A 108,210-nucleotide genomic window follows, 5' to 3' on the forward strand; every position below is an offset into this window, starting at 1 on the left:
GATGGCAGGCACCAGATTGTGCAGGTCGGCTTCGGCAAGCTGAAACCGCCTGTCGTTGCGTGAGCAGTTGGCGCGGCCGCCGTTTTGCCAACACAGTCGTTGATGACCGATTTGCCAGGCCGACACGATATGCTCCCATTCGACGCGCCTGGCGCGCTGAGGATTCTTGCGAGGTATGTACCCGCAACTGGCCAGGTCGATACGATTGCCCCTGTACTTGCAGCCACAGTAGAACTCGGTGGACTGCGCAGCATAGAGCGTTCTGGCGACTTTCTTGGCCTCGCTGAAGGTTCGCGGTGCTGCGGCCTGGGTCTGTAACGACAGGCCCACCAGCAGCACCGCACACCAGCCCGTGTAAAATCTGCCAGGCATGCCGTCAGTCTTCTTTCGGTACGGTCCAGAACAACTGCACACCGCCATCGTCGCGCCAGGCGAGGGTGACGTTGTCATTTTCGGAGATTTCTTCGAGCAGACGTGCCCAGTCCTCGTTCAGCTCGCCGGCCTGAGGCAGCAGCAGGGCGGTACGGGCTTTTTGCGCTGCCGGGGCATTGATGATTTTCTGGATGCGCATACCGAGACGCTCGTAAGTGCCGGGTGAGGCGGGCGCTGCATTTTGTTTTGCCACCTGAAGCATTCCTTGTTTTGCTGTATGTGCATACAGTATTTTAACTGGCGCGCTTTCGCAACAGGCGTGGCTATAGCGTAAATGACAATTCATTACCCGTTGTGCCCGGCCCAACGGTATTGAAGAAATGCCGGAACTGGCCGATTCCCTGTCAGCGATCTGAATTGAACAGGGAGGGAGCATGTCATTGTCAATCGCAATGGCTGGTGCATCGGTCAGGGTTGCCGGGGTGGCCAGCACGCCGGCTGATGTCACGGCCAGTGAGGCTGAGCGCGAAGATGCGTTGGCCGGGTTACAGGTGCCTGATGATCTTTCGCCCAAGGCCGGCAAGAAGAGCGGCTCGGGGCAGGGGCAAGTGGTCGATACCTTGCTTGACCGGTTGTCAGAGCTGCATGAGCGTCTGCGGCGTTTGCGTCAGGAACTGCGTGCTGCGGTCAATTCGCCCAATCCGGACATCGTACGCTTGCCGCGTATCCTCAGCCTGCAGCGGCAGATCATGGTGACTAACGGCGACATCCAATTGGTATCGGGCCTGCTGATCAACGCATTGAACAGAACCACCGGTAGCGGCGTCAGTACCCAGGCTTGATGGCGATAGGTCATCAGGTTGACAAACCTTGAATGGTTTTCGATAGTGAGTGTCTCGCAAACGTTTGCGCGCCGCACAATAATCACAAGATCGGAGATGCATTCATGAAGCTGCCCTTTGCTGGCCGTCTGCTCGCTGTCGCTGTATTTGCCTCGCTCACCAGCCTTGTACCCTTGTCATCGGCTTACGCTCAAACGGAACAAAAGCCCAAAGTCGCTCTGGTCATGAAGTCGTTGGCCAATGAATTCTTCCTGACCATGGAAGACGGCGCCAAGGCTTACCAGAAAGAGCATGCCGGCGATTTCGATCTGATCTCCAATGGCATCAAGGATGAATCCGATACCGCCAGCCAGATTCGTATCGTCGAGCAGATGATCGTCTCGAAAGTCGATGCGCTGGTCATTGCGCCGGCTGATTCCAAAGCGCTGGTGCCGGTGATCAAGAAAGCCGTGGATGCGGGTATCAAGGTCGTCAATATCGACAACCAGCTCGATGCCGCAGTGCTCAAGAGCAAGAGTATCGAAGTACCTTTCGTAGGGCCTGACAACCGCAAGGGCGCGCAACTGGTCGGCGATTACCTGGCCGGGCAACTGCAAGCGGGGGATGAGGTCGGCATTATCGAAGGCGTGCCGACCACCACCAATGCCCAGCAACGCACGGCAGGCTTCCAGGATGCCATGCAGGCGGCGCAGATCAAGGTGGTTTCCGTGCAGTCCGGCAACTGGGAAATCGACAAGGGCAACGCCGTCGCGGCGGCAATGCTCAATGAATACCCCAACCTCAAGGCGCTGCTGGCCGGCAATGACAGCATGGCGCTGGGCGCGGTTTCGGCGGTGCGCGCGGCGGGCAAGGCCGGCAAGGTCAAAGTGGTCGGCTACGACAATATCAACGCCATCAAACCGATGCTCAAGGACGGTCGTATCCTCGCCACTGCCGACCAGTTCGCTGCCCGTCAGGCGGTATTCGGCATTGAGGCCGCGCTCAAGTCCCTCAAGGGCGAGCCGCTGGGCAGCGTCAATGGCGTGATCCAGACCCCGGTGGAACTGGTTACCCAGGCCAGGTAAGAGGTACAACCTATGTCAGCCTCTACAGAGGTCGTGCTCTCGGTGCACGGTATCGGCAAGCACTATGCCCAGCCGGTGCTCGCCGATATCGACCTGACTCTGCTGCGCGGCGAGGTATTGGCCCTGACCGGCGAGAACGGCGCAGGCAAAAGCACCTTGTCGAAGATCATCGGCGGGTTGGTGGTGCCTGGCACCGGGCAGATGCAGTTCATGGGGCAGGCTTATCAGCCGGCCAGCCGGACCCAGGCCGAGCAGCTCGGAGTGCGGATGGTCATGCAGGAGCTCAACCTGCTGCCGACCCTCACCGTCGCGGAAAACCTGTTTCTCGACAAGTTGCCGCGTCGCGCCGGCTGGATTGACCGCAAGCGGCTGCGCGCCATGGCCCGTGAGACCATGGCGCGGGTCGGCCTGGAAGCGATCGATCCTGACACCCTGGTTGCCGAATTGGGCGTCGGCCATCAACAGATGGTCGAGATCGCTCGCAACCTGATCGGCGATTGTCGGGTGCTGATTCTTGACGAGCCCACGGCCATGCTCAGCGCGCGGGAGGTCGGCTTGCTGTTCGAACAGATCGCCCGTTTGCAGGCGCGCGGCGTGTCGATCATCTATATCTCGCATCGTCTCGAAGAACTGGCACGGATCGCCCAGCGCATTGCGGTGTTGCGCGACGGCAGGCTGGTGTGTGTCGAGCCCATGAGTCGCTACGACAGCCAGCAACTGGTGGCGCTGATGGTGGGGCGCGAGTTGGGTGAACAGTTCGACATGGGCCAACGGCACATCGGCGAAGTCGCGCTGGCGGTGCGTGGCCTGGGGCGCAAGGGCAAGGTCGACAATGTCTCGTTCGAAGTGCGCCAGGGCGAGATTCTCGGCATTTGCGGGCTGGTCGGCGCCGGTCGCACTGAGCTGCTGCGCCTGATCTACGGTGCTGACCGCGCCGACGCCGGGCAGGTCGAGGTGGGCCAGCCATTGCGTGTGGTGAGCATTGACTCACCCAGTGATGCGGTGCGCCATGGCATTGCACTGATCAGCGAGGACCGCAAAGGAGAAGGGCTGCTGTTGTCGCAAAGCGTCAGTGCCAATATCGCTCTGGGCAATATGCCGGCCATCGCCCGTGGCAGCATCGTCAGTGCAGCGCGTGAGCGAGCCTTGGCGCTGCGTCAGGTCGAAGCGCTGCGGGTTCGCTGCTCCGGGCCTGACCAGGAAGTCGGGCAGTTATCAGGCGGCAATCAGCAGAAAGTGGTGATCGGTCGCTGGCTGGAGCGCGACTGCCCGGTGATGCTGTTTGATGAGCCGACCCGAGGTATCGATATTGGTGCCAAATTCGATATCTACGCGCTGCTCGGCGAACTGACCCGCAAGGGGCGGGCGCTGGTGGTCGTGTCCAGCGACCTGCGCGAGTTGATGCTGATCTGCGACCGTATCGCCGTGCTTTGCGCCGGGCGCCTGATCGATACCTTCGAGCGTGCCACCTGGACCCAGGACCAACTGCTGGCGGCTGCGTTTGCCGGTTATCAGACCTCTACTGCGCAGCCCGTCGAGAGCGCTGCGGGGATTAACCAATGAATTCTTCAACCGATACTTCGGCCACATCGCTGCCGGCCCGCCGTGGCGCCCACTATTTCGGGCTGGGCACCTATCTGGGCCTGGCCGGCGCGTTGCTGGCGATGGTTGTGCTGTTCTCGCTGCTCAGCGAACACTTTTTGTCTTACCAGACCTTCAGCACCCTGGCCAACCAGATTCCTGACCTGATGGTTCTGGCCGTCGGCATGACCCTGGTACTGATCATTGGCGGTATCGACCTGTCCGTCGGTTCGGTGCTGGCCCTGGCCGCCTCGGCGGTCAGCGTCGCGATCCTCGGTTGGGGTTGGAGTGTTGTGCCCGCCGCGTTGCTGGGTATGGCGTGTGCAACCCTGGCAGGGGCGGTGACGGGTTCGATTACCGTGGCCTGGCGCATCCCGTCGTTCATCGTTTCGTTGGGCGTACTGGAAATGGCCCGTGGCCTGGCCTATCAGATGACCAACTCGCGCACGGCTTATATCGGCGACGCATTCGCCTGGTTTTCCAATCCGATCGCCTTTGGGGTCGCGCCGTCGTTTCTGATCGCGCTGTCAGTGATTTTCGTGGCTCAGGCGGTGCTGACGCGCACCGTGTTCGGTCGTTACCTGATTGGCATTGGCACCAACGAAGAGGCGGTGCGGCTAGCGGGTATCAACCCCAAACCCTACAAAATCATGGTGTTCGCCCTGATGGGGCTGCTCGCCGGGCTGGCGGCGCTGTTTCAGATTTCCCGTCTCGAAGCGGCCGACCCCAATGCTGGCGCGGGTCTTGAGCTGCAAGTCATTGCTGCGGTAGTTATCGGTGGCACCAGCTTGATGGGCGGGCGCGGGTCGATCATCAGCACCTTCTTTGGTGTGCTGATCATCTCGGTGCTGGCCGCCGGGTTGGCGCAGATTGGTGCCAGTGAACCGACCAAACGCATCATTACCGGTGCGGTGATTGTGATTGCCGTGGTGCTCGACACCTACCGCAGTCATCGCGCCAAACGGCAGGGCTGAAATGGCAACTATCAAAGACGTGGCCGCCCTTGCGGGCATTTCCTACACAACCGTGTCTCACGTGTTGAATAACAGCCGACCGGTCAGTGAGGCGGTGCGTCTCAAGGTCGAGGCGGCCATCGTTCAGCTCGACTATGTACCCAGCGCCGTGGCCCGTTCACTCAAGGCTCAGGCCACTGCAACCATCGGGCTGCTGGTGCCTAACGGCATGAACCCGTATTTTGCGGAGCTGGCCAGAGGCATCGAGGATCACTGCGAGCGTAACGGCTTCTGTGTGATTCTCTGCAACTCCGACGACGACCCGCAGAAACAGCGCAATTACTTGCGCGTACTGCAGGAAAAGCGCGTCGATGGCCTGATCGTTTCTTCCGTGGATGGCGATGCGGGGATTGCCGGCGGTTTGGCGGCGGTGCGCACCCCGACGGTGATCGTCGACCGTGAGCTGGCAGGCGTGGATGCCGATCTGGTTCGCATCGATCACGAGCAGGGTGCGTGGCTGGCGACCCGCCATTTGCTGGAGCTGGGGCATCGGCAGATTGCTTGCATTGCTGGCCCGCAACACGCCGCCGTCACCGCCATGCGCCTGGCCGGTTATCGGCGCGCGTTGCAGCAGGCGGGTGTGTCTGCCCGGCAGGAATGGGCGCTGTACAGCGACTTCACCAGCCCGGCGGGGCACCAGGCGGCCGCCGCCTTGCTGGCGGGTGAGCGACCCACGGCGATTTTCGCCGGTAACGACATGATTGGCATCGGTGTTCTGCGTGCCGCGGCCGAGCGTGGTATCAGCGTGCCGCAAGCGCTGTCGGTCATCGGATTTGACGATGTACAACTCAGTCGGTTCGTGTACCCGGCCCTGACCACGGTCGGCCAGTCGATCATGCAGTTGGGCGAGGCCGCTGCGCAGCGGCTGTTACGGCGCATCGCCAACCCGGGGGAGCCTGTTGAAAAATTGCTGATCAGGCCCGACGTGGTGGTGCGGGAGTCCACCGCGCCAGTCGCTGCGCTTTAAAACGATCCGGTCAGCCGTTGCAGGCTGGCCAGCACAACAATCCGGTTTGGATGAGAGGGCAAGGCCACAATCATGCAAGAACAAGTAGTGGTAATCGGCAGCCTGAACATGGACCTGGTGGTGCGTACGCCGCGTCTGCCGCGTCCGGGCGAGACGTTGACCGGTCGTTCGTTTGTCACCGTAGCGGGTGGCAAGGGTGCCAATCAGGCGGTTGCTGCAGCGCGGTTGGGCAGTCAGGTGGCAATGATCGGCTGCGTTGGTGATGATGGTTATGGCAAGCAATTGCGCGATGCGCTGCTTGATGAAGGGATCGACTGTCAGGGCGTCTGTTGTGTACCAGGGGTCAATACCGGCATCGCGTCAATCCTGGTTGATGAGCATGGCCAGAACGCGATTGTGATCGTGGCGGGCGGCAACGGCGAATTGCTCCCGGCCTCGGTTGAGCGTTTCGATGCTCTGCTGGCCTCGGCCAAGGTCGTTGTCTGCCAATTGGAAGTCCCGCTAGCCACTGTTGAGTACAGCCTGCGACGTGCGCGTGAGCTGGGCTGTACGGTGATTCTCAACCCCGCCCCGGCCAGTGAGCCGCTGCCTGCGCACTGGTACGGTCTGATCGACTACCTGATTCCCAACGAAAGCGAGGCTCAGGCGCTGAGCGGCTTGCCGGTTAGCTCGGTAGCCGAGGCCGAGGCCGCAGCAGGTGTTCTGCTGAGCGCGGGGGTGGCGAACGTGATTGTCACGCTCGGTGGGCAAGGGGTGTTGTGGGTCAACGAGTCCGGCGTGCAGCAGAGTGCCGCCCACCGCGTGTCGGCCGTGGATACCACGGCGGCGGGCGATACCTTTGTCGGTGGTTTTGCCGCTGCCCTGGCCCGGGGGCAGGCGCCGGAGCAGGCATTGCGTCTGGCGCAGGCGGCTGCAGCGCTGTCGGTGACCCGTGAGGGTGCCCAACCTTCGATTCCTGTGCTGGATGAAGTGAAGAGGTTCATGGCGTCATGAAGAAAACTCCATTGCTCAATATTGCCCTGTCACGGGTGATTGCGTCGCTGGGGCATGGCGATGTGCTGCTGATTGTCGATGCAGGCATGCCGGTGCCGCCAGGCGTTGAACTGATCGATCTGGCGCTGACCCGCGGCGTTCCGGACTTTATCGCCGTGCTGGATGTGGTGCTTAGCGAAATGCAGGTCGAGAGCCATGTACTGGCGCGGGAAATGATCGAGGTCCAGCCGCCGGCCTTGCAAGTCATCGAGACCTTGCAGATCGACGGCCAGTTGGGGCGGCAGAGCTGGGTCAGCCATGAGGAGTTGAAAGTCTTGAGTCGCACGGCCAAGGCGATCGTGCGTACCGGCGAATGCCAGCCTTACAGCAACGTGGCGCTGGTCGCGGGTGTTGTTTTCTAGTGAATAAACGAGGAGTGCTGCATGACAGGGATATCAAGGTTCAAACAACTGATTGCAGGAGTAGCAATGGTGGTCATGCTCGGGGTAACCACTGCCCAGGCGGCAGAAAAGCGTGATTTGATCATCGACACCGACCCGGGTGCCGATGACGTGGTTGCACTGTTGCTGGCCCTGGCGTCGCCTGAAGAACTCAACTTGCTGGCCATCACCACCGTGGCGGGCAATGTGCGGCTGGACAAAACCTCGCGCAATGCCCGGTTGGCCAGGGAGTGGGGCGGCCGCGAAAATGTGCCGGTGTATGCCGGTGCGCCACGGCCGTTGGTGCGCCCGCCGATCTACGCAGAAAACGTTCATGGCCAGGAAGGCCTGCCCGGGGTTGAGGTTTATGAGCCTCAGGCCAAGCTGGCTGAGGGCAATGCTGTCGATTATCTGATTCGCACGCTGAGCAATGCCGCGCCGCACAGTATCACCATTGCCATGCTCGGGCCGCAGACCAATCTGGCGCTGGCGTTGACCCAAGCGCCGGAAATTACTCAGGGCATCAAGGAAGTGGTAGTCATGGGGGGTGCGCACTTCAATGGCGGCAATATCACCCCGGTGGCCGAATTCAATCTGTTTGCCGACCCCCATGCCGCGCAGGTGGTGCTGGCTAGCGGCGTGAAGCTGACTTACATTCCGCTGGATGTCACCCACAAGATTCTCACCAGTGACGCGCGCATTGCACGTATTGGCGGCCTGGGTAACCGGGCGGGCAAGCTGGTCAAGGATATTCTGCAGGCCTACGTGAAACTCGACATGGAGCATTACGGCTTGCCCGGCGGGCCTGTGCACGATGCCAGCGTGATTGCCTGGTTGCTCAAGCCGCAATTGTTTTCGGGCAGGCCTGTCAACCTGGCTATCGACAGCCGCGAGGGGCTTGGCTTTGGCCAGACCGTGGCAGACTGGTACGGCACCCTCAAGCAACCCGACAACGTGTACTGGGTTGCTGATGGCGATGCTCAAGGGTTTTTCGACTTGCTCAGCGAGCGTCTGGCGCGCCTGAAGTGAATGCCGGCCTCAGGCTTCTATGGCCGGTGCAGCGTAGCGACTCAAGACCTGGCCGATAAAGGCTTGAGCGTTTTCGGTGCCCAGCTCCTTGATCAGCAAGTCGATGGCAATGATTGCCAGTTCTTCTGCGGAACCGGGGCTGTGCGCGCATTGCCCCTGCGGCCAGCGAGCCTTGATGTCCGCTTCGATGGATACGATTGACATGTTTCTATGGTCCTGTGTGGTGTCCAGCTATTTGCAGCCCGTTCTGTTGGCTGAAAACGGGCGCGTGCAGTAAACCACTACCGCGCCTCTTTGGCACTTCGACTTACGCATTGGATGGCGGGTCACCACAAAGAACCTATTAACGTTTTGTGACGTTTTGTCGACCCCGGTAAACTCTCGACTGGGGCAGACTCCCGCCCCACGGACGGCTATGTGCAACCAATACGCTTACGTGTGGTCGCAAAAGGTCTGATCCTGTTCATCGGTAAAGGAGGCTGTAATGCCCTGGAAATTCGCAACACTTGGTTTTGTCGCAGTGACATCGCTACTGGCAGGCTGCAGCACGACATCCGCGCCCGAGTCGCCATCCCAAGCGCCGAAGGCCGCTGAAGCGCCAGCGCGTCCAGCCGGTGATGGCCGTTGCGATGCCGGTGGCGCGCAGTCGGCGGTCGGCAAGCAGGCCACGCTCGAATTGCTCAATCAGGTTCGCAGCCAGTCCGGTGCGATGGATGCGCGCATCCTGGGCCCTAACGATATGGTCACGCTGGAGTACCGCTCGGAACGGGTCAACGTCAATACCGATGCCACTGGCAAGGTGATTCGCGTCAACTGCGGCTGAGCAGACGCTTCTCCAGGCATAAAAAAACCCCGTTAACATCAACGGGGTTTTTTATGCGGTGCCAAATCAGACAATAGTGACTTCTTCAGCTTGCATGCCTTTCTGGCCCCGTGCAGCGATGAACGAGACTGTCTGTCCTTCCTTCAGGCTCTTGAAGCCTTCCGCCTTGATCGCTTTGAAGTGTACGAACAGATCGTCGCCGCCGCCTTGAGGGGTGATAAAGCCGAAGCCTTTTTCATCGTTGAACCACTTGACGGTGCCGGTTTGGCGATTGGACATGGTGCATCTCCGGAAACATGAATTTCAGTAACGTGTCGCTCAGCCTGCTGGGCACACGCTGTCATGATAGTTCAATTGAGCGCGCCGGGGTGTTTTTCAAAACCGCCTGTAGCGATCACCGGTGCAGATTTTTGACCTGCATCACGGCGATCGTTCCTTTTGCAGGCGCGATGAGTCAGTTCTTTTTCGCGACACAGTTTTCGGCGACCAAGGTACGCAGCTTTTGGGTCAGCTGCGGGTCCGGGGTCTCGCCAGAGTTATTGAGCTTGGTGATCTCCGCCTGGCTGAAATGCCCATCGACCTGTTTGGCGCCGCAGTCGCAGTGAGCCTTGGCCGACTTCTCATCCAGATTCTGCGCCTTGGCAGCACTGACGCATTCGTTGATGAACGTGCTACGGGTCGTGTTGTCCATGGCCGCTTGCGCGCCCAGCGGGGCTGCCAGGGCGATGCAGGCGAGGAGGGCAGACGGGCTTGGAAGCTTCATGGTGTTCTCCTTGGTCAGACTTTTTACTGGCTTGCGTCTTGTGAGACGGTTTGAGGCGGCGGCGGTTCAGCCTGATAGAAGAAAAGGATCTAATTTCATGTCGGCAGGTATCACGCGCGCGGGTTGTGCTAGGATGCCGCTCCTGTCGCAATGGCGGCTTTCTCTATAAGCCCCTGCAGGCAGACGTTTCGTACAATCCAGTTATCGGGTTCGGTCCGGTTGGCCTGAGGGCTCCTGCCACTGTGAGGCAGGCATACCACCGAATCGCTACTGGCTCATCCCAACCCACGTGACCTTTGGTAGGGGTCACCACTAGGAGAGGAGGCGCCATGCCCATCATTACTCTTCCCGACGGCAGTCAACGTTCTTTCGATAATCCGGTATCGGTCTACGATGTCGCACTGTCCATTGGTGCCGGTCTTGCCAAGGCCACCGTGGCCGGCAAGGTCGACGGCAAGCTGGTCGACGCATGTGATCTGATCAGCACTGATGCCAGCCTGCAGATCATCACCCCGAAAGATCAGGAAGGCGTGGAGATCATTCGTCACTCCTGTGCGCACCTGGTCGGCCACGCGGTCAAGCAACTGTATCCGACCGCCAAAATGGTGATCGGTCCGGTGATCGACGAAGGCTTCTATTACGACATCGCTTACGAGCGGCCTTTCACCCCGGATGACCTGGCGGCCATCGAACAGCGCATGCAACAGCTGATCGACACTGACTACGACGTTATCAAGAAGGTGACCCCGCGCGCCGAAGTGATCGAAGTTTTCTCTGCCCGCCAGGAAGACTACAAGTTGCGTCTGGTCGAAGACATGCCGGACGAGCAGGCCATGGGTCTGTACTATCACGAAGAATACGTCGACATGTGCCGTGGTCCGCACGTGCCGAACACCCGCTTCCTCAAGGCATTCAAGCTGACCAAGCTGTCCGGCGCCTACTGGCGCGGCGATGCCAAGAATGAGCAGCTGCAGCGCGTCTACGGTACTGCCTGGGCTGACAAGAAGCAGCTGGCGGCTTACGTGCAGCGCATCGAAGAAGCTGAAAAGCGCGATCACCGCAAGATCGGCAAGCGTCTGGGCCTGTTTCACACCCAGGAAGAAGCACCGGGCATGGTGTTCTGGCATCCGCAGGGCTGGACCCTGTATCAGGTGCTTGAGCAGTACATGCGCAAAGTGCAGCGTGACAATGGCTACCTGGAAATCAAAACGCCACAGGTGGTTGATCGCAGCTTGTGGGAGAAGTCCGGGCACTGGGCCAACTACGCCGACAACATGTTCACCACTGAGTCGGAAAGCCGCGACTACGCCATCAAGCCGATGAACTGCCCGTGCCACGTGCAGGTGTTCAATCAGGGCCTTAAGAGCTACCGCGAGCTGCCGCTGCGGCTGGCCGAGTTCGGTGCCTGCCATCGTAACGAGCCGTCCGGTGCGTTGCATGGCATCATGCGGGTGCGTGGTTTCACTCAGGACGATGCACACATTTTCTGCACCGAAGAGCAGATGCAGTCCGAGTCGGCGGCATTTATCAAACTGACCCTCGACGTGTACGCAGACTTCGGCTTCAAGGATATCGAGCTCAAGCTGTCCACTCGTCCGGAAAAGCGCGTCGGTTCCGACGAGCTGTGGGATCGTGCCGAGGCTGCACTGGCATCGGCGCTCGACAGTGCCGGCCTGCCGTATCAGTTGCAGCCGGGCGAGGGCGCCTTCTACGGTCCGAAGATCGAATTCTCCCTGAAAGACTGCCTGGGGCGTGTCTGGCAGTGCGGTACCCTGCAACTGGACTTCAACCTGCCGATCCGCCTGAGCGCCGAGTATGTGTCCGAAGATAACGGCCGCAAACATCCGGTCATGCTGCACCGCGCGATCCTGGGCTCGTTCGAGCGTTTCATCGGCATCCTGATCGAGCACTACGAGGGATCGTTCCCGGCGTGGCTGGCTCCGACCCAGGCGGTGATCATGAATATCACCGACAAACAGGCCGATTTTGCCCAGCAGGTCGAAAAAACTCTGCTCGAAAGCGGGTTCCGTGCCAAGTCCGACTTGAGAAATGAGAAAATCGGCTTTAAAATCCGCGAGCATACCTTGCTCAAGGTTCCTTATCTCCTCGTTATCGGAGATCGGGAAGTCGAAACGCAAACTGTCGCTGTGCGTACTCGCGAAGGCGCCGACCTAGGTTCGATGCCGGTCGCCCAATTCGCTGAATTCCTTACGCAAGCGGTTTCCCGGCGTGGTCGCCAAGATTCGGAGTAATTATTATTAAGCGTGATATGAGACAAGATAAACGAACTGCACCAAAGGCCCCGATCAATGAGAATATCTCGGCGCGCGAGGTTCGGTTAATTGGCGCTGATGGCGAGCAGATTGGCATCGTCTCTATTGATGAAGCGCTTCGTATCGCCGATGAGGCGAAACTGGATCTGGTAGAAATTTCTGCCGACGCAGTGCCCCCGGTTTGCCGTATCATGGATTACGGCAAATCGCTCTTCGAAAAGAAGAAGCAGGTCGCTGCAGCGAAGAAAAACCAGAAGCAGATTCAGGTTAAAGAAATCAAGTTTCGTCCAGGGACGGAGGAAGGGGATTACCAGGTAAAACTACGCAACCTGGTACGTTTCCTTAGTGACGGGGACAGGGCCAAGGTTTCCTTGCGATTCCGCGGCCGTGAGATGGCTCACCAGGAGCTGGGGATGGAACTGTTGAAGCGGGTCGAAGCTGACCTCGTGGAATACGGGACCGTCGAGCAGCATCCGAAGATGGAAGGACGCCAGCTTATCATGGTCATCGCCCCGAAAAAGAAGAAGTAACCACCAGGGCACGGCAGGCCTTGCGGTTATGTTTATCAATTGAATGCGGAGTATCCGAACATGCCAAAAATGAAAACCAAAAGCGGTGCAGCCAAGCGGTTTCTGAAAACCGCCAACGGCATCAAGCACAAGCACGCTTTCAAGAGCCACATCCTGACCAAAATGTCGACCAAGCGTAAGCGTCAACTGCGCGGTGCCAGCTTGCTGCACCCGTCTGACGTGCAAAAAGTCGAGCGCATGCTGCGCCTGCGTTAATTTTGATCAAGATTAAGAGGAAGTAACTCATGGCTCGTGTAAAGCGTGGCGTCATTGCCCGTAAGCGTCACAAAAAGATTCTGAAACTTGCTAAAGGCTACTACGGTGCGCGTTCACGCGTATTCCGCGTCGCCAAGCAAGCGGTTATCAAGGCAGGCCAGTACGCCTACCGCGACCGCCGTCAGAAGAAGCGTCAGTTCCGCGCTCTGTGGATCGCCCGTATCAACGCCGGTGCTCGTACCAACGGTCTGTCTTACAGCCGTCTGATCGCTGGCCTGAAAAAGGCTTCCATCGAGATCGACCGTAAGGTACTGGCCGATCTGGCAGTGAACGAAAAAGCGGCGTTTGCTGCGATTGTCGAGAAAGCTAAAGCCTCTTTGGCCTAAGTCCCCGACAGTCACTGGCCCGGATTTTCCGGGCCGGTATTGAACGTCATAAATAGGGGAAGAGCCTGGGCTCTTCCCCTATTTCGTATCTGGAGTCTGTACATGGAAAACCTGGACGCGCTGGTCTCCCAAGCTCTTGAGGCTGTGCAAAGCGCCGAAGATATCAATGCCCTGGAGCAAATCCGGGTTCACTACCTCGGCAAAAAAGGCGAGCTGACTCAGGTGATGAAGACCCTGGGCAACCTGCCGGCAGAGGAGCGCCCCAAAGTCGGCGCCCTGATCAACGATGCCAAGGAACGTGTCACAGAGGTTCTCAATGCCGGCAAGGCGTCGTTCGAGCAAGCGGAACTGTCCGCCAAACTCGCCGCCGAGTGCATTGACGTGACCCTGCCGGGCCGCGGCCAGACCACCGGTGGTCTGCACCCGATCACCCGCACTCTGGAACGTATCGAGCAGTTCTTTACCCATATTGGCTACGGCATTGCCGAAGGCCCGGAAGTCGAAGACGACTACCACAATTTCGAGGCGCTCAACATCCCGGGCCACCACCCAGCCCGTTCGATGCATGACACCTTCTATTTCAATGCCAACATGCTGTTGCGCACCCACACCTCACCGGTTCAGGTCCGCTCCATGGAGGCGCAGCAGCCGCCAATCCGTATTGTTTGCCCGGGTCGGGTGTATCGCAGCGACTCCGATATCACCCATTCGCCGATGTTCCACCAGATCGAAGGCCTGCTGGTCGATCGCGACATCAACTTCGCAGACCTCAAAGGCACCATCGAAGAGTTCCTGCGGGTGTTCTTCGAGAAAGAGCTGGCCGTACGCTTCCGCCCTTCGTACTTCCCGTTCACCGAGCCATCGGCGGAAGTCGACATGGAGTGCGTGATGTGCAGCGGCAACGGCTGCCGGGTCTGCAAGCAGACCGGCTGGCTGGAAGTCATGGGCTGCGGCATGGTGCATCCTAACGTGCTGCGCATGTCCGGTATCGATCCGGAGCAGTTCCAGGGCTTCGCCTTCGGCATGGGCGTCGAGCGTCTGGCCATGCTGCGTTATGGCGTCAACGATTTGCGCCTGTTCTTCGACAACGATTTGCGCTTCCTCGCGCAATTTCGCTAGGTCGTGCCGGTAAAGAATCTTTCAGGAGAACAGGATGAAATTCAGTGAACAATGGCTGCGTGGCTGGGTAAGCCCGCAGGTCTCCCGCGACGAGCTGGTGGCCCGTCTGTCGATGGCCGGTCTGGAAGTCGACAGCGTGGCGCTGGTCGCCGGTGTATTTTCCGGTGTTGTGGTTGGTGAAGTGCTCAGCACCGAGCAGCACCCTGACGCTGACAAACTGCGGGTTTGCCAGGTCAGCAGCGGTAGCGAAACCTTTCAGGTGGTGTGTGGCGCCCCTAACGTGCGCCCCGGCCTGAAAATTCCGTTCGCCATGATCGGTGCGCAACTGCCTGGCGACTTCAAGATCAAGAAAGCCAAGCTGCGCGGCGTCGAGTCCAACGGCATGCTGTGCTCGGCCGCTGAACTGGAACTGGGTGAAGGCAATGACGGCCTGCTGGAACTGGCAGCCGATGCGCCGGTGGGCGAAGACCTGCGCGTGTACCTGCAACTGGACGATGCCAGCATCGAGGTCGACCTGACCCCTAACCGTGGCGACTGCCTGTCGCTCGCGGGGCTAGCCCGTGAAGTGGGCGCGCTGTACGACGCGCCGGTCACTCGTGTGCAAGTGCCTGCCGTTGCGGCCAGCCATGATGAAGTGCGCCCGGTCGACGTGCTGGCACCGCAGGCCTGCCCACGCTATCTGGGTCGGGTAATCCGTAATGTTGACCTGTCGCGTCCGACCCCGTTGTGGATGGTCGAGCGCCTGCGTCGCTCGGATATCCGCAGCATCGACGCTGCCGTGGACATTACCAACTACGTGATGATCGAACTGGGTCAGCCGCTGCATGCGTTTGATCTTGCCGAAATCAACGGTGGCATTCGGGTGCGGATGGCCGAGGAGGGCGAGAAACTGGTCCTGCTCGACGGCCAGGAAGTCACCCTGCGTGCCGACACCCTGGTCATCGCTGACCACCAGCGCGCCCTGGCGATCGCCGGCGTGATGGGCGGCGAACACAGTGGTGTGACCGCCAAGACCCAGGACATTTTCCTGGAAAGCGCATTCTTCGACACCATCTCGGTGGCGGGCAAGGCGCGTTCCTACGGTCTGCACACTGACGCTTCGCACCGCTACGAGCGCGGCGTTGACTCGCAACTGGCCCGTGAAGCCATGGAGCGGGCCACCGGCCTGTTGCTGGAAATCACCGGTGGTGAGGCGGGACCGATCATCGAGGCGGCCAGCGAACAGCACCTGCCGAAAGTCGAGCCGATCACTCTACGTGCTGCTCGTGTCGAGCAGATGCTGGGCCTGGCCATCGATGCGGCGCAGATCGAGCGCCTGCTCACAGGTCTGGGTCTCACGCCAAGCCGTGAGGGTGAAGGCCAGTGGCGTGTCGAAGTGCCAAGCCACCGCTTCGATATCAGTCTGGAAGTCGACCTGATCGAAGAACTGGCGCGCCTGTATGGCTACAATCACCTGCCGGTTCGCTACCCGCAAGCCCGTCTGGCGCCTCAGGCCAAAGCCGAAGCGCGTGGCGACCTGCCGGAGCTGCGCCGTCTGCTGGTGGCTCGTGGTTACCAGGAAGCGATCACCTACAGCTTCATCGATCCTAAATGGTTTGAACTGTTCAACCCGGGCGTACAGCCACTGCTGCTGGCCAACCCGATCTCCAACGACATGGCGGCGATGCGCTCCTCGCTGTGGCCGGGATTGGTCAAGGCGTTGCAACACAACCTCAATCGCCAGCAGGACCGTGTGCGCCTGTTCGAAAGCGGCCTGCGTTTCGTCGGTCAGCTCGATGGCCTGAAGCAACAGCCGATGCTGGCCGGTGTGGTGTGCGGCAGTCGCCTGCCTGAAGGCTGGGCGCAGGGTCGTGATGCAGTGGACTTCTTCGACGTGAAGGCGGATGTTGAAGCGGTTTTGGGCTTCGCGGGGGCGTTGAACGCCTTTACTTTCAAAGCAGGCAAACACCCGGCACTGCATCCTGGCCAGACCGCGCTGATCGAGCGCGACGGTCGCGAAGTCGGCTACCTGGGCGCTCTGCACCCTGAGTTAGCCAAGCAGTTGGGCCTGGATCGCCCGGTGTTCGTGTTCGAGCTGGTTCTGGCTGAAGTTGCCGAAGGCCGTCTGCCGAAGTTCAGCGAGCTGTCGCGCTTCCCTGAAGTGCGCCGTGACCTGGCGTTGCTGGCTGATCGCGATGTTGCCGCCAGCGCGGTTCTCGATGTGATCCGCGAAAATGCCGGTGAATGGCTCACCGATCTCAGGCTGTTCGATGTGTATCAAGGTAAAGGTATTGATCCGCATAGAAAAAGCCTCGCTGTCGGCTTGACCTGGCAGCATCCATCGCGCACTCTTAATGACGATGAGGTCAACGCAACGACGCTTGCAATCCTCACCTCGCTTGAGGAGAGGTTAAACACCACGTTAAGGAAATGACGTATGGGGGCTCTGACGAAAGCTGAGATGGCCGAGCGTCTCTATGACGAACTGGGCCTGAACAAACGCGAAGCCAAGGAATTGGTCGAGCTGTTTTTTGAGGAAATAAGGCACGCGCTGGAAGACAACGAACAGGTGAAATTGTCCGGTTTCGGCAATTTCGATCTGCGCGACAAACGCCAGCGACCGGGCCGAAATCCGAAAACCGGGGAAGAAATCCCTATTACAGCCCGCCGTGTAGTCACCTTTCGTCCAGGGCAGAAGTTGAAAGCCCGAGTTGAAGCTTATGCTGGAACCAAGCCATAACCATGAGCTACCGCCCATTCCGGGCAAACGCTACTTCACCATTGGTGAAGTGAGCGAGCTTTGCGCGGTAAAACCGCATGTTCTGCGCTATTGGGAACAGGAGTTTCCTCAGCTCAACCCCGTCAAACGACGCGGGAACCGCCGGTATTATCAGCGCCAGGATGTGCTGATGATCCGGCAGATCCGTGGTCTGCTATACGATCAGGGCTTTACCATTGGCGGGGCGCGTCTGCGCCTCACCAGCGGCGAGCCTCAGGATGACACCCAGCAGTACAAGCAGATGATTCAGCAGATGATTGCCGAGCTGGAAGATGTTCTGGTGTTACTCAAGTCCTGAGAAACAAAAAAACCAGAATGCTTCCATAATTCAAAAGCTTAGGGTATATTCCTCACCACTTCCGCAGCAGTGGAAGAGCTTCACCACCGGAGTCGGGGCGTAGCGCAGCCCGGTAGCGCACTTGCATGGGGTGCAAGGGGTCGAGTGTTCGAATCACTCCGTCCCGACCATTATTCCTGAGTAAAATCAGACATTTAAGCCGATCAGATAGATCGGCTTTTTTGTGTTCGCGCAAAATATTCGCAAAATGCGCGCAAACCCATATGGCACAAGCCAGATAAACGTCGCCCTCAACTTTTCCATATGCCAAGCCGGTGTGATCCCTATGACCCACGCAGCTCCTCCAGTCGAGCACGCCCGGCATCGGTGATCGCATGCTCCCCCTTATCACTGAGTCGATAGCGTCCCGATTCCAGGCGTGTGATTGTGATCCTTACCAAGCCGCTCCGGGAAAGGGCGTCACCGACTTCAAAGCTCATTGCGCGCTCCAGATCAAGAATCCTTAACTCTCCGATCTTGTAGCGGTAGAAGGCAATCAACGCTGCGTCTATCGCTTGCTGGTTGACCGCTTGACCATCTTGCATTTGACCTCCCAGGTCTGGCTGTTTACTCCATGAGGTGCCGGATCAAATCTGACTGAGCCAGTCTTGCCCTCGATTGGCGCCATTGTGCCTTTGATTGCCTCGCTGAGCGCAAATCCGAACGGCATTCGGATGCCGGTTAGCGCCCAAATGTCTGTCTTGATCATCGGCCCGGCGGCATGACCGGTCGCTGCTCAATTGCGCTACCATTAGCGTTGTCTATAGTGGTCTGACGAGAAATCAGACAAGGAAAGCCCATGTATTCGAAAACCGAGTTGCAGCGTGTTCTTGAAACTGCCTTTCTGCCCAGCAAGTGCGAGTGCGGCCTGGCTCCCAATGACAGCCTGTCGGTGAAGCTGATCAACCCGTCTTCGGGTGAGATCGAGCTGTATGTGGCAAGCATCCCTGTGTCTGACCTGAGCACCAGCCGGGCGATTGCCCAGGTCGTTCTTTCACTGAAAGAGCAACGGGATCTGATGGCGCAGATGACGCTGTCCATGCGGCGGCTGGCTTAGACCTGCGGCTTGCCCCCCGCCCGGTTGCGGGCGGCCGGCGTTTACCCTTCCTTATTACGGCCCGGGCATGCCCCGGCCGTCTTGAACCCTGTCTGAAGCCCTACAGTCCTTGCGCAGAAACCCCGGGCAAAAGGCTGGTTAGCCATAGCTAAGCCCGCGCTACCGCGCTTCTTTACAGATTCTTTATGCCCGCCGGGCTTCTTCGATCTCGTTCCTTTACGCCCCCCTTGCTGACAATTCACTCACGCGGCCTTTGCCGCCTGACTGTGGTCCGAGGGGAAATCAATGAGCGTTCTGGATGGGGTTTCACTGCTGCTGGGCGTCGGCCTGATCGTTTACCTGCTGGTCGCGCTGCTGCGCGCCGATCGCCAGTAAGGAGCGGCCATGCACAGCTATGACTATCTGTTGATCGGCGCCTTTGTGCTGCTGTTGCTCGGCAGCGCGCCGCTGCTGGGACGCTTCTGGTATCGGGTGATGGAGGGTGAGCGCACCTGGCTTTCACCATTGCTGGGGCCGTTGGAGCGCGGCTGCTATCGGCTCGGCGGTGTCGACCCCAAGGCCGGGCAAGACTGGAAAACCTATGCGCTGGCCTTGCTGGCATTCAACGCCGCCGGCTTTGTGCTGCTGTTTGCCTTGCTGATGCTGCAAGGTGCACTGCCACTCAATCCGCAGCAACTGCCGGGCCTGGAGTGGACCCTGGCGTTCAACACCGCCATGAGCTTTGTTGCCAACACCAACTGGCAGGCCTACAGCGGCGAAGCATCGCTGAGCTACCTGAGCCAGATGCTCGGCCTGACCGTGCAGAACTTCGTCAGCGCCGCCACCGGCATCGCCGTGCTGGCCGTGCTGTGCCGGGGCATTGCGCGGCGCTCGACCAATGACCTGGGCAACTTCTGGACCGACCTGACCCGCGCCACCTTGTATGGTCTGTTGCCGATCAGCCTGCTGCTGGCGCTGCTGCTGGTGTGGCAGGGCGTGCCGCAGAACTTCGCCCATTACGTCGATGCCCTGACCGTGCAAGGCAGCCAGCAGAGCCTGCCGATGGGGCCGGCGGCCAGCCAGATTGCGATCAAGCAACTGGGCACCAACGGCGGTGGCTTTTTCGGCGTCAACTCGGCGCATCCGTTCGAGAACCCCACGGCGCTGAGCAACCTGCTGGAATTGGTGGCAATCCTGCTGATACCGGCTGCGTTGGTGTTCAGCTTCGGCCATTACGTCAAGGACCTGCGCCAGAGCCGGGCGATCCTGGCCTGCATGCTGCTGTTGCTGGCGATTGGCTCGGCGCTGGCGTTGTGGGCCGAGTATCAGCCCAACCCGACCCTGGCGCTCAGCGGCGTGGAACAGGCGCCGTCGCTGGAGGGTAAAGAGGCCCGTTTTGGCGTGACCGGCACCACCTTGTGGGCGGTGGCGACCACCGCTGCTTCCAACGGCTCGGTCAACGGCATGCACGATAGCCTCAACCCGCTGACCGGGATGGTCGCGCTGATCAACATGATGGTCGGCGAGGTGATCTTCGGCGGCGTCGGGGTGGGCCTTAATGGCATGCTGCTCAACGTGTTGATCGCCGTGTTCCTGGCCGGTTTGATGATCGGCCGTACCCCGGAATACCTGGGCAAGAAACTGCAGGCTCGGGAAGTCAAGCTACTGGTCGCCAGCTTGCTGGTCATGCCGCTGGGCGTGCTGGTGCTGGGCGCCATCGCGGCGAGCGTGCCAGGCGCGGCCAGTGCGGTCAGCAACCCTGGCCCGCATGGCTTCAGCCAGTTGCTGTACGCCTACACCTCGGCCACCGCCAACAACGGTTCGGCGTTCGGCGGCTTCAGTGCCAACACCCCGTTCCATAACCTGATGCTCAGCCTGGCGATGTTCATTGGCCGCTTCGGCTACATCCTGCCGGTGCTGGCGCTGGCAGGCAGTCTGGCGCTGAAGCAGAGCGCGCCGCAGGGCAGCGACAGTTTCCCGACCCACGGCCCGCTGTTCGTGGCTTTGCTGACCGTGACCATCTTGCTGGTGGGCGGCCTGACCTTTTTGCCGACCCTGGCGCTGGGGCCGCTTGCCGACCATATGAGCCTGGGTTTCTGACTGCGGCCTTCTGAGGACTGAACATGAATATGCTCACTGACAACCATCCGCCGGTCCAGGCCCATAACCTGCCTGCCGCGACCAGCCTGTCGGCCTTGTGGCGCCCGGCGCTGCGCCAGGCATTTATCAAGCTCGACCCGCGTCAACTGGTGCGCTCGCCGGTGATGCTGGTGGTGGAACTGACCGCCGTGCTTACCACCGTGCTGTGCCTGATCCCCGATCCGCAAGTGCCCACCGGTATTGCAGTGCAAATCGCTCTGTGGTTGTGGTTCACCGTGCTGTTCGCCAACTTTGCCGAGGCGCTGGCCGAGGGCCGGGGCAAGGCCCGTGCTGATAGCCTCAAGGCCGGCAGCGAAGGGCTCAAGGCCCGCTTGAGGGACGAAAACGGCCAATGGCGGCTGGTGGATGCCGGCACTCTGCGCAAGGGCGATGTCGTGCGGGTCGAAGCCGGGGAGATGATTCCCGGTGACGGTGAGGTGATCGAAGGCATCGCGGTGGTCAACGAGGCGGCGATCACTGGTGAGTCGGCGCCGGTGATTCGTGAATCCGGCGGCGACCGCTCGGCGGTCACCGGCAACACCCGGCTGGTCTCCGACTGGCTGCTGGTGCGCATCCAGGTCAACCCCGGCGAATCGACCCTCGACCGCATGATTGCCTTGGTGGAGGGCGCCAAACGGCAAAAGACCCCCAACGAAATCGCCCTGGACATCCTGCTGATCGGCCTGACCCTGATCTTTTTGCTGGTGGTCATGACCCTGCAGCCCTTCGCCCGGTTTGCCGGTGGCAGCCTGCCGCTGGTGTTTCTGGTGGCGCTGCTGGTGACCCTGATTCCGACCACCATTGGCGGGCTGCTGTCGGCCATCGGCATCGCCGGTATGGACCGGCTGGTGCGCCTCAATGTCATTGCCCGTTCGGGGCGGGCGGTGGAAGCGGCGGGGGATGTGCATGTACTGTTGCTCGACAAGACCGGCACCATCACCTTCGGTAATCGCCGTTGCGCCGGCCTGTACGCGGCGCCCGGTGTCAGCCCGCAGCAACTGGCCCAGGCCGGCTTGTTGGCGTCGCTGACCGACGACACCGCCGAGGGTAAATCGATTGTCGAGTACCTGCGTAACCTGCACCCGATTCAGGCCCCGGCACTGAGTGAAGTCACCGGCGTGCCGTTCAGTGCCGAGACCCGGCTGTCAGGGGTGGACTATCAGGGCAAGGTGTATCGCAAAGGTGCGGTGGATTCGCTGCTGATGTTTCTCGGCCAGACCCGCGCCGACCTGCCCGCGCCGCTGGTACGGGAAATCGAGCGCATTGCCAAGTCCGGCGGCACGCCGTTGCTGCTGTGCGGCGAGGGCCGTTTGCTGGGTGCAATCCATCTCAAGGACGTGGTCAAGCCCGGCATTCGTGAACGCTTTGACGAGTTGCGCAAGTTGGGCATCCGCACGGTGATGGTCACCGGCGACAACCCGCTGACCGCCGCCGCCATCGCCGCCGAAGCCGGGGTCGATGATGTGTTGGCCGAGGCCACGCCAGAGAAAAAGCTTGAGCGGATCCGCTTTGAGCAGGCGCAGGGTCGTTTGGTGGCGATGTGTGGTGACGGCGCCAACGATGCGCCGGCGCTGGCCCAGGCCGATGTCGGGGTGGCGATGAACGACGGCACCCAGGCGGCTCGCGAAGCGGCCAACATGGTCGACCTCGACAGCGACCCGACCAAGCTGCTGGATGTGGTGCAGGTCGGCAAAGAACTGCTGGTGACCCGTGGTGCGCTGACGACCTTTTCCATTGCCAACGATGTGGCCAAGTATTTTGCTGTGCTGCCGGCGCTGTTCGCCGCGATCTACCCGCAACTGGGCGTGCTCAACATCATGCAACTGGCCAGCCCGCAGAGCGCCATCGTCTCGGCCATCGTGTTCAATGCGCTGATCATCGTCGCACTGATCCCGTTGGCCCTGCGGGGCGTGCGCGTCCAGGCTGCCAGCGCTGCCCACCTGCTGCGCCGCAACCTGCTGATTTTCGGCGTCGGCGGGCTGATTGTGCCGTTTGTGGGGATCAAGCTGATCGATTTGTTGCTTGGTGCACTGAATCTGGTGTGACACAGCCTGACGGCGACTATGTATTTGTTGCTTCGGGGCTCAAGCCCCTCCTACAGGTAATCAATTTTGCGAGGAGATGTACATGACAACCATCCTGCGCCCGGCGCTGAGCCTGTTGCTGTTGATGACCCTGGTCACTGGTGTGGCCTATCCGCTGGCGGTTACCGGCGTTGCGCAACTGGCGTTTGCCGAACAGGCCAATGGCAGCCTGGTGCGTGATGCCAGCGGCCAGGTCCGCGGTTCGGCACTGATTGCCCAGCCTTTCGATGGCCCGCAGTGGTTCCAGCCACGCCCTTCGGCCGGCGCTTTTGCCACGGTGGCCAGCAGCGCCAGCAACCTGTCCGCCGCTAACCCGGCATTGGCCAGCCGGGTGGCTGAAACCGCCACATTGTTGAAAAGCCAAGGGCAGGGCGCAGTGCCAATCGCCTTGCTGACCACCTCCGGCAGCGGCCTGGACCCGCACCTGCCGCCTGAAGCCGCCGACTGGCAGGTCGGGCGCGTGGCGGTCGCGCGCAATCTGCCCGAGCAACAACTGCGTGCGCTGATCGAGGCCCATACTGAACGGCCGTTGTTCGGCCCGCCGGTGGTCAATGTGCTGGCGCTCAATCGCAGCCTTGACGCCCAGGCGCGCGTGGCAAAAATGTAACCTTTGTGGTGACGTCTTCGCGATCCCCCTTAATTGACCCTGACCGAGCAAGCCGACACGTGAGTGACTCCAGCCGAGCTGATGCCATCCTGGCCCAACTGCCCCGCGACGGTCGCGGGCGCCTGAAAATCTTTCTCGGTGCAGCGCCGGGGGTGGGCAAGACCTACGCCATGCTGCAAGCCGCCCACAGCCGCATGCGCCAAGGGGTGAACCTGCTCGCCGCCGTGGTGCAAACCCACGGTCGGGCCGAGACCGAAGCGCTGCTGGTCGGGCTGCCGCAATTGCCGATGCTGCGCCGCGAATACCGGGGCATGACCCTTGAAGAAATGGACCTCGACGGCGTGTTGCGGGCAGCGCCAGCGCTGGTGCTGGTTGATGAACTGGCGCACAGCAACGTGCCGGGCAGCCGCCATGACAAGCGCTGGCAGGATGTGCACGAACTGCTTGCCGCAGGCATTGATGTGTACACCACGGTCAATGTCCAGCACCTGGAAAGCCTCAACGACCAGATACGCGCCATCACCGGCGTCCAGGTCCGCGAAACCCTGCCGGACTGGGTGTTGCAGGAAGCCTTCGAGCTGGTGCTGATCGACCTGCCGCCGCGAGAGCTGCTGGAGCGGCTACGCGACGGCAAGGTGTATGTGCCGGAGCAGGCACGGGCAGCCATCGATGCGTTTTTCAGCCAGACCAACCTCACCGCCTTGCGCGAACTGGCGATGCAGACCGCCGCCGCGCAGGTGGACAACGATCTGGCCCAGGGGTATCGGCAACGCGGCGAACAGGCACCGGCGGTGCGTGGCCGGCTGTTGGTCGGGATTGACGGCGATATCCAGGCCGACCTGTTGGTGCGCCATGCCAGCCGGGTCGCTGAACGTCGTCACCTGCCCTGGAGCCTGGTGCATGTCGACGCCGACCGGCCACTGGATGAGCAGGGCCGGGCTTACTTGCAGGGCGCCCAGCAACTGGCCGAGCGCCTGGGCGGCGAGGTGGTGACCCTGCGCGCCGGTGAGGTGGCCCGGACCCTGTTGCAGCATGCCGTCGAGCGTCGGGCCAGCGTGGTGATGGTCGGTCAGTCACGACACCTGTGGCGGCGGCGGCTGTTCGGTGGCGGGGTGGCCGGGCGTTTGTTGCGTGAGGCCCACGGTCTGGAAATCAGCGTGCTGGACAGCCAGGCCTTGCCCGACCGGCCTCGTCAGCGCGCCCCGATCAAGGGGCTGGACTACGCGCTGGCGGTGCTCGCGACCGCGCTGGCCAGTGGTGTGGCCTGGGGGATTGCCGGGATTCTGGCGTTACCCAATATCTCGCTGATCTTCCTCATGGCGGTGCTGCTGGTGGCGGTGCGCAGCAGTGTCGGGCCGGCCCTGTTCTGTGCATTACTGTCGTTTCTGGCTTATGACTTCCTGTTCATGCCGCCCAACTTTTCGTTGAGTATCCAGCGCGAGGAAGACGTACTGACGCTGGTGTTCTTTCTGCTCATGGCGGCACTCACCGGCCAGCTTGCCAGCCGCCAGCGCCGTCAGTTCAAGGCCTTGCGCGCCACTCAGGAGCAAACCAGTACGGTGCTCGACCTGTCGCGCAAGCTTACTGCCGCCACTGACCGTCAGGCGGTGCTCAGCGCCGCCGAGCAACACCTCAGTGGCTGGCCGGAGCTGCAACTGTGCCTGCTCGGCCGTGACCAGAACGCCAGTTGGGTGGTGGAGCTGGGCGGCCCGCTGACCTTCAGCGAGGCCGAGCGAGTAGCGGCTGATTGGGCCTGGCAGCACGATCAGGCAGCCGGGCTGGACACCGGTACTTTGCCGTCCGGACGCTGGTGGTGGTGGCCGGTGTCGGCTGAAGAAGGGCCGCTGGCGCTGCTTGGCGTCTGCCCTCGGCCAGGCCATCGCTTCACGGCCCAGCACCGGCGTTTGCTCAGCGCCCTCAGCCAGCCGCTGGCCCAGGCGCTGGCCCGTGCGCAACTGGTGCAGGATCTGGAATCGGCGCGCCTGCATGGTGAAACCGAACAACTGCGCAGCGCCTTGCTGGCCTCGGTGTCGCATGATCTGCGCACGCCGTTGACCGCTATGCGCGGCAGCATCGATAGCCTGTTGGCGCTGGGCGAAGCGATCCCGCTGGATGACCGCCGCGAGCTGCTTGAAGGCACCCGCGACGAGGCCGAACGGCTGGACCGCTATATCCAGAACCTGCTGGACATGACCCGCCTGGGCCATGGCTCACTGAAACTGGCTCGCGATTGGGTGGCCCCGGCCGACATCGTCGGCAGCGCGCTGGGCCGCTTGCGTGCGGTGTTGGCGCCGTTGCAGGTCGAGGTGCAGATGGCCGCTGAACTGCCGCTGTTGTACGTGCATGCGGCACTGATCGAGCAGGCGCTGGTCAATGTGCTGGAGAATGCGGCACGCTTTTCGCCAGTCGGCGGGGTGCTGCGCGTGCACAGCCGGGTCAGTGAGGGCGAGTTGCAGTTGCTGGTCAGCGATCAGGGGGCTGGGATTCCCGAAGCCGAGCGGGCGAAAATCTTCGACATGTTTTACACCGCAGCACGCGGTGATCGCGGTGGCCCCGGCACCGGCCTGGGGCTGGCGATCTGTCAGGGCATGGTCGGCGCCCATGGCGGGAGGGTCACAGTGGCCGAGGGCATCGACGGGCTCGGCACTTGCATGACCTTGCATTTACCCTTGCCAGCCCAACCCCAGGCAGACTCAGAATGAGCGCGTATCCCCCACGAGATTACAGCCGGTGAGCACCCAGCAGACAGCGACCATTCTGGTCATCGACGACGAGCCGCAGATCCGCAAGTTCTTGCGCATCAGCCTGGCATCCCAGGGCTACAAGGTGCTGGAGGCGGGCGATGGCGCCGAAGGTCTGAACCAGGCGGCGCTCAACCGCCCGGACCTGGTAGTGCTTGATCTGGGCTTGCCCGACATGGACGGCCAGCAATTACTGGTCGAGCTGCGCGAGTGGCTGCGGGTCCCGGTGATGGTGCTCTCGGTGCGCGCCAGCGAGGCGCAGAAGGTCCAGGCCCTCGATGCCGGGGCCAACGACTACGTGACCAAGCCGTTTGGCATTCAGGAGTTTCTCGCCCGTATTCGTGCGTTGCTGCGTCAGCCTGCCGACACTCAGCAGGCCCAGGCAGTGCTGACCCTCGGCCCGCTGAGCATTGATCTGGCGGCCCGCCGTGTGCAACTGCACGGCCAGGACGTCGCGCTGACCCGCAAGGAGTACGCGGTGTTGGCCGCGCTGGCCCGCCATCCCGGCCGGGTCATCACCCAGCAACAGCTGCTCAGGGACATCTGGGGGCCGACCCACACCCAGGACAGCCACTACCTGCGCATCGTGGTCGGCCACCTGCGCCAGAAACTGGCCGATGAGCCGACCGCGCCGAGGTACATCATCACCGAGGCGGGCGTCGGCTATCGGCTCGCTAGCGATTAATCCTCAAGGTCTTCTTCATGCTTCAGCGCGGCGCGGGCGACCAGTTCCGCGAAGCTCGCCTGCACCACCTCGCTGTTGTCGCGGATTGTCGCCAAATGTTCATGGATGCGCGCCAGGCTGTGCGGGTCGCCTTGCTGGTCGATCCACAGGGCGATGTCCTCGACGGTCGCGACCAGCGCCGAGTTGTTCTGAATGAGCCGGTCCAGCAGCTTGACCAGCGGATCGTCGGGCAGATTCTCAGACATGGCAGTGACTCCTCAGACAGTCATCCTGAGCCTAGTTGAGGATTGGCCGCTGCTGGCGTGTTGCTACATAAACGCTTACACATCTACCAGGCCGAATACAGGCACCTCACACTGCGCACCCGCTCGCCGCCCGGCCGGTCAGACGAATATGACCCCGTGTGCCATTTTGCCGCACAGACACGCACGCCCGGCCAGCAGGCGCTTTGCTCCGGCTACCGGACACCGGTGACGCAATGAAGGTGTTCCCCCAGCCTGCGCAGTGGTAAATTCGCCGCCATGAAATTCGTCCGCACTCATCGCTCGCCGCTGGCCGTCCTGCTTGCCGGTCTGGTCCTTCTCGGCGCCCTGGCCTGCAGCATCGGCCACGGGCAGATGCTCAGTGCCTTCATGCCTGTTGCCATGAGCGATATCTGCGGCCCGGACGAGTCCGCCGTGCACAGTCCTGCCGCACACAGTCAGGACCAGACCGGCCACGGTCTGCTCATGCAACTGGCGCTGTTCGACTGCGCTTACGCCAGCAAACTGACCAGCGCATTGCTCGGCTTCGCAGCCCTGGGCTGGCTGGTGCGAACCCTGCGCCGCCGCGCCCTGATGCCTGAACGCCTGAGCTGGACATCGCTGCGCCACTGTTCACCGGGCCGTGTCGCTCAGGCGCCCTGATACCACCGCGTGGCATCTTTGTGCGGCCCACCGTGTACACGGTGCGCGCTGTCTGACAGTACGGGAGTGATCCCGTCCCGATCCTCTAAACAGGACCGCAGTGCATGAGTCATCACTTTTCCCGCCGCCAGGTGGTCGCCGGCCTGTCCATGCTGAGCATGGGCGGCCTGCTGGCCGGATGCGGCAACTCCAACGTCCTGCCGTTCAAGCACGGCAAGGACATGAGCAACCAGATCATCGGGCGCAATTTCAAATTGCGTGACGTCGACGGTAACCTCAAGACCGTGTCGAGCTTTCGCGGTTACATGCCGATGGTGTTCTTCGGCTTCACCCAATGCCCGGCGATCTGCCCGACCGCGCTGGCCCGTGCGGCGAAGATCAAGAAACTGATGGGCGCCGATGCGCCGATTTTCCAGGTGATCTTCATTACCCTGGACCCGGAGCGCGACACGCCGCAGATCATCGACAAGTACGTCAAGGCTTTCGATCCCGAGTTTGTGGCGCTGTCTGGCACCCTCGAAGAAACCGCCGCTACCGCCAAAGAGTTCGGCGTGTTCTTTGAAAAGGTCCCGCTGGGCGACAGCTACACCATTTCCCATACCGCAACCAGCTACGTGTACGACAGCCGCGGCGTGCTGCGCCTGAGCCTGGGCCACAAACTGACCGCCCAGCAATGCACCGAAGACCTGCTCACCCTTATGGAAGTCTGCTGATGAATACGCTGATGGTTAAATCGTTGAAGGTCGTTGGCTCCTGCGCGCTGTTGCTGGGCCTGAGCCTGCCTGCCCATGCCGAGACCCAGGTCAAGGATGCCTGGGTGCGCGCCACCGTCGCCGGTCAGCCGGCCACCGGTGCGTTCATGCAACTGACTGCCAGCAGCGACAGCAAGCTGGTCGGTGTCGCCTCGCCTGCGGCCAAGACCGTGGAAATCCACGAGATGAGCATGAAAGGCGAGGTCATGAGCATGAAACCGGTCAGCAGCGTCGAGCTGCCAGCCGGCAAGACCGTGACGTTCAGCGCCGAGGGCTACCATGTGATGCTGATTGGTCTGGTGGCTCAGGCCAAGGAAGGCGACCAGATCCCGCTGACCCTCACGGTGCAGGACGCCAAGGGCGAGCGCCAGAGCGTTGAAGTACAGGCCCAGGTCCGCGCGCTGAACACCAGTGACCATGATGCGCATGCCGGGCACGGTGCACACAGCGGTCATTGATCGGCGGTGGTGGGCCGCAGAGTCTGCAATGTGCCGAACGGTCCTGTCATGCAGCCTTCAGAGGTGTAAGGTAAATGATGCAACACACCCGTATCTCTGGAGGTGAACATGAGTACTGCGATGCTGCACAAGGTGCAAGTCAACGGCTACCAGGTGATCAGTGTGAACAACGGCCCCTGGCGGGTCTGCACCGACCACGACCGTCTGGCCATTTTCAACACCCGCGATGAGGCCATGGCCTATGCCGTGTGCCTGCCCACCCGGACCAGCAAGCCCGCCACCCACCATTGACCCCGCTCTTCAGGGCCGCGCAAGGCGGCCCTGAATCTGTCGTGCGTTTCAGCCGTCTTTGAACAGGAAACTATAGGCATTGATCGCCGGCACGCCGCCCAGATGTGCATACAGTACGCGCGAGCCCTCCGGGAATTCGTTATTGCGCACCATCTCGATCATCCCGTGCATCGATTTGCCTTCGTAGACCGGGTCGGTCAGTACCCCTTCGAGCCTGGCGCACAGGCGGATCGCTTGCAGCGTACCGTCACTGGGCAGGCCGTATTCAGGACCGCCAAAGCGAGTGTCGAGTACCACGTCGTCGTCGTTGATTTCCCGACCCAGTTCGACCAGCTCTGCGGTATGCCGGGCGATGCGCAGGATCTGCTCGCGGGTCTGTTGCGGCTTGGCCGAGGCGTCGATGCCGATCACCCGCTGGGCGCGACCATCGACGGCAAAGCCTGCGATCATGCCGGCCTGGGTGCTGCCGGTCACCGAACAGACCACGATGTAGTCGAACTTGAAACCGAGTTGTTCTTCCTGTTGCCGCACTTCATCGGCAAAGCGGGCGAAGCCCAGGCCGCCATATGGGTGTTCCGAGCAACCGGCCGGAATCGGGTAGGGCTTGCCGCCCTTGGCCTGGACATCAGCCATGGCGTTTTCCCAACTCGGACGGATGCCTATGTCGAAGCCTGCGCTGTCCAGGCGCACATCAGCGCCCATGATCCGCGACATCTCGATATTGCCGACCCGGTCATACACCGCATCGGAGTAATTCACCCAGTTTTCCTGGACCAGCACGCACTTCATGCCCAAATGGGCGGCCACCGCCGCGACCTGCCGGGTCTGATTGGACTGAATGCCGCCGATCGACACCAGCGTGTCGTAGCCGCCTTCAATGGCTTCAGGAATCAGGTATTCAAGCTTGCGCGTCTTGTTGCCGCCGAAGGCAAGGCCGCTGTTGCAGTCTTCGCGTTTGGCGTACAGCTCGACCTTGCCGCCCAGGTGCTCACTCAGGCGTTTGAGTGGGGTGATCGGCGAGGGGCCGAAGGTCAGCGGGTAACGTTTGAATTTTCCCAGATTCATGGTGAGGCTCCATCAGTGCTCGAACGATGGACTCATCTTAAGAAAAGCGTGTAAATGACGGGTTGCAAAGAATGATCAGTTGACGAACTTGATGTTCGTGATTTCTATTTGAAGATCATTTTATTTCGTGAAATGGACCATGAAAGCAATAAATGAACACAGCAAAACCCGCCAGCCCGGCCCGCCACCGGTTCTCGACCGGATCGACAAGGCGATCCTGCGCAGCTTGCAGCGCGATGCTTCAATCTCCAACGTGGCGCTGGCCGAAAAAGTCAGCCTCAGCCCGCCAGCCTGCCTGCGCCGGGTCGAGCGACTCAAGCAGGCCGGAATTATCAAAGGGGTGGTTGCGCTGCTCGACGGTGAGGCGCTGGAGGCGGGCATGGTGGTGCTGATTGGCGTGGTACTGGACCGTTCGACGCCGGAGTCGTTTGCCCAGTTCGAAGCCGCCGCTCAGAAGATCTCCGGCTGCATGGAGGTGCATGTGGTCACCGGCGAGTTCGACTACTTCATGCTGCTGCGCACCCGTGACAGCCAGAGCTTCAACAAACTGCACGCCGAGCAGTTGTTGTACCTGCCCGGGGTCAGGCAGATACGCTCGTTCATGGGCCTGCGCCAGGTGCTGTCGACCACCCAACTGGCGTTTTAGCCGGTCATCATGCTGCCGTGCCTGAGACACGGCACTGTGTAGGAGCGACCTTGGTCTGGGCGGCATACCGACGAAGGCGGCGTGAAACCGATCGCTAATGTGCTGATTTCACCGGCCCTCTGGCGAGCTCGCTCTCACGGATTTAGCGCATCATGGGGCTTGAATGATCGGCATTATTGCTACGCGGGCGAAAGAAAGTGGTCCTGCAGATAGCCTCTGACCAATTGCCCGGTGGTGTCGAGAATTTCCTCGATCTGGATATCCATTACGGCTTGCGCCTGTTCGGCGGCATCCAGACCGAAAAAGTGCAGGCGGTGCCCGCACACCGACCCCAGCCAGGTCAGGTGCACGCTGTGCAGCATTTCGACGTCCAGCAAATGGCAGGTCTTGGGGATCTGACCGAGCAACTCGCTGGCGACGCAGCGCGTTGGCTGGCGCGCATCGGGGTTGCTGGCTTCGGCGGCGAGCCATTGATGCTCCAGTTGCACCGGGTGCGGAATATACAGGCACGCGACCTGATCCCAATCGCTGATCCGGGCGGCAAGGGTGTCAACCAGGTAGCAGGGCAGGTCACCGCTGCAAATGATGATGACCCCGGTGTCCTGAGTGGCAGGCTTGATCCAGCCGTGCGGTTCTGAATCCTTCAGCATGAACAGCTCCTTGTTGGTTCTGCACCGCTGGTGAGCGGGTTCGATGAGTAATGGCTATTTGCTCTGCGTTGTCAAAGCGCTTTTTCCCAGCGGCTGTGCAACGGCTTTGGCACAGGGCTCTGCGGACCGGCGCAGTATCCATGGCTAAAAACTGCATATTTCTTTTGTGAATAAACAACGAACTAAATATTCCTTTCTGGCGTATAGGGTTTCGTAGATGATTGCCCTCAGCGAAAACCACTTTGAAGAAGGGTGACTGATACCAACAGAACCTGGATTTTTTTACCGAAAAAATGCAGGAGTGAATCAATGGGCAATGTCCAGACCGCTGCCAGTGCACATGAGGTGCCTTGGCGCCAGGCACCAAGCGGCGAGTTGGTCGACCTGGGCCGTCCTTACCGTGGACCCTTGGCGCTGTCGCGTTTGCACAGCACGCCCAAGCGGGTTCTGGGCCGCCGGGAAGGCATTCTGTTGGGCGCCTTCGCCCTGGTGTTGCACGGCGCAGTGATCTACTGGGTCAGCCAGACACCAACCCCCGCGTTGCCGGTCGTGCCGCCGGAAATTCCGCCGATGACCATCGAATTTTCCGCCCCCACTCCGCCAGTGGTCGAGCCTCCGCCGCCGGAGCCGATCCCTGAGCCGGTGGTTCAGGAGCCGCCGCCACCGGTTGAAGACGAACTGGCGGTCAAACCGCCGCCGCCCAAGCCCAAGCCGAAACCGGTGGTCAAGCCTGCACCAAAACCTGTGCCCAAGCCGGTCGAGCAGCCACCAGCGCCAACGCCGCCTCCGCCGCAACCGGTCGCCGCGCCAGCACCGCCGGCACCACCCGCGCCTGCGCCGGTGACTCCGCCATCGGCCAGTGCCGGTTACCTGCGTAACCCGGCGCCGGAATACCCGTCGCTGGCGATGCGCCGCGGTTGGGAAGGCACTGTGTTGCTGCGAGTGCATGTACTGGCCAGTGGTCGTCCGGGCGATATCCAGATTCAAAAGAGCAGCGGCCGCGACCAGCTCGATGAAGCCGCCGTGACCGCCGTCAAGCGCTGGAGCTTTGTACCCGGCAAACAGGGCGACAAACCGGTCGATGGCTGGGTCAGCGTACCGATCGACTTCAAGCTCAAGTAACGGCTTTACCCGGTTTTCTAACCAAAAATTGCGCTTTACCCCATTTCAGCGGGCGACCTGACAAAAGGAGCATCGCACACCCGACCTGATGCATCTGCACGAGAGTACCGAACATGAACCTACTGGCATCTCCATTCGAATCTGTTGAACACGCGGTCATCTGGCTGCTGATTGGCTTCTCCGTTGTGACGTGGGGCCTGGCCCTGCTCAAGGGCGTGCAGTTCTCACGCCTGAAGGGCCAGGACAAGGCCTTCCACAAGAAATTCTGGGCCGCCTCCAGTCTCGACTCCGCAGCCGAGCTGGCGCACAACAACCCAGGCTCCGCTGCCCGTGTCGCGCAGGCCGGTTACGCGGCCATCCAGGTGCAGGAAAACGCCCAGAACGACCTGAGCCAGTCGATCAACCACCAGGACCGTCTGGAGCGCGCCCTGCGCCAGCAGATCGTCCGTGAACGCCGCTCGCTGGAAACCGGCCTGGCGGTACTGGCCAGTATCGGCAGCACCTCGCCGTTCATCGGCCTGTTTGGCACCGTGTGGGGGATCATGTCAGCGCTCAAAGGTATCAGTGCGGCCGGTTCGGCCAGCCTGGAAACCGTCGCCGGGCCAATCGGTGCGGCACTGGTCGCAACCGGTGTCGGTATCGCCGTCGCGGTGCCTGCGGTACTGGTTTACAACTACTTCCTGCGTCGCCTGAAGCTGACCGCTGCCGACCTGGACGATTTCGCCCATGACTTCTACAGCCTGGCCCAGAAGCATTCGTTCCGCGTCCTGCTGCACCCGGTGCTCAAGTCCGGCGCCACTGCCAGCGGCCAGAAAGTGAAGGAGGCGTCCTGATATGGCGTTCTCGACCCAAGACAGTGATGAAGTGCTCAGCGAGATCAACGTAACCCCGCTGGTGGACGTGATGCTGGTACTGCTGGTGGTGTTTATCGTCACCGCACCGCTGCTGACCAATTCGATCCCGATCAACCTGCCCAAGACCGAAGCAGTTGCACCGGCCGAGCAGAAAGACCCGTTGGTGGTCAGCATCGACGGGCAGGGCAAGGTGTTTATCAATAAGGATGAGATCCAGCCTGATCTGCTGGAAACCAACCTGCAGGCGGCCAAGGCCAAGGACGACAAGGTTCGGGTGCAACTGCAGGCCGATAATGGCGTGAACTACGGCGAAGTGGCGCGGGCCATGGCCTCCATCGAACGCGCCGGTATTACCAAGTTGTCAGTGATTACCGCGAAATAGCAACTGCCCCTTCAAGACAGTGAGCTTCGGGTCATTCCGCCAAGGCATGGGGATGGCCCTTTTTTTTGCTTGTACCTTGCCGCTCAACTGCAGGCTTCCGCCGCGATGTAGTAAGCCGTTGAGTCTTCAACCACCGGCAACATGCCGCTCAATGGTTTGGCACTGTCCAGGCTTTCCAGGCTCTCACCGGTGCCCAGCAGCGAGACCGTTGCGCGCTCGCAGTTGTAGAGGTGCCGGGAGTACAACACACCCAGCATGCCTTCACGTCGGGTCACGACCACGCGCTGCTGCGGGTGACCGGACTTTTTCACCAGTGCGTGCTGGGCGCCCGGATCGTGCGGAACGCTGATCGGCTTTTCCGCAGAATGGACTGCCAGTGTGGGGGCCACAAAGGCCAGCGCGAGTATCAGGGTTTTCATCAGTGCCTCCTGCGGATGATGCGACGCGCCTTGCGTACCTGCTCAAATTATGAAATCCAAAAGTGCTGGCATATAGCCGCTTGTCGACTCGCGCAGTGTTAGTCCATTGCTGATACAAAACCCGTTACACATTTTGTTAAAGGGCAGGGACTTGCGGGCGAGATGTTCGTGTGCGCACGCCAATGACGGCGGTTTGTCGCCAGGCCTTTTCCGACCGGCGGTCTCATCCGGTCGGCATGCCCGATGCCGACCATTCGTCAGGGCCGCCGGTGACTGTGTTGAACACCAGGCGGCGCATGGGGGACACACAAAGACATCCCATGCAGAGGAAATCCTTCATGACTGACTATCCACGCCCACCGTTTCCTAAACAGACCCAGCCGGTGCCCGGCAGCCAGGGCCGCATGGACCCTTACCCCGACTGCGGCGAAGAAAGCTACACCGGATCGGGCCGCTTGCAGGGCAAGGTGGCGCTGATCACGGGGGCCGACAGCGGTATCGGTCGTGCGGTGGCAATCGCCTTTGCCCGTGAAGGTGCTGATGTGGCAGTGGCCTATCTGGATGAGCATGATGACGCTCAGGAAACCGCACGCTGGGTCGAGCGCGCGGGGCGCCAGTGTCTGTTGCTGCCCGGTGACCTTGCTGAAAAAGCCATGTGCAAGGAGGTCGTCGACAAGACCGTGGCGCAATTCGGGCGCCTCGATGTGCTGGTCAATAACGCGGCATTCCAGATGACCCACCAGCGCTTTGAAGATATCCCGGACGAGGAGTGGGTGCGCACCTTCGATATCAACATCACCGCGATGTTCCGCATCTGCCAGGCGGCGGTCCCGCACATGCAGGCCGGTGCCTCCATCATCAACACCAGTTCGGTCAATTCCGACATGCCCAAACCGACGCTGCTGCCTTACGCGACCACCAAGGGGGCGATCGCCAACTTCACCGGTGGCCTGGCGCAGTTGCTGGGTGAGCGGGGCATTCGAGTCAACAGCGTTGCACCGGGGCCGATCTGGACGCCGCTGATTCCGGCGACGATGCCGGCAGAGGAGGTCGAGCAGTTCGGCAGCAACACACCGCTAGGTCGCCCCGGTCAGCCGGTCGAGGTTGCGCCGCTGTATGTACTGCTGGCCAGTGACGAAGGCAGCTACCTGTCAGGCGAACGCTTTGGTGTCACTGGCGGACGGCCGATTTTGTAATGCCGTGGTTGATCTGCGCGCAGACAGCCCCATGTAACCCATAGAGAGAAACGACAGACGGTTTTTATTCTAAGTTAGCCAATGGAGAGTCACGATGTATCCAGATGTGCAACTGTATATCGACGGTCAATGGCGCGCCGCACGTGACGGCCGCTCACAGCCGGTGTTGAACCCAGCCACTGGCCAGACCATCGGCCAGGTCGCCCACGCCGATATCGCCGACCTGGACGAAGCCTTGGCCGCCGCCGAGCGCGGCTTTGCGACCTGGCGGGTGACGCCGGCGTTCGAGCGCTACAAGATCATGCGTCAGGCTGCGGTGCTGGTTCGCGAGCGCGCCGATGCCATTGCCCGGATCATGACCCAAGAGCAAGGCAAACCGTTGGCCGAAGCCCGTGCCGAGGCACTGTCGGCCGCCGATATCATCGACTGGCTGGCTGAAGAGGGGCGCCGCAGTTACGGCCGCCTGGTGCCATCGCGTAACGTGCATGTCGAGCAGAAAGTCATCAAGGAACCGGTCGGCCCGGTCGCCGCGTTCACACCGTGGAATTTTCCAATCAACCAGGTGGTGCGCAAGCTGTCTTCGGCGCTGGCCGCCGGTTGCTCGATCATCGTCAAGGCCCCGGAAGAAACCCCGGCATCGCCGGCCGAACTGATCCGCGCCTTCCACGACGCCGGCGTACCGGCGGGTGTGATCGGCCTGGTTTACGGCGACCCCGCGCAGATTTCCGGCTACCTGATCCCGCACCCGGTGATCCGCAAGGTCACGTTCACCGGCTCGACACCCGTCGGCAAGCAACTGGCAGCGCTGGCCGGCCAGCATATGAAGCGCGCCACCATGGAGCTGGGCGGTCATGCTCCGGCGCTGGTGTTTGCCGATGCTGACCTGGATCTTGCCGCCCGCACCCTGGCGGCCAGCAAATTTCGCAATGCCGGGCAAGTGTGTGTCTCGCCGACCCGGATTCTGGTGCAGCGTGAGGTGTTCGATGAGTTCACTGAGCGGTTCGTCGGCCTGACCCGCGAGGTCAAGGTCGGTTCCGGGCTGGACGCAGGCACCACCATGGGGCCGTTGGCCAACCAACGCCGGGTCCCGGCGCTACGGGAACTGGTTGACGATGCCGTCAGCCATGGTGCCCGTCTGGAAACCGGTGGCAAGGCGATTGAAGGCGACGGCTGGTTCTTCGAGCCCACCGTGCTGAGCGGCCTGACTACAGCCATGCGCATCATGAACGACGAGCCGTTTGGGCCGGTGGCCTTGCTGGTGCCGTTTGACAGTGTCGAAGAGGCGATCGCCGAATCCAACCGGGTGCCTTACGGCCTGGCATCGTATGCCTTCACCACCTCGATCAAGACTGCCCAGGCGCTGAGTTACGGTATCGAAGCCGGCATGCTGAGCATCAACCACCAAGGCATCGGCCTGCCGGAGGTGCCGTTTGGCGGCATCAAGGACTCCGGTTACGGTTCTGAAGGGGGCACCGAGGCCATCGAGGCTTACCTGAACACCAAACTGGTCACCCAGTTCGGTTGAGTCGCAATGCTCTCTGGTTGATTGTGGGAGCGAGCTTGCTCGCGAAGAGGGCGGTCAAACAGCACATTTGTTGTGAGTGTCACGCCATCTTCGCGACCAAGGTCGCTCCTACAGGGGGACGTCAGGCGCGCAGTTATTCCTTGGCCTGTTGCAAGCCATTTTGCTTGATCGCCAGATTCTTCTCTTTTTTGTACTGCAACGCCACCGCGGGTACCGGGCCGCTCTGGCCGGTTTCCAGCCATTTGCGCAGGCGGCTGGCATCGGCAAAGTGCGTCTGCTTGCCGAAGGCATCAAGAATCACCACCGACACCGGCCGCTTGGCCATGGTGGTCAGCAGCACCAGACAGTGCCCGGCCTGATTGGTAAAGCCGGTCTTGGTCAGGCGAATATCCCAATTCTCCCGATGCACCAGATGATCGGTGTTGCGAAAGCCGAGGGTGTAATTGGGCTTGCTGAAGCGCACGGTCTTTTCTTCGGTCGCGCTCAACTCGCTGAGCAATGGATATTTACGTGCTTCCATCAACAGTTTGGTCAGGTCGCGCGCCGTCGATACGTTAAACACCGACAAGCCGGTCGGTTCCAGGAACGCCGTATGGCTCATGCCCAGCGCCTTGGCCTTGGCATTCATGGCTTTGATAAACGCCGGATAACCTCCTGGGTGACTGTGGGCCAGGCTGGCTGCCGCACGGTTTTCCGAAGACATCAGGGTAATCAGCAACATGTCACGACGATTAAGCTGGCTGCCCAGTTTGACCCGCGAGAACACCCCTTTCATTTCTTTGGTTTGGGAAATATCGACCGGGATCAGTTCGTCCATCGACAGCTTGGCGTCCAGCACGACCATGGCAGTCATCAGTTTGGTGACCGAGGCAATCGGCACCACCACATCCGGGTTATTGGCGTAGATGACTTTATTGGTTTGCAGGTCGACAACCATGGTGCTGCCGGAGGCCAGGTGCAGATTGGCCGGGTCACGATTGAACGGGGCAGGCTCATTGGCCAGTGCCTGAGTACCGATCAGCGAGCCTGTAAGTGCAACTAAAAGGCCCAGCGTACAAAGACGGATTTTCAAGAACAGTACTCACTCAATGGAAGGTGTGTCGGCACACGACAAAACAGGAAAAACAGCGCATTTTAGAAGCAGTTTTTGCCTAAAGTCGATGGGGCGAGTGGCGCATTTGTGCATTAAGTCGAGCCATTGGATATTTGTTCAGAGAGGGTTAAGTGACAAAACGGTATTGCCCGTAATATTCGTGGTATCTGTCACCTACACCGATTAGCATCCCACGTCATTCGAATTTCACGGGTTCAAGGAGTCAGGCAATGCCCAAGGGGTTGATCGGCAAGGATTACCTGTTACTGGTTGTCGTTGCTGCGGTAATTACAGTGGTTATGCTGGGCGCCGGTTTTTTGGTCAAGCCAGTGGACTGGGCCGGCTGGGTGCAGGCCACCGGGGTCATCGTGGCGTTGTTGCTGGCAGTGGCGGTGCCGGCCATCCAGCGCAGCCAGCAGGCGCGTGAAGCGCAGCGGCAATTGCGCGAGCGCGAAGTGGGCTACGCACGGCGCATCCAGTACCTGTGCGGTGAGTTGAGCGAAATGCAGGGGCGCATCAGCCTTAATCTGTTGCACCTGCGCGCCAATGACCGGCATCGTCTGAAATTCACCTTGCAGGACTACCTGCACCGGTTGTTCGAGTCGCATAAGCATGATCTGAATGACGACCGGATCGTGGTCGTCCATGAACTGCGCCAAATCGCCAACGATGTAATCGATGAACTGGACAGCGGTCGCACTGATCGGGCGGTGTATACGGTTATTGAACGACGTTTGCAAAAGCTGGCGCAGCGTTGTCAGATCATCGTAGTGATCGCTGAGCGTCTTTGAGCCGCGGCTTCAGCCATTGAGCCTGGGCTTTTCCAATTGTTGGTACAGCGCCTGGGCGGCGGGCAGCGAGGTCAGCGGGCCGCTGACCGCCTCACCGTCGCGCATTAGATACCAGCACGCCAGCAGCCCTTGCTCGCGCAATTGCGCCGGGACTGCACTGCCTACCACCGACATGATATTGACCTTGTTCATGACTGCCTCCGTAACCGATGCAGTTCACTTTACTCACGCCCGGTGGCTGACAGAAATCAACGCTTTCGATAGTGGTCATTGATACAACGGCCATAAACGACAACCCCGCCATAAGGGCGGGGTTGGGTGAGTCTTACCAGCGGCCGCGTGGTGGGCCGTAGTACACCGGCTGTGGCGGTGGACCGTAGTGACGGTAGTAGCCTGGTGGTGGGCCGGGGTAGCGCTCGACAACTTCATAGACCGGTGCCGGGCGGTAGTAGACCGGTGGCGGTGGTGGTGCGTAATACACGTTGCGTGGCTGCACGTACACGGGCTCACGCTGGATGTAGACAGGCTCGCGCTCTACATAAACGGTCCGGTCGCGGCTGCCGGCCACGGCGGCGCCCACCACGGCGGCACCGACTATTGCACCCGCTATCGCCGGACCTCCCCAGCCATGGCCACCGGCATTGGCTTGACCTGCCAGCGCCAGGGCACCTGCAAACAGGGCGATCTTGGAAAAATGACGAATCATGACGGTTGTTCCTCGGCTTTCGACCCGTTGTCGCAGGGCACCGTCTTTCAGTGCTGCCACGGGGTTAATACTAAGACAGCGGTTTTGTTCAAACTGCGAAGCCGCTGGGTAAAGTTTGTGTAAGGTGGAAGCCCTGACGACAGACGGCACTTTTCGAGCATTTGTCTGTCGCAACAAGTTTACGCCTGTTGTCCAGATTTTAGCCAATACCGTTCAGGAGATTCGCATGTCCATTACTGCCAGTCGGGACACCGTGTTGTGCATGTCCCTGGCCGCCCGCCCCGGAAACTTCGGCGTGCGCTTTCACAACTATCTGTACCGTGAACTGGGCCTGAACTTCTACTACAAGGCTTTTGCCCCCAATGACCTGATCGGCGCCGTCACTGGCATGCGCGCGCTGGGCATTCGCGGTTGCGGTGTATCGATGCCGTTCAAGGAAGACTGCATTGCCCTGGTCGATGAGCTGGATGCGTCGGCGGCGGCCATTGAGTCGATTAATACCATCGTCAACACGGACGGCCACCTCAAGGCTTATAACACCGACTACATCGCCGTCGCGCAGTTGCTCGACAGCCACGCCGTGCCGCGTACTGCTTTTGCCTTGCGTGGCAGTGGCGGGATGGCCAAGGCGGTGGCCTGTGCGATGCGGGATGCCGGCTTTAGCGACGGGGTGATCGTGGCCCGCAACCGGCAGGCTGGCGAGCAGCTTGCGGCCACCTGCGGATGGCACTGGGTGCCGGAGTTGGGGGCTGAGAGGCCGGCCTTGCTGGTCAATGTCACGCCGCTGGGCATGACAGGCGCCCAGGCTGATGAGCTGGCGTTCGACCGGGCGGCCATCGAGACGGCCCAAACCCTGTTCGACGTGGTCGCCACCCCGGCCGAAACGCCGCTGATCCAGGCCGGGCGCCAGCTCGGCAAACAGTTGATCACCGGCGATCAGGTGGCGGCGATCCAGGCGCTGGAGCAGTTCGTGCTGTACACCGGGGTGCGGCCCAGCGATGAGCAATACCAGCGGGCGGCTGCATTTGCCCGTGGCTGATCAGCCTTCCAGTTGCGCCAGCCGCGCTTCCAGCGCGGCGATACGCGCTTCGAGTTCATCGAGCCGGTCGCTGGAGGCCGAAGCGCTGCGTTCTGGCGCCTGCTGGCGGCTGTCGAGCAGGGCTTGCAGGTCGGCTTCGCTGCCCAGTTTGTGCATGTAGCGATCTTCACGCTGACCGCCCTGACGCGGCAGCAGTGACACCAGGCCGCGGGCTATCAAGCGTTCGAGCTGGTGCTGCACTTGCTCGGCGTCTTCGAAGTCGTGCATGCGGTTGCTGCGGGTCAACAGTTCATTGACGGTCTGCGGGCCGCGCAGCAGTAACAGGCCGGTGAGGATCAATTGCGCCGGGACCAGTTCCAGATGTCTGTCGAGCTTGTGCTCCCAACGGTCGGCGCGACTGCCCATCACCAGCTTGGCCAGTCCCAGGTTTTCCAGGCTGCGCAGGCTCTGGCCGATCTGGCCCTGAGTGAGGTTCATTATCGGCTCGCGGCTGGTTTTCTGGTTGCAGGCCAGCATCAAGGCATTGAGGGTCAGGGGATAGCTTTCCGGGCTGGTGGCCTGTTTTTCAATCAGGCTGCCGAGAATCCGGGCCTGCGTGGCATCGAGCAGCAGGGTTGAGGATTCATTGCTGGATTCGGGGGTGTCGGTCATGGTGTGCTCCCTGGACAATGGCAGGCGGCCAGCCTAGGGCTTGTCAGGCACAATTGCCAGTGGGTAGGGACTGTTACCGTTTCATCACAACCGCGCCGAGGTCTGTTTTGTCGGCCTGTGTAGGCTTCACCTGTTGGAATACGTGCGACAAAACAGCCACGGCCCTGCGGGTTGCGCCCCAAATCGCGCCATGCGTCGTCGAAGGACTTGAAAAGGGAGCGACCATTTCCTGCGTCCTTCGCCTCGCCTGACACGATTTGGCACTGCAACGCGGCCTGCGCTGAAACGGCAACAGCCCCTAGCGAAAAACCCGCAACAACTGGCCAGCCCCGGCTGTCTATAATTGCCGCGCCTTTGTGAATTGCCGCATCTTTGTGTCAGAGGCTCTTCGGCCTCTGTTTCACCCGACGTTCCGCATGCGGGGCGTATCGTTGTTGGAGTGTTCTGATGTTAGCTGTCTATCTGTTGTCTGCCGCCGGCTTCACGGTGGTGACCACGGAGTTCGTGATTGTCGGTTTGTTGCCTGCCATGGCCCGCGATTTGGGCGTTTCTATTTCTCAAGCCGGCCTGCTGGTGACCCTGTTCGCGTTTACCGTGGCAGCCCTTGGGCCATTTCTGACCGCCTGGTTTGCGCGCTTCGAGCGGCGCCGGCTGTTTATCGGGGTGCTGGTGCTGTTCGGCCTGTCCAATGCATTGGCCGCCGTGGCGCCCAATTATGGCGTGATGGCGCTGGCGCGACTGCTGCCGGCGCTGGCCCTGCCAGTGTTCTGGTCACTGGCCAGCGAGACCGTGGTCAATCTTGCCGGCCCGGAACACGCGGGCAGGGCGGTGGCGCGTTTCGGGGTCGGGATCATCCTGGCGATGGTGTTCGGCATTCCGGTCGGCACCCTGATCAGCGATGCATTCGGCTGGCGTGTGGCGTTTGCCGCAGTCGCCGCTCTGGCGCTGCTCAAAGCGTTGCTTTTGCTCATCTGGTTACCGACCAGTCGCCCCAATCACGCCGTGTCGATGCGCGAGCAACTGGGCATTCTGCGCAGCCCGTTGATGCTGGGCCATGTGCTGCTCTCGGTGTTGGTGTTCAGCGGCATGTTCACCGCCTACACCTACCTGGCCGACATGCTTGAGCGTCTGGCAGGTTTCGACGGTACGGTGGTGGGCTGGTGTCTGATGGGCTTTGGCGCAGTGGGCCTGATTGGCAATGCACTGGGCGGGCGTATGGTTGATCGTCACCCGTTAGTGGCCAGCCTGACGTTCTGTACCTTGCTCAGCGTCGGCATGCTCGCAGTGGTGCCCAGCGTGGGTTCGATTGCCGCGCTGATGGCGGCCCTGATCGTCTGGGGCATCAATCAGGCGGCGCTGTTTCTGGTCTGCCATGTGCGCTTGATGAAGGCCGCGCCCCAGGCACCGGCCTTCGCCGCGTCGCTGAACGTGGCGGGCGGTAACCTGGGTATCGGCCTGGGGGCAATGATCGGTGGACGGGTGATCGACAGCCTGGGGCTGACCTATCTCGGCGTGGCCGCTGCCGCCATCGTCGGCCTGGCGATCCTGCTGGCCCTGGCGATGCTCAGGTTCGACCCGCTGCCGGCCTCGATCAGTCGCTGAACAGCTTGCTGCGTGCGCCCTCGGTGATGGCCACCACGCCTGGGTGGCGGACCTTGCGCTCGACGGTAATGGCGTAGAACGACTCGGTCACCGCTTCGGTCTGGCCAATCAGGCGTACGCCATATTGTTCCTGGACCTCGTGGGCAATTACGCTGGGGGCGACGAATACACCGCTGCCGGAGCGCCCGAAGGCCTTCATCAAGGCACTGTCGTCAAATTCACCGATGATCTGCGGGCGGATTTTCTGCTCGGCAAACCAGCGCATCAGCCTGGCGCGTACCACGGTGTCTTGACCTGGAATCAGCAGTGGAGCGCCGTCCAGTGCCTGCGGAAACTCCATGGTCAGACGCTGCGCCACCTCTTCAGTGGCAAAAAAGCTGACCCCGCATTCGCCCAGTTTCTGACTGTAGCCACGGATATCCAAATGCGGCGGCATCGGGCTGTCAGACACCACCATGTCCAGGCGCTGGATGGCCAGGTCGGCGAGCAGGCGTTCGAGTTTGTCTTCGCGACAGGTGATACGGATTGGCTCGTTGAGCTCCATGGTCGGGGCGATCAGGCGATAGACAATCGACTTGGGCACCACGTCGGCCACGCCGATCCTGAACAGCGTGTGCTGTTCACCGGGCTGTGAGCGCAGCACGCTTTCCAGTTCGTTTCCGAGCTGGAACATCTGCTCGGCGTAGGGTAAGGCCAGCCGGCCTGCCTCGGTCAGTTCCAGTTGCCGGCCGACACGCTGGAACAGATCCACGCCCAGGCTGTCTTCCAACAGGCTGATTTGCCCGCTGATGGTTTGTGCGGTGAGGTTCAATTGCTCACAGGCACGCACGATGCTACCGGTACGGGCCACCACCCAGAAATAGTGCAGTTGTCGATAATTGAGCATAGCGATCGCATAGTTCGTAAAAACCGAAGTATATACCTTGTAAATACGAATTTTCCGGATGTTTCAGAGTCATTAGAATGCTTCCCAACGCCGGGCACATTTGAAGTTGCCGGCATCGCTCATTGAGGGAATCATGAAAAGCGCTATGTATGCTGCACTCTTGACCTGTTCGCTGGTTGTCATCAGTGGTTGTGATCAGGTTGAATCATCCGGCAAGCAATTGCTCGATACTGCGGCCAACTCGGCCAAGCAAGCCATCGACGACACTCACAAGGCGGCCACCAAGGCGCTGGAAGAGGCCAAGGACGAATTGTCAGTGATAGAGCCAGCGCCCAAGCCCAAGGCTGAAAGCGAAAAAAACGGCCAGGAAATCTGATCTCATTAACTCTCGTATAAGCAGGGCATGACTATGGAATACCTGTTGGAACTTGCGACCAGCCCGGCGGCCTGGATCGCATTGGCAACGCTGGTGGTGATGGAAGTCGTGCTGGGTATCGATAACCTGATCTTTATTTCGATTCTGACCAACAAGTTGCCCGAGCATCAGCGCGAGAAGGCGCGCCGTCTGGGTATCGGCATGGCGTTGATCATGCGTCTGGGCCTGCTCGGTACGGTGGCCTGGATCGTGCAGTTGACCGAGCCGGTCATCGAGGTGCTGGGTCAGGCGTTCTCCTGGAAAGACATGATCCTGATTGCCGGTGGTCTGTTCCTGGTCTGGAAGGCGACCACGGAAATCCACCACAGCATGGACCATGCCGAGGAGAAAGAGGCGACTGTTGGCGGTAAGGTAGCGTTGAGCATGGGCGCGGCCATTGCGCAGATCCTGTTGCTCGACCTGGTGTTCTCCATCGACAGTATCATTACTGCGGTGGGCATGACCGAACACCTGCCGATCATGATCATTGCGGTAGTGACTGCGGTGGTGGTGATGCTGGTCGCTGCTGAACCGCTGGCCAAGTTCATCAACGATAACCCGACGGTGGTGATGCTGGCCCTGGGCTTCCTGATCATGATCGGTATGACCCTGATCGCCGAAGGCTTCGGTGCCCACGTACCGAAAGGCTACGTGTACGCCGCCATGACCTTCTCGGCGCTGATCGAGATGCTGAACATGATGGCCCGTCGCGCCAAGCGCAAGAAAGCCGCTGCTGCCCAGTAACGGCGCTGCGGATAAAGCCAACGGCCGATCCCTGTGAGGGGATCGGCCGTTGGCTTTTGTGGCTTGGCAATGGCGGATGCAGCAGTGGCCGGGACTCAGTGTGCGGCGGCAGGGTGGCTCTTGTGCTTGGCAAGAGGCTGTGACGGCAGGGCGGCCGGTCGGACTTGAGGTGGCTGGCGTAGCGGCTGATGATGGCGGCGGGCGATGCGCATGACGCCCCACAGCATGGCGCATGCAACGGCCAGCCAGGCGGCGATCAGCATCACGATGGTCATTTCCGGGCTCATGGTGTGCCTCCACGTATTCTCTAGTGCTCTCTAGATAACCGACAGTCTAGTCCGGGAAGTGTTGCGCCAAATTGACCAATGGCGTTGTGCTTCGACCGTTTTGATCTATTGACAGCCGCAGACTGCGCCACCGGGCTATACCGACGCAGGGCAGGGCTCTATGATCGGCGTTCCCGTCAGGTCAGCGGTTGCCTGGCGTTCGAAAAAGTGAGGGAACATGCTGTCGGTATCTTTTCCATTGCGGTCGGCCAAGGGCGTGCTGGCCGTGCTCATGCTGTCGCTGCTGGCTGGCTGTGGCACTTCAGCGCATCGTCTGGCGGCCATACCGCCGGACCCACAAGGCTTGCCCGATCGGGTGGAACTCAAGGCCGTGCCCGTGTTTCGTGGCAATGCCTACCAGAGCGGGCCGGGTGCGCTGGCCAGCATGTTGGCCAATCATAAGGTTGGTACGACGCCGGGGTTGCTGGAAAAGAATCTGCAACTGCCGGGCGCCGAGGCGCAACTTGAACAGAACCTGCAGCGGGTCGCTCGCGAGTACGGATTTGTGGTCTACCCGCTGGACCAGAACTTTCGCGCGTTAATGACTCAGGTCGCGGCGGGCTATCCGGTGCTGGTGCGCTTTAGCGAGGGCGCGGTGCTGTGGAAGGAGCCGCGCTATGCCGTGCTCAAAGGCTACGACCGTTACCGCGACGTGGTGATTCTCCAGGCGGGCATGAACCCGCGCCAGACCATGAGCTTCAGCAGCTTTACTTCCGCCTGGGCAGATGCCGGCCACTGGGCGGTGTTGGTGCAGGGCGCACGGCAACTGCCAGCCAAGGTCGATCAGCAGCGCTGGTTACAAGCCGCTGATGAGTTATCCCGAGCGGGCCAGGAGCAGGCCGCCGGTGAGGCGCGCAAGGCGCTGACCCGCCAGGCAGGGCAGTAACTGCCGCACGTGGGCGGGTCAACTTGGGCGGGTCAAAAGCCGAGCTTGTCGCGCAGGCTGTAATACCAGGCGCCGAGTGCCGTCAACGGGGTGCGCAGCATCTGGCCGCCGGGGAAGGGGTAGTGCGGCAGGCCGGCAAACGCATCGAAGCGTTCGGCCTGCCCGCGCAGGGCTTCAGCCAGCACCTTGCCGGCCAGATGGGTATAGGTCACGCCATGGCCGCTGCAACCCTGGGAGTAATAGATGTTGTCGCCCAGCCGACCGACCTGCGGCAGGCGCGACAGGGTCAGAAGGAAGTTGCCGGTCCAGGCGTAATCGATCTTCACGTCTTTGAGCTGCGGGAATACCTTGAGCATTTTGGGCCGGATAATGGCTTCGATGTTGGCCGGGTCGCGCGCGCCGTAGACTACGCCGCCACCAAAAATCAGACGTTTGTCGGCGCTCAGGCGGTAGTAGTCGAGCAGGTAATTGCAGTCCTCGACGCAGTAGTCATCGGGCAGCAGCGAACGGGCCAGCTCTTCATTCAATGGTTCGGTGGTGATCACCTGAGTGCCGCACGGCATGGACTTGGCGGCCAGCTCCGGCACCAGGTTGCCCAGGTAGGCATTACCGGCAACGATGACGAACTTGGCTCGCATCCGGCCCTGAGCGGTGTGCACGACCGGGTTGGCGCCGCGCTCAATGCGGGTGGCCGCTGATTGTTCATGGATTACCCCGCCCAATGCCAGCACTGCAGCGGCTTCGCCCAGCGCCAGGTTCAATGGGTGAATATGCCCGCCGCTCATGTCCAGCATGCCGCCGACATACTGGTCGCAGGCCACGACCTGGCGCATGCGCGATGCATCCAGCAGTTCAAGCTGGTTATGCCCGTAGCGTTCCCAGAGACGCTTTTGCGCTTCCAGATGGCCCATCTGCCGTGGGTTCAGTGCGGCGAACACGCCGCCGTCTTTGAGGTCGCAGTCGATGCCGTAGCGTGCCACCCGATCACGAATGATTCGTGCCCCCTCGAAGGCCATGTCCCCCAATAGCCGCGCCTGGTCGGCCGGCATGCTGCGTTCGATCACGTCGATGTCGCGGCTATAGCTGTTGACGATCTGGCCACCGTTGCGCCCTGAAGCGCCGAAGCCGACCCTGGCGGCTTCCAGTACCGTGACCTTGAAGCCGTGCTCCAGCAGGAACAACGCACTGGAAAGTCCGGTATAGCCGGCGCCAATGATGCATACATCGGTCTGCACCTCGCCTTGCAGGGCGGCATGTGCAGGCGCAGGATTGGCTGAAGCGGCATAAAACGACTGAGGGTAAGTGATGTTCGCCATTCGAGGGTTCCGTTTAAAATTATTGACGAATGAGCTGATCCTACCCGAGATTTTTGACACGCAACACCGGTTGCCCATAAAAAGTTTTCGATTTCAGTACGTTAGCGAAAAAAACCGTTGACAGGGTTATGGTTATCCGTAGAATGCGCCCCACAGCAGGCACGTAGCTCAGTTGGTTAGAGCACCACCTTGACATGGTGGGGGTCGTTGGTTCGAGTCCAATCGTGCCTACCAAATCAAATCCGCCCCTGCTGGCGGTATCAAAAAGGGCAGCCCGAACGGGTTGCCCTTTTTGTTTTGTGCTTTGTCATGTTGTTCATTTGTTTCATGATTGTCCGGGCAAAGAGAATCATTGTCGTCCCTAGGGGCTGTTGACGTTTCAGCGCAGGCCGCGTTGCAGCGCCAAATCGTGTCAGGCGAGGCGAAGGACGCAGGAAATGGTCGCTCCCTTTTCAAGTCCTTCAACGAGCGGAGCGCCGCCCGAGCTGGCGCGATTTGGGGCGCAACCCGCAGGGCCGTGGCTGTTTTGTCACACACACTTCAACAGAGTGAAGCCTATGCAGGCCGACAAAATAGACCTCGGCGCGGTTGTGATGAAACGTCAACAGCCCCTAACGACCGTCCGGCGGCGCACTTTTAATTGCAGTACCTTTGACATCCTCCCCGGCCTGAAGGCCGGAGATTCCTACGGCGCTCAGGCGCGGCATCGAGCCGCCCCCGAGTCGCTTCGGTGGGTTCCTGCTGCTGGCGCCATGACCTCTGCGCTCACTTCACAGGCTAACCGGGCGTGTCCCGCCCTTAGTACATTGATCGCCCCGACCACATCGGCGTTGCCTTCAAAACCACATCCCACACACCTGAACAGCGCCTGCGTCTGGCGGTTGGCCGCCGACACATGGCCGCAACACGGGCACGTGCGGCTGGTATCTCGCGGCGGCACGGCAATCAGCCAGCCGCCGCGCCACGCCAGCTTGTAGTCCAGTTGGCGGCGGAACTCGAACCAGCCCTGATCGAGGATGGCCCTGTTCAGGCCAGACTTGGCCCGAACGTTTCTTCCCGGTGCCTCGGCCGTGCCCGCCGCCGACCTGGACATATTGCGTACCTGCAAGTCCTCGATACACACCATCGCGTGGTTTTGGCTGATCGTGGTGGAGCACTTGTGCAGATAGTCACGGCGGGCATTGCCGATGCGGGAGTGAATGCGCTGGATGCAGGCTTTCGCCTTCTTCCAGTTGCGGCTGAATCTGACCTTGCGGCTCATCGCCTGCTGCGCTTTGCACAGCGCGGTTCCATGGCGTTTGAAGCTGTTCAGGGGTGCGTAGAACGAACCATCCGAAAGCGTGGCGAACCGGGCAATGCCCATGTCGATGCCGACTGCCGCACCCTGTGCCGTGGGCTGCTCATCGATCTCGCGTTCGGTCTGGATACTCACGAACCACTTGCCACACGACTGGCTCACGGTGATGTTCTTCACAGTACCCAGCGTCTCGCGGCTGTTGCGGTAGCGCAGCCAGCCCAGCTTGGGCAGAAACAGGCGACTGTTGGTCTGGTCGAGCTTGATCTGTTTCGGGTCGGGATAGCGGAAACTGTCGCGCTGCCCCTTCTTCTTGAACCGGGGAAAGTCAGCTCGCTTGGCGAAGAAGTTGGTGTAGGCCCGCTCCAGATCCTTGAGGCTCTGTTGCAATGGGTGAACCGGCGCATCGGCCAGCCATGCGGTTTGCGGGCTATTGCGCCACTCGGTCAGCAACTTGCACAGGCCCGCATAGCCAAGCTTCTTCTCGCCTTGCTCGTGACGTTCCTTCTGCAACGCCAGCGCCTTGTTGAAGACGAAGCGACAGGAGCCCGCAAAGCGGCGCATTTGCCACTCCTGCCGGCCATCTGGCATGAGTTCGTACTTGAAGGCTTGAAGTCGTTGCATGCTGCTCTTGAACCATGAGCAATAAAGACGACATTAGGCGCGGACGGCACGGTGTTTTCAAGGTGCATGCCCATGGGGTCTTTGTAACGAAATACCGCCGTAGAAGGGCATCTGTGTCGCCATGTTACTTCGCATCATCTGCGGCGGTGCATCCATCGAACAGCAGCAGCCCCCCACGGCAACCAGGGACGGCTACGCCGTCCGCGCTATCCTTCCCCGCCCTGAACGGCGGGGCTTGTCGCGCGCCCGATGGCCAGGCTTGCCATTGTGACAACAGTTGGCCAAGCTGAACGCGCATTTGCTTTCAGGTATTCAAGTGAAACGTGATCTTCACCTCGCCGTGGTGCTGTTATGTGTGGTGTGTTTTGCACTGACCTTCATTACCGGTTGGAAAGTGTTCACGGCACGTAAAGCGGCACTCAATAATGTCTATGTCAACGGTGCGAATCTCGCGCAGGCATTGATCACTTATTCCGATGGTGTCGTCCGGCAGAGTTCAATGCTGCTCAACGGCCTGGTCGAACGTCTGGAGGCAGAGGGTTTTGGCGAGCATCAACTGGATCGCCTGGATAAATTGCTGCATGCCCAACAGCGGGTCATGCCGCAACTCAACGGTTTAACCATTTACGATCGGCAGGGTAACTGGCTGTTGTCTTCCACCGGCTTGCATGCACAAGGTCTGAACAGTGCTGACCGGGCGTACTTCATTCATCACCAGCGCAGTGCCTCCAGCGAAATATTCATTGGTCCGCCCATCCAGAATCGCTCGACCGATGTCTGGGTCATTACCATCAGTCGCCGGGTCAATGATTCGCAGGGTCAGTTCGCCGGCGTGGTGGCCGCTACATTGGGCATCAAAAACTTTCTCGACCTGTTTGGCAAAATTGATGTGGGTGACAACGGTACGATTTCACTGGCGTTTACCCACGGCCAATTACTGGTGCGTTATCCATTTCGCGAAGAAGAAATGGGGCGCGATTTTTCCCAGTCGCCCATTTATAAAAAATACTTCATGGGTCGCTCCTCGGGGAATGCGACATTTACTTCCAGTCTGGATGGTGTAGAGCGGATCTCGACCTTTCGCCAAAGTGACACGTTGCCGTTGTTGGTCAGTGTCGCCCGGGAGAAGAGTGAAGTTCTGCGCAACTGGCGTTTTGAAGCGCTGCTGTCATTGGCGGTATTGGCGGTGTTGATCGTTTTTGTCGTGGCTGCCGGCCTGGTCTTGTTACGGCATATCAAACGGCGCATTGAAAGCGAATCGGAGTTGCTGATTGCTCGGCAACAGTTATTGAGCAGTAATGAGAAGCTTGAACAATTAGCGTTGCAGGATCCATTGACGGGTCTGGCCAATCGACGCTGCTTTGATGAGCGTCTGCTCATGGAGTCTTCCCGCGCACAGAGAAATGGCACGACACTGGGTCTGTTGCTGGTCGATATCGACTTTTTCAAGCGTTTCAACGATAGCCTGGGGCATGTGGCGGGTGACCAGTGCCTGCAAGCGGTTGGCCAGACGATCGGCGGGTGCGTCAGGCGCGCCACTGACCTGGCTGCTCGTTATGGCGGCGAAGAGCTGGCGTTGATTCTGCCTGATACCGACAGCCAAGGCGTGTCGGAGGTGGCGGCCTTGATACTGCAGCGTCTGGAGGCGCTGAGCATCCCTCACCCTGCCAGCCCCTATGGGCGGGTCAGTGTGAGTATCGGCATGGCGTGCTTCAACGGCCAGCAATTGGCGGATGGTTCCATCGTTGAAGCGGCCGATGAGGCCCTGTACCGGGCCAAGGCGCAGGGGCGTAACCGGCTTGAGGCGTAAGCCTTGCGCTCAGGGGCGCTTGAGCAGGCTCGGGCTTGCCAGCAAGTTGGTCAGCCGGTCTGCATAGAGTGCAAGTTGCGAATAATCCATGGCCAGCTCGCCGCTGTCGTCCGGGGTGTTGCTGTCCATGCGGTTCATGCGGGTCGTGATTGCAAGCAGGGTGGCCTGCACGGTGGCCGAGGAGAAGTCCGTCTCGTCGATACCCAATGTCATTAGTGAAACCATGGCGGACCTCTACTAAAGTATTAATACCATATGATGGCATTCTGGCGTCAAAAGCAAGACGCCCGATGATTATTCCATCGGATGTCATGTGCTTCTATGAGCCGCTTGAGGCGCGAAGGGTTCACACAGAGGATTATAAAAATCCATCTTTTCAGTGGCTTAGTGAAAAAAAACTGATTGACAGGGTTATGGATATCCGTAGAATGCGCCCCACAGCAGGCACGTAGCTCAGTTGGTTAGAGCACCACCTTGACATGGTGGGGGTCGTTGGTTCGAGTCCAATCGTGCCTACCAAACAAATCCGCCTCTGCTGGCGGTATCAAAAAGGGCAATCCACAAGGGTTGCCCTTTTTGTTTTGCACTTGTTTCACCTGCCGGTCGCATGGCTTGCGACCATTGGCTTATCTGAAAATCAGCACCGCCGCGCCGGCAATCACTAGCACCACGCCAAAGATCATCCGCGCAATCCATGGCGCGGTCAGCCACACACCCGTCGCGCCGGCGATCTGGCCGATGTTCTTTTCGCTGAGCAGGCGATTGCCCGGGCCTGCATTCATCGGGTTGCCGCACTGTGGGCAGGCGTAGGCTTTATCGGAAATCCGCGCATTGCATTCAGGGCAGTCGATCAGGCTCATGGTTTTTCCGGCATCGGTTGTTTTCAATGCCGGTAAGACCTCTTCACCAAGGCGCGGTTCGCGCAGGGTTGTGAAGTTGTGCGCTGCTTGGCAGTTGCGCTGCTGGATCAGTGGCGACGGGCAAGATACTGGATGATGCGCCGGGTCGCATTGCTGGCCTTGCGTTGGCCTATTTCACTGTCGGCCAGCCATTGGCAATCGCTGATTTCATTGAGCGGGCGGGGTGTTTCGTGCTGTGGCACTTCGGTGATGAACACGTAATGCAGCACTTGATTGCCGGGGTATTGAGCCAGATAGCGCAGGTCGAGGTCGTGCAGTCCGGTTTCTTCGCAGAGTTCCCGGATCGCGGCTTGTTGCGGGGTTTCATCGGCTTCTATCTTGCCACCGGGCAACGCCCAGCGGGATTTGGGTTTGCGTACGTACAGAATCTGGTTATCGCGCTTGCAGATAACGGTCGCTCTGGCTTTCATCGTTCTTACAGTTCCTGTCTGCGATGGATCGCTCCATTGCAGGCTTTGTCCCGTTTGTAGCGATAAAGGTTCAGAGTTTTCTGAACGTATGAAAAAGCCCGGCATGCCGGGCTCTTTCAACAATAATCAGAAATCCCCGGTCCCAGAGGCTGTGCTGACTTGCTGCGCCATTGCGCGATAGGTTCCGTCGTCTGTAGCGCCCAGCAATGCCCGGCCATCCTTGAGCGTCGCCAGAAAGGTGATTTCCTTTCCTTCGCCGCCCAGCATCATGCCTGCTGCTGCGCCCACCGCACCCAACACCAGCGCGCCGGCCAAGCCGCGTCCGAGAGTGCCTTCAAGGCTTCTATTATGTCCCTGGCTGGCGATTTCTACCGATTTGATGTCGCTGTGCCGAAAGCTGATACCCGGCCATGGAAACAACGGGGTGACAAGTGTGATGGTGCCCGAGCGATATTCGCCATCACCTTGAAGAAAATCCCCCGCTAAAACGTTGATCTTAGCCATGTTCATTTCTCCATTGTTTCAACCGGATAACCATTGCGCGCGCCTGTGAGCCGCGTGTCAACGGCCAGGAGACGAGCAGGCGGGTGCCCGTCGGCCGGCCTTGGCCATTTATGGCTATGTGCGATCAGTGGCGGTCGCTTAGAATAGCCAGCTTTTCTCCCAGCAGGATGCGGGACCTGACTCCACGTTTATGGATGTGCTGCTTTCATGAATGTTCCCATAGTGATCCACGATGCCCATCGCTCGCTGCATGACCCGTTGGCCAGGGCTGGCAGCCATCGTTCGGCGGCCATTACTGAGCTGCTTGACGCACTGAGAGCGGCGCATCCCGGGCAGCGCTGGGCGGCCTATCTGGCCGGTGAGCACAAGCATCTGCTCGGCTGCGATGGTCAGGGTTACGATTGGCCCGAGCGCATTGCCGGTAGCGATGTCGAGGCGTTCTGTCGCGCCAGAGGCCTGCAGCGCCGGGTCGCCGGTATGGGCGAGGAACCTCTGGGCTGGGTGCTGGCTTGCGCATCGTGTGCTAACACTCCGTGGCTGGCGGATCTGGCGCTGCATCTGGGGTCGCTGTTACAGAGCGCGGCATTGATTCGCGCCCAGACCACCCAGCGAGTGCTATACGAAATCAGCTCGCTGGCCAGCTCCACTCGTGATCGCGGCACCTTCATCAAAGGCGTACACCAGCAACTGACGACATTGATCGACGCCGAGAATTTTTCTCTGGCGCTGTACGATCGCCTGCGGGCCAAGATTACCTTCCCTTACTACATCGACAACACTGACGAGCACGCGCCCGCCGCAGACAGCTATGAGTTTCTTGATCCAAAGCGGATAACCCTGACCGGGCATGTGCTGACCCGCGGCCAGTCATTGTTCGTCGATGCTCATGACATTGAGTTGGGCGAGGCGCAGGGGCGGTTCTTCTGCGCCGGCAAACGTCCCGAGTTCTGGATGGGGGCGCCGCTGAAAAACGCCGCCGACGAGGTGTTCGGCATGCTGGCGATGCAGGTCTACGACGCTTCGCGAATTTACAGCACAGAAGACCGCACGTTGTTCCAGGTGGTCGCGCAGCATGTGGGCATGGCGCTGGAGCGGCTGCTGCATCGCACCGACCTTGAGCAGACCGTGCTGCTGCGCACTCAGCAGTTGTCGGCGGCCAATCATGCGTTGCGTCAGGAAGTGGTCGATCGTGAACGTGCCGAACATCTGCAGAGTGCCTTGTTCCAGATCACCGAACTGGCCAGCCAGCAGGGTGATATGGATGCGCTGTTTCATGGCCTGCATGTGATTGTCGGTGAGTTGCTTGAGGCGCAGAACTTCTACATTGCTCTGTATGACAACGCGACCGGTGAAGTGGCGTTTCCGTATTTTGTCGATGAACGCACTGCGCGTCCCGGCACCCGGCGTGGCCAGCGGGGTTTTACCGAGTATGTCATCCGTCAACAGCGTCCTTGCCTGATTGATCGGGAACAAGCCCTGCGCCTGGAGGCCCAGGGCGAGATCGAGGCCCAGAAAGAGTCGCATCGTTCCTGGTCCTGGCTGGGCATCCCGCTGTTCGAGGGGGAGCAAGTACGCGGCATCCTGGTGGTGCAGAGCTACTCGCCCGAGGTGGGTTACACCTTGCGCGACCAAGAGCTGCTGACCTTCGTATCGCGGCACATCGATACCGCGCTGTCACGGCGCAGCGCCGCCGAGGCCATCCATACCGCCAACCTGCAGCTCGAAGCTAGGGTTAATGACCGTACCCGTGAGCTGGACCTGGCCAACGCCCAGTTGCAGTACGAGAACTCCCACGATGCGCTGACCGGTCTGGCCAACCGCAGCCATCTGCAGCAACGCCTGCAGGCGGCCTGGCAGCAGTTTTGCGACGACGACCGGCAGTTGATCGTGATGTTTATCGACCTGGACCGTTTCAAGCTGGTCAATGACACCCTCGGCCATCACTGCGGCGACGATCTGCTGATCCAGGCCGCTGAGCGCCTGCGCAGTTGCATGCGCAGTAACGATTTGTTGGCAAGGCTCGGCGGCGATGAGTTCGCGGTGCTGGCGCAAGGCGCGTCGCTGGAGATGGGCAGCGTGATTGCCGAGCGGATTCTGGTGGCCTTTGACTTGCCGTTTCAAATCGACGGCCATACGGTGTTTTCGTCGTGCAGCATCGGCGTGGTGGGGGCTGACCGGCAGTTCCATAAAGAACCTGACGACTTGCTGCGCGATGCCGATATCGCCATGTATCGGGTCAAGAACGCCGGGCGTGACAGTTTTGCGGTGTTCAACCAGCAGTTGCGTCGCGAAGTGTCTGATCAGATCGAGCAGGAAGGCGCGCTGCGCAATGCGCTCAAGCGTACTGACGAGCTGGTGCCGTATTTCCAGCCCATCGTCTGTGTGACCAGTGGCAAGCTATTGGCCCTGGAAGCACTGATTCGCTGGCATCAACCGGACGGTCGGGTGATTGCACCGGGCAATTTCCTGTCAGCGCTGGAAGGCTTGCGGCTGATCGGTCGTCTGGACCTGTACATGTTGCAGCGGGTGATCGAGATCCTCGCGTTACCGGAAAATGCGCACTGGCCAGCCGTGCATGTCAATTGTTCGGCCTACAGCATCACACGGGCGGAGTTCGCCGCCGAAGTGCTGGCGTTGTTGGCTGACCATGGCGTAGCGCCGTCGCGGATTTGTCTTGAGCTGACTGAAGGGGCTTTGGTGGCCGAGCCCGAGCGTGCCCGGCAGACCATGAAGCAACTGGCGGACAACGGTGTGTCGGTGGTTCTCGACGACTTTGGCGCGGGTTTCTCATCCTTGAGTTACGTGCACCAGTACCATTTCAGTGGCTTGAAAATCGACAAATCATTCATTTTTGAACTCAGTAGCAGTGCGCGAAGCCGGGCCATCGTCCGCGCCATTGTGCGCATGGCCGAATCGCTGGATCTGACGGTGGTGGCCGAAGGTGTCGAAGACCCGGTCACCCTGGATCTGCTACGTGAGATCGGTGCAGGGCAGGCGCAGGGCTATCATTTTTCCAGGCCGATGCCCGAAGCCAGTCTGATGCTGCCACTGACCAACTGATCGGCAAAGGCTTGCCGGGTCTGGCAAGCCATGGCCGAGCGGGGCGCAGGGTGGACCGCGTGCGCATTGGCCGACCCCTTGTTATTCAACGCCTTGCAACAGTGGCACTTATCTTGCTGAGCCTTCATCGGGGTCACAAAGCCCCGCAACGGCAGGAGATCAATCATGTTTGTCAGCAACAATACGCTCGAAGGCCTGGCCTCCAGGTTCGTCAACGGGCGCAGAACGCTGGACGACCTGTCTCAGGAGTTTGGCGCCTTTGTGCCGACGATTACGCAGGCAGCGGCGGCGACGCTCAGCTCCGGCTCAGGCAGTGCCGCCTCACAAGGTAATGCTCAGGGCGACACCGGCTATAACGAGTCATTTGCCCGGATGATGCTCAACCTTAAGACTCAGGGGCAGTCATCGCTGTCCGCCTCTGTCGCCGACGGTGACAACGGAGTGTCGACCGAGCAGGGGTCGAACCTGACCTCGACGCAGCAGGCCTTCCTTGACTATATGCAGCAGCCGGCCAGCGAGCGCTTGCGTGAGCAATTGACGGGTGTCAGCAAGCAGCAGTACGAGGCGATGAGTCCTGAGCAGCAGAAGGCGGTCGATCAGAAGTTTACCGAGGCACTGAAGCAACAGCAGGAAATTGCCCAGCAAGACATCAACACCCGGATCAAGGCACTCAAGGCAGGACTGATCGCCTGATCCGCTCTACGACGCCTTCGGGCGTCGCTTTTTTTCCAGCCAGCACTCAAGGGCTGGCAGCGGCGGCCTGCTCGTTGGCTGGCTGCAGCGCGGCGCACCACTGATCTCGTCCACGATGCTTGGCGGCGTACAGAAAAGCGTCGGCGCTTTTGATCATCAGCTGCGCAGTAATGTCTTCGCGGCGCGGTGCGTGGACTGTCAGGCCGGCGCTGGCGGTGACCTGACCGGTTGGGTGGTCGAGGTGTTCGATCGCCAGGCCGCGAATTGCCTCCAGCAGGTCACTGACGATCTTCGCCGCCGCTGCCGGCGACGTATCGGGTAACAGAATGGTGAATTCTTCGCCGCCGTAGCGCACTGCCAGGTCGGTTTCGCGCTGCAAGGTGCCTGCAATGGCCTGGCCGACCTGACGCAGGCACTCATCGCCAGCTGAGTGGCCGTAGCGGTCATTGAAGCGCTTGAAGTAATCGACATCCAGCATGATCAGCGCCAGGCTGGTGTTCTGCCGCCGGGCCCGGGCAATCTCTTCGGCCAGTGCCAGATCCAGTCGGCGCCGGTTACCCAGGCCGGTCAGGCTGTCGGTCAGGGCCATGTCCCGGACCAGCCCGTGTACCCGGCGCAGCTCGGTCTCCATGCTCATGCGCGCGCGCAACTGGCGGATCACGATAACCCCAAAACTGGCCAGCCCGGCAATCAACAGCAACAGAATGAGGCCGGTCTTGAACAGGTCCTGGCGCCAGGGGGCGATGATTGAGCTGCGCGAGATGCCGGCTTCGACCACCAGCGGGTAGCGGCTCAGTGCCCGGTAGCCATACAGGCGCCAAGTGCCGTCGACCACCGCGCGGACCTCGGCCACCCCGGCGCTGGACCAGGGCAGATAGCGGGTGAATATTTCACTTTGCGACAGGCTCTTGCCGATGGTCGCGGCGACGAAGGGGCGGCGCACCAGAATTGTCCCGTCACGGATTGCCAGCACCAGAGCGCCTTTATCGTCGATCTTGAAGTCGCCGTAATAGTCGACGAAGTAACTGACCCGGACGGTGCCGAGCATGACCCCGGCAAATGAGCCGTCATGATTGTTGAGGCGGCGCGAGACAGGAATGATCAGTTCCTGGGTCGAGCGGCTACTGACCACCCGGCTGACCAGCACCGCACGGTCGGTATGGGTGCGGTGGTAGATAAAGTAATCGCGGTCGGCGTTATTGGCTGAGTCAGGGGTAGCGGTCTTGTCGGTGACAATCCATTTGCCGTTGGCATCGTAAACAAACAGCCCGTGCAACTGCGGCATGATGCGGGTCTGCTCGATCATCAGCGCGTGCATTCTGCCCACGTCGATATTTTCCAGGCCATCGCCTTCGATACGTTCGGCCAGCAATGAGGTCAGGATGTCGACCTGGCGAATGGCGTCTTCGGCGTGCTGGGCCGTCGCACGGGCCAGATTGTTTACCGAGTTCTCGGCCGCTGCGAACGCTTGGCGGTAATCGCGCCAGGCGCGCCAGCCTTCGACAGCCATGAAGGTGCTGATCACCAGCAGCATGAATATGACGGTCAGGCGCAGCAGCTGCGTGGCGCGTTCACGGTCCTCTGGCAACGGGCCGGCGGCGGCACTGCTTGAATCGCGTGATGGACGTCCCTGCATTGAAATCTCTTCCTGTTCGACGCTGCTCAGCATACAGACAGTGATGGCCATTTGGCTTGCATAACAAGTGGCCGCCGCGGGCAAATCCGCCAGAGCCTCCTATGCTTGCCCGGCAGGTTAAGAACCTATGCCCAGAGCGCACCGGAGGCTATCGGCAACGGCGTTAAAACCTTTGAACTTTCCATATGCAGGTCGTTCGGAATCTTTGCGGCCGCCGTCGCGCAGGTCCTGTTCAAGAGCGCAGCTCATTCAACTTCAACGGAGCGTCCCAGAGGCGTAAGGAGAGAGGCTCGATGAATCAACAGTCTTACGGTCCGGATGCCCAGGCCTTTGTCGTTTCGCAAGTCAATCGGCCGCTGTCACTGACCCAGGCGCTGCAACTGCCCAGGGTGGTGATTGAAGACACCACGCCGGTGCTCGAAGCGGGGCGCTTCGCCGTCAAGGCTATCGTCGGCCAGCCGGTCCATGTGACCAGCAAGGTCTACGCCGACGGCCATGACAAGCTGGCGGTGCAATTGAGCTGGCGTGCCGAGGGCGATGAGCAGTGGCACAGTGTGCGCATGCGTGAGCTGGGCAACGATGGCTGGCAGGGGCGCTTTACCCCAGGCTCGGTCGACCGCTATGTATTTCGGCTCGAAGCCTGGATCGATCAGTTCGCCAGCTATCGCTACGAGCTGGAAAAAAAGCATGCAGCCGGGGTACCGGTCGAGCTTGAACTGGAAGAGGGGCGTATTCATCTGCAACACGCTGCTGAACGCAGCCAGGGCGCCTTGCGCGAACAGCTTCAGGCGCTGCTGCAACGCTTTGAGGGCCAGGATGCGCAGCACCGGGTTGAGCTGTTTCTGCGCAGTGAAACAGCGGCGTTGATGGCCCAGGCGGATAACCGTGGCTACCTGAGCATCAGCCCGCAATTTCCGGTGGATGTGGAACGTGAGCTGGCGCAGTTTGCCAGCTGGTACGAGCTGTTTCCCCGTTCGATCACCGATGACCCACAGCGCCACGGGACATTCAATGACGTGCATGCGCGGCTGCCGATGATCCGTGACATGGGCTTCGACGTGCTGTATTTCCCGCCCATTCACCCGATCGGCCGCGCGCATCGAAAGGGGCCGAACAACTCGCTGACCGCAGGCCCCGATGATCCGGGCAGCCCGTACGCCATCGGCAGCCCCGATGGCGGCCATGAGGCGATTCATCCGCAACTGGGCAGCCGCGAGGACTTTCGCGCTCTGGTTGCTGCGGCGGCAGAACACGGGCTGGAAATCGCCCTGGATTTCGCCATTCAGTGTTCCCAGGATCACCCGTGGCTTGAGCAGCATCCTGGCTGGTTCAGCTGGCGCCCGGACGGCACCATTCGCTACGCGGAAAACCCGCCGAAGAAATACCAGGACATCGTCAACGTCGATTTCTACGCACCCGACGCCATTCCTGCGCTGTGGCTGGAACTGCGCGACATTATTCTTGGCTGGGTCGCGGAAGGTGTGAAGATCTACCGCGTGGATAACCCGCACACCAAGCCGCTGCCGTTCTGGGAGTGGCTGATCGATGATGTGCGCCGCAAGTACCCCGACGTCATGTTCCTCGCCGAGGCCTTCACCAAGCCTGCGATGATGGCGCGGCTGGGCAAGGTCGGCTATTCGCAGAGCTACACCTATTTCACCTGGCGCAACAACAAGGCCGAGCTGTCGGAGTATTTCACTCAGCTCAACCAAGCGCCGCTGCGCGATTGCTACCGGCCGAACTTCTTCGTCAACACACCGGACATCAACCCGCATTTCCTGCATCACTCCGGGCGCGCCGGGTTTTTGATCCGCGCCGCGCTGGCCACCATGGGCTCGGGGTTGTGGGGGATGTACTCGGGGTTCGAACTGTGCGAGTCGGCGCCGCTGCCTGGCAAGGAGGAATACCTCGATTCGGAGAAGTATCAGATCCGCGTTCGTGACTTCAGCGCGCCGGGCAATATCATCGCCGAGATTGCCCAGCTCAACCGGATTCGTCGGCAGAACCCGGCCTTGCAGACCCATCTGGGCCTGAAGCTGTATACCGTCTGGAACGACAACATCCTGTATTTCGGCAAGCGCACCGAGGACGGCAGCAACTTCATCCTGGTTGCGGTCAGCCTTGATCCGTACAACGTCCAGGAAGCGCATTTCGAGTTGCCGCTCTGGGAAATGGGGCTGCATGACACTGCCGAAACACAGGGCGAAGACTTGATGAACGGCCACCGCTGGACCTGGTACGGCAAGGTGCAATGGATGCGCATCGATCCTCATTATCAGCCGTTCGGTATCTGGCGGATCAGCGCGACGTAGTTCAAAGGGAGTTCGCCATGCCGAAGTCGAAGTCAAAGTCGCAAAAAACGCGGTCCGCCAGCTTCATCAACGACCCGCTCTGGTACAAGGATGCGGTGATCTACCAAGTCCACGTCAAGTCGTTCTTCGACTCCAACGATGACGGCATCGGGGACTTTCCAGGCCTGATCGCCAAGCTCGATTACATCGCCGGGCTGGGGGTCAATACCCTGTGGGTGTTGCCGTTCTATCCTTCGCCGCGGCGCGATGACGGCTACGACATTGCCGAGTATCGGGCTGTGCATCCTGACTACGGCAGCATGGCCGATGCCAAGCGCTTTATCAGTGAGGCGCACAAGCGCGGGCTGCGGGTGATCACCGAACTGGTGATCAACCACACCTCCGACCAGCATCCGTGGTTCCAGCGCGCCCGGCATGCCAAGCCCGGCTCCAAAGCGCGCAACTTCTATGTGTGGTCCGACACTGACCAAAAGTACGAGGGCACGCGGATCATCTTTCTCGACACCGAGAAATCCAACTGGACCTGGGACCCGGTGGCCGGTCAGTACTTCTGGCACCGATTTTATTCTCATCAGCCAGACCTGAATTTCGATAACCCGCAGGTGATGGACGCGGTGCTCGGGGTGATGCGCTTCTGGCTCGACCTGGGGGTGGACGGCTTGCGCCTGGACGCCATCCCGTACCTGATCGAGCGCGATGGTACTAACAACGAAAACCTGCCCGAGACCCATCAGGTGCTCAAGCGCATCCGCGCTGAAATCGACGCCAATTATCCCGACCGGATGCTGCTGGCCGAGGCCAATCAGTGGCCTGAAGACACGCAGATGTACTTTGGTGACGTGAAGGGCGGTGATATCAAGGGCGGTGACGTGAAGGGCGGTGATATCAAGGGCGGTGACGTAAAGGGCGGCGACAGCAACGGCGCCGACGGCGATGAGTGCCATATGGCCTTTCATTTCCCGCTGATGCCGCGCATGTACATGGCGCTGGCTCAGGAAGACCGCTTCCCGATCACCGATATCCTCAGCCAGACGCCGGCGATTCCTGCCAACTGTCAGTGGGCAATCTTCCTGCGCAATCACGATGAGCTGACCCTGGAGATGGTCACCGACCGCGAGCGTGACTACCTGTGGAACCACTATGCCGCTGACCGCCGGGCACGGATCAACCTGGGCATTCGGCGGCGTCTTGCGCCACTGGTGGAGCGCGATCGGCGGCGGATCGAACTGCTCAACAGCATGCTGTTGTCGATGCCGGGCACGCCGACTCTGTATTACGGTGATGAGCTGGGCATGGGTGACAATATCTATCTGGGCGACCGCGACGGGGTGCGTACCCCCATGCAGTGGTCGATTGACCGCAATGGCGGCTTTTCCCGCGCCGACCCGGCCAGCCTGGTATTGCCGCCAATCATGGACCCGTTGTACGGCTTTCAGTCGGTCAATGTCGAGACTCAGGACCGTGACCCGCATTCATTGCTGAACTGGACCCGGCGCATGCTGGCAGTACGCAAACAACAAAAAGCCTTCGGCCGTGGTGCGCTGAACCTGTTGTCGCCCAACAACCGACGGATTCTGGCCTACACCCGGGAATACACCGGTACCGACGGACACACCGAGATCATTTTGTGCGTCGCCAACATGTCCAGCGCCGCCCAGGCGGTGGAGCTGGACTTGTCGGCCTACGCCGGCATGGTGCCGGTGGAAATGCTCGGCGGCAGTGCGTTTCCGCCCATTGGCCAGCTCACTTACCTGCTGACCTTTGCCCCCTACGGGTTTCATTGGTTTCTACTCGCTGCGGAGAATCAAATGCCCAGTTGGCACGTTGAACCGGCGCAGAGCATGCCGGACTTCCCGACCCTGGTACTCAAGAAACGTCTGGAAGAGCTGCTCGAACAACCGCTGCGCGGCACCATCGAAAACACTTCGCTGGCGGTCTACTTGCCCAAGCGGCGCTGGTTCGCCAGCAAAGACAAGCCCATCGACAAGGTCAATATCGCCCATGCGGTGCGCTTCTCTGACGGGCTGCGGCCGGTGCTGCTCAGTGAAATCGAGGTGACTGCTGGCGGCCAGACCGAGCGCTACCAGTTGCCGTTCGGCCTGTTGGCCGAGGACGACATCAGCAGCGCCTTGCCCCAGCAATTGGCCCTGGCTCGGGTGCGGCGCGGTGCTCAGGTCGGCCTGATCACCGATGCCTTCACCCTGGAGCCCTTCATCCGTAACCTGGTTCAGGCGATGCAGGACGGCACCGTGATCGACAGCGGCGAGGGCGACTTGCAGTTCAAGGCCACCGCCCGGCTTGAGCCGCTGGGCCTTGATCAGGAGTCGACCGTGCGCTATTTGTCGGCCGAGCAATCCAACAGCTCGGTGGTGGTGGGCGAAGCGTTGGTGCTGAAGATGATCCGCAAGGTCAGCGCCGGTGTTCACCCGGAACTGGAAATGGGCGCCTACTTGACGGCCGCCGGCTACCCGAACATTTCACCGCTGCTCGGCTCGCTGCAGCGCATCGGCACGGAGGGTCAGCCACACCTGCTGATGATCGCCCAAGGCTATCTGGACAATCAGGGCGATGCCTGGGAATGGACCCAGAACAACCTGGAGCGTGCGGTGCGCGACGAGCTGACGCGGCGCACCGCCAGCCAGGAGCAGGCTTATAACGCCTTGGCCGAACTGGCCGATTTTTCCCGTACCCTGGGTCAGCGACTCGGTGAGATGCATCAGGTGTTGGCGGCGCCGACTGACAACCCCGATTTCGCCACCGAAAACACGGGCACCAAAGAAGCGCAGGCCACAGCCAAACGGGTGCAGGCCCAACTCGACCATTCCCTGAAATTACTCGAGCAGCGCCGCGAAAGTTTGCAACCTGCCGATTGGCTGTTGGTCGAACAGCTGCTCACCCGTCGTAAAGCGCTGGATAAACACGTCCAGACCCTGGCCAAGGCCTCTGTGGGCGGGCTGCGCATGCGGGTCCACGGCGACCTGCATCTGGGTCAGGTGCTGGTGGTAAAAGGAGATGCATACCTGATCGACTTTGAAGGCGAGCCGGTGCGTGCGCTGGATGAGCGCCGTGGCAAATACAGCCCTTTCAAGGATGTTGGCGGCGTACTGCGTTCGTTCGACTACGCTGCGGCGATGGCCGTGCGCAGCGCGCAGAGCGCGGACACCTCGGCAGAGGCGATTGCGGCGCGTGAGCATGTGGCGAGTGAGTATCTGCGTCAGGCCCGCGAGTCGTTTCTTGAGGGCTATCGCAAGGCGACCCAAGGCCTGGCGCATGCCTGGCAAGACCCGCAGGGAGAGGCGGCAGCGCTGGAACTGTTTACGCTGGAAAAAACTGCATACGAAGTGATCTACGAAGCCGAGAATCGCCCGGATTGGTTGGCCGTACCTTTGCAAGGGTTATGGCAAGGGCTACGTGGGTTGCTGGAATTGAACGATGGAGAGTCGAAATGAATGCGTCTGACAAAAGCGGCGCGGGCCGCCAACCAATGCCCGCTGCCGTCGACACGGAAGCTTTGATCCGTGCCGAGCACCACGATCCGTTCGCCATTCTCGGCCCCCATGACGACGGCAAGGGCGGGCAGTTCATTCGTGCCTACCTGCCCGGCGCCCTGAGTGTCCGAGTGCTGGCCCGCGGCACTGAGCAAGAGCTGGGCGAGTTGCACATGGGCGAAGTGCCTGGCCTGTTCGTTGGCCAGTTCGCTGAAAAGCAGCCGTATCTGCTGAAAGTGCAGTGGGCCGGCGGCGAACACATCACCGAAGACCCGTACAGCTTTGGCCCGCAACTGGGCGAGATGGACATCTACCTGTTCTCGGAAGGCAACCACCGCGATCTTGGCGCCTGCCTGGGGGCTCAGGTAATCAACGTTGATGGCGTACAAGGCGTGCGCTTTGCGGTCTGGGCACCCAATGCCCGGCGCGTGTCGGTGGTTGGCGACTTCAACAACTGGGATGGCCGCCGGCACCCGATGCGCGTGCGTCATCCGTCGGGCATCTGGGAGATCTTTATTCCGCGCCTGCAGCCTGGCGATGTCTACAAATACGAGATCCTCGGTGCCCACGGCATTCTGCCGCTCAAATGCGACCCGGTGGCGCGCGCCACCACTTTGCCGCCAGACACCGCCTCGAAAGTTGCCGCGCCGCTGCAGTTTGACTGGCAGGACCACGATTGGCTGGCCAGCCGCGCCGATCGCCACTCGCCGGCTGCGCCACTGTCGATCTACGAGCTGCATGCCGGTTCCTGGCAGATGGAGCAGAACGAGGACGGCACGGCCTGGCGGCAATACAACTGGCGGGAACTGGCCGACCGCTTGATCCCTTACGTCAAGGAACTGGGCTTCAGCCATATCGAGCTGATGCCGATCATGGAGCACCCATTCGGCGGTTCCTGGGGCTATCAACTGCTGGCGCAGTTTGCTCCCACTGCGCGCTATGGATCGCCAGAAGACTTCGCGGCGTTCGTCAACGCCTGCCACCAGGCCGAAATCGGCGTGATTCTCGACTGGGTACCGGCGCATTTTCCTACCGACGAACACGGCCTGGCGCAATTTGACGGCACCGCGCTGTACGAGTACGGCAACCCGCAAGAGGGCTTTCACCAGGACTGGGACACGCTGATCTACAACCTGGGCCGTACCGAAGTGCACGGCTTCATGCTGGCTTCGGCGCTGCACTGGCTCAAGCAGTTCCATATCGACGGCCTGCGGGTCGATGCGGTGGCCTCGATGCTGTACCGCGACTATTCCCGCAAGGCCGGGGAGTGGGTACCGAACCGTTATGGCGGTCGGGAAAACCTGGAAGCCATCGACTTTTTACGCCACCTCAACGATGTGGTCGCAGTCGAGGCCCCCGGTGCGCTGGTCATCGCCGAAGAATCCACGGCCTGGCCCGGCGTTACCCAACACACCGAACAAGGTGGCCTGGGTTTCAACTACAAGTGGAACATGGGCTGGATGCACGACTCGCTGCATTACATTCAGCAAGATCCGGTGCACCGCTCACACCACCATAACGAACTGAGTTTCGGTCTGGTGTACGCGTGGTCGGAGCGTTTCATCCTGCCGATCTCCCACGACGAAGTGGTACACGGCAAGCGCTCGCTGATTGACAAGATGCCTGGCGACCGCTGGCAGAAGTTCGCCAACCTGCGCGCCTACCTGGCCTTCATGTGGACCCATCCGGGCAAGAAGCTGTTGTTCATGGGCTGTGAGTTCGGCCAATGGCGCGAATGGAATCACGACGAGCAACTGGACTGGTATCTGCTGCAATACGCCGAGCATATCGGGGTGAAGAAGCTCGTCAGCGACCTCAACCGGCTGTACCGCGAAGAAAAGGCGCTACACGAGCGCGACGCCGAACCGATGGGTTTTCAGTGGCTGATCGGCGATGACCACGCCAACAGCGTCTACGCCTGGCTGCGCTGGAGCAAAGGTGGTGAGCCGCTGCTGGTGGTCTGCAACCTGACCCCTGTACCACGCGAGGGCTACCGGGTTGGCGTACCGTTCGAGGGGGCATGGCAAGAACTGCTCAACAGCGACTCGCAAACCTACGCCGGCTCCAATGTCGGCAACGCCGGCGAGGTTCAGGCTCAAGAGCAGGTCAGCCACGGCCAGGCGGCATCGCTGCTGCTCAACCTGCCGCCGCTCGGTGTAGTGGTGTTCAAGCCTCGCGGATAATTCGGGGGCTTTGCACTTGTAGCAGCGGCTTCAGCCGCGAACGCAGCACCAGGCGTTCGTGGCTGAAGCGGATGGTTGTGTAGCAGCGCCTGTCAGACCCGCCGCGACAGCCACCAGGTCAGTCCCAGCGCCAGCAGCGAGAGCAGGGCGCTGTAGAAGAAGATCAAACCATAGCCCTGGCCCAGGGCTATGGCCCCCATCACCGGGCCGGCGACCGCCATGGCCAGATCGAAAAACACGGCATAGGCACTCAGCCCCGCTGAACGGCTGGTGGCCGGCACGCGCTTGATCGCTTCAACCCCGAGCGCCGGATACACCAGTGACAGCCCCAGGCCGGTCAGGCCGGCGCCTGCCAGCGCAAAACCGGTATTGGGCGCCAGCCACAACAGGCCAAGGCCGACCACTTCCACGCCCATGCACAGCATCGCCGCCAGAAAGCCGCCCAGACGATTGATTGCGCCGATAAACAATAGCCGCGAAAGGATGAAGCACACGCCAAACAACGTCAGACACCAGGCCGCCCCCTCCCAGCCACGGCTGATGTAGAACAGCGTAATGAACGTCGTCAGGGTGCCGTAACCGATGGACGCCAGGGTCAGTGCCAGCCCATAGGGCGAAATACGGCTGAACACCGACCAGTAGGGCAGCCGTTCACCCTTGATGACCGGCACCGAGGGCTTGTGGCGAATCAGCAGCAAACCACTACCGGCCAGGACCAACAGCGCCACCCCCAGACTGTGAATACCGACCTGATCAATCATCAATACGCCCAGCGGAGCGCCAATGGCGATGGCACCGTACGACGCAATACCGTTCCAGGAAATCGAGCGGGCCGTGTGCTCGACGCCGACTTTGGCAATTGACCAACTGATGGTGCCCACGCCGATAAAACCCTGCGCCACCCCCATGATCATCCGCGCCACGATCAGCAGGCTCAGGCTGAGTGCTGGAATCGACTGGCTCAGCGTGCCGAACAGGGTCAGTGCGCCGCCGAGCACGAACCCCGCCAGGCCGTAGACGATGGTCCGCTTGCTGCCCAGATTGTCGGTAATACGCCCGGCCAGCGGGCGGCTCATCAGGGTGGTCAGGTATTGCGCACCAATCGCCAGCCCCGCGACGACGGCGCTGAAACCCAACTGGTCATGGACATAGCCGGGCAAGATTGCGATGGGCAGCCCAACGCATAGGAACGCGATGAAGGTGTACAGCACGATGCTGACGATTTGCAGGGTGACGGGCAGGGTGCCGGTTTGTGCGGGGGTTACAGGCATGAGACGGCTTCGCTGGCGGCTGGGTGGGCGTGGTTCATCATGGCGTGGGCAGGTGGCAAAGGAAAGCACCCTAACTATTTCATCAAAAGGGGATTGCCGTTGGTTGATACTTGGTCATAGGATGACTGATAACAATCAAAACAACAAAGGCGCCTTTCATGATCAAACCCCTGTTGTTCGCTATCGCAGCCGGCTTGAGCCTCAATGCCCATGCCGCGACTTTCGCCTATATCTCCAGCCCGGCTGATGGCCTGATCTCTCAATATCGCCTTGATGAAAGCAATGGCGCCTTGAGTCTGGTGCAACAGATTCGCGCCGGTGAACAGGTCAATCCACTGGCCGCCTCACTCGATGGCAGCCGTCTGTACGCTGCCTTGCGCGCCAAACCCTTCAAGGTGCTGGGCTACCAGATCGAGCCGGGCAGCGGCCACTTGAAAACGCTCTCTGAAGCCCCGTTGGCTGACAGCCTTGCTTACCTGTCACTGGACCACACCGGCCGCTACCTGCTGGGTGCCTCCTACGGTGCTGATCTGGTGAGCATCCAGCCGGTTGATAGCACAGATGCCGCGCAGATCAAGACTTACAAAACCGGCCTGCATGCCCATTCGCTGCGCAGCGACCCGAGCAATCGGTTTGCCTACGCTGGCAACCTGGGAGTCGATCATGTGTTGCAGTACCGTCTTGATACCGCGCAAGGCAGCCTGGTGCCCATCGGCAGCGGACAGGTCGATGCCAGCGTCAATAGCGGGCCTCGCCACCTGGCATTCTCGCCAGATGGCAAGTTCGTTTATGTCGTTGGCGAAATGAGTGGCAGCGTTACCAGCTATGCGATTGATCAGACCAGCGGGGCGCTGAGCCTGATCAACGAAGCGGCAGGCATCCCCGAGCGGCTGAAGCTGGCCCACGGTGAAGTGCGCGACGCGCGTAATAACGACCTGAAGGACGACCCGACGCCGCGCATCTGGGCGGCCGACATCCGCATCACGCCGCAGGGCAACCTGTTGTTTATCAGCGAACGGGCCAGCAGCTCGGTTTCGGTATTCAAGGTCGACACCGCCACTGGCCGGGTCAGCTTCCTGGAAAACTACGCCGTGCAGGAAAAGCAGCCACGCAATATCGCCGTGTCGCCTAATGGACAATGGTTGCTGGTCAGCGGGGAAAAAAGTGACACGGTGGGCAGTTATGCAATTGGCCAGGAGGGCGAATTGAAGCGGGTCAGCGAAGCCCCATCGGGCAAAGGAGCGGTGTGGATCGAGATGGTTCGCGTCCCGCAGGCCTGAGCCTGTAACGCGGCGTTGAAATCTGGCGGCAGGGGCTGAACCGGACCTGCCGCCAGATGCTTCAAGGCGCCTTTTAGATGACTACACCCTGGCTGCGCAGATAATCATCGTAAGTGCCGCTGAAGTCGATCACGCCATCGGCTGACAACTCGATGATCCGCGTGGCCAGCGACGAGACGAACTCGCGGTCGTGGCTGACGAACAGCAGCGTGCCCGGATAGTTTTCCAGCGCCAGGTTCAGCGCCTCGATCGATTCCATGTCCAGGTGGTTGGTCGGTTCGTCCATCACCAGCACGTTAGGCTTTTGCAGGATCAGCTTGCCGAACAGCATGCGGCCCTGCTCACCACCGGAAATCACCTTCACCGACTTCTGGATTTCGTCGTTGGAGAACAGCATCCGGCCAAGGGTGCCACGCACCAGTTGCTCGCCGCCTTGAGTCCACTGACCCATCCAGTCGAACAGGGTGACGTCGTCTTCGAAGTCGTGGGCGTGGTCCTGGGCGTAGTAGCCAATCTCTGCCGAGTCGGTCCACTTGATGCTGCCGGCATCCGGCGTCAGCTCGTTGACCAGGGTGCGCAGCAAGGTGGTCTTGCCGATACCGTTGGGGCCGATGATCGCAACGCGCTCGCCGGCTTCGACGGTGAAGCTGAAATCCTTGAACAGAGTCTTGCCATCGAAACCCTTGGCCATGCGCTCGACCGTGACTGCCTGGCGGTGGAGCTTCTTGGTCTGGTCGAAACGAATGAACGGGCTGACCCGGCTCGACGGCTTGACCTCGGCCAGCTGGATCTTGTCGATCTGCTTGGCCCGTGAAGTGGCTTGCTTGGCCTTGGAGGCGTTGGCCGAGAAGCGGCTGACGAAGGTTTGCAGCTCGGCGATCTGTGCCTTCTTCTTGGCGTTGTCGGCCAGCAACTGCTCACGCGACTGGGTCGCAGCGGTCATGTATTCATCATAGTTGCCCGGGAACAGGCGCAGCTCACCGTAATCCAGGTCAGCCATGTGGGTGCACACGCTGTTGAGGAAGTGACGGTCGTGGGAAATGATGATCATCAGGCTGTTACGCTGGGTCAGGATGTTCTCCAGCCAGCGAATGGTGTTGATGTCCAGGTGGTTGGTCGGCTCGTCGAGCAGCAACACTTCCGGGTCCGAGAACAACGCCTGGGCCAGCAACACCCGCAGCTTCCAGCCTGGCGCGACTTCGGTCATCGGCCCGTTGTGCAGCTCGATACCGATACCCAGACCCAGCAACAGCTCACCGGCGCGCGATTCGGCGGTGTAGCCATCCATCTCGGCGAACTCGGTCTCAAGCTCCGCCACGGCCATGCCGTCTGCTTCGCTCATCTCCGGCAGCGAATAGATCCGATCACGCTCGGCCTTGACCTTCCACAGCTCTTCATGACCCATGATCACGGTGTCGAGCACAGTGAATTCTTCATAGGCGAACTGATCCTGACGCAGCTTGCCCAGACGCACGTTAGGTTCGAGCATCACCTGACCGCCCGAAGGCTCCAGATCGCCACCGAGGATCTTCATGAAGGTGGACTTGCCGCAGCCGTTGGCGCCGATCAGGCCGTAACGGTTACCGGCACCAAACTTGACCGAGACGTTCTCGAACAGAGGTTTGGGTCCGAATTGCATGGTGATGTTTGCTGTAGAGATCAAGAGCTGGTCCTGTAAGGGTTTCAAGCGAGTATTTCTGTGTCACTGCCGGTCTTGGGCCAAATTTGGGCCAATCACACTCGAACCGCCAGCTTATCCAGCTCCCTCCAGTCAGAGGTTGAGCTAATCCATTTTGCGTAAGTGGAAAGCAGCATGTCGACGCTATGGCCCAATTGGCTGGCAATGAATGCAGGATTCATCCCAGACATCAGGCACATGGTTGCGTAGGTATGGCGCGTGTCGTATTGGCGACGTTCGCGGATGCCAAGAGCTTGGAGCACAGGTTTGAGGTGGCGGATTGTAACACTTGGTTCCTGAATCCACATCCCGCCCTTGCTGGGCGAGAACACGTAAGGGCGCTCAGGGTAACCACCTCTCGATGACATTTTGCACAGCGCTACCCATTGTTTTGCTTGGGGCCGGTCGCAAAATCGAAGCTGTGCACAACCTGATTCAAGGATGTGTCATGGGTCTGACATGAAGTTCGATGCCGAGGGCGCGCATCACTTTCATGATGGTGTCAAAGCGTGGTTTGGCTCCAGGAGCGAGGGCCTTGTAAAGACTGGCCCTGCCAAGCCCGGAATCTTTGGCAATTTGCGCCATGCCTCGGGCTTTGGCCACATGGGAAACGGCTCTGATGAGTTCGTCGGTGTCGCCATCGGCCAACACCTGGGTCAGGTACTCGGTGATTGCCTCATCACTGTCGAGCAGTGCCGCCATATCGAACGGCAACAGGGTATCGGTCATGGCAGGACCTCCTTTGCCAAAGCTTTCGCCTGCTTTATGTCGGCAGACTGGGTTGATTTGCTACCCCCGATCAGTAGCACGATGAGTGTCTGGTTGCGTGTTGTGAAATAGACCCGGTAGCCCGCGCCAACATGTACACGTAGCTCCGAAATACCTTCGCCTACGCTTTTCACATCACCCAGATTGCCTGCTGCGGCTCTTTCAATGCGACGTGCAACAGCGATTCTGGCACCCAAGTCGCGCAAGGATGCATGCCAGTGGGCAAACGATCTGGTTTGTCGAATTTCATAAGTCATGGCGCGAATGTATCCAACTGGAGACATTGTACACCATTTTCCATTTGTAACTGGTATCGGAATCCCGTTTCAGCTTATTGCATTTAGCTGTGCCTCAAGCCGCTTCTGCGACGGAGATGTCTTACCAGCTAGAACTTTCCAGCCAGCGTCCCGGTTGCCGAGGTAGCCAGGCGGACAGCTCCCCGCCAATTCTGTTCGAAGCCTGGCCGGACAGGTCTCGCTCAGCGCCAAGCTAAATTTTTGGTGCTGGCAGCTTGGATAGAGGTTTTTCCTGCATCAACGTCAGTCTAGGTGGAAGGGCCTGCAATGGCCGGTCGGCACCGAGTTACCGACTCGCATGTGGGAGTTATTGAGCTTTTTATGCTGCAGCAGAAGTGGAAATGAGTGAAGGTGCGTCCTATCATCGGCACCGCCTTCATTTAGGGTAGTAAAAATGAGTAAAAAGCTTCAAAGAATTGGGTTTCTTATTACTTTTTTTTACGTATTCGCAATTTTGCTTATGACATGGAATCGACTGCCAAGCCTTTGGAATTACCAAACGGAAATTAATGCCGTGGGTGATTTTCTTGCTGGGGCATTTGCGCCCCTTGCGTTTCTATGGCTGGTAATCGGTTACTTTCAGCAAGGCGAGGAGCTTCGCCAGAGTAGAACAGCACTTGAGCTGCAAGCCGAAGAGCTTCGACACTCAGTTGAGCAGCAGCAGGCGATGGTCGCAATTGCAGGTCGCCAGCTTCAGGCAGAACTGGACGGTTTCTTGTATGAAAGAGAACGAAGGAATAACGAAAAAAGACCAAGGTTTAAGTTTTTGGTTTTGTTTCCAGTAGAAGTGAAAGTACCATAACTGTTGAGTTGGAACTGGAGAATTATGGTGGCCCGGCAGAAGATATTGCGGTGTTATGTCGTGGGCAGAAAGTAGGAAGTCGGCATCTTCTATTGGCGGGTGATAAGCTGAAATCCAAGCTGGGTTTGGCTTACGAAGAGCATGTTTATGTATTGAGTGTTGAGCATCGTGGCGAGCAAGGGACGCTGATTGAGTACTTTGAACTGTCGATAATGATATCGGATTTTGGCACTAAAGCTGCAGAGGTCAAAATATCAGCCCGACGTTAGCTACAACTAATCTCACTAACCTGCTGCATTGGCAGGTGGGTGAGAATATCCTTTAGAAACGCGCATGGGGCATGACCATTCAGCCGCGCGAACGGGATCAAGCGAATGATCGCCGCAGCTTACTTTTACTGCGTAGCGAGCCGGCGAGTAGCCAGTTCATGCGTCCAATAGCCCACGCTCGAATCTGGTTTTCGGCCAAGTTGTGCTCAGTCAGATCGTCGTGTGGCTGTTAAGACTATTGAACAACGTGCCTCGAACTGACTTCAATTCTCTGCCGGTTTTGGCTGGCGATGATCAAGAGCCAGGTTCGATCGCCCAGTTGGCAACTCGTTATCGATCACTTAACGCAACAACGTTGACCCACCACCCCCACAAGGCTATACAAACCGCCCGAGTACCAACTGAGCAAGCCCGCCATGCCCGCCAATGACGATTACAAACACGAGCCTGAACACGATCACCTGCTCGATCACGAGTTCGCCACGGATTCATTTGAGGAGGAGCAAGAGGGTGACGATGAATACGATCACGACCCGTTCGCCGACGAGTTCGAGGACGATGAGTAGATCCTCGACCATCGAGCGACCGCGCTAACCAATCAAGCCAATACCTCGGGATGCGGATAAACCGCAGAGGGCTCGGCCCGCTGGCTTTCATCAATCCGCAACGCCGCACTGCGCAGTGCCTGGGCCGATGATTCAATGGCTGCGATGTGCCCTTGCACATCCAGCCCGTCGACGTGTCCGCCACGCTGATTAAGGAAGATCAGGTGCCCGCTCATGGCAATGGAAAGACTCTCCAGATGCGTTGCGGTCTGTTCAAGATCACTCTTGATGGTATCCAGAGATTCCAGCATTGCTCGGCGCCTTGGTTGTGGGTGCGATCCAATCTTCACGACTGCAAAAGTCGTCAAATCCGTTTGTGTCCATTCCTGGCTAAGTGTGGTGCGAGATCACGAAGTCGCGTCTGTGCGTGACACGTTTCTGGCGTCGGATTTTTGCTGCCAGGCCCCGTAAATAAAGGCTCACAGCTTGGAATAACGGACAGGCAAAGTAAAGCGCGCTGACGTAAAAGCAGGAGATCGTGTCGTCCTTTGGTTGATAATGATTCCTGTTTGTGATGTTATGTTGTTGCATTTAAAGCCGAGGGTATATCTTATGAAAGTGTTGTCATCGCTCAAGGAAGCCAAAGCCCGTCACCGCGACTGCCAGATCGTCAAACGCCGCGGGCGAATCTATGTGATCTGCAAGTCCAACCCGCGTTTCAAGGCACGCCAGGGCAATGCGAAAAACCGTAATAAGGGTTGATTGAGAAATAAAGACGGGCAACCGGTTTTAGATCCGCTGCCCGTCAAGTCCTCATTCGACGCTGCAGATCCAACGCTGATGATGTCGATAAGGCGCGCGAATAAAGGTGATATCCGCGATTCGTTTCAGACCTTGCTGCTGCAGAGCCAGGGTCAGTTGCACGAGGGTATCTGCTTCGATAGTCATTGCTGTCTCCTTGTCAGATGCTTCATTGCACAAGGAGTGTGACCGCAGACAAAAACGCCTTATTCAGTTTTTATCAGCAGCCAGTTGCCCAGCGGTCACGACCGGTTTTTTTGCCCCGAGTTGCAAGAAAATCGCTGGCTGTTCAACCACATCCCTTGTTCCTGCCTGCGTTCAATCAGCTGGACGACAATTTCATCAGCACCAGACCGCTGACAATCAGTACCGCCGCCAGTATCCGCAGGAAGGTCATCGGCTCGCCTAGCACGGTGATGCCAACCACGAACGCGCCTACCGCGCCGATGCCGGTCCAGATGGTGTAGGCGGTGCCCAGCGGCAGGCTGCGCATTGAGATCGATAGCAACACGATACTGGCGATCATGGCCGCTGCGGTGATGAGGGTAGGGGTGAGTTTGCTGAAACCTTCTGACTGTTTCATCGTAAAGGCCCAGACAATTTCCAGAATGCCCGCCAATACGAGGTATATCCAGGCCATGCCCGGTTCTCCTGTTCAAAGAATCGGGCCGTCCCGAAATGCTGTCCCGTCATGGGTGAGGGCGTCCTCAACAGCCTCGCTTTATAACTCAAGAGCGAGCGCTACGAAAACGCTCGTCGTCATGCAGCCATCGACGTGACCGCTTGCAGCTTCGCTTTGAACTGAGCGCACGCCGCAGCGGTCTAGCCACTGACTACCTTTTTCATTGGTCAGGAGTATTGCCCTTGAACATCTTCGAAGCGCTGCGCGAAAGCCACGATCGTCAACGCCGTTATGCCGATGCCATGATTCAGACCCAAGGTGCCAGTGAGGAGCGGGCCGAAGCTTATCGGCTGCTCAAGGATGAACTGCAGGCGCATGAAACCGCAGAGGAGCGGCATTTCTACGTGCCGCTGATGCAGCATGACAATGGCGTAGACCTGAGCCGTCATGCGATTGCCGAACATAACGAAATGGATGAACTGATGGAAGAGTTGGACGCCACCGACATGTCCAGCCCGAGCTGGCTGGTCTCGGCGAAAAAGCTCAGCCATAAAGTGCATCACCATCTTAAGGAGGAGGAACAGAAATTCTTCCAGATGGCCGGCAAACTGTTGGACGACAAACAGAAAGAAGCGTTGGCGGGTAAATACGTGAAAGAGTTTGAAGAGCAATTGGCCGAGGATTGAAACCGGCTGGCAGTGTTAGACTCGGCGTTTTTCAGGGATAAGGGCTCGTCATGAAATACGCGACTCTGATAATGGCGACCGTGCTGCTGGCCGGATGCGCCGCGCCGTCGAATTCGGCGCGCTCCGAGGGGCCGTTGAAAACGCTGGCCAGCGAGAAAACCAGCGCCGAGGTGGCCCAGTGCATCCAGGCCGCCTGGCAAGACGTCAAGCTGTTCGGCGATTCGGCAGATGTGTTTCTGGACCGCCAGGGTGACGGCAACTTTACGGTATTTACCACCCAGACCCGTTACTTTGCCGATGTCCTCCGCCAGGGTGGTGGCAGTGAGGTGCGTTTCTACGCACACAAGGGCGGCGACCAGATTGCGTTGCGGGCTGCGGCAATCGCCACCTGCCTCTGAATCTTGAGTCAGTCGCGGTAGAACACCTGCACCAAGTGATAGCCGAACTTGCTTTTCACCGGCCCGTGTACGGTGCGCAGTGGCTTCTTGAAGATGATCTGGTCAATGGCGCCGACCATCTGGCCGGGTCGCACCTCGCCCAAATCGCCGCCGCGTTTGCCAGAGGGGCAGATCGAGTGTTTGCGGGCCAATACATCGAAGGCTTCGCCCTTGGCCAACTGCAGTTTCAAGCGCTCGGCTTCTTCGGCGGTCTTGACCAGGATGTGGCGGGCTTGGGCTTTCATGAGGCGCTGCTACCTGTCGCAAAAGGCTGTCATTATGCCTGTCTACTACGCTCAGCAGTGTAGCGGCCTTACTTTTTTACCCCTGCGGTGTCGATTATGGATTTTCAGGCATTACTCAAGACCCTGGCCACTCAGGACGGTTCGGACCTTTATCTGTCTACTGGCGCGCCACCCTGCGCCAAGTTCAACGGTGTGTTGCGGCCATTGGGTACTGAAACGCTCAAGCCCGGTGAAGTGGCCAAGGTCGCTGATGCGATCATGGATGACGAGCAGAAAACCGCCTTCGAGCGTGAGTTGGAAATGAACCTGGCCGTGTCCCTGGCCGGGGTCGGGCGGTTTCGGATCAATATCTTCAAGCAGCGCAACGAAGTGTCGATCGTGGCGCGCAATATCAAGCTGGATATTCCGAAATTCGAAGACCTGCACCTGCCGCCAGTGCTGCTTGATGTGGTGATGGAAAAGCATGGGCTGGTGCTATTTGTCGGTGCCACCGGTTCAGGCAAATCGACGTCTTTGGCGGCACTGATCGATTATCGCAACCGCAATGCCAGCGGGCATATCATCACCATCGAAGACCCGGTGGAATTCATTCACCGGCACAAGAAGTCGATCATCAACCAGCGTGAGGTCGGGGTCGATACCCGCAGTTTTCATAACGCGCTGAAGAACACCCTGCGCCAGGCACCGGATGTGATCCTGATCGGCGAGATCCGCGACCGGGAAACCATGGAGCATGCGCTGGCGTTTGCTGACACCGGGCATCTGGCCATTTCGACCTTGCACGCCAACAACGCCAACCAGGCGCTGGACCGGATCATCAACTTTTTCCCTGAAGAGCGCCGTGCGCAACTGCTGCATGACTTGGGCAATAACCTCAAAGCGTTCGTTTCCCAGCGTCTGGTGCGCACCCCGGACGGCAAGCGGCGCGCGGCGGTCGAGGTGATGATGGGCTCACCGACCATCCGCGACTTGATTCAGCGTAACGAGTTGACCGAGCTGAAAAGCATCATGGAGAAGTCCGGCAACCTGGGCATGCAGACCTTCGATTCGGCATTGTTCAATCTGGTGGTGGAGGGTGCGATCAGCGAAGAAGAAGCCATCAAGCATGCTGACTCGAAGAACAATGTGCGCTTGCGTCTCAAGTTGCATGGTGAGGGCGGCGTGACTGCCGCGCCGACCGCAGCACCAGCGGCGCCGGTGGGGGTCGCCAGCCCGAGCATGACTCAGTGGGGCCTGGTGGAGGATGACGACGAACCCGGCACGACACAGTCCTGAGCGAGCAAGGCCCCGTTTCAACCAGCGGGCGGGGCCGACACCGTGAACCACTGCACCAGCAGCACACCGACAAACATCACGGCGATACCGGCCAGGCGCCCGCTGTTCGCCTCCTTGACGGCTAAGCCCATCAGGCCGAAATGGTCGATCAGCAGCGAGCTGAGCATCTGCCCGGCAATCACGCAGGCAATGAAGCCGGTTGCCCCCAGACGAGGTGTCAGCAGCAGGGCGCAGGTGATGTAGACGACCCCCGCCACACCGCCCAACCATGCCCAAAATGGTAGCGCCGCGGCCTGGCTCAAGGCGGGCAAGGGTGGCCGCGCGGCCAGCAGCGCTGGCACGACGACCAGCACGCTGATCAATAAAGACGCGACTGTCGCCCACAGTGGATGGCCCATTGCGCGGCCCAGTGCGGCATTGCTGCCAGCCTGAAAGGGTATAAGCGCACCTGCCGCCAACGCAGTGGTGGCCAGCAGCGCTGCGGTCAATGACGGCGAACCATTCATGCTCGTCTCCTGGTTAATCCAGCTTGTGTCGGAGCAGAATCTTGATTAATTAGTTAGCTGAATGGAAATTCGAATTCAGGATAGGGTTCATTCTTGTGGTGAATAATCTGCGACGTATTGATCTGAACCTGCTGGTGACCCTGCACGCGCTGTTGATCGAGAAGCATATCTCTCGCGCCGCCTTACGCTTGCACAAGAGCCAGCCTGCGGTCAGTCATGCTTTGGCTCACTTGCGCCAGTTGTTCGATGACCCGTTGCTGGTCCGGCGCGGTGGCAAGCTGGAACTGACCTCACGTGCTGCGGAGCTGTTTCAGCCGCTGAATGAGGCATTGGGCCAGCTCGGCACGTTGCTCGATACGCCGCAGTTCGATCCGTCCAATACCCAGCGTGTGTTTCGCTTGGCGATGTCGGATTACGGTGCGCGGGTGGTGTTGCCTGGGCTGGTGCCGCAGTTGCGCGCTGCTGCCCCCGGCGTCGAGCTACGGATCAGTCAGTCCAGCCGTGAGGCAATGCTGGCTGATGTGATGGAGGGCCAGGTCGACATGGCGCTTGGCGTCTTCGCTGATCACGCACCCACTGAGGTACATCGCCACACACTGTTTCGCGAGCATTTTGCCTGCCTGGCCGACGCTTCGACAGTGCCGGCATGCAGTGCGTTGAGCCTGCCTGACTGGCTGGCTCGACCTCACGTGATGCTGGCGATGCGATCAACAGCCGATAACGAGGTCGATCAGGCACTGGCTCGCGCCGGTCATCAGCGGCAGATTGCTGTGCAACTGCCGCATTGGGGCGTGGCAAGCGATTTGATTGCCGGCACCGATCTGATTCTGACCGTGGCCCGGCGCAGCCTGGACGCCGTCGCCCGCGACCCACGGTTATGCATCTTCGAGCCGCCGCTGTGCATCGAGCCCTTTGACTTCTCGTTGATCTGGCATCGACGCCGGGATGGCGATCAGGCTCACGGCTGGCTGCGACAGCTACTCATGGTTCATGCCGCCCGTTAATCGCCAGACTCGCTTATCCGGTGTGCGCGGCCGCCAGTAGCTCGCGGGTATAGGGGTGTTGTGGGGCATTGAACAGCGTTTCACTGCTGCCGTACTCCACCACGCGCCCATCTTTGAGCACCAGCACGTCGTGGGCCAGCGCGCGGACCACGCTCAGGTCGTGGCTGATGAACAGATAGGTGAGGTCATGTTTTTCTTGCAGGTCACGCAACAGGCTCACCACCTGCTTCTGGACTGTGCGATCCAGTGCCGAAGTCGGCTCGTCGAGCAGAATGAATGCCGGCTTGAGCACCAACGCGCGGGCGATGGCGATGCGTTGGCGCTGGCCACCGGAAAACTCATGAGGGTAACGATGCCGGCTGGCCGGGTCGATCCCCACTTCCTGCAAGGCCCGGATCACCTGCTGGTCGCACTGCTCAGGGTCGAGTTGGGTGTGGGCTTGAAGGCCTTCAGCAATGATCTGCGCCACTGACAGGCGCGGGCTGAGGCTGCCGTAAGGATCTTGAAACACCACCTGCATTTGCTTGCGCCACGGCCGCATCTGTTTATGGCTCATGCCATCCAGGGCCTGGCCGCGAAACCGGATCGTGCCGCTGGAGTCGAGCAGGCGCAAAATAGCCTGGCCGAGGGTGGACTTGCCTGAGCCGGATTCGCCCACGATGCCCAGGGTCTTGCCGCGTTCGACGCTCAGGCTGATGTCGTCCACGGCCTTGAGGTATTCCTTATGACGGCCGAACCAGCCGCCGGCCAGCGAGAACCACACGCGCAGGTTTTCGACCTCCAGCAATGGTTCGCGAGCGGGGCGGGTGACGGGTAAACCTGCCGGCTCGGCGTCCAGCAACAGGCGGCTATAAGGGTGCTGCGGCTGTTTGAACAGGCTCTGGCATTCATTGTGTTCGACAATTTGCCCGGCCTGCATCACGCACACCCGCTGGGCCACGCTGTGGACCAGGTTCAGGTCATGGCTGATCAGCAGCAGCGACATGTTCAGGCGTTGCTGCAGGTCTTTGAGCAGCAGCAGGATCTTGCGCTGGACAGTGACGTCCAGCGCGGTGGTGGGCTCATCGGCAATCAGCAGCTCCGGTTCACAGGCCAGCGCCATGGCAATCATCACCCGCTGACGCTGCCCGCCGGACAGCTCATGCGGATAGGCCTTGAGGCGTTTCTGCGGCTCGCGGATGCCGACCAGTTCCAGTAGCTCAACGATCCTCTGCTGCGCCTCGCGTCCGCTGATGCCGCGGTGCAGCAGCAGGGTTTCGCCAATCTGTTTGGCTACGGTGTGCAACGGGTTGAGAGATGTCATCGGCTCCTGGAAGATCATTGCGATGCGGTTGCCGCGCAACTGGCGCAGGGTTTTTGCGTCAGCGCCCAGCAACTGCTGACCACGGTAGCGAATGCTGCCGCTGCACTGGGTGTCGGCTTGCGGCAGCAATTGCAGGATTGAATGGGCAGTGACCGACTTGCCCGAACCGGACTCTCCAACCAGCGCCAGACACTCGCCGGGGCGTATATCCAGACTGAGGTTATACACCGCTGGCTGGCCGTTAAAGGCGATGTTCAGGTCGCGGATTTCGATCAGATTATCCGGCATATCAAGACCTCGGGTCGAAGGCATCGCGTAGCGCTTCGCCAATGAACACCAGCAAGCTGAGGATTAGCGCCAGAGCAAAGAAAGCGGTCAGCCCCAGCCAGGGTGCTTGCAGGTTGGTTTTGCTCTGGGCAATCAGTTCGCCCAGCGATGCACTGCCGGCCGGCATGCCGAAACCGAGAAAGTCCAGGGCCGTGAGGGTGGTGATGGCGCCGGTAAGAATGAACGGCAGGTAACTCAGGGTGGCGCTCATGGCGTTGGGCAGGATATGCCGCACGATCACTCGCCGGTCGCTGAGCCCCAGGGCGCGGGCGGCCTTCACATATTCCAGCTTGCGCCCACGCAAGAACTCGGCCCGCACCACATCCACCAGCGCCAGCCAGGAAAACAGCGCCATGATTCCCAGCAGCCACCAGAAGCCCGGCTCGACGAAACCGGACAGAATGATCAGCAGGTAAAGCACCGGCAAGCCTGACCAGACCTCCTGCAGACGCTGGCCTATCAGGTCGGTCCAGCCCCCGTAATAGCCTTGCAGCGCGCCGGCAGCGATGCCAATCACCGCGCTGATCAGGGTCAGCGCCAAGGCGAACAGGATCGAAATCCGGGCACCAAAGATCACCCTGGCCAATACGTCGCGCGACTGATCATCGGTGCCTAGCCAGTTCTGCGCTGACGGTGGGCTTGGGGCCGGAACGCTCAGGTCATAATTGGGTGTGTCGGCGCCGAACGGGATGGGCGGGAACAGCATCCAGCCGTCGCCCTTGGCGATTTGTTGTTGCACGTACTGGCTGCGGTAATCAGGCTGAAACGGCAACTCGCCGCCAAATGCCTGCTCGGTATAACGCTTGAATACCGGGAAATACAGCGAGCCTTTATAGCTGAGCACCAGCGGCTTGTCGTTGGCAATCAGTTCGCCGCCCAGGGTCAGCATGAACAGCCCGCAGAACAGCCACAGCGACCACCAGCCGCGACGGTTGGCGCGAAACCGCGCCAGCCGGCGTCGGGCCACAGGGGACAGGCGCTGCATCAGACAGTCCTCGCACTGAAGTCGATGCGCGGATCGACCAGGGTGTAGCAGATATCACCGGCCAGTTTGATCAGCAGGCCAAACAGGGTGAAGATGAACAGCGTGCCGAACACCACCGGATAATCGCGCGCCACCGCCGCCTCGTAGCTCATGCGGCCCAGGCCATCAAGCGAGAAAATGACTTCGATCAGCAGCGCGCCGGAAAAAAACACCGTGATCAGCGCCTGCGGGATGCCGGCCACCACCAGCAACATGGCATTGCGAAATACATGGCCATACAGCACGCGCCGTTCGCTCATGCCTTTGGCTCTGGCGGTGGTCACATACTGGCGGGTGACTTCGTTGAGAAAGGCGTTCTTGGTCAACAGGGTCAGGGCGGCAAAACCGCCGATCACCAGCGACGTGACCGGCAGCGCCAGGTGCCAGAAGTAGTCGGCGATCTTGCCGGTCAGCGATAGCTCGGCGAAGTTCTCCGAGACCAAGCCGCGCACCGGAAACCAGTGCAGCGCGGTGCCGCCGCAGAACAGCACCACCAACAGCATGGCGACCAGAAAGGCCGGCAGGGCGTAGCCGATGATGATCAGCGTGCTGCTCCAGACATCGAAGTGGCTGCCGTGCCTGACCGCCTTGCGAATCCCCAGCGGGATCGACACTAGATAGGTCAGCAGGGTCGCCCACAGTCCTAGCGACAATGACACCGGCAACTTCTGCATGATCAGTTCAGTGACTGAGGCTCCGCGAAAGAAGCTGTTGCCGAAATCCAGCCGGGCATAGTGACCCAGCATCAGCCACAGCCGCTCATGCAGCGGTTTGTCAAAGCCATACTGGCGCTCGATTTCCTCGATCAGCTTCGGGTCCAGCCCCCGGGAGGCGCGGGATTGGCCGCTGTGCACCGATTCGACCGAGGTGCTGCCCACACTGCCGCCGCCAACCCCTTGCAGGCGTGCGATGGTTTGCTCCACCGGCCCGCCCGGTGCGGCCTGGACAATGAAAAAATTGACCAGCAGGATGCACAGCAGGGTCGGGATGATCAGCAGCAGGCGACGCAGGATATAGCCCGGCATTTACTGCATCTCCTTGACCAGCGCCGAAGCACCACGTCGTGCGGCGAATTCCTCGTCGGTCAGCGCCGTAGGGCTGACTTCCCACCAGGTTTCAATGGCTTCGCTGTTACGCGCCTGGATTTTGGGAATGCCGAAGCGGTTCCACCACACTGTAGAGCTGCCGGGCGGATAGTAGTTGGGAATCCAGTAGTAGCCCCACTGCAATACCCGGTCCAGGCTGCGGGCATAAGCGCTCATGTCAGCCTGGGTGGTGGCCTTGACCAGGCCATCGATCAGGCTGTCTACCGCCGGGTTCTGCAGCACCATGTAGTTGCTGGAGCCAGCATCGCGGGCCACCTTGGAGCCAAAGCTGTTGTACAGCTCCATCCCCGGCGAGTTGCTCACGGTATAGCCGATCACAATCATGTCATAGTCGCGGGCCATGACTCGGTTCAGGTACTGCGCGGCGTCGATGCGGCGGATCTCGAAGCGGATGCCGATCTGCGCCAGGGTACGCTTGTAAGGCAGCAGCAGGCGCTCCATCCCTGATTGGGCGTTGAGAAACGTGAAACTCAGCGGCTCGCCCTGGGCATTGACCAGTTGGTCGCCCTTCGGCTCCCAGCCCGCCTGCTTGAGCAAACTCAGGGCCTGCAGTTGTTTGTCGCGGATCAGGCCGCTGCCATCGGTGCGCGGTGGCTGGAATACCTGAGTGAATACTTCATCAGGCACCTGGCCGCGCAACGGCTCAAGAATTTCCAGCTCGCGAGGCGAGGGCAGTTGAGTGGCCGCCAGGGGCGAGTTGGAAAAGTAGCTGCTCTGGCGGATGTACATGTTGCGCATCATCTGCCGATTGGTCCATTCGAAATCCCACAGCATGGACAGTGCCTGACGCACTCGCCGGTCCTGGAACATTGGTCGATCCAGGTTGAAGACAAACCCCTGGGAGTTCTGGATCGCGTCGCTGGCCAGATGCGCCTTTTGCAGGCGACCCTCACTCAAGGCCTGGCCGTTATAGCGAATGGTGTAGCCGGTGGCGGAGTATTCACGGTTGTAATCGTAACCGCCGCCGAGCAATACCTGACGCGCCACATCGGTGTCGCCGAAATACTCGATGCGAAACGAATCGAAGTTGTACAGGCCGCGACTGACCGGCTTGTCACGTCCCCACCACTGCGGGTCGCGCTCGAACGTAATGCTGCGCCCTGCATCGACCTTGCCGATCTTGTACGGCCCACTGCCGGGCGGCACTTCAAAGCCGGCGCCGCCAGCAAAGTCGCGGGTCTTCCACCAATGTTCGGGCAGTACCGGCAGCGACGCCAGTTCCAGTGGCAGGGTACGGCTTTCGTTGTTGCTGAAATCGAAACGCACTTGGCCGGGTGACTCGACTTGCACCCCCTTGACCGCCTCAAAGCGGGTCCGGTAATCGAGCTTGCCTTTGCTCATGAACAACTCGAAGGTGTACTTCACGTCATTGGCAGTGATCGGCGTGCCGTCGGCGAAGCGGGCATCAGGGTCAATATAGAAGCGCAGCGATAGTCCGTCGGCACTGCGTTCCATTTGTCGTGCTACCAGGCCATAGACGGTGAAGGGTTCATCCAGCGAGCGCACGGCCAGCGGCGCATACAGCAACTTGTCGACCTGCTCGACGCCCATGCCTTTGTCGACATACGGGATCAAATGATCGAACTGGCCGATTTCCTGCGCCGAGCGTCGCATACTGCCGCCTTTGGGGGCATCGGGGTTAACGTAATCGAAGTGCAGGAAGCCCGCTGGGTAACGCGGCGCTTCACCATAAACGGTCAGTGCATGCTGCGGCGCAGCCCACGTTGATTGCACGGTGCTCAGTAGGGCCAGTGATGCGGCAAACAGTGATAAACGAAGCAAACCCATGAGCGAACCACAAGCCAGAAACTGTTGTGTCGTTCTACAGGGAAAGCGCTACAGCGCCAAGGGCCAAAGCTACAAGTTTCGGCTCGTTAGAATGCAAACGGCCCATCATCAGGATGGGCCGTTTACCAGAATCAACTGCGCAGGATCAGTCCTGACGGCTGGTCACTTCCAGCAGGTGGTAGCCGAACTGGGTCTTGACCGGACCCTGTACCACGTTGATCGGGGCGCTGAATACCACGGTGTCGAACTCCTTGACCATCTGGCCTGGACCGAACGAGCCCAGGTCACCGCCCTGACGGCTCGACGGGCAGCTTGAATTGGCCTTGGCGATTTCCGCGAAATCAGCGCCGCCTTCGATCTGGGCTTTCAGTTCGTTGCACTTCTCTTCGCTGGAAACCAGGATGTGGCGGGCAGTGGCTTTTGCCATGGGAACAGTACTCCTGTTGAAAAATACCAAGCCTACCGTAATGTGAAGGGCGCTGCCTGATTAAGTTCATGACCCTTGGCTAATGCCGTGCGGCGCTGACCGGCCCGGCAATAGCGCGTAGACCGGCTTCGGCCGGGGAACGCAGCGACGCGGTCCCGGCCAAGGCCGATGTTCGCGCTGAGGTGATGGCTCAGCGGTAGCGCAGCCGCTCAACCGCGCCGCGCAGCAGCGCCTCGGTGCCGGACCAGCCCAAGCATGCATCGGTCACCGATACCCCGTATTTCAATGAAGGCCCCAGAGCCTGGCAGCCGTCGAACAGATGGCTTTCGATCATCATGCCCATCAGCGCGGTGTTGCCCTGCAGGCGCTGCTCCAGCACATCGTTGAACACCAATGGCTGACGGGCCGGGTCTTTGCCGCTGTTGGCATGGCTGCAATCGACCATGATCCGCGGGTTGGCCTGTTGTTTATCAAGCGCGGCACTGACCTTGGCGACCTGTTCGGCGCTGTAGTTGGGGCCGTGGTGGCCGCCGCGCAACACGATATGGGTGTCGAGGTTGCCTGCCGTCTCGATAATGGCCGGATGTCCGTGCCGGTCCATGCCGAAATGCCGGTGCGGGTGAGCCGCCGAACGCATGGCGTCGCAAGCCACGGCGACGCCGCCATCGGTGCCGTTCTTGAAGCCGACCGGGATGCCCAGGCCGCTGGCCATTTCTCGATGGATCTGCGATTCAGTCGTACGGGCGCCGATCGCCACCCAGCTCAACACGTCATCGAAGTAACCGGCCGCCATTGGCTGTAGTACTTCAGTAGCGACAGGCAGGCCCAGTTCGAGCATGTCACGCATCAGTTGCCGTGACAGGCTCAGTCCGCTCGCCATGTCATCACTGCCATCCAGATGCGGATCGTAGGCCAGGCCTTTCCAGCCGACGGTGGTGCGAGGCTTTTCGATGTAGGCACGCATCACCAGCAGCATTTGGTCGCTGACTTCACTGGCCAGCTCGGCCAGCCGCGCTGCGTATTCAAGTGCTGATTGTGGGTCGTGTAATGAACAGGGGCCGACCACCACCAGCAGGCGGGAGTCGCTGCCATCGAGAATCGCGCGAATGGCGCGTCGATGCGCTGCGACCTGACTGGTCAGGGAGGCATTCAACGGCAGGCGCTGTTTGAGCTCGACGGTGGTCGGCAGTCTTTGCGGATGGGATGCAGGGTCCAGACGGGTGACGGTGCTGGACGACAGTTCGGTGTTTTTCAGAGTGGCAGGCGCGTTCATGTTCTGGCTTCCTGGGCGGCGGGTTTTTCCCGCTCACGCCCTATAGGGGTGTTCGACAAGGTTGTGTAATAGACAAATTGCCACCAGGCAGTGACCGGACGGAGGCGGCAGGCTGTCCCGAACGGAGGCTGGTAAATCGCCAGGCGTAGACGTAGTTGCAGTAATCGGTGAAGTGGGTCATGTGCTGTGTCCTCTGGAAATCTGTTGTGCGTCGTTAAAGGTGCTTAAAAACAAAACCCCCGGTCGGGGAGCCGACCGGGGGTTGAGAATTCTCTGGTGGGCGTCCCGTGAGTCAGGGCGCCGATGTAGGGGTATCAGCGCCTGTGGCTAAACCAATACCCATAATAAAAATCGACCGGCAGACAGGCATTGGCCAAAACCCTTTCGCCAGCATGCGTCGCTACCTGGCACTCAAGGCCGGCAGGGCGAACACATTGGAGGGTGAGGGTAAGCGACATATGATGTCTCCGTGGAATGTTGCCGAGCATACTTCAGGCAGTTTTTAAAAACTACCCGTCTTGCGATTGATTGCGTTGCTCAAGTCAAATCGGTTTTTTAGGGGGGAGCAAGTCACCAGCGGTTGAGGCAGAATTTTATCGGGGGAGGTGCCGACGCGAATTGTCAGAAAAGGCGATTTGATCACTCAGATCAAACCTGCAACGGTGGACAGAACTATTCTTTACCTTGGCCGCTCAGCAGTGCTGTCAAACAACGTCAGAGGCTGGCGGGTTCTCCGGCGTGGAGATGGTCCCGACCTTCATGCCCAGCAAAACCGCCACTTTATGGGCTTCGCCACGGCGACCTTTCTTGCGGCCGGCTAAAACCTGATAGGTCGTTGCAGCATCCACGTTGTTTTCACGAGCAAATTGTTGAACGGATTTTCCCTGTTGATCGAGCCAAGCCTTGGCTTGTGCAGCAGTGCGGATTACGGGCATAGTTTAAAACCGTTCAAATCAGTTTAATTTTGTCAGGATTTTACCATTCGTTAGAATGGGGTCAACAGGGTTGCGCATTCAAATGAGTGGAATTGGATACCGTCTAAGAAAAGAACGCGAGCGTCTGGGCTTGTCTCAGCGAGCTTTCGGGGAAATCGGTGGCGTGGAAGCCAATGCCCAAGGCAAGTATGAAAGCGGTGATCGTGCTCCCAAGGCCGATTACCTGGCTGCGGTCTCTGCCAAAGGGGTTGACGTATTGTACGTGCTCACAGGAAAAGCTACGCCAATCCCGCTCGATAATCTCAGCCTGGCCGAAGAAAAAGTGCTGGGCAGCTACAGGACCCTGCACAAGGAGGATCAGGACGCGATCCGGCGGTTGACTACCAGCATGGCGGAACTGTCCGCGTCGTCATTGATAGGCAGCAAGCTCTTTTCCAGCCCGTCCATCAGCGATGAGTCATCAGTTGAAGAGAGCTGATGGCGGTCGTCCTTTGGGTATATTTGTGAGTCGGCGCACATTTTTTTCTGGCACTGAATTCTATGAGTGATAGCGTGTGGTTAACGCTGTCCACCCAACAGCATTGAGTCAGAAACCGGGGGCGTGCCTGATTCAATTACCCGTATTGGCCATGGGATCTTGGGCATTGCCTTGCGAATCATGCTATAGCAGTCATTGAGGGCTGCTAGGTCGCGGTTCTCTGAGCTTCAGGGCGGCGCTCGACACTGTGTGACGAGTTCAAAGACCCTAGGTCTGGCTCCCTGTTTTTGTTATCGTGACACGCATTGCTATGACTGTTTCGCGAGGTGTCTCCTTGATTAAGGTGCTAGTTGTCGACGACCACGATCTCGTGCGCACAGGCATAACCCGCATGCTCGCCGACATCGATGGCCTGCAGGTCATCGGTCAGGCCGATTGTGGCGAAGAATCCCTGAAGAAAGCCCGTGAACTCAAACCTGATGTCGTGCTTATGGACGTCAAAATGCCGGGTATTGGTGGCCTTGAAGCCACCCGCAAGTTGTTGCGCAGCCACCCCGACATGAAAGTCGTGGCGGTGACTGCCTGTGAGGAAGATCCGTTTCCGACCCGACTGCTGCAAGCCGGGGCGGCAGGTTATATGACCAAGGGCGCCGGCCTGACCGAAATGGTCCAGGCCATTCGCATGGTGTTTGCCGGTCAGCGATACATCAGCCCGCAGATCGCTCAGCAACTGGCGCTCAAGTCGTTTCAGCCCGAGCAGAGTAACTCGCCGTTCGATCTGTTGTCCGAACGAGAAATCCAGATCGCCTTGATGATCGTTGGCTGTCAGAAGGTTCAGACTATTTCGGACAAACTGTGCTTGTCGCCGAAAACCGTCAACACCTACCGTTATCGTATTTTCGAGAAGCTTTCGATCAGCAGTGATGTCGAACTGGCACTGCTGGCGGTTCGTCACGGCATGGTCGATGCCAGCGCCTGAACATGACTGAAACCTTTGATCACAGTGCTTTTCTGGCCACTTGCAGTGGCCGACCCGGTGTCTACCGGATGTTCGATGAGCAGGGGCTGCTGCTCTATGTCGGCAAGGCCAAGAACCTCAAGAAGCGTCTGGCCAGCTACTTTCGCAAGACTGGCCATGCGCCCAAGACCGGTGCGCTGGTGGCGCGAATCGCGCAGATCGAAACTACCATCACTGCCAATGAAACCGAAGCGCTGCTGTTGGAACAGACCCTCATCAAAGAGAGTCGGCCGCCCTATAACATCCTGCTGCGCGACGACAAATCCTACCCGTATGTGTTTCTTTCGGACGGTGCCTTCCCGCGGCTGAGCATTCATCGTGGAGCGAAGAGGGCCAAAGGGCGTTATTTCGGGCCTTATCCCAGCGCCGGGGCCATTCGCGAAAGCCTCAGCCTGTTGCAGAAGACCTTCCTTGTGCGTCAGTGCGAGGACAGCTACTACCGCAACCGCACCCGGCCTTGCCTGCAGTACCAGATAAAACGCTGCAAAGCGCCCTGTGTCGGCCTGGTCGAGCCTGAAGTTTACGCTGAGGACGTGCGCCATTCGGTGATGTTCCTTGAAGGGCGCAGCAACGCTCTGAGTGATGAACTCAATGCGGCGATGGAGCAGGCAGCCATGGCGCTGGAGTTTGAGCGCGCGGCCGAGCTTCGCGATCAGGTTTCCCTGTTACGGCGTGTCCAGGACCAACAGAGCATGGAAGGCGGCACCGGCGATGTGGATGTGGTCGCTGCCTTCGTCAATCCGGGCGGTGCATGCGTTCATTTGATCAGCGTGCGCGGCGGACGAGTGCTGGGCAGCAAGAATTTCTTCCCTCAGGTGGGTATAGAAGAAGAGGTCGGCGAAGTGATGTCGGCGTTCCTCGCCCAGTATTTCCTGGGGGGTGTTGATCGTGAGCTGCCCGGCGAGGTTATCGTCAACGTGATCAACGACGACTTTGCGAGCCTGATCGATGCGATTCATGAATTGCGCGGTCGTGAGCTGACCATTAGTCATCGGGTGCGAGGCACCCGGGCGCGCTGGCAGCAGTTGGCGGTCACCAATGCCGAGCAGGCCCTCGGCGCCAGGTTGGCCAGCCGGCAACATGTGGCGTCGCGTTTTGAAGCGCTGGCTCGTGAACTCAAACTTGATGAGCCACCGCAGCGCCTTGAATGCTACGACATCAGCCACTCCAGCGGCGAAGCCACGGTGGCCTCATGTGTGGTGTTCGGCCCGGAAGGGCCGATCAAATCCGATTATCGGCGCTACAACATCGAAGGCGTCACTGCAGGCGATGACTATGCGGCCATGCACCAGGCACTGACGCGGCGCTTCAGCAAGATCAAGGACGGCGAGGGCAAGTTGCCGGACATCCTGCTGGTGGATGGTGGCAAGGGGCAGTTGAATATGGCTCGCGACGTTCTCAATGAGTTGGCGATGCCTGACCTCATCTTGCTGGGGGTGGCCAAGGGCGTGACCCGCAAGGCCGGTTTCGAGACCTTGTACCTCAACGATGTTAACCATGAGTTTACCTTGCCTGGCGACTCGCCGGCCTTGCACCTGATTCAGCAGATCCGCGACGAAGCGCACCGGTTCGCGATCACCGGCCACCGGGCACGTCGCGGCAAGACCCGGCGTACCTCGACCCTGGAAGGCGTGGTGGGCGTGGGGCCTACCCGGCGCCGCGACTTGCTCAAGCACTTTGGCGGTTTGCAGGAGTTGTCGCGCGCCAGCATCGAAGAAATCGCCAAAGCACCCGGTATCAGTAAAAAGCTTGCAGAGTCGATTTATGCGAACCTGCATAGCGAGTAGAATGCCCGCTCACCTCGTAGCCAGTTGTGCCGATGAATATCCCTAATCTGATCACCGTTTTACGCGTTCTCCTGATTCCGATCTTCATTCTGTTGTTCTATGTGCCTTATCACTGGAGCTACGCAGCGGCTAGCGTGGTGTTTGCGTTCGCGGCCGCTACTGACTGGCTGGACGGTTATCTGGCGCGCAAACTGCAGCAAAGCACTCCGTTTGGGGCCTTTCTCGATCCGGTGGCAGACAAACTCATGGTCGCGGTGGCGCTGGTTATGCTGGTGCAGACCCATGCCAACTTCTGGCTTACCCTGCCAGCGATGGTCATCATCGGCCGAGAGATCGTCATTTCCGCACTGCGCGAATGGATGGCCGAGATCGGTGCCCGCGCTCAGGTGGCGGTATCGAACATGGGCAAATGGAAAACCGCCGCGCAGATGCTCGCCCTGGTGATCCTGCTGGCCAATCCGGTGCAACTCAGCTTCTGGGTGGTCACGGGCTACGCGCTGCTGCTGGTTGCCGCTGGCTTGACCCTGTGGTCGATGATCCAATACCTCAAGGCCGCATGGCCTCATTTGAAAACCACTGTAGATAAAAAATAAGTTTTTTAGAATCAAGGGGTTGACGGATAGATTTGAATGTATAGAATGGCGCACATCAAATGACGCGGGAATAGCTCAGTTGGTAGAGCACGACCTTGCCAAGGTCGGGGTCGCGAGTTCGAGTCTCGTTTCCCGCTCCAATTTGATTGCGCAAGATGTTGTTAAGTGCAGCGTCAAGCGTTTTGAGGCCGAGTAGCAAAATGGTTATGCAGCGGATTGCAAATCCGTTAACGCCGGTTCGATTCCGACCTCGGCCTCCACATTCGAAAGCCCCGTAGATTAACCTCTACGGGGCTTTTTTGTGCTTGTGGATTTGTGCTGGAAAAGGGTAGGTGTTCCCTAAAAATGGGGATGTGTTCCCGAACTCTGTGCGATTGAGTATTTTTTCAAGCCTCTCGATTTGTGATGCGAGAGGGCAAGGGCGCATTGCTTTCATGGGGCGTTGCCTGGCACTTGGAGGAGGTTGAAAAAATGAAGGGCAGTGGTAGCGCCATAGCGGCTGGTGGCGACAGGCAGTAATCGGCCAAAAGCTGTCAGCCGTAACAAGTTGCTCTCGGTCAAAAGCAGACGGTGAGCAAATTTGTCTAATTGACCACACCAGGCTGGAATGCGACGTTCGACCGTAACCGAAGATAGCATCGCCGCCAATAAGTCATTGATTGCATCGCTGTATTGTCAGCGGCTTTTCATCCGAACCGGTCGCGAGGTGGAAGTCAAGCGCGCGGTGCCGATGTCGGCAAAGCGCAACACCATCGACACCTGTCGCGGTAGCAATGATGGGTTGGGCAACTGATCTATAAAAGCTTTAAACCCAAGCCGAAGGCATCCTCCAGAAAGCTGTCCGTACCAATTTTGCACCATTGGCAACAAGATTTCGTATAGATGATCGATAGGCACCGCGTCACCTCAATAACTGAGTAGTGACATTTTGACATCATGACTATATATTAGCCCCTGTAAAAAACCACAAACGAAGATAAAGCCATCTGTATAAAGGACTATGATGTCTAGCCTTACAACCGGAATCACAGCTACTAATAAAAAAGCCATTAGCTCCAGTCTGCCAAAAATTGATGCGAAATCATTTGGTGCCGCTGTAGCTAAAGGTGTTGCTCATTTTTTTTTAGGAAAATTTGAAGACATAGCAGATGACGCTGCAGATGCTGCCGCATCACTAGGATTGAAAGACAATTCACCGGAAGTACTTGCATATTTTCTACTGCAAAAAAGTATAACATCTGCTATTTATCAATTACTTACTGATTCTCAAGTGATAAATCTGGAAGAAACTAAGCTTAACGCTTTCCAGAAGTTGATAGAAGATAATATTCAAGAGATTGAAGTTAATGCGGATTTTTTGAAAAATCCGTTAAACAGCAAGTTTTCGACTGTATTCATTGATCCACTGACAATGTGGTTAGAGCGGTTAGGCTACACCGTAGCAGCCTCAAAAACCATATCGCAACGACTACCAGGCTACATCCCTTACGCACTTCACAGTGAATGGTCAAGCGACCCTCAGAAATATGAATTACTTCTAAAGAGCATAGACTCTCCATTCGCCGAGGCCGCAAATAACGAAAGTTCCTGGATTCTGTATAAATCCAAGCTTCAAGCAAAACTGGAAGAGAGTATTTTTGGTGAGCCGTTCGGGCTACGTCAAATTTATATTCCACTTAACGCTGTATATGAAGAGAAAACTTGCAAAAAAACAAGCCTCGAAGCAGACTCAAAAAAACATGTCGTCAGCTTGATAGATGAGCTAGATGATTGGGTAAGCGAGGAGAACTCAAAGCTTACAATTCGCACAATAAGTGGCGGGCCAGGAAGCGGAAAGTCCTCTTTTTCAAAGATATACGCAGCCCATGTTTTTGAAAATAAATCAATAAAAACCATATTCATACCACTGCATTTTATTGACCCCACCAGAGACTTTTCTGAAGAGGTTGGACGCTTTGTCAAAGATGAAGGGCTTTTAAAATACAACCCTATCGCCAAAGAACACCTAAGCGAAAATTTATTAGTTATACTAGATGGATTGGATGAGCTTGCAAGTCAAGGGCAAGCCGCGGCAGTAACAGCAAAAAATTTTGTCAGAAGCGTTCAGCAAACAGTTGATAGACTAAACTTACAAAAAAGCCTAATTAAAGTTCTTTTCAGCGGCCGAGAAGTAGTGATTCAAAATAACGAAAGTGAATTTCGACTTCCCGGGCAAGTACTCACTATACTTCCTTATCATGAGCCATCAAAAATAAAGTCCCACTATAACGACCCCAAAAATCTGCTAGAGGTCGACCTTAGCGAATTATGGTGGAAAAATTATGGGGACCTGATAGGAAAGCCATTCACTGGACTGCCAAAGGACTTGCAGCGGGATGACCTCAGAGAGATAACAGCCCAGCCACTGTTAAATTATTTGTTGGCATTAAGCTACTGCCGAGGTAGACTAAACTTCAATACCGGCGTCAATTTAAATGAAATTTATAGCGACCTAGTAGAAGCTATTTACGAAAGAGGCTATGAAAAAGGAAGGCGGCATGAATCAATCCGAAGCATAGATCTTCAGAATTTCCTTTTAATACTAGAAGAAATAGGTCTAGCCGCTTGGCATGGAGACGGTCGCACCACTACTATAAGCGAAATTGAGCACTATTGTCGCGAGGGAGGATTCAGTGATCAACTTGATGCGTTCCAAGACGGTGCAAAAGCAGGAATAACATCTCTCTTAGCTGCTTTCTTCTTCCGACAGCATGGCTCTCGCCCAAAAGGAGATCCAACCTTCGTATTCACCCATAAGAGTTTCGGTGAATATCTGGCCGCCAGAAGGATTACCCGAGCGATCAGCGACATCATCGAAGAGCGAGGACGAAGAGATGCTATAGGACGGAGAAAAGGGCGCGGCTGGAGCGATCAAGAGTGTCTTAAGCACTGGGCTGAAATTTGCGGACCAACTGCGCTCTCCCCAAACATACTGAGGTTCTTGCGGTACGAAATCGTCCTAATGGATAGCAATGATTGCGAAGAGGCTCAGAGCTGCCTTACGAACCTATTCAATGTCGTACTCAGAAACGCCATGCCGATGGAGAAAGTTACGACCCTACCAAGCTTTGAAGCCGCGATGTTCCAGGCAAGAAACGCGGAAGAAGCTTTGCTAGCATCATTAAATGCATGCGCAAGGCGCAATAACAAAATTTCCTTGATAGAGCACCCTAACCAAACGGCATTTGGCACGTGGCTCAAGCGAATCCAAGAACAGCGCAACGGCCCACAATCCGCCCTAGTTCTTGACTGTCTATCTTGGCTCAACCTTGACAGCACTTGCTTCGACTTTGCAGACTTGTGGGGGGCGAATATATCACACTCAACGTTCCGATCTGCTCATGGATATAAAGTTATGCTCTCATCGGCAAAGGCCAACAATACCGACTTCTCCGAGTCTTCATTCGAAGGCGGCTTTTTCTCCCACACATATTTCACTGACTCTAACTTCGAAGATGCTAAGCTTTGGGGCGCAAATTTCACATCATGCGACTTTGGAAAATCAAATTTTATAAGGGCAAAGCTTGGTAATGCGGACTTCAAAGATGCTCGCACTGACAAGTGTGATTTTACAGATGCCGAATCTACTAGGAAAGGCATTGCAAAATCAAAACGAGTCAAGCCCAAAACTTCATAGGCGCATTATCACCTGATTACACTGCGCCCAAGCCGGGCTGACATATTAAGTTGAAAAAGGCGCTCACCCTCAAGAGCATTAGACTTGAGCGCCTGTTTACTTTAACTAAAAAATTGGCATTGAACTCCATGAATTCGCTATAAATTCAAATCATTCTTCCCGGCCGGAAGCTATTGGCGCATCTTTTTTGGGGTGAGGACTTGAAGGCATATAGTATGCAAAATTCAAGATGCTGTTCAGCCCTTATCCGAAAGCACTCCACCTATTCAGCCGAGCTACCGGCTGGTTGTGCCTCATGACGTCGCCGCATTACGTATATGGCTACCCCAAGAACGGCTCGTCTGAATCTTGCATGGGTCGATTGGGAGCGGCCAGTTTGTTGGGTGCTTATCAAATGAGAATAGCTGTGACAGCAACGTTGTCGGCAGCGATTCAAATGCATGACGGGCTCAAACTAAGTGGCAGAGTCTGAGGCGTCTTGAGAGAATCATAGAAGCCCTTTGTTTTCTATCATCTGCTAAAATGCAGAGGTGCGCTAAGGGCCGGACGGCCGCTATTGGCCGATTCTGTTGAAAAAGTCGGCCTTAGTTTCCACGGCAGAAAAGTACGCGTCTGAGATTGAAATCCTTACTTTTGGCTGGGGCGTCCGCACTCAAATTTCACGTATCAGCGTGCAAAAATTGCATTTTCCCCGGTCAATATCCGGGCAGTTTGAGCGGAGCGACTTTTTCAACACAATCGGCCGAAAGCAGCCACTAATGCGTAGGAGGTTTGGCGGTCAAATTCAATGCGAGCGGGTGTCCAATGAATGCAATTACACCTTTCACCTCGATGGCTTCGCAATCGCCCCAACCCGCCGATACACCCGCTCTGTCATCTCCTGCTTCGAATGCCCAAGCAAGGTGCTTGCATCCCCAATATCGTCAATCTCAGACGCCGCCTTGGGCCTGATGTCCCGAAACTGAAACTCAGCCAGCTTGCCCGCCAGCCCCTTGTCATCGCTTTCCATTGCCGCAGTGATAGCCGCGCTCCTGGCATCGTCCCATCTGGCATTGAGTGTCCGGGATGACATCCGTAGACCCCGTTTGCTGACAAAAAAGTATGGGGAGCTGTGCGTGCCGTCAGTGGAAGTGAGCCGGTCCACCAATTGGCCCAACTTGTTCCGGGCCCCATCGGTTTCCAACTGGATGCGTAATCGCTTACTGGTCTTCTGCTGAGTAACGAACAGGTAGTCGCCCTGTACGTCATCTCGACGCATAAAGCGCACATCAGCTGGACGCTGGCCGGTGAGGTAGGCCATGTCCATAGCGTCTTTCAGATCTTGCGTGGCTTTTGCGTAGACGGCGTTCCATACCTGATCGGTAGCATAGTAGTCGCGTGGCTTTTCCTTGTTCTTGCGCACGCCCAGGCAGGGGTTGGGGCGATCTGTGAGGCCCCATTCCCTGGCGGTGTTGAAGACGTGCGAGAACAGGGCCAGTTCGCGGTTGGCCCGGATCTTTCCTTTTCTGGCGTCCCGGTATCCGGCGATCATTGCCGGTGTGATCGCATCGATGGGCGCGGTGTCGAATACGGCCCTGAGAAACTTCAGCTCCTTGAGGTTGTCGCTCTGACTGCGTGGCGACTTGCGGGGGATGATGGTGTCTCGGTAGCGATCAAAGATGTGACAGAGCAGCTTCATGTCGGCCGGTACGGATTTGGCCTCTAGGTCTGCCCATTTGAGCCTGGCCAGGTTGATGTCGGTGCCCAGCGGTATGTCTTTTCCGTCCTGAGTACGGTAGTAGTACGCGGTCCATACCTTGCCGCTTTTGCGGGTTCTGGTGCGTTTGAGCATTCTGGGCGGGAGATTTCGATTTTCAGGGTTACGCGGTCGCATTTCAGTTCACTCTGGAAAAGTCCGGCGTCCATGCCGCTGCTGCAGGTGGGGTGAGGGCTTGATGCTGGACGGGGATGATGCCCAGTTTCATTCGCACGTAGTGGCGGCCGACCAGTGGCCGCTTGCCGCGACTTTCGATGTAAACCCAGTGATGGCGGTCGAGCCATCGGCGTTGCCCGGCTCGGGATTTGTAGCCGGTCAGCTCTGCCAGTTCGTCGTCCGATAGTATTTCAGTTTCCATCGGTTGCTGTCCTTCGACGGGTTCCCAGACTGGGCCTGTTGCTGCCAGGCGCGTCTGGGAGGTGTTGATTGAAAGATGAGTGGGGTCAGGCGGCGTGGGTGTCAGGGTCTGTCGTCGAGTAGCGTGAATGCTGCCGCTGCCACTCGTGGAACCTGTCCATTGCCAAGGGCTTTAAGTCGGTCCAGCCGATGGGCCACCCCATCAGCCACTCGACCCATTCCGGGTTCAGGTGGCCATGGTTGGAAGCCATGACGGTATGGTCCAGGCGGTCCCGGATCCGGCTCGCGCCGGTCTTGCGGGTCAGTGCCTTCGGTGATGAGCCTTTGGCCATCGAGGCGACCGGGGTCGGCCATTTGGGCCGGGTGTTGGGGTTGCGCCATTGTTTCGCGGCGCTGCTCAGGCCCCAGCCGGCGGTGTCGCTGCTGCCGGGTTGATTGTGGTTGCCATTGACCGTTGGCGTGGGCCACAAGCCAGATGCGGTCGCGTTTATGGGGCGCTCGGCAGTCTGCCGCTGAGAGACAAGCCCACTGCGCGTCGTACCCCAGCGCGGCAAGGTCACCGAGGACCACGGCAAGGCCTCGTCCCACAAGCAGCGGTGAGTTTTCCAGCAGGACGTATTCACATCGAACTTCACCGATGACTCTTGCCATGTGTTTCCAGAGTCCGGATCGGCTGCCGGTGATGCCGTGGCCTTTGCCTGCGGCGGAGATGTCCTGGCAAGGAAATCCGCCCGAAACCACGTCAACAAGGCCTCGCCATGGGCTGCCGTCAAAGGCTCGGATGTCAGACCAAATCGGGAAAGGCGGCAGGGCGCCATCGTTTTGTCGTTGCGCCAGAACCTGTGCGGCGTAGGCATCACGCTCAACGGCGCAGACGGTGCGCCAGCCCAGCAGGTGGCTGCCGAGTAGCCCGCCACCAGCGCCTGCGAAAAGAGCCAGCTCATTCATCTGGCCTCCCGACCGGGGCGTGCCGGTCGTCTGCAGGTGGATCGGTCATCAGGCTGAACAGCCGATCGAGGTACTGCGAGCGGGCGTGTTTGGGTGTCCAGGGCGTGATGGTTTCTGCCATGGCGCCGGGGCCGGCCGGGAGGTGCCAGCGGTCCATGGGGACGTTGAGCAGGTCGCGCAGTTCGGCGGCCAGCACGATTAGTTCGGCTTCGCGCACGCTGTCGGCCAGCATGGGGTAGAGGCCGAAGCGTTGGCAGATGGCTTGCCAAAGGTCTTCTTCGACTTCTCGGTACTTGCCGATCATTTTTTTCAGTGGCCTGGGCAGATTACCGATGTAGGCGGCCGGGGCCTCCATCAGCAGCGCGGCGCGTTTGTGGCGGGGTTCGACCAAGTCGCTGATCAGGCAGCAGCGTTGCGCCAGGCTATAGAATGCTCTGGAGTGGCCGTTGTAACAGCAGATCTGCGACAGGGCGTGGGCGATGTCGCAAGAATCGATGACCTCTGACTGTGGGCTGAGAAGGTCGAGCGTGGTGCCGCTGTAGGTGATGAGCTGGCTCATGCGGCTTTCCCCGTGTGCAGGGTGGGCTGTGTGACTGGAGGCTGACTGGGGGGAATGGTCAGCAGTCGGGCTTGCACCAGTTCGAAGTGTTCCATCAGCCGACGGTTCAGGGTGCGGGCATCGTTGAGTTTGCGGGTCAGGTCTTCGTTGGCTTGGTTGGCCAGGTCCTGGCTGATGACTTCGGCCGTGGCTTTGCCGTCTTTCTGGCCGAAGTAGTAGCCCAGCCAGAAGATCGCGCCGGCCCAGGCGAGCACGAACAGCAGGGCGAAGATTTGGGTGTTATCCATGGTACGTATTCCTTGTGTGGCAGGTGATGGCCGGTGGTGGCGGCCGGGGCTTAGTCGGGTGATTCGTCGGGCGCGCTGGTGAGCGCCGACAGGTTTTCATCTGCCCGATAGGCGCAGATGTCGATCAAAGCTGCGACGTGGCGCAGGTGGACGTACTTGATGGCCTTGCGGCTGGTGTCCAGGGTGAGGATGGGCAGCTGGATGCGGCCGCTGTTCAATTCCGCCAAGAACGACTGTTCGTTGAGGTTGCGGAAATACTGGGTGCGGACCTTTTCCAGTGGCACCAGCACGTCATTGAAGGTGCGGTAGAGCATGTCCAGCGTGGCCGCGTCCGGCGCGGGTAGCAGGCGCAGTTGGGGGTGTTTGGTCTTGTTCATGGGCCTTGGTGTGGCTCCTTGCGGTTGAGGCGGGCCGGGTGGTGCCAGGCGTTCAGGCAGTGGCGTTTGACCAGTTCGCGCAGAGGCTCCGGCACCTCAAGCAGCGCGGCATTGCGCTGTTCGCGGGTGGGCATGGCGAGGATCTGGCGGGCATATTCCCTAGGCCACGTGCCGGTTGTCTGGCGGTACTGGCGCAAGCTCGATGCCCAGTTGCACGGCCGGCCAGCGAATGCCCGCCGGGGTGACGCGGGTTGATCGGCTGTACTGCATGCCCAGTTGCGGGTGCCACCAGTGGCCTTCTTTGACGTGCAGGTAGTCGCGGTCGCGGTTCGGCTGGGCCGGCAGGTTGTCAGTGGTCAGCAGGCCCTTGTCGCGCATCTGCCTGATCAGTTGCGGTCGGCTGAGGCCGAGGTGGGAGGCGGCTTTGGCGAGTGTGCTGTCCATGCATCCTCCTTACGCCAGGTTGGCCGCCGGTGACCTGGACGTCACCAGATGCTCGATGGATTCGGTCAGCAACTCGAACGCTTCGTTATCGCTGCCATACACGGTGAAGCACGATGTCTGCGGTCGGCTGAGGCCCAGATTCAGAATGGCGGTAATGGCATCGCGGCCGCCGGTGCGGTGCAGCGCGACTTGTAGCGGGCAGGGCAAGCCCAACTCCAGACTGAGAAAGCCGCCTCTGCCGATCAGCGATAGCAGTTGCCGGGTTTGCCGGGGATCAAAACGGCTTTGCCCGGCATGTGGCGGGCTGTTGCTGCCTGAGCCTTGGTTGCTGATGGTCAGCAGTCGGCCATTGGCGATGGCCTCGACGAACTCAGCCAGTCGCAAGTGGATGCGGCGCTCGTCTCGGCGCAGCGTCAGCGTGTGGCGCTCATCACGCATCACCACGGTGAAGGTGGTTTCTTGCGGGCCGCGATCCACCTGCAGGCTGAACGACCGCCGTTCGTTAGAGCGGGCGGCGATGCAGCTGTGCTGGAAAGTACCGTTCAGATTGGCCTGCGCGGAGAACAGCGTCAGGGTGCGCTCATCAACGATGAAGTAATTCATGCCGCACGCCCTCCGCTCGGATTGATGGGGGCAGGGCGCTGACGCTTGGGGATCAGTCGGGGTTTACCGCCCTGGATCAGGATCAAGCAGCCAGTGCTGGCTTGCAGGTGCTCGATCAGTTGGCGGTTGTGGGTGCAGGTCGGGTGGACGTGCAGGGTGGCTGTGGTGCGCATGGGGGTTGCCTCGCTCTGTGGGTAGAGAAAGACAAATGTTAACCGTAAGGGTTAACTAGTCAATGAAAAAGTACCTTAATGGTTAATAAAATATCTTGCAACATTTTGCTTGAAGCACCTTTACAGGCAGAGGGCTACTATCGCGCTTGCTGGGTGAATCATCCAGGTGCTCTTTAAACATCGATAAAGACTAGGCTTGCAGTTGTTGATCGGTTCGCCGATCAGCTTTGGGTTACCAAAGCTTTTTCCGCCAACGGGAAGTCATCAGTTACCTACCCGCAGCTGTCCAACTCCAAAGGTGCTAACGGACGCATTCACTTCCAGTGGACGCCATCCATAACGCCTGTGATTTGGCTGCTCAAGGTACTGACGCGCGCGCGTACTGCCAGCGTGTTTCCCGGCATCAGAGTCCACCACTCGACTCAGATTCCGTAATTCACGCAGAGCAGCCGCCGTATCCGGCCGAATAAGGGCAGCCGCCCTTACGGTCGAATGGTGCTCAGAGCAAGATTACTGGTGACGTTTGCGGCGGGGGGGCTTATCAGATTCTCTGATAAGCCAGAACTGTGATTTGTTACACCTTCATTTTCCTTTCGGCCTAGAAGCTTCTCGGCGGGCATTTCGCCTGAAAGGAGCTATATCGATGAAACAGTTAAAGAAATCTAGCCGTCGTAAAACGGCTATGAGTAAGCACAAAAATGAAGGTGTACGCGTTGACGTTAGCGCAAAGAAGAGGAAAGGTGGTAAGAAGTCATATGTACGCAAGTCAAATCGCAGTTGGTTAAAGAGTAATTTTGATCTTCTGGTTCTTGTTGCAAAATTGATTTTTAACAACTTTACTTTGATTTGTGAGTATCTCTCAAGCGTTATTGAAGCGTTGAAGGGGATCTTCTAATGAATGCGCAACAGATCACAATTTCGAATTTCTAAGGCCGGTCCGAATCTCGGGCTGGCCTTTATCATATTTGGGGCTGTATGGACGCTATTCTTTATCATTGTCGACCAATCTATAGTTTAAAGTCTCTAGCTTTGGCTTTGGGGGAGAGTGTTGAGTTTTTAGGGTGGCTTGCTTGCCAAGCTGATTCTCTTTATCGTCCGGTCCAATTGGTTAAAAAGGATGGCACGCCTAGGTATGCCTATGATGCTCGTGCTGATTTGAAGAAGGTTCAAAGAAAGATTGTAGATCGTATCTTGGCAAGGGTTGTTTACCCAAAATATCTTCATGGGGGGATAAAGGACGCTGATTTTCGGCGTAGTATTTACTCAAATGCTAATCTTCACACAGGCGCTAAGTCGTATATAGTTCAGGATATTAGTAATTTTTTTCCGTCTATTAGTTTTGCTAAAGTCTATGATGTTTTTAGTCTTTTTTTTAATTTTGGTCATGTCGTTGCTCATCTTTTAACAAGGCTAGTTACTCGTGCTGGTGTGGTCCCGCAAGGAGCCAGCACAAGCAGTTACCTAGCTAATCTAGTCTTTTGGGATGTTGAGCCTGAAGTGGTCTTAGGCCTAAAGGAAAAAGGGTTTTGTTACTCCCGTTTTGCTGACGATATTACGGTTTCTTCACCTTCGGCTTTGAGTGCGGACGAAAAAACGGAGATCGTAACTAAGGTCACTGGTATGTTGGCTCGAAAGGGCTTCAAGCAAAAAAGATCCAAAATGCATGTTTTGAAGAAAGGGCAGGCGATTGCGTTGAGTAATGGAAAGTATGAGCCTGCATTAATAACGGGCTTGTCGATTTCTGGTCCTAAACCCGTAATAACCAAAAAGGAAAGAAATCGTATTAGGGGGCTTGTTAAAAACTACCAAGCCTTAATTGATATGGGTAGGCCGGACTCAGAGTTGGAGAAGGTTTTTCATAAAGTGATGGGACAGGTTGGGCGTATTATTGCTTGTGGGCAGGCAGAGGGTGCTGAGCTGAAAAAGACTTTAAATGAAGCAAGGCGACTATCCAAAAAATCTATATTTGAACGGCATGACTCTCTGATCAATGCTTCGGAGTCTTCGCAGGCATAGCTGAGCCAAAATAGAATTGATTGGCGCTCTAAATCTGTGTCACGACCCACATGGCTCGGCCTACTAAACACCATGCATCAGTAAGTTGCTCGATTCGGTTTGGCCAACTGGGGTTTGTTGCGAGCAAGTATGACTCATTCCCTTCGATTTTGAGTTGTCTTATCATAAGAAAATTGTCAGATTTTCGTTTCGCAAGGACGAAGCTATCGTTCTTGCAAGGATGGGACGGATCGATAATGAGCCTGTCACCTGCTTGAAAGAATGGCTCCATACTCAAGCCTTCAACCGTTATACCGAAAGACTTTTCCCCGACAGGTCCGGGAGAGTTTATCCATCCGATCTGAATACCATCGGATTTTCCTGTATTTCCACTCATCCACGAATCTACAGACTTGAGATCAAGCATGGGTAACTCAGTGGCTCTGGCCCTGGCGCTAGCGCGATCTATATTCTTTGAGCTTTCTGTGCCCCCAAGAACATCAAGCTCGCCAAGCTGTAGGTGGAGTACCTGCTCAATCTCTCTGGCAATTCTGTTGCCGATCCCTTTTGTAGGATTTTTTCCCCCAAACGCGCTCACTTGCGCTGGAGCCTTACCTAAAAGGTCTGCAATGTCGGTCAGTCGGAGCTGCCTTTCGGCCATGATCCGTCGGAGGTTTTGCAAGCGAATGTCTGAAATGGTCATGAACCAATTCTGTCCTTCATAACCTTGTAGGTGAATGTCCTTTTGGGTATTGCGTTTGTTAACCGTAAAGGTTAACTTGTTCCTCGCCGGATTGGAGGACTCATGAAATTACGTGACTACATCTCTCAGCTTCACAGCCCAGATTTGATTGCATACGCCCAGCGCTGTTCGATTTCCCATAGCTATCTGAGGCTGCATGTCAAATACGCGTCGAAGAATCCAAGCGTGCCGTTGATCAAGGCCCTGGCGCGGGAAAGCGAAGGGGCGGTTTCGTTACCTGAGGTGCTTGAGCATTTTGGAATCATAGAACCACACATCGTTACAGACGTTGCGTGAGGTGTGAAAACAGGAATTTAGTCAGAAAAAAGGCGACCTAAGGCCGCCTGCTTTTCCCCCGACTCGCGCCACCACAGCGTTGTCGGGCCGCGGTAAATGGTGGGGCTTACCAACCCACCGTATCTACCGCGTTGTTCAAGGCACTGATGCCTTGAGTTGCTGCCCGTCTCCACCACAGATAAAGGCAGCTGTTGCGCCAGGGATGAACGAGGGACTGTTCGCCCTGGCACGGTGCCGGTTTCGGTCTAGAGGACCTTGCCGGCGTGTGGACCAACCGAGCCACGCGGCGAATGTACCACCATGTATCGCCGCGCGGCAGTGGCATTTTTAAAGGATCGCTGCCATGAGTCGTAGTTACCCCTGTTCTGACCGGGCCTCGCGGGAAATTCTGCCGCTTGATCTGGCGCTGTACCACGCTGCTCGGGAGTACCCCGGTGGCGCCGCTGCAATCGCCGCTACCACTGGCCGAAGCGCCAGTACCTTGCAACATAAGCTGTCGCCTACGCACCCCAGCCACGTGATCAATATTCAGGAATTTTGCGAAATCCTGGAGCTGACCAAGGATCGTCGGATTCTTGATGCGGTTCACGCTTTGGTGGGGGACACCATCTGGCAGGAGCTGGCCGAGGCCTATACCGATGACATGCCGGAGACCATGACCAGTGGCATCGCGACATTCTTTTACAAGGTCGCAGATCTGTCTGAAACCTGGGCGCGGTCGATTGGTGACGGCAAGGTCAGTGACCGCGAACTGGGCGAGCTTCGCTTGCAGGTGTTTCGCGGTATTCAGGCGTTGTTGGCCATGTACAACCGCGCTTGCTATGTGAACCAGACCACGCGGGGAGGTGAGCATGGCTGACTCAACTCCCCAGTGCCTGTCAGGCGGTTTCGGTGTGGACCTTCAGGGTCATGAGCAGACCGAGGCGTTTGAAGTCGTTATCCATCTTTCATTCAAGGTAGATTTTTATGCAGACGCTGATTATCACGGGACCACAAGGCTCGGGCAAAACCACGCTGGCCGTGCAGTTGCTGGAATTCTTCGGAAAGACCCACGTTGTGGACGATTGGGACGGGCGCGAGCCTTTGCCGCTGGGGGTTTTGGCGCTGACAAATTGCGACACATTTTCAGCGGGCGATGCGCAGGTTCTCACTCTGGAAGAGGCGCGCCAGCTACTGGCAGCGGTTGGCTGAATCGCCTGGCGGTTTATCCGTTGCTTGGCCTCCTGACCCGGTTGGGAGGTGCGCATGGCTGATAACGCTGATCGTGCCAACGACCTGCTGGAGTGGCGTCTGGATCAAGCGCTGAAAGCTCATCGTTCGCGTCCCGGCTGTGCTTCGCAGCAGTACTGCTGCACTTGTCGGAAGTGGATCCCCATGGCCCGGCAGATCGCGGCCAAGGGCTGCAAGCGTTGCATGCATTGCCAGGGCGCGTTTGAACGTGCGGGGGGGCGCCATGCTGGCTGAAGTATTGGTGCAGTTTCATGACTATGGGCTGCTGCCGGAGATGCCGCTGGTGTACGGCAAGCTGACCCGCTGCAAGACCACGCGCGACACCGGCCGGGAAAAGAAGGGCTGGTATGTGGCTTATGAACACCTCACCGCCAAGGGTGAGACGCTGATCTTTGGCAGCTATGGCGACTGGCGCCTGGGTGAGACGCAGAAGATCAAGGTCAAGCCGGGGCGGATGTCTGCCGAGGAACGCGAGGTGATGCGCGCCCGGCAGGAAGAGGCCAAGCGCCGGGCGGTGGAGGTGGCGGCGCATCGGGCGCGGCGTGCTGCTGCACGGGCCTCGGCGATCTTCCAGCGCTTGCCGGAGAAAGGCAACAGCGCGTACCTGCAGCGCAAGCAGGTGGTGGGCCTTCGGGTTCGTTACTCGCCGCGCAGTGGTGCGGTGTTGATTCCGCTGCAGAACGCCCGGGACCGGATTGTCGGCCTGCAGGTGATCTATCCCGACAAGCATCCGGTCACCGGCCTGTCGAAAATGTACTGGCCGAGCGGGATGACCAAGGAGGGCGCGTTTCATCTGATCGGCCCGGAGCCTGACCCCGGTGAACCGGTGTTGGTGTGTGAGGGCTACGCGACCGGCGCGAGCCTGCACATGGCGACGTCGATGGCGGTGGCCATCGCGTTTGATGCGGGCAACCTGCTGCCGGTGGCCAAGAGCATGCGCGAGCGGTTTCCGGGCCGGCCGCTGATTATCTGCCGTGACGATGACTGGAAGACCACCAAGCAGAACGGCGAGCCTTGGAACCCCGGTGAAGAGAAAGCCAGCAATGCGGCGGTGGTGGTCGGTGGCCAGGTGGTTGCGCCGATCTTTTCGGGTGAGCGGGAGGATAAGTGGACTGACTTCAACGATCTGCATTGTGCCGAAGGGCTGGATGCGGTGCGGCGGCAGGTGATGGCTGTTGTGAGGCCACCGGCGGCCGGGGGCTGGAAGAATCAGTTGGCTCGCTCGGAGAACGGCAATCTGATTCCGCATATGCAGAACGTTGAACTGGTGCTGGGCAACGATGAGCGCTGGGGTGGGGTGATCAACTACTGCGAGTTCAGTTCCAAGATCATCAAGCTGCGGGCCGCGACGTATGGCGGGGGCACGGGTGAGTGGGCTGACATCGATGACATGCGGGTGATGAAGTGGCTGGCCCAGCACTACAACTTGCGGGTCAAGGCGTCCAGTGTGATGGAGGCGGTCAGCGTGGTGGCCCATGACCATAGCTTTCACCCTGTCCGCCAATACCTGGATGGCCTGGAATGGGACCGCACGCCGCGTTTGAACAGTTGGCTGACCGATACCCTGGGTGTTCCTGCCACCGAGTACAGCGCCAAGGTCGGCAAGCGTTGGTTGATTTCAGCGGTTGCGCGAATCATGCAGCCGGGCTGCAAGGCCGATGCGGTGATGATTCTGGAAGGCGGGCAGGGCGCGGGCAAGTCCACGGCGATGAACATCATCGGCGGCAAGTGGTTCATGGATACGCCGTTTGTGCTGGGCGACAAGGATGCGTTTCAGGCGTTGCGCGGCAAGTGGGTCGTGGAGCTGGGCGAACTGGACAGCTTCAACAAGGCCGAGAGCACCAAGGCCAAGCAGTTTTTCTCGGCCACGGTCGACACCTACCGCGAAAGCTATGGCCGCAGAACGATCGACGTGCCACGCCAGTGTGTTTTCGTGGGGACGACCAATCAGGAAGAGTATCTGAAAGACCCGACCGGCAACCGGCGTTACTGGCCGGTGGCGTGTGGTGATACGGACCTGGACAAGCTGCGGGAGATACGCGACCAGTTGCTGGCCGAGGCGGTGTATTGCTACCACGCTGGTGACCGTTGGTGGGTGACCCGCGAAGAGGAACCGATGTTCACGGCGGCGCAGGAAGATCGGTTTGTGGTCGATGAGTGGGAAGGGCCGATTTTGCAATGGCTGGAAGAGTCGCAGATCGGTGAGACCACTACCGGCAGCGATCTGCTGAGTGCCGCGTTGAAGCTGGATTTCGGGCACTGGGGCAAGCCGGAGCAGATGCGGGTCGGGGCGATCATGCATCGGCTGGGCTGGCAGCGTGTGCGTTTGCCAGCGTTGCGCAAGAGCGGCAAGCGGCCCTGGGCTTACAAGAAGCCGCCCGGCTGGGGACGCCTGACAGCGGCATCGGCTCCGGTGCAGGAGGCCTGTTTTGGTTAAGTACATCGACGAAATGCTCAAGCTTTGGGCGCAGGAGCTGCACAGCGATCACGAAGGCACAGGCGGTGGCGGCAATATGATTGCCATGTTGATGGAGTGCAAAGGCGAGTTGATCCGGGGCACACGCGGGAGCCGGGTGCTGCTGGATGAGTCTGCCGATATCGAGCTGATCGTTAACAAGCACCTGGCGCCAGAACTGGCGGTGGCGGTGCGGGAGCATTACTGCAACTACGACAGCCTGTTGTCGCAGAAGGTGATGTATTGCGGCTGTAGCCTCAAGACTTACTACCAGCGGCTTCATGATGCGCATGTGTGTATTGCCAGCCTGCTCGGGCGGCGCGCTGCATGATGGCGCGCCGGTTGCTGTCTGGCCTGACCCACTGGCTGTTTTGCAGTGGGTCGGCTGCGGGCCATGTATTACGTGGTCTGTCCCAGTGTCCCGGCAAAAGTGCCCCGCGCACATGTGCGCCGTCATGCACGCGCGCGTCGCGCAGCGTGTGATTAATATCCTTCTACACACGGAAAAGGAGTTAATAAGTAGGACAGTAGGGTAGAGCCTTGATTTATGTGGCCTTGAGATGTCCGGCCTGTCTCTGGATCCGTGGGGCATAGTGAGACGCGGCAAAGCCGCGAAAGCGATGGTTGAAAATATCCCGACATTCACCCGACATTCACTGGGTGTTACCCGGATATTCATGGGTGGCGCCGGATTGAGCTTGATGCCAGGAAAATCAGGGGGTAAAAAGTAGTCATCTTCGACAGGTGCGGGCGCAGCAAGCGGCCCGTACCGCATACCAGACCCGGCCTTCGTGCCGGGTCTTTGCATTTCTGGGGGACGTGATGACGGACGGGCAACAAACACTGAACGAGCTGCCGCTGTGGCTGCTGATCACGCTGGCCCTGGCCGGCGGTGTGACCGGCGAGCTGTGGCGCGCCGACAAGGACGGCTTGTGCGGTTCGAAGATTGTGCGCCGTCTGGTGCTGCGCTCTGGGTCCAGCGTGATGTGCGGCGTCTCGACCATGATGCTGCTGTATGCGGCAGAGGTGCCGATGATGGCTGCTGCGGCAGTGGGCAGTTTGACGGCGATGGCGGGGGCGGATCTGGCGATCAGTTTTTATGAGCGATGGGCTGCGCGGCGGCTGGGGCTGACGCGCAGGGATGCTGACGGTTGATGCAGTCGATCAAGCAGCCCAGCCCCTACACCTACCGCTGGCAACAAGCCCGCGCCGGTTTCCTGCGCAAGCATCCGCTGTGTGTGAACTGTCAGCGTCAGGGCTTGATCGCCGCGGCTTCGGTGGTTGACCACATCAAGCC

At 59.2% G+C, this 108,210-nt stretch carries 122 protein-coding genes and 5 tRNA genes (2 of these 127 only partly in view); 76 read left to right on the top strand and 51 right to left on the bottom strand.

Going from position 1 to position 108,210, the window contains the following annotated elements; genetic code table 11:
- Together PSCI_RS19815 and PSCI_RS19820 are read right to left on the bottom strand one after the other, a co-directional pair.
- Positions 1-372 carry the 5' portion of an endonuclease gene (locus PSCI_RS19815; protein WP_045490341.1) on the bottom strand. It extends 339 nt beyond the left edge of the window, so 372 of the gene's 711 nt are visible here — the first part of the coding sequence; it begins with the start codon at positions 370-372; its stop codon lies off the left edge, out of view.
- Positions 373-376: 4 nt separating this feature from the next.
- The gene (locus PSCI_RS19820; protein ID WP_084710253.1) at positions 377-625 is read right to left on the bottom strand and encodes a DUF1654 domain-containing protein; all 249 of its coding nucleotides are present in this window, start codon (positions 623-625) and stop codon (positions 377-379) included.
- 181 nt (positions 626-806) lie between these two features.
- Here PSCI_RS19820 and PSCI_RS19825 point away from each other — a divergent pair, with 181 nt between their 5' ends.
- The 8 genes from PSCI_RS19825 (at position 807) to PSCI_RS19860 (ending at position 8,280) form a co-directional block, all read left to right on the top strand.
- On the top strand, positions 807-1,214 hold the full coding sequence (locus PSCI_RS19825; protein WP_144403289.1) for a hypothetical protein: 408 nt from the start codon (positions 807-809) through the stop codon (positions 1,212-1,214).
- A 104-nt stretch (positions 1,215-1,318) separates the two neighbouring features.
- Positions 1,319-2,278, top strand: a complete 960-nt coding sequence (locus PSCI_RS19830; RefSeq protein ID WP_045490351.1) for a sugar ABC transporter substrate-binding protein — start codon at positions 1,319-1,321, stop codon at positions 2,276-2,278.
- 12 nt (positions 2,279-2,290) lie between these two features.
- A complete protein-coding gene (locus PSCI_RS19835) occupies positions 2,291-3,841 on the top strand; it encodes a sugar ABC transporter ATP-binding protein (RefSeq protein ID WP_045490353.1) in 1,551 nt (516 codons plus the stop codon).
- Positions 3,838-4,833, top strand: coding sequence for an ABC transporter permease (locus tag PSCI_RS19840; RefSeq protein WP_045490354.1), 996 nt, complete (start codon positions 3,838-3,840; stop codon positions 4,831-4,833). Before PSCI_RS19835 ends, PSCI_RS19840 begins: the two co-directional genes overlap by 4 nt.
- A gap of 1 nt (position 4,834) precedes the next feature.
- Positions 4,835-5,839, top strand: coding sequence for a LacI family DNA-binding transcriptional regulator (locus PSCI_RS19845; protein WP_045490357.1), 1,005 nt, complete (start codon positions 4,835-4,837; stop codon positions 5,837-5,839).
- Positions 5,840-5,911: 72 nt separating this feature from the next.
- Positions 5,912-6,832, top strand: a complete 921-nt coding sequence (gene rbsK / locus PSCI_RS19850; protein WP_045490362.1) for a ribokinase — start codon at positions 5,912-5,914, stop codon at positions 6,830-6,832.
- Positions 6,829-7,233 (top strand): D-ribose pyranase, encoded by a 405-nt coding sequence (rbsD, locus tag PSCI_RS19855; RefSeq protein WP_045490365.1) that lies wholly within the window; start codon positions 6,829-6,831, stop codon positions 7,231-7,233. Before rbsK ends, rbsD begins: the two co-directional genes overlap by 4 nt.
- 66 nt (positions 7,234-7,299) lie before the next feature.
- Positions 7,300-8,280 carry a nucleoside hydrolase gene (locus PSCI_RS19860; RefSeq protein WP_231906602.1) on the top strand — a complete coding sequence of 327 codons (981 nt, stop codon included), beginning with the start codon at positions 7,300-7,302 and terminating at the stop codon, positions 8,278-8,280.
- A 9-nt stretch (positions 8,281-8,289) separates the two neighbouring features.
- Here PSCI_RS19860 and PSCI_RS19865 read toward each other — a convergent pair whose 3' ends face one another.
- Positions 8,290-8,484 (bottom strand): hypothetical protein, encoded by a 195-nt coding sequence (locus PSCI_RS19865; RefSeq protein ID WP_045490369.1) that lies wholly within the window; start codon positions 8,482-8,484, stop codon positions 8,290-8,292.
- Between the two features lie 280 nt (positions 8,485-8,764).
- Between PSCI_RS19865 and PSCI_RS19870 the strand changes: the two genes are divergently transcribed.
- Positions 8,765-9,103 (top strand): I78 family peptidase inhibitor, encoded by a 339-nt coding sequence (locus PSCI_RS19870; protein WP_045490372.1) that lies wholly within the window; start codon positions 8,765-8,767, stop codon positions 9,101-9,103.
- Between the two features lie 66 nt (positions 9,104-9,169).
- Here PSCI_RS19870 and PSCI_RS19875 read toward each other — a convergent pair whose 3' ends face one another.
- The gene (locus tag PSCI_RS19875; protein WP_045490374.1) at positions 9,170-9,382 is read right to left on the bottom strand and encodes a cold-shock protein; all 213 of its coding nucleotides are present in this window, start codon (positions 9,380-9,382) and stop codon (positions 9,170-9,172) included.
- A 175-nt stretch (positions 9,383-9,557) separates the two neighbouring features.
- Positions 9,558-9,866 carry a hypothetical protein gene (locus tag PSCI_RS19880; RefSeq protein WP_045490376.1) on the bottom strand — a complete coding sequence of 103 codons (309 nt, stop codon included), beginning with the start codon at positions 9,864-9,866 and terminating at the stop codon, positions 9,558-9,560.
- Between the two features lie 329 nt (positions 9,867-10,195).
- Here PSCI_RS19880 and thrS point away from each other — a divergent pair, with 329 nt between their 5' ends.
- The 9 genes from thrS to PSCI_RS19925 all read left to right on the top strand — a co-directional run bounded on the left by thrS (position 10,196) and on the right by PSCI_RS19925 (position 17,655).
- Positions 10,196-12,118, top strand: coding sequence for a threonine--tRNA ligase (thrS, locus tag PSCI_RS19885; protein WP_045490378.1), 1,923 nt, complete (start codon positions 10,196-10,198; stop codon positions 12,116-12,118).
- Positions 12,118-12,669 (top strand): translation initiation factor IF-3, encoded by a 552-nt coding sequence (gene infC / locus PSCI_RS19890; RefSeq protein WP_173426720.1) that lies wholly within the window; start codon positions 12,118-12,120, stop codon positions 12,667-12,669. Before thrS ends, infC begins: the two co-directional genes overlap by 1 nt.
- A gap of 60 nt (positions 12,670-12,729) precedes the next feature.
- Positions 12,730-12,924, top strand: coding sequence for a 50S ribosomal protein L35 (rpmI, locus tag PSCI_RS19895; RefSeq protein WP_045490380.1), 195 nt, complete (start codon positions 12,730-12,732; stop codon positions 12,922-12,924).
- 29 nt (positions 12,925-12,953) lie between these two features.
- Entirely contained in the window at positions 12,954-13,310 is a 357-nt protein-coding gene (gene rplT / locus PSCI_RS19900) for a 50S ribosomal protein L20 (protein ID WP_045490382.1), read from the top strand.
- Between the two features lie 102 nt (positions 13,311-13,412).
- Positions 13,413-14,429, top strand: a complete 1,017-nt coding sequence (gene pheS, locus PSCI_RS19905) for a phenylalanine--tRNA ligase subunit alpha (RefSeq protein ID WP_045490383.1) — start codon at positions 13,413-13,415, stop codon at positions 14,427-14,429.
- A 34-nt stretch (positions 14,430-14,463) separates the two neighbouring features.
- On the top strand, positions 14,464-16,842 hold the full coding sequence (gene pheT / locus PSCI_RS19910) for a phenylalanine--tRNA ligase subunit beta (RefSeq protein WP_045490385.1): 2,379 nt from the start codon (positions 14,464-14,466) through the stop codon (positions 16,840-16,842).
- Between the two features lie 3 nt (positions 16,843-16,845).
- Positions 16,846-17,148 carry an integration host factor subunit alpha gene (gene ihfA, locus PSCI_RS19915; protein WP_045490388.1) on the top strand — a complete coding sequence of 101 codons (303 nt, stop codon included), beginning with the start codon at positions 16,846-16,848 and terminating at the stop codon, positions 17,146-17,148.
- The gene (locus PSCI_RS19920) at positions 17,129-17,485 is read left to right on the top strand and encodes a MerR family transcriptional regulator (protein WP_045490390.1); all 357 of its coding nucleotides are present in this window, start codon (positions 17,129-17,131) and stop codon (positions 17,483-17,485) included. The genes ihfA and PSCI_RS19920 overlap by 20 nt, the downstream gene beginning before the upstream one ends.
- A 93-nt stretch (positions 17,486-17,578) precedes the next feature.
- Positions 17,579-17,655 (top strand) — tRNA-Pro (locus PSCI_RS19925).
- Between the two features lie 153 nt (positions 17,656-17,808).
- Here PSCI_RS19925 and PSCI_RS19930 read toward each other — a convergent pair.
- Complete coding sequence (locus PSCI_RS19930; RefSeq protein WP_045490391.1) at positions 17,809-18,069, bottom strand: hypothetical protein; 261 nt, start codon at positions 18,067-18,069, stop codon at positions 17,809-17,811.
- 254 nt (positions 18,070-18,323) lie between these two features.
- On the opposite strand from PSCI_RS19930, the gene PSCI_RS19935 reads away from it, so the two are divergent.
- The 7 genes from PSCI_RS19935 (at position 18,324) to PSCI_RS19960 (ending at position 26,816) form a co-directional block, all read left to right on the top strand.
- Entirely contained in the window at positions 18,324-18,581 is a 258-nt protein-coding gene (locus PSCI_RS19935) for a DUF1652 domain-containing protein (RefSeq protein WP_045490393.1), read from the top strand.
- Between the two features lie 285 nt (positions 18,582-18,866).
- Positions 18,867-18,956, top strand: a complete 90-nt coding sequence (gene kdpF / locus PSCI_RS28735) for a K(+)-transporting ATPase subunit F (RefSeq protein WP_084710038.1) — start codon at positions 18,867-18,869, stop codon at positions 18,954-18,956.
- Positions 18,957-18,965: 9 nt separating this feature from the next.
- Complete coding sequence (gene kdpA / locus PSCI_RS19940; protein WP_045490395.1) at positions 18,966-20,660, top strand: potassium-transporting ATPase subunit KdpA; 1,695 nt, start codon at positions 18,966-18,968, stop codon at positions 20,658-20,660.
- A 23-nt stretch (positions 20,661-20,683) separates the two neighbouring features.
- Positions 20,684-22,744 carry a potassium-transporting ATPase subunit KdpB gene (kdpB, locus tag PSCI_RS19945; protein WP_045490398.1) on the top strand — a complete coding sequence of 687 codons (2,061 nt, stop codon included), beginning with the start codon at positions 20,684-20,686 and terminating at the stop codon, positions 22,742-22,744.
- A gap of 82 nt (positions 22,745-22,826) precedes the next feature.
- Positions 22,827-23,390, top strand: a complete 564-nt coding sequence (kdpC, locus tag PSCI_RS19950) for a potassium-transporting ATPase subunit KdpC (RefSeq protein ID WP_045490400.1) — start codon at positions 22,827-22,829, stop codon at positions 23,388-23,390.
- A gap of 59 nt (positions 23,391-23,449) precedes the next feature.
- Positions 23,450-26,092, top strand: coding sequence for a sensor histidine kinase (locus tag PSCI_RS19955; RefSeq protein WP_045490402.1), 2,643 nt, complete (start codon positions 23,450-23,452; stop codon positions 26,090-26,092).
- Positions 26,093-26,120: 28 nt separating this feature from the next.
- Entirely contained in the window at positions 26,121-26,816 is a 696-nt protein-coding gene (locus tag PSCI_RS19960; protein WP_045490405.1) for a response regulator, read from the top strand.
- Here PSCI_RS19960 and PSCI_RS19965 read toward each other — a convergent pair.
- Entirely contained in the window at positions 26,813-27,061 is a 249-nt protein-coding gene (locus tag PSCI_RS19965; RefSeq protein WP_045490408.1) for a hypothetical protein, read from the bottom strand. The two genes, PSCI_RS19960 and PSCI_RS19965, sit on opposite strands and share 4 nt — an antisense overlap.
- Before the next feature lie 276 nt (positions 27,062-27,337).
- Here PSCI_RS19965 and PSCI_RS19970 point away from each other — a divergent pair, with 276 nt between their 5' ends.
- The 4 genes from PSCI_RS19970 (at position 27,338) to PSCI_RS19985 (ending at position 29,222) form a co-directional block, all read left to right on the top strand.
- The gene (locus PSCI_RS19970) at positions 27,338-27,721 is read left to right on the top strand and encodes a hypothetical protein (RefSeq protein WP_045490411.1); all 384 of its coding nucleotides are present in this window, start codon (positions 27,338-27,340) and stop codon (positions 27,719-27,721) included.
- A 104-nt stretch (positions 27,722-27,825) separates the two neighbouring features.
- Positions 27,826-28,434, top strand: a complete 609-nt coding sequence (locus tag PSCI_RS19975) for an SCO family protein (RefSeq protein ID WP_045490414.1) — start codon at positions 27,826-27,828, stop codon at positions 28,432-28,434.
- On the top strand, positions 28,434-28,931 hold the full coding sequence (locus PSCI_RS19980) for a copper chaperone PCu(A)C (RefSeq protein ID WP_045490417.1): 498 nt from the start codon (positions 28,434-28,436) through the stop codon (positions 28,929-28,931). Before PSCI_RS19975 ends, PSCI_RS19980 begins: the two co-directional genes overlap by 1 nt.
- A gap of 108 nt (positions 28,932-29,039) precedes the next feature.
- Positions 29,040-29,222 carry a hypothetical protein gene (locus PSCI_RS19985; RefSeq protein WP_045490420.1) on the top strand — a complete coding sequence of 61 codons (183 nt, stop codon included), beginning with the start codon at positions 29,040-29,042 and terminating at the stop codon, positions 29,220-29,222.
- Between the two features lie 48 nt (positions 29,223-29,270).
- Here PSCI_RS19985 and PSCI_RS19990 read toward each other — a convergent pair whose 3' ends face one another.
- Positions 29,271-30,287, bottom strand: coding sequence for a 1-aminocyclopropane-1-carboxylate deaminase (locus PSCI_RS19990; RefSeq protein WP_045490424.1), 1,017 nt, complete (start codon positions 30,285-30,287; stop codon positions 29,271-29,273).
- 139 nt (positions 30,288-30,426) lie between these two features.
- Here PSCI_RS19990 and PSCI_RS19995 point away from each other — a divergent pair, with 139 nt between their 5' ends.
- The gene (locus PSCI_RS19995) at positions 30,427-30,933 is read left to right on the top strand and encodes an Lrp/AsnC family transcriptional regulator (protein ID WP_045490427.1); all 507 of its coding nucleotides are present in this window, start codon (positions 30,427-30,429) and stop codon (positions 30,931-30,933) included.
- A 179-nt stretch (positions 30,934-31,112) separates the two neighbouring features.
- Here the strand turns inward: PSCI_RS19995 and PSCI_RS20000 are convergent, their stop codons facing one another.
- Positions 31,113-31,583 (bottom strand): hypothetical protein, encoded by a 471-nt coding sequence (locus tag PSCI_RS20000; RefSeq protein WP_045490430.1) that lies wholly within the window; start codon positions 31,581-31,583, stop codon positions 31,113-31,115.
- Positions 31,584-31,892: 309 nt separating this feature from the next.
- Here PSCI_RS20000 and PSCI_RS20005 point away from each other — a divergent pair, with 309 nt between their 5' ends.
- The 3 genes from PSCI_RS20005 (at position 31,893) to PSCI_RS20015 (ending at position 33,941) form a co-directional block, all read left to right on the top strand.
- Complete coding sequence (locus tag PSCI_RS20005; RefSeq protein ID WP_045490433.1) at positions 31,893-32,705, top strand: energy transducer TonB; 813 nt, start codon at positions 31,893-31,895, stop codon at positions 32,703-32,705.
- 113 nt (positions 32,706-32,818) lie between these two features.
- Positions 32,819-33,538 carry a MotA/TolQ/ExbB proton channel family protein gene (locus PSCI_RS20010; protein WP_045490438.1) on the top strand — a complete coding sequence of 240 codons (720 nt, stop codon included), beginning with the start codon at positions 32,819-32,821 and terminating at the stop codon, positions 33,536-33,538.
- 1 nt (position 33,539) lies between these two features.
- Complete coding sequence (locus PSCI_RS20015; RefSeq protein WP_045490441.1) at positions 33,540-33,941, top strand: ExbD/TolR family protein; 402 nt, start codon at positions 33,540-33,542, stop codon at positions 33,939-33,941.
- A gap of 83 nt (positions 33,942-34,024) precedes the next feature.
- Here PSCI_RS20015 and PSCI_RS20020 read toward each other — a convergent pair whose 3' ends face one another.
- Positions 34,025-34,360, bottom strand: a complete 336-nt coding sequence (locus PSCI_RS20020) for a hypothetical protein (RefSeq protein ID WP_045490444.1) — start codon at positions 34,358-34,360, stop codon at positions 34,025-34,027.
- A gap of 338 nt (positions 34,361-34,698) precedes the next feature.
- On the opposite strand from PSCI_RS20020, the gene PSCI_RS20025 reads away from it, so the two are divergent.
- Positions 34,699-35,556 carry an SDR family oxidoreductase gene (locus PSCI_RS20025; RefSeq protein ID WP_045490447.1) on the top strand — a complete coding sequence of 286 codons (858 nt, stop codon included), beginning with the start codon at positions 34,699-34,701 and terminating at the stop codon, positions 35,554-35,556.
- Between the two features lie 94 nt (positions 35,557-35,650).
- Positions 35,651-37,081, top strand: a complete 1,431-nt coding sequence (locus PSCI_RS20030) for an NAD-dependent succinate-semialdehyde dehydrogenase (RefSeq protein WP_045490450.1) — start codon at positions 35,651-35,653, stop codon at positions 37,079-37,081.
- A gap of 133 nt (positions 37,082-37,214) precedes the next feature.
- Here PSCI_RS20030 and pbpG read toward each other — a convergent pair whose 3' ends face one another.
- On the bottom strand, positions 37,215-38,153 hold the full coding sequence (gene pbpG / locus PSCI_RS20035) for a D-alanyl-D-alanine endopeptidase (RefSeq protein WP_045490452.1): 939 nt from the start codon (positions 38,151-38,153) through the stop codon (positions 37,215-37,217).
- Positions 38,154-38,404: 251 nt separating this feature from the next.
- Between pbpG and PSCI_RS20040 the strand changes: the two genes are divergently transcribed.
- Positions 38,405-38,965 (top strand): hypothetical protein, encoded by a 561-nt coding sequence (locus tag PSCI_RS20040; RefSeq protein ID WP_045490455.1) that lies wholly within the window; start codon positions 38,405-38,407, stop codon positions 38,963-38,965.
- Between the two features lie 9 nt (positions 38,966-38,974).
- Here PSCI_RS20040 and PSCI_RS20045 read toward each other — a convergent pair whose 3' ends face one another.
- Together PSCI_RS20045 and PSCI_RS20050 are read right to left on the bottom strand one after the other, a co-directional pair.
- A complete protein-coding gene (locus tag PSCI_RS20045) occupies positions 38,975-39,157 on the bottom strand; it encodes a hypothetical protein (protein ID WP_045490458.1) in 183 nt (60 codons plus the stop codon).
- 133 nt (positions 39,158-39,290) lie between these two features.
- The gene (locus tag PSCI_RS20050; RefSeq protein WP_045490460.1) at positions 39,291-39,671 is read right to left on the bottom strand and encodes a hypothetical protein; all 381 of its coding nucleotides are present in this window, start codon (positions 39,669-39,671) and stop codon (positions 39,291-39,293) included.
- A gap of 226 nt (positions 39,672-39,897) precedes the next feature.
- On the opposite strand from PSCI_RS20050, the gene PSCI_RS20055 reads away from it, so the two are divergent.
- Positions 39,898-40,710, top strand: coding sequence for a shikimate 5-dehydrogenase (locus tag PSCI_RS20055; protein WP_045490462.1), 813 nt, complete (start codon positions 39,898-39,900; stop codon positions 40,708-40,710).
- Here PSCI_RS20055 and PSCI_RS20060 read toward each other — a convergent pair whose 3' ends face one another.
- The gene (locus PSCI_RS20060) at positions 40,711-41,361 is read right to left on the bottom strand and encodes a YceH family protein (protein ID WP_045490465.1); all 651 of its coding nucleotides are present in this window, start codon (positions 41,359-41,361) and stop codon (positions 40,711-40,713) included.
- 447 nt (positions 41,362-41,808) lie between these two features.
- Between PSCI_RS20060 and PSCI_RS20065 the strand changes: the two genes are divergently transcribed.
- Entirely contained in the window at positions 41,809-42,963 is a 1,155-nt protein-coding gene (locus tag PSCI_RS20065) for an MFS transporter (protein WP_442965451.1), read from the top strand.
- On the opposite strand, the gene nhaR is transcribed toward PSCI_RS20065, so the two are convergent.
- The gene (gene nhaR, locus PSCI_RS20070) at positions 42,953-43,849 is read right to left on the bottom strand and encodes a transcriptional activator NhaR (RefSeq protein ID WP_045490467.1); all 897 of its coding nucleotides are present in this window, start codon (positions 43,847-43,849) and stop codon (positions 42,953-42,955) included. The genes PSCI_RS20065 and nhaR overlap by 11 nt on opposite strands.
- Before the next feature lie 133 nt (positions 43,850-43,982).
- On the opposite strand from nhaR, the gene PSCI_RS20075 reads away from it, so the two are divergent.
- Both PSCI_RS20075 and PSCI_RS20080 read left to right on the top strand, forming a co-directional pair.
- Positions 43,983-44,225 (top strand): hypothetical protein, encoded by a 243-nt coding sequence (locus PSCI_RS20075; RefSeq protein WP_045490469.1) that lies wholly within the window; start codon positions 43,983-43,985, stop codon positions 44,223-44,225.
- Positions 44,226-44,258: 33 nt separating this feature from the next.
- Positions 44,259-45,008: a TerC family protein gene (locus PSCI_RS20080; protein ID WP_045490471.1), complete on the top strand. Its 750-nt coding sequence runs from the start codon at positions 44,259-44,261 to the stop codon at positions 45,006-45,008.
- 95 nt (positions 45,009-45,103) lie between these two features.
- Here the strand turns inward: PSCI_RS20080 and PSCI_RS20085 are convergent, their stop codons facing one another.
- On the bottom strand, positions 45,104-45,295 hold the full coding sequence (locus tag PSCI_RS20085; RefSeq protein WP_045490472.1) for a hypothetical protein: 192 nt from the start codon (positions 45,293-45,295) through the stop codon (positions 45,104-45,106).
- 217 nt (positions 45,296-45,512) lie between these two features.
- Here PSCI_RS20085 and PSCI_RS20090 point away from each other — a divergent pair, with 217 nt between their 5' ends.
- Positions 45,513-46,220 (top strand): lipoprotein, encoded by a 708-nt coding sequence (locus tag PSCI_RS20090; protein WP_045490474.1) that lies wholly within the window; start codon positions 45,513-45,515, stop codon positions 46,218-46,220.
- Between the two features lie 32 nt (positions 46,221-46,252).
- Here the strand turns inward: PSCI_RS20090 and PSCI_RS20095 are convergent, their stop codons facing one another.
- Positions 46,253-47,536: an NAD(P)/FAD-dependent oxidoreductase gene (locus tag PSCI_RS20095; RefSeq protein ID WP_045490476.1), complete on the bottom strand. Its 1,284-nt coding sequence runs from the start codon at positions 47,534-47,536 to the stop codon at positions 46,253-46,255.
- 157 nt (positions 47,537-47,693) lie between these two features.
- Here PSCI_RS20095 and PSCI_RS20100 point away from each other — a divergent pair.
- Positions 47,694-47,770: transfer RNA gene (locus tag PSCI_RS20100), tRNA-Val, on the top strand.
- A gap of 460 nt (positions 47,771-48,230) precedes the next feature.
- On the opposite strand, the gene PSCI_RS20105 is transcribed toward PSCI_RS20100, so the two are convergent.
- Positions 48,231-49,454: an RNA-guided endonuclease InsQ/TnpB family protein gene (locus PSCI_RS20105; protein ID WP_045490478.1), complete on the bottom strand. Its 1,224-nt coding sequence runs from the start codon at positions 49,452-49,454 to the stop codon at positions 48,231-48,233.
- A 316-nt stretch (positions 49,455-49,770) separates the two neighbouring features.
- On the opposite strand from PSCI_RS20105, the gene PSCI_RS20110 reads away from it, so the two are divergent.
- Positions 49,771-51,264: a sensor domain-containing diguanylate cyclase gene (locus PSCI_RS20110; protein ID WP_045494628.1), complete on the top strand. Its 1,494-nt coding sequence runs from the start codon at positions 49,771-49,773 to the stop codon at positions 51,262-51,264.
- Between the two features lie 9 nt (positions 51,265-51,273).
- On the opposite strand, the gene PSCI_RS20115 is transcribed toward PSCI_RS20110, so the two are convergent.
- Positions 51,274-51,489: a hypothetical protein gene (locus tag PSCI_RS20115; RefSeq protein ID WP_144403290.1), complete on the bottom strand. Its 216-nt coding sequence runs from the start codon at positions 51,487-51,489 to the stop codon at positions 51,274-51,276.
- Positions 51,490-51,706: 217 nt separating this feature from the next.
- On the opposite strand from PSCI_RS20115, the gene PSCI_RS20120 reads away from it, so the two are divergent.
- Positions 51,707-51,783, top strand: a tRNA-Val gene (locus tag PSCI_RS20120).
- A gap of 107 nt (positions 51,784-51,890) precedes the next feature.
- On the opposite strand, the gene PSCI_RS20125 is transcribed toward PSCI_RS20120, so the two are convergent.
- The 3 genes from PSCI_RS20125 to PSCI_RS20135 all read right to left on the bottom strand — a co-directional run bounded on the left by PSCI_RS20125 (position 51,891) and on the right by PSCI_RS20135 (position 53,098).
- A complete protein-coding gene (locus tag PSCI_RS20125) occupies positions 51,891-52,124 on the bottom strand; it encodes a zinc-ribbon domain-containing protein (RefSeq protein WP_045490480.1) in 234 nt (77 codons plus the stop codon).
- Positions 52,125-52,231: 107 nt separating this feature from the next.
- Positions 52,232-52,594 carry an NUDIX hydrolase gene (locus PSCI_RS20130; protein ID WP_045490481.1) on the bottom strand — a complete coding sequence of 121 codons (363 nt, stop codon included), beginning with the start codon at positions 52,592-52,594 and terminating at the stop codon, positions 52,232-52,234.
- 126 nt (positions 52,595-52,720) lie between these two features.
- Positions 52,721-53,098 carry a hypothetical protein gene (locus PSCI_RS20135; RefSeq protein WP_045490483.1) on the bottom strand — a complete coding sequence of 126 codons (378 nt, stop codon included), beginning with the start codon at positions 53,096-53,098 and terminating at the stop codon, positions 52,721-52,723.
- A 207-nt stretch (positions 53,099-53,305) separates the two neighbouring features.
- Here PSCI_RS20135 and PSCI_RS20140 point away from each other — a divergent pair, with 207 nt between their 5' ends.
- Both PSCI_RS20140 and PSCI_RS20145 read left to right on the top strand, forming a co-directional pair.
- Positions 53,306-56,158, top strand: a complete 2,853-nt coding sequence (locus tag PSCI_RS20140; protein WP_084710040.1) for a bifunctional diguanylate cyclase/phosphodiesterase — start codon at positions 53,306-53,308, stop codon at positions 56,156-56,158.
- A 165-nt stretch (positions 56,159-56,323) separates the two neighbouring features.
- Entirely contained in the window at positions 56,324-56,851 is a 528-nt protein-coding gene (locus PSCI_RS20145; RefSeq protein ID WP_045490484.1) for a hypothetical protein, read from the top strand.
- Between the two features lie 46 nt (positions 56,852-56,897).
- Here the strand turns inward: PSCI_RS20145 and PSCI_RS20150 are convergent, their stop codons facing one another.
- The gene (locus tag PSCI_RS20150; RefSeq protein WP_052483600.1) at positions 56,898-58,487 is read right to left on the bottom strand and encodes a sensor domain-containing diguanylate cyclase; all 1,590 of its coding nucleotides are present in this window, start codon (positions 58,485-58,487) and stop codon (positions 56,898-56,900) included.
- Between the two features lie 293 nt (positions 58,488-58,780).
- On the opposite strand from PSCI_RS20150, the gene PSCI_RS20155 reads away from it, so the two are divergent.
- The 3 genes from PSCI_RS20155 to glgB are packed head-to-tail and all read left to right on the top strand — an operon-like array spanning position 58,781 to position 66,470.
- Positions 58,781-60,799: an alpha-1,4-glucan--maltose-1-phosphate maltosyltransferase gene (locus PSCI_RS20155; protein ID WP_045490485.1), complete on the top strand. Its 2,019-nt coding sequence runs from the start codon at positions 58,781-58,783 to the stop codon at positions 60,797-60,799.
- A 17-nt stretch (positions 60,800-60,816) separates the two neighbouring features.
- Complete coding sequence (locus PSCI_RS20160) at positions 60,817-64,248, top strand: putative maltokinase (RefSeq protein WP_045490486.1); 3,432 nt, start codon at positions 60,817-60,819, stop codon at positions 64,246-64,248.
- Entirely contained in the window at positions 64,245-66,470 is a 2,226-nt protein-coding gene (gene glgB / locus PSCI_RS20165; protein WP_045490487.1) for a 1,4-alpha-glucan branching protein GlgB, read from the top strand. The genes PSCI_RS20160 and glgB overlap by 4 nt, the downstream gene beginning before the upstream one ends.
- 92 nt (positions 66,471-66,562) lie before the next feature.
- Here glgB and PSCI_RS20170 read toward each other — a convergent pair whose 3' ends face one another.
- Positions 66,563-67,741, bottom strand: coding sequence for an MFS transporter (locus PSCI_RS20170; RefSeq protein WP_045490488.1), 1,179 nt, complete (start codon positions 67,739-67,741; stop codon positions 66,563-66,565).
- A gap of 158 nt (positions 67,742-67,899) precedes the next feature.
- Here PSCI_RS20170 and PSCI_RS20175 point away from each other — a divergent pair, with 158 nt between their 5' ends.
- The gene (locus PSCI_RS20175; RefSeq protein ID WP_045490490.1) at positions 67,900-69,021 is read left to right on the top strand and encodes a lactonase family protein; all 1,122 of its coding nucleotides are present in this window, start codon (positions 67,900-67,902) and stop codon (positions 69,019-69,021) included.
- A gap of 73 nt (positions 69,022-69,094) precedes the next feature.
- On the opposite strand, the gene PSCI_RS20180 is transcribed toward PSCI_RS20175, so the two are convergent.
- From PSCI_RS20180 to PSCI_RS20195, 4 genes are all read right to left on the bottom strand, one after another.
- Positions 69,095-70,684, bottom strand: a complete 1,590-nt coding sequence (locus PSCI_RS20180; protein ID WP_084710042.1) for an ABC-F family ATPase — start codon at positions 70,682-70,684, stop codon at positions 69,095-69,097.
- Positions 70,685-70,755: 71 nt separating this feature from the next.
- The gene (locus PSCI_RS30055) at positions 70,756-71,067 is read right to left on the bottom strand and encodes an integrase (RefSeq protein WP_331711508.1); all 312 of its coding nucleotides are present in this window, start codon (positions 71,065-71,067) and stop codon (positions 70,756-70,758) included.
- Positions 71,068-71,134: 67 nt separating this feature from the next.
- Entirely contained in the window at positions 71,135-71,428 is a 294-nt protein-coding gene (locus tag PSCI_RS20190; RefSeq protein ID WP_045490500.1) for an addiction module antidote protein, read from the bottom strand.
- Complete coding sequence (locus tag PSCI_RS20195; protein WP_045494637.1) at positions 71,425-71,724, bottom strand: type II toxin-antitoxin system RelE/ParE family toxin; 300 nt, start codon at positions 71,722-71,724, stop codon at positions 71,425-71,427. The genes PSCI_RS20190 and PSCI_RS20195 overlap by 4 nt, the downstream gene beginning before the upstream one ends.
- A 433-nt stretch (positions 71,725-72,157) precedes the next feature.
- Between PSCI_RS20195 and PSCI_RS20200 the strand changes: the two genes are divergently transcribed.
- From PSCI_RS20200 to PSCI_RS29550, 3 genes are all read left to right on the top strand, one after another.
- A complete protein-coding gene (locus tag PSCI_RS20200) occupies positions 72,158-72,565 on the top strand; it encodes a hypothetical protein (protein WP_052483442.1) in 408 nt (135 codons plus the stop codon).
- Positions 72,566-72,573: 8 nt separating this feature from the next.
- The gene (locus PSCI_RS29185) at positions 72,574-72,834 is read left to right on the top strand and encodes a hypothetical protein (protein ID WP_144403291.1); all 261 of its coding nucleotides are present in this window, start codon (positions 72,574-72,576) and stop codon (positions 72,832-72,834) included.
- 416 nt (positions 72,835-73,250) lie between these two features.
- Complete coding sequence (locus tag PSCI_RS29550; protein WP_173426693.1) at positions 73,251-73,400, top strand: hypothetical protein; 150 nt, start codon at positions 73,251-73,253, stop codon at positions 73,398-73,400.
- A gap of 32 nt (positions 73,401-73,432) precedes the next feature.
- Here the strand turns inward: PSCI_RS29550 and PSCI_RS20205 are convergent, their stop codons facing one another.
- Positions 73,433-73,690 carry a hypothetical protein gene (locus tag PSCI_RS20205; protein ID WP_052483445.1) on the bottom strand — a complete coding sequence of 86 codons (258 nt, stop codon included), beginning with the start codon at positions 73,688-73,690 and terminating at the stop codon, positions 73,433-73,435.
- A 301-nt stretch (positions 73,691-73,991) separates the two neighbouring features.
- Here PSCI_RS20205 and ykgO point away from each other — a divergent pair, with 301 nt between their 5' ends.
- Entirely contained in the window at positions 73,992-74,141 is a 150-nt protein-coding gene (ykgO, locus tag PSCI_RS20210) for a type B 50S ribosomal protein L36 (RefSeq protein WP_045490502.1), read from the top strand.
- 51 nt (positions 74,142-74,192) lie between these two features.
- On the opposite strand, the gene PSCI_RS30000 is transcribed toward ykgO, so the two are convergent.
- Together PSCI_RS30000 and PSCI_RS20215 are read right to left on the bottom strand one after the other, a co-directional pair.
- Complete coding sequence (locus PSCI_RS30000) at positions 74,193-74,327, bottom strand: hypothetical protein (RefSeq protein ID WP_257105868.1); 135 nt, start codon at positions 74,325-74,327, stop codon at positions 74,193-74,195.
- Positions 74,328-74,502: 175 nt separating this feature from the next.
- Positions 74,503-74,820: a DMT family transporter gene (locus PSCI_RS20215; RefSeq protein ID WP_045490504.1), complete on the bottom strand. Its 318-nt coding sequence runs from the start codon at positions 74,818-74,820 to the stop codon at positions 74,503-74,505.
- A gap of 224 nt (positions 74,821-75,044) precedes the next feature.
- Between PSCI_RS20215 and PSCI_RS20220 the strand changes: the two genes are divergently transcribed.
- Complete coding sequence (locus PSCI_RS20220) at positions 75,045-75,488, top strand: hemerythrin domain-containing protein (RefSeq protein WP_045490506.1); 444 nt, start codon at positions 75,045-75,047, stop codon at positions 75,486-75,488.
- Between the two features lie 50 nt (positions 75,489-75,538).
- Positions 75,539-75,886: a hypothetical protein gene (locus tag PSCI_RS20225; RefSeq protein ID WP_045490508.1), complete on the top strand. Its 348-nt coding sequence runs from the start codon at positions 75,539-75,541 to the stop codon at positions 75,884-75,886.
- 8 nt (positions 75,887-75,894) lie between these two features.
- On the opposite strand, the gene PSCI_RS20230 is transcribed toward PSCI_RS20225, so the two are convergent.
- Positions 75,895-76,170: a peptidylprolyl isomerase gene (locus tag PSCI_RS20230; protein WP_045490510.1), complete on the bottom strand. Its 276-nt coding sequence runs from the start codon at positions 76,168-76,170 to the stop codon at positions 75,895-75,897.
- A 96-nt stretch (positions 76,171-76,266) separates the two neighbouring features.
- Between PSCI_RS20230 and PSCI_RS20235 the strand changes: the two genes are divergently transcribed.
- A complete protein-coding gene (locus PSCI_RS20235; RefSeq protein ID WP_045490511.1) occupies positions 76,267-77,445 on the top strand; it encodes a PilT/PilU family type 4a pilus ATPase in 1,179 nt (392 codons plus the stop codon).
- Positions 77,446-77,462: 17 nt separating this feature from the next.
- Here PSCI_RS20235 and PSCI_RS20240 read toward each other — a convergent pair whose 3' ends face one another.
- Positions 77,463-77,951: a DMT family transporter gene (locus tag PSCI_RS20240; protein ID WP_045490512.1), complete on the bottom strand. Its 489-nt coding sequence runs from the start codon at positions 77,949-77,951 to the stop codon at positions 77,463-77,465.
- A 98-nt stretch (positions 77,952-78,049) separates the two neighbouring features.
- Here PSCI_RS20240 and PSCI_RS20245 point away from each other — a divergent pair, with 98 nt between their 5' ends.
- On the top strand, positions 78,050-78,955 hold the full coding sequence (locus PSCI_RS20245) for a LysR family transcriptional regulator (protein WP_045490513.1): 906 nt from the start codon (positions 78,050-78,052) through the stop codon (positions 78,953-78,955).
- A gap of 13 nt (positions 78,956-78,968) precedes the next feature.
- On the opposite strand, the gene PSCI_RS20250 is transcribed toward PSCI_RS20245, so the two are convergent.
- From PSCI_RS20250 to PSCI_RS28745, 7 genes are all read right to left on the bottom strand, one after another.
- Positions 78,969-80,546, bottom strand: a complete 1,578-nt coding sequence (locus PSCI_RS20250; RefSeq protein WP_045490514.1) for an ABC transporter ATP-binding protein — start codon at positions 80,544-80,546, stop codon at positions 78,969-78,971.
- A gap of 1 nt (position 80,547) precedes the next feature.
- Positions 80,548-81,570 (bottom strand): ABC transporter permease, encoded by a 1,023-nt coding sequence (locus tag PSCI_RS20255; RefSeq protein WP_045490516.1) that lies wholly within the window; start codon positions 81,568-81,570, stop codon positions 80,548-80,550.
- Positions 81,570-82,634, bottom strand: a complete 1,065-nt coding sequence (locus tag PSCI_RS20260) for a microcin C ABC transporter permease YejB (protein ID WP_045490517.1) — start codon at positions 82,632-82,634, stop codon at positions 81,570-81,572. Before PSCI_RS20260 ends, PSCI_RS20255 begins: the two co-directional genes overlap by 1 nt.
- The gene (locus PSCI_RS20265; RefSeq protein WP_045490518.1) at positions 82,635-84,503 is read right to left on the bottom strand and encodes an extracellular solute-binding protein; all 1,869 of its coding nucleotides are present in this window, start codon (positions 84,501-84,503) and stop codon (positions 82,635-82,637) included.
- Between the two features lie 145 nt (positions 84,504-84,648).
- Positions 84,649-84,930 (bottom strand): peptidylprolyl isomerase, encoded by a 282-nt coding sequence (locus PSCI_RS20270; RefSeq protein WP_039589523.1) that lies wholly within the window; start codon positions 84,928-84,930, stop codon positions 84,649-84,651.
- Positions 84,931-85,120: 190 nt separating this feature from the next.
- A complete protein-coding gene (locus tag PSCI_RS20275) occupies positions 85,121-86,203 on the bottom strand; it encodes a 3-deoxy-7-phosphoheptulonate synthase (protein ID WP_045490519.1) in 1,083 nt (360 codons plus the stop codon).
- A gap of 704 nt (positions 86,204-86,907) precedes the next feature.
- Positions 86,908-87,138: a DNA-binding protein gene (locus tag PSCI_RS28745; protein WP_084710044.1), complete on the bottom strand. Its 231-nt coding sequence runs from the start codon at positions 87,136-87,138 to the stop codon at positions 86,908-86,910.
- Between the two features lie 82 nt (positions 87,139-87,220).
- Here PSCI_RS28745 and PSCI_RS20280 point away from each other — a divergent pair, with 82 nt between their 5' ends.
- From PSCI_RS20280 to PSCI_RS28750, 8 genes are all read left to right on the top strand, one after another.
- Positions 87,221-87,616, top strand: a complete 396-nt coding sequence (locus PSCI_RS20280) for a helix-turn-helix domain-containing protein (protein ID WP_045494646.1) — start codon at positions 87,221-87,223, stop codon at positions 87,614-87,616.
- Positions 87,617-87,950: 334 nt separating this feature from the next.
- Complete coding sequence (gene gacA, locus PSCI_RS20285; RefSeq protein WP_045490520.1) at positions 87,951-88,595, top strand: response regulator transcription factor GacA; 645 nt, start codon at positions 87,951-87,953, stop codon at positions 88,593-88,595.
- 2 nt (positions 88,596-88,597) lie between these two features.
- Entirely contained in the window at positions 88,598-90,421 is a 1,824-nt protein-coding gene (gene uvrC, locus PSCI_RS20290) for an excinuclease ABC subunit UvrC (RefSeq protein ID WP_045490522.1), read from the top strand.
- Positions 90,422-90,453: 32 nt separating this feature from the next.
- A complete protein-coding gene (gene pgsA, locus PSCI_RS20295) occupies positions 90,454-91,014 on the top strand; it encodes a CDP-diacylglycerol--glycerol-3-phosphate 3-phosphatidyltransferase (RefSeq protein WP_045490524.1) in 561 nt (186 codons plus the stop codon).
- A gap of 64 nt (positions 91,015-91,078) precedes the next feature.
- Positions 91,079-91,154: transfer RNA gene (locus PSCI_RS20300), tRNA-Gly, on the top strand.
- Between the two features lie 46 nt (positions 91,155-91,200).
- Positions 91,201-91,274: transfer RNA gene (locus tag PSCI_RS20305), tRNA-Cys, on the top strand.
- A 347-nt stretch (positions 91,275-91,621) separates the two neighbouring features.
- Positions 91,622-91,807 (top strand): hypothetical protein, encoded by a 186-nt coding sequence (locus PSCI_RS20310; RefSeq protein ID WP_045490526.1) that lies wholly within the window; start codon positions 91,622-91,624, stop codon positions 91,805-91,807.
- Between the two features lie 210 nt (positions 91,808-92,017).
- Complete coding sequence (locus PSCI_RS28750) at positions 92,018-94,690, top strand: pentapeptide repeat-containing protein (protein WP_158497592.1); 2,673 nt, start codon at positions 92,018-92,020, stop codon at positions 94,688-94,690.
- Positions 94,691-95,513: 823 nt separating this feature from the next.
- Here PSCI_RS28750 and PSCI_RS20315 read toward each other — a convergent pair.
- The 10 genes from PSCI_RS20315 to PSCI_RS29560 all read right to left on the bottom strand — a co-directional run bounded on the left by PSCI_RS20315 (position 95,514) and on the right by PSCI_RS29560 (position 100,194).
- A complete protein-coding gene (locus PSCI_RS20315; protein WP_045490528.1) occupies positions 95,514-96,563 on the bottom strand; it encodes a tyrosine-type recombinase/integrase in 1,050 nt (349 codons plus the stop codon).
- A 1-nt stretch (position 96,564) separates the two neighbouring features.
- Positions 96,565-96,804, bottom strand: coding sequence for a DUF4224 domain-containing protein (locus PSCI_RS20320; protein WP_045490530.1), 240 nt, complete (start codon positions 96,802-96,804; stop codon positions 96,565-96,567).
- A gap of 101 nt (positions 96,805-96,905) precedes the next feature.
- Positions 96,906-97,751, bottom strand: coding sequence for a DNA cytosine methyltransferase (locus PSCI_RS28760; protein WP_084710048.1), 846 nt, complete (start codon positions 97,749-97,751; stop codon positions 96,906-96,908).
- Positions 97,744-98,310: a hypothetical protein gene (locus tag PSCI_RS20335; protein ID WP_045490532.1), complete on the bottom strand. Its 567-nt coding sequence runs from the start codon at positions 98,308-98,310 to the stop codon at positions 97,744-97,746. Before PSCI_RS20335 ends, PSCI_RS28760 begins: the two co-directional genes overlap by 8 nt.
- Complete coding sequence (locus PSCI_RS20340; RefSeq protein WP_045490534.1) at positions 98,307-98,597, bottom strand: hypothetical protein; 291 nt, start codon at positions 98,595-98,597, stop codon at positions 98,307-98,309. Before PSCI_RS20340 ends, PSCI_RS20335 begins: the two co-directional genes overlap by 4 nt.
- 50 nt (positions 98,598-98,647) lie before the next feature.
- The gene (locus PSCI_RS20345; RefSeq protein WP_045490536.1) at positions 98,648-98,974 is read right to left on the bottom strand and encodes a pyocin activator PrtN family protein; all 327 of its coding nucleotides are present in this window, start codon (positions 98,972-98,974) and stop codon (positions 98,648-98,650) included.
- On the bottom strand, positions 98,971-99,108 hold the full coding sequence (locus PSCI_RS29555; protein ID WP_173426694.1) for a hypothetical protein: 138 nt from the start codon (positions 99,106-99,108) through the stop codon (positions 98,971-98,973). Before PSCI_RS29555 ends, PSCI_RS20345 begins: the two co-directional genes overlap by 4 nt.
- A gap of 25 nt (positions 99,109-99,133) precedes the next feature.
- Positions 99,134-99,418, bottom strand: a complete 285-nt coding sequence (locus PSCI_RS20350; protein WP_045490538.1) for a phage antirepressor KilAC domain-containing protein — start codon at positions 99,416-99,418, stop codon at positions 99,134-99,136.
- Positions 99,419-99,427: 9 nt separating this feature from the next.
- On the bottom strand, positions 99,428-100,021 hold the full coding sequence (locus tag PSCI_RS20355; protein WP_045490539.1) for a hypothetical protein: 594 nt from the start codon (positions 100,019-100,021) through the stop codon (positions 99,428-99,430).
- Positions 100,018-100,194 (bottom strand): hypothetical protein, encoded by a 177-nt coding sequence (locus PSCI_RS29560; RefSeq protein WP_173426695.1) that lies wholly within the window; start codon positions 100,192-100,194, stop codon positions 100,018-100,020. The genes PSCI_RS20355 and PSCI_RS29560 overlap by 4 nt, the downstream gene beginning before the upstream one ends.
- Before the next feature lie 643 nt (positions 100,195-100,837).
- Between PSCI_RS29560 and PSCI_RS20360 the strand changes: the two genes are divergently transcribed.
- Positions 100,838-101,089 carry a hypothetical protein gene (locus PSCI_RS20360; protein WP_045490541.1) on the top strand — a complete coding sequence of 84 codons (252 nt, stop codon included), beginning with the start codon at positions 100,838-100,840 and terminating at the stop codon, positions 101,087-101,089.
- An 80-nt stretch (positions 101,090-101,169) separates the two neighbouring features.
- On the top strand, positions 101,170-102,210 hold the full coding sequence (locus tag PSCI_RS20365; protein ID WP_045490543.1) for a reverse transcriptase family protein: 1,041 nt from the start codon (positions 101,170-101,172) through the stop codon (positions 102,208-102,210).
- 28 nt (positions 102,211-102,238) lie between these two features.
- Here PSCI_RS20365 and PSCI_RS20370 read toward each other — a convergent pair whose 3' ends face one another.
- Complete coding sequence (locus tag PSCI_RS20370) at positions 102,239-102,892, bottom strand: LexA family transcriptional regulator (RefSeq protein WP_045490545.1); 654 nt, start codon at positions 102,890-102,892, stop codon at positions 102,239-102,241.
- A gap of 102 nt (positions 102,893-102,994) precedes the next feature.
- Between PSCI_RS20370 and PSCI_RS20375 the strand changes: the two genes are divergently transcribed.
- The 8 genes from PSCI_RS20375 to PSCI_RS20410 all read left to right on the top strand — a co-directional run.
- The gene (locus PSCI_RS20375; RefSeq protein ID WP_045490546.1) at positions 102,995-103,228 is read left to right on the top strand and encodes a hypothetical protein; all 234 of its coding nucleotides are present in this window, start codon (positions 102,995-102,997) and stop codon (positions 103,226-103,228) included.
- A gap of 343 nt (positions 103,229-103,571) precedes the next feature.
- Positions 103,572-104,087: a phage regulatory CII family protein gene (locus PSCI_RS20380; RefSeq protein WP_045490548.1), complete on the top strand. Its 516-nt coding sequence runs from the start codon at positions 103,572-103,574 to the stop codon at positions 104,085-104,087.
- Positions 104,088-104,194: 107 nt separating this feature from the next.
- Complete coding sequence (locus PSCI_RS20385) at positions 104,195-104,419, top strand: hypothetical protein (protein ID WP_045490550.1); 225 nt, start codon at positions 104,195-104,197, stop codon at positions 104,417-104,419.
- Positions 104,420-104,473: 54 nt separating this feature from the next.
- The gene (locus tag PSCI_RS20390; RefSeq protein ID WP_045490552.1) at positions 104,474-104,692 is read left to right on the top strand and encodes a hypothetical protein; all 219 of its coding nucleotides are present in this window, start codon (positions 104,474-104,476) and stop codon (positions 104,690-104,692) included.
- On the top strand, positions 104,682-106,895 hold the full coding sequence (locus PSCI_RS20395; protein ID WP_045490554.1) for a VapE domain-containing protein: 2,214 nt from the start codon (positions 104,682-104,684) through the stop codon (positions 106,893-106,895). Before PSCI_RS20390 ends, PSCI_RS20395 begins: the two co-directional genes overlap by 11 nt.
- On the top strand, positions 106,888-107,244 hold the full coding sequence (locus PSCI_RS20400) for a PA0613 family protein (RefSeq protein WP_045490556.1): 357 nt from the start codon (positions 106,888-106,890) through the stop codon (positions 107,242-107,244). Before PSCI_RS20395 ends, PSCI_RS20400 begins: the two co-directional genes overlap by 8 nt.
- Before the next feature lie 491 nt (positions 107,245-107,735).
- On the top strand, positions 107,736-108,068 hold the full coding sequence (locus PSCI_RS20405) for a phage holin family protein (RefSeq protein ID WP_045494655.1): 333 nt from the start codon (positions 107,736-107,738) through the stop codon (positions 108,066-108,068).
- Positions 108,068-108,210 carry the 5' portion of an HNH endonuclease gene (locus tag PSCI_RS20410; protein WP_045490558.1) on the top strand. 172 nt of this gene lie beyond the right edge of the window, so 143 of the gene's 315 nt are visible here — the first part of the coding sequence; its start codon is at positions 108,068-108,070; its stop codon lies off the right edge, out of view. Before PSCI_RS20405 ends, PSCI_RS20410 begins: the two co-directional genes overlap by 1 nt.

The sequence above is a fragment of the Pseudomonas sp. StFLB209 genome, assembly GCF_000829415.1.
Lineage (GTDB): Bacteria > Pseudomonadota > Gammaproteobacteria > Pseudomonadales > Pseudomonadaceae > Aquipseudomonas.

What these genes read in the sequence shown, in the direction of transcription:
- PSCI_RS19825 (WP_144403289.1), top strand. Translation starts at nt 807, where the DNA reads ATGTCATTGTCAATCGCAATGGCTGGTGCATCGGTCAGGGTTGCCGGG.
- PSCI_RS19830 (WP_045490351.1), top strand. Translation starts at nt 1,319, where the DNA reads ATGAAGCTGCCCTTTGCTGGCCGTCTGCTCGCTGTCGCTGTATTTGCC.
- PSCI_RS19835 (WP_045490353.1), top strand. Translation starts at nt 2,291, where the DNA reads ATGTCAGCCTCTACAGAGGTCGTGCTCTCGGTGCACGGTATCGGCAAG.
- PSCI_RS19840 (WP_045490354.1), top strand. Translation starts at nt 3,838, where the DNA reads ATGAATTCTTCAACCGATACTTCGGCCACATCGCTGCCGGCCCGCCGT.
- PSCI_RS19845 (WP_045490357.1), top strand. Translation starts at nt 4,835, where the DNA reads ATGGCAACTATCAAAGACGTGGCCGCCCTTGCGGGCATTTCCTACACA.
- rbsK (WP_045490362.1), top strand. Translation starts at nt 5,912, where the DNA reads ATGCAAGAACAAGTAGTGGTAATCGGCAGCCTGAACATGGACCTGGTG.
- rbsD (WP_045490365.1), top strand. Translation starts at nt 6,829, where the DNA reads ATGAAGAAAACTCCATTGCTCAATATTGCCCTGTCACGGGTGATTGCG.
- PSCI_RS19860 (WP_231906602.1), top strand. Translation starts at nt 7,300, where the DNA reads ATGGTGGTCATGCTCGGGGTAACCACTGCCCAGGCGGCAGAAAAGCGT.
- PSCI_RS19865 (WP_045490369.1), bottom strand. Translation starts at nt 8,484, where the DNA reads ATGTCAATCGTATCCATCGAAGCGGACATCAAGGCTCGCTGGCCGCAG.
- PSCI_RS19870 (WP_045490372.1), top strand. Translation starts at nt 8,765, where the DNA reads ATGCCCTGGAAATTCGCAACACTTGGTTTTGTCGCAGTGACATCGCTA.
- PSCI_RS19875 (WP_045490374.1), bottom strand. Translation starts at nt 9,382, where the DNA reads ATGTCCAATCGCCAAACCGGCACCGTCAAGTGGTTCAACGATGAAAAA.
- PSCI_RS19880 (WP_045490376.1), bottom strand. Translation starts at nt 9,866, where the DNA reads ATGAAGCTTCCAAGCCCGTCTGCCCTCCTCGCCTGCATCGCCCTGGCA.
- thrS (WP_045490378.1), top strand. Translation starts at nt 10,196, where the DNA reads ATGCCCATCATTACTCTTCCCGACGGCAGTCAACGTTCTTTCGATAAT.
- rpmI (WP_045490380.1), top strand. Translation starts at nt 12,730, where the DNA reads ATGCCAAAAATGAAAACCAAAAGCGGTGCAGCCAAGCGGTTTCTGAAA.
- rplT (WP_045490382.1), top strand. Translation starts at nt 12,954, where the DNA reads ATGGCTCGTGTAAAGCGTGGCGTCATTGCCCGTAAGCGTCACAAAAAG.
- pheS (WP_045490383.1), top strand. Translation starts at nt 13,413, where the DNA reads ATGGAAAACCTGGACGCGCTGGTCTCCCAAGCTCTTGAGGCTGTGCAA.
- pheT (WP_045490385.1), top strand. Translation starts at nt 14,464, where the DNA reads ATGAAATTCAGTGAACAATGGCTGCGTGGCTGGGTAAGCCCGCAGGTC.
- ihfA (WP_045490388.1), top strand. Translation starts at nt 16,846, where the DNA reads ATGGGGGCTCTGACGAAAGCTGAGATGGCCGAGCGTCTCTATGACGAA.
- PSCI_RS19920 (WP_045490390.1), top strand. Translation starts at nt 17,129, where the DNA reads ATGCTGGAACCAAGCCATAACCATGAGCTACCGCCCATTCCGGGCAAA.
- PSCI_RS19930 (WP_045490391.1), bottom strand. Translation starts at nt 18,069, where the DNA reads ATGCAAGATGGTCAAGCGGTCAACCAGCAAGCGATAGACGCAGCGTTG.
- PSCI_RS19935 (WP_045490393.1), top strand. Translation starts at nt 18,324, where the DNA reads ATGTATTCGAAAACCGAGTTGCAGCGTGTTCTTGAAACTGCCTTTCTG.
- kdpF (WP_084710038.1), top strand. Translation starts at nt 18,867, where the DNA reads ATGAGCGTTCTGGATGGGGTTTCACTGCTGCTGGGCGTCGGCCTGATC.
- kdpA (WP_045490395.1), top strand. Translation starts at nt 18,966, where the DNA reads ATGCACAGCTATGACTATCTGTTGATCGGCGCCTTTGTGCTGCTGTTG.
- kdpB (WP_045490398.1), top strand. Translation starts at nt 20,684, where the DNA reads ATGAATATGCTCACTGACAACCATCCGCCGGTCCAGGCCCATAACCTG.
- kdpC (WP_045490400.1), top strand. Translation starts at nt 22,827, where the DNA reads ATGACAACCATCCTGCGCCCGGCGCTGAGCCTGTTGCTGTTGATGACC.
- PSCI_RS19965 (WP_045490408.1), bottom strand. Translation starts at nt 27,061, where the DNA reads ATGTCTGAGAATCTGCCCGACGATCCGCTGGTCAAGCTGCTGGACCGG.
- PSCI_RS19970 (WP_045490411.1), top strand. Translation starts at nt 27,338, where the DNA reads ATGAAATTCGTCCGCACTCATCGCTCGCCGCTGGCCGTCCTGCTTGCC.
- PSCI_RS19975 (WP_045490414.1), top strand. Translation starts at nt 27,826, where the DNA reads ATGAGTCATCACTTTTCCCGCCGCCAGGTGGTCGCCGGCCTGTCCATG.
- PSCI_RS19980 (WP_045490417.1), top strand. Translation starts at nt 28,434, where the DNA reads ATGAATACGCTGATGGTTAAATCGTTGAAGGTCGTTGGCTCCTGCGCG.
- PSCI_RS19985 (WP_045490420.1), top strand. Translation starts at nt 29,040, where the DNA reads ATGAGTACTGCGATGCTGCACAAGGTGCAAGTCAACGGCTACCAGGTG.
- PSCI_RS19990 (WP_045490424.1), bottom strand. Translation starts at nt 30,287, where the DNA reads ATGAATCTGGGAAAATTCAAACGTTACCCGCTGACCTTCGGCCCCTCG.
- PSCI_RS19995 (WP_045490427.1), top strand. Translation starts at nt 30,427, where the DNA reads ATGAAAGCAATAAATGAACACAGCAAAACCCGCCAGCCCGGCCCGCCA.
- PSCI_RS20000 (WP_045490430.1), bottom strand. Translation starts at nt 31,583, where the DNA reads ATGCTGAAGGATTCAGAACCGCACGGCTGGATCAAGCCTGCCACTCAG.
- PSCI_RS20005 (WP_045490433.1), top strand. Translation starts at nt 31,893, where the DNA reads ATGGGCAATGTCCAGACCGCTGCCAGTGCACATGAGGTGCCTTGGCGC.
- PSCI_RS20010 (WP_045490438.1), top strand. Translation starts at nt 32,819, where the DNA reads ATGAACCTACTGGCATCTCCATTCGAATCTGTTGAACACGCGGTCATC.
- PSCI_RS20015 (WP_045490441.1), top strand. Translation starts at nt 33,540, where the DNA reads ATGGCGTTCTCGACCCAAGACAGTGATGAAGTGCTCAGCGAGATCAAC.
- PSCI_RS20020 (WP_045490444.1), bottom strand. Translation starts at nt 34,360, where the DNA reads ATGAAAACCCTGATACTCGCGCTGGCCTTTGTGGCCCCCACACTGGCA.
- PSCI_RS20025 (WP_045490447.1), top strand. Translation starts at nt 34,699, where the DNA reads ATGACTGACTATCCACGCCCACCGTTTCCTAAACAGACCCAGCCGGTG.
- PSCI_RS20030 (WP_045490450.1), top strand. Translation starts at nt 35,651, where the DNA reads ATGTATCCAGATGTGCAACTGTATATCGACGGTCAATGGCGCGCCGCA.
- PSCI_RS20040 (WP_045490455.1), top strand. Translation starts at nt 38,405, where the DNA reads ATGCCCAAGGGGTTGATCGGCAAGGATTACCTGTTACTGGTTGTCGTT.
- PSCI_RS20045 (WP_045490458.1), bottom strand. Translation starts at nt 39,157, where the DNA reads ATGAACAAGGTCAATATCATGTCGGTGGTAGGCAGTGCAGTCCCGGCG.
- PSCI_RS20050 (WP_045490460.1), bottom strand. Translation starts at nt 39,671, where the DNA reads ATGATTCGTCATTTTTCCAAGATCGCCCTGTTTGCAGGTGCCCTGGCG.
- PSCI_RS20055 (WP_045490462.1), top strand. Translation starts at nt 39,898, where the DNA reads ATGTCCATTACTGCCAGTCGGGACACCGTGTTGTGCATGTCCCTGGCC.
- PSCI_RS20060 (WP_045490465.1), bottom strand. Translation starts at nt 41,361, where the DNA reads ATGACCGACACCCCCGAATCCAGCAATGAATCCTCAACCCTGCTGCTC.
- PSCI_RS20065 (WP_442965451.1), top strand. Translation starts at nt 41,809, where the DNA reads ATGTTAGCTGTCTATCTGTTGTCTGCCGCCGGCTTCACGGTGGTGACC.
- nhaR (WP_045490467.1), bottom strand. Translation starts at nt 43,849, where the DNA reads ATGCTCAATTATCGACAACTGCACTATTTCTGGGTGGTGGCCCGTACC.
- PSCI_RS20075 (WP_045490469.1), top strand. Translation starts at nt 43,983, where the DNA reads ATGAAAAGCGCTATGTATGCTGCACTCTTGACCTGTTCGCTGGTTGTC.
- PSCI_RS20080 (WP_045490471.1), top strand. Translation starts at nt 44,259, where the DNA reads ATGGAATACCTGTTGGAACTTGCGACCAGCCCGGCGGCCTGGATCGCA.
- PSCI_RS20085 (WP_045490472.1), bottom strand. Translation starts at nt 45,295, where the DNA reads ATGAGCCCGGAAATGACCATCGTGATGCTGATCGCCGCCTGGCTGGCC.
- PSCI_RS20090 (WP_045490474.1), top strand. Translation starts at nt 45,513, where the DNA reads ATGCTGTCGGTATCTTTTCCATTGCGGTCGGCCAAGGGCGTGCTGGCC.
- PSCI_RS20095 (WP_045490476.1), bottom strand. Translation starts at nt 47,536, where the DNA reads ATGGCGAACATCACTTACCCTCAGTCGTTTTATGCCGCTTCAGCCAAT.
- PSCI_RS20105 (WP_045490478.1), bottom strand. Translation starts at nt 49,454, where the DNA reads ATGCAACGACTTCAAGCCTTCAAGTACGAACTCATGCCAGATGGCCGG.
- PSCI_RS20115 (WP_144403290.1), bottom strand. Translation starts at nt 51,489, where the DNA reads ATGGTTTCACTAATGACATTGGGTATCGACGAGACGGACTTCTCCTCG.
- PSCI_RS20125 (WP_045490480.1), bottom strand. Translation starts at nt 52,124, where the DNA reads ATGAGCCTGATCGACTGCCCTGAATGCAATGCGCGGATTTCCGATAAA.
- PSCI_RS20130 (WP_045490481.1), bottom strand. Translation starts at nt 52,594, where the DNA reads ATGAAAGCCAGAGCGACCGTTATCTGCAAGCGCGATAACCAGATTCTG.
- PSCI_RS20135 (WP_045490483.1), bottom strand. Translation starts at nt 53,098, where the DNA reads ATGGCTAAGATCAACGTTTTAGCGGGGGATTTTCTTCAAGGTGATGGC.
- PSCI_RS20140 (WP_084710040.1), top strand. Translation starts at nt 53,306, where the DNA reads ATGAATGTTCCCATAGTGATCCACGATGCCCATCGCTCGCTGCATGAC.
- PSCI_RS20145 (WP_045490484.1), top strand. Translation starts at nt 56,324, where the DNA reads ATGTTTGTCAGCAACAATACGCTCGAAGGCCTGGCCTCCAGGTTCGTC.
- PSCI_RS20150 (WP_052483600.1), bottom strand. Translation starts at nt 58,487, where the DNA reads ATGCAGGGACGTCCATCACGCGATTCAAGCAGTGCCGCCGCCGGCCCG.
- PSCI_RS20155 (WP_045490485.1), top strand. Translation starts at nt 58,781, where the DNA reads ATGAATCAACAGTCTTACGGTCCGGATGCCCAGGCCTTTGTCGTTTCG.
- PSCI_RS20160 (WP_045490486.1), top strand. Translation starts at nt 60,817, where the DNA reads ATGCCGAAGTCGAAGTCAAAGTCGCAAAAAACGCGGTCCGCCAGCTTC.
- glgB (WP_045490487.1), top strand. Translation starts at nt 64,245, where the DNA reads ATGAATGCGTCTGACAAAAGCGGCGCGGGCCGCCAACCAATGCCCGCT.
- PSCI_RS20170 (WP_045490488.1), bottom strand. Translation starts at nt 67,741, where the DNA reads ATGCCTGTAACCCCCGCACAAACCGGCACCCTGCCCGTCACCCTGCAA.
- PSCI_RS20175 (WP_045490490.1), top strand. Translation starts at nt 67,900, where the DNA reads ATGATCAAACCCCTGTTGTTCGCTATCGCAGCCGGCTTGAGCCTCAAT.
- PSCI_RS30055 (WP_331711508.1), bottom strand. Translation starts at nt 71,067, where the DNA reads ATGTCATCGAGAGGTGGTTACCCTGAGCGCCCTTACGTGTTCTCGCCC.
- PSCI_RS20190 (WP_045490500.1), bottom strand. Translation starts at nt 71,428, where the DNA reads ATGACCGATACCCTGTTGCCGTTCGATATGGCGGCACTGCTCGACAGT.
- PSCI_RS20195 (WP_045494637.1), bottom strand. Translation starts at nt 71,724, where the DNA reads ATGACTTATGAAATTCGACAAACCAGATCGTTTGCCCACTGGCATGCA.
- PSCI_RS20200 (WP_052483442.1), top strand. Translation starts at nt 72,158, where the DNA reads ATGAGTAAAAAGCTTCAAAGAATTGGGTTTCTTATTACTTTTTTTTAC.
- PSCI_RS29550 (WP_173426693.1), top strand. Translation starts at nt 73,251, where the DNA reads ATGCCCGCCAATGACGATTACAAACACGAGCCTGAACACGATCACCTG.
- PSCI_RS20205 (WP_052483445.1), bottom strand. Translation starts at nt 73,690, where the DNA reads ATGCTGGAATCTCTGGATACCATCAAGAGTGATCTTGAACAGACCGCA.
- ykgO (WP_045490502.1), top strand. Translation starts at nt 73,992, where the DNA reads ATGAAAGTGTTGTCATCGCTCAAGGAAGCCAAAGCCCGTCACCGCGAC.
- PSCI_RS30000 (WP_257105868.1), bottom strand. Translation starts at nt 74,327, where the DNA reads ATGACTATCGAAGCAGATACCCTCGTGCAACTGACCCTGGCTCTGCAG.
- PSCI_RS20215 (WP_045490504.1), bottom strand. Translation starts at nt 74,820, where the DNA reads ATGGCCTGGATATACCTCGTATTGGCGGGCATTCTGGAAATTGTCTGG.
- PSCI_RS20225 (WP_045490508.1), top strand. Translation starts at nt 75,539, where the DNA reads ATGAAATACGCGACTCTGATAATGGCGACCGTGCTGCTGGCCGGATGC.
- PSCI_RS20230 (WP_045490510.1), bottom strand. Translation starts at nt 76,170, where the DNA reads ATGAAAGCCCAAGCCCGCCACATCCTGGTCAAGACCGCCGAAGAAGCC.
- PSCI_RS20235 (WP_045490511.1), top strand. Translation starts at nt 76,267, where the DNA reads ATGGATTTTCAGGCATTACTCAAGACCCTGGCCACTCAGGACGGTTCG.
- PSCI_RS20240 (WP_045490512.1), bottom strand. Translation starts at nt 77,951, where the DNA reads ATGAATGGTTCGCCGTCATTGACCGCAGCGCTGCTGGCCACCACTGCG.
- PSCI_RS20250 (WP_045490514.1), bottom strand. Translation starts at nt 80,546, where the DNA reads ATGCCGGATAATCTGATCGAAATCCGCGACCTGAACATCGCCTTTAAC.
- PSCI_RS20255 (WP_045490516.1), bottom strand. Translation starts at nt 81,570, where the DNA reads ATGCAGCGCCTGTCCCCTGTGGCCCGACGCCGGCTGGCGCGGTTTCGC.
- PSCI_RS20260 (WP_045490517.1), bottom strand. Translation starts at nt 82,634, where the DNA reads ATGCCGGGCTATATCCTGCGTCGCCTGCTGCTGATCATCCCGACCCTG.
- PSCI_RS20265 (WP_045490518.1), bottom strand. Translation starts at nt 84,503, where the DNA reads ATGGGTTTGCTTCGTTTATCACTGTTTGCCGCATCACTGGCCCTACTG.
- PSCI_RS20270 (WP_039589523.1), bottom strand. Translation starts at nt 84,930, where the DNA reads ATGGCAAAAGCCACTGCCCGCCACATCCTGGTTTCCAGCGAAGAGAAG.
- PSCI_RS20275 (WP_045490519.1), bottom strand. Translation starts at nt 86,203, where the DNA reads ATGAACGCGCCTGCCACTCTGAAAAACACCGAACTGTCGTCCAGCACC.
- PSCI_RS28745 (WP_084710044.1), bottom strand. Translation starts at nt 87,138, where the DNA reads ATGCCCGTAATCCGCACTGCTGCACAAGCCAAGGCTTGGCTCGATCAA.
- PSCI_RS20280 (WP_045494646.1), top strand. Translation starts at nt 87,221, where the DNA reads ATGAGTGGAATTGGATACCGTCTAAGAAAAGAACGCGAGCGTCTGGGC.
- uvrC (WP_045490522.1), top strand. Translation starts at nt 88,598, where the DNA reads ATGACTGAAACCTTTGATCACAGTGCTTTTCTGGCCACTTGCAGTGGC.
- pgsA (WP_045490524.1), top strand. Translation starts at nt 90,454, where the DNA reads ATGAATATCCCTAATCTGATCACCGTTTTACGCGTTCTCCTGATTCCG.
- PSCI_RS20310 (WP_045490526.1), top strand. Translation starts at nt 91,622, where the DNA reads ATGCGACGTTCGACCGTAACCGAAGATAGCATCGCCGCCAATAAGTCA.
- PSCI_RS28750 (WP_158497592.1), top strand. Translation starts at nt 92,018, where the DNA reads ATGTCTAGCCTTACAACCGGAATCACAGCTACTAATAAAAAAGCCATT.
- PSCI_RS20315 (WP_045490528.1), bottom strand. Translation starts at nt 96,563, where the DNA reads ATGCGACCGCGTAACCCTGAAAATCGAAATCTCCCGCCCAGAATGCTC.
- PSCI_RS20320 (WP_045490530.1), bottom strand. Translation starts at nt 96,804, where the DNA reads ATGGAAACTGAAATACTATCGGACGACGAACTGGCAGAGCTGACCGGC.
- PSCI_RS28760 (WP_084710048.1), bottom strand. Translation starts at nt 97,751, where the DNA reads ATGAATGAGCTGGCTCTTTTCGCAGGCGCTGGTGGCGGGCTACTCGGC.
- PSCI_RS20335 (WP_045490532.1), bottom strand. Translation starts at nt 98,310, where the DNA reads ATGAGCCAGCTCATCACCTACAGCGGCACCACGCTCGACCTTCTCAGC.
- PSCI_RS20340 (WP_045490534.1), bottom strand. Translation starts at nt 98,597, where the DNA reads ATGGATAACACCCAAATCTTCGCCCTGCTGTTCGTGCTCGCCTGGGCC.
- PSCI_RS20345 (WP_045490536.1), bottom strand. Translation starts at nt 98,974, where the DNA reads ATGAACAAGACCAAACACCCCCAACTGCGCCTGCTACCCGCGCCGGAC.
- PSCI_RS29555 (WP_173426694.1), bottom strand. Translation starts at nt 99,108, where the DNA reads ATGCCCACCCGCGAACAGCGCAATGCCGCGCTGCTTGAGGTGCCGGAG.
- PSCI_RS20350 (WP_045490538.1), bottom strand. Translation starts at nt 99,418, where the DNA reads ATGGACAGCACACTCGCCAAAGCCGCCTCCCACCTCGGCCTCAGCCGA.
- PSCI_RS20355 (WP_045490539.1), bottom strand. Translation starts at nt 100,021, where the DNA reads ATGAATTACTTCATCGTTGATGAGCGCACCCTGACGCTGTTCTCCGCG.
- PSCI_RS29560 (WP_173426695.1), bottom strand. Translation starts at nt 100,194, where the DNA reads ATGCGCACCACAGCCACCCTGCACGTCCACCCGACCTGCACCCACAAC.
- PSCI_RS20360 (WP_045490541.1), top strand. Translation starts at nt 100,838, where the DNA reads ATGAAACAGTTAAAGAAATCTAGCCGTCGTAAAACGGCTATGAGTAAG.
- PSCI_RS20365 (WP_045490543.1), top strand. Translation starts at nt 101,170, where the DNA reads ATGGACGCTATTCTTTATCATTGTCGACCAATCTATAGTTTAAAGTCT.
- PSCI_RS20370 (WP_045490545.1), bottom strand. Translation starts at nt 102,892, where the DNA reads ATGACCATTTCAGACATTCGCTTGCAAAACCTCCGACGGATCATGGCC.
- PSCI_RS20375 (WP_045490546.1), top strand. Translation starts at nt 102,995, where the DNA reads ATGAAATTACGTGACTACATCTCTCAGCTTCACAGCCCAGATTTGATT.
- PSCI_RS20380 (WP_045490548.1), top strand. Translation starts at nt 103,572, where the DNA reads ATGAGTCGTAGTTACCCCTGTTCTGACCGGGCCTCGCGGGAAATTCTG.
- PSCI_RS20385 (WP_045490550.1), top strand. Translation starts at nt 104,195, where the DNA reads ATGCAGACGCTGATTATCACGGGACCACAAGGCTCGGGCAAAACCACG.
- PSCI_RS20390 (WP_045490552.1), top strand. Translation starts at nt 104,474, where the DNA reads ATGGCTGATAACGCTGATCGTGCCAACGACCTGCTGGAGTGGCGTCTG.
- PSCI_RS20395 (WP_045490554.1), top strand. Translation starts at nt 104,682, where the DNA reads ATGCTGGCTGAAGTATTGGTGCAGTTTCATGACTATGGGCTGCTGCCG.
- PSCI_RS20405 (WP_045494655.1), top strand. Translation starts at nt 107,736, where the DNA reads ATGACGGACGGGCAACAAACACTGAACGAGCTGCCGCTGTGGCTGCTG.